The 113119-nt window shown below is 70.4% G+C and carries 103 protein-coding genes and 3 pseudogenes; 53 read left to right on the top strand and 53 right to left on the bottom strand.

Annotated elements, in window-relative coordinates; translation table 11 throughout:
• Window positions 1–331 precede the first annotated feature (331 nt).
• From ACFWDI_RS00760 to ACFWDI_RS00750, 3 genes and pseudogenes are all read right to left on the bottom strand, one after another.
• The gene (locus tag ACFWDI_RS00760; RefSeq protein WP_385300506.1) at window positions 332–1252 is read right to left on the bottom strand and encodes an acyl-CoA dehydrogenase family protein; all 921 of its coding nucleotides are present in this window, start codon (window positions 1250–1252) and stop codon (window positions 332–334) included.
• A complete protein-coding gene (locus ACFWDI_RS00755) occupies window positions 1237–2406 on the bottom strand; it encodes an acyl-CoA dehydrogenase (protein ID WP_385300505.1) in 1170 nt (389 codons plus the stop codon). Before ACFWDI_RS00755 ends, ACFWDI_RS00760 begins: the two co-directional genes overlap by 16 nt.
• Window positions 2406–2552: pseudogene (locus tag ACFWDI_RS00750) on the bottom strand (amidohydrolase); the annotation flags it as partial. The gene ACFWDI_RS00755 and the pseudogene ACFWDI_RS00750, both read right to left, overlap by 1 nt.
• Before the next feature lie 162 nt (window positions 2553–2714).
• On the opposite strand from ACFWDI_RS00750, the gene ACFWDI_RS00745 reads away from it, so the two are divergent.
• On the top strand, window positions 2715–4226 hold the full coding sequence (locus ACFWDI_RS00745; protein ID WP_385300504.1) for a class I adenylate-forming enzyme family protein: 1512 nt from the start codon (window positions 2715–2717) through the stop codon (window positions 4224–4226).
• Window positions 4227–4415: 189 nt separating this feature from the next.
• Here the strand turns inward: ACFWDI_RS00745 and ACFWDI_RS00740 are convergent, their stop codons facing one another.
• Together ACFWDI_RS00740 and ACFWDI_RS00735 are read right to left on the bottom strand one after the other, a co-directional pair.
• On the bottom strand, window positions 4416–4928 hold the full coding sequence (locus ACFWDI_RS00740; protein WP_385300503.1) for an EF-hand domain-containing protein: 513 nt from the start codon (window positions 4926–4928) through the stop codon (window positions 4416–4418).
• Window positions 4929–5040: 112 nt separating this feature from the next.
• Entirely contained in the window at window positions 5041–5415 is a 375-nt protein-coding gene (locus tag ACFWDI_RS00735) for an STAS domain-containing protein (RefSeq protein WP_385300502.1), read from the bottom strand.
• 283 nt (window positions 5416–5698) lie between these two features.
• Here ACFWDI_RS00735 and ACFWDI_RS00730 point away from each other — a divergent pair, with 283 nt between their 5' ends.
• Both ACFWDI_RS00730 and ACFWDI_RS00725 read left to right on the top strand, forming a co-directional pair.
• Complete coding sequence (locus ACFWDI_RS00730) at window positions 5699–6280, top strand: sigma-70 family RNA polymerase sigma factor (RefSeq protein WP_385300501.1); 582 nt, start codon at window positions 5699–5701, stop codon at window positions 6278–6280.
• The gene (locus ACFWDI_RS00725; RefSeq protein ID WP_385300500.1) at window positions 6277–7596 is read left to right on the top strand and encodes a maleylpyruvate isomerase N-terminal domain-containing protein; all 1320 of its coding nucleotides are present in this window, start codon (window positions 6277–6279) and stop codon (window positions 7594–7596) included. Before ACFWDI_RS00730 ends, ACFWDI_RS00725 begins: the two co-directional genes overlap by 4 nt.
• Here ACFWDI_RS00725 and ACFWDI_RS00720 read toward each other — a convergent pair.
• Complete coding sequence (locus ACFWDI_RS00720; RefSeq protein ID WP_385300828.1) at window positions 7593–9014, bottom strand: amino acid permease; 1422 nt, start codon at window positions 9012–9014, stop codon at window positions 7593–7595. The two genes, ACFWDI_RS00725 and ACFWDI_RS00720, sit on opposite strands and share 4 nt — an antisense overlap.
• Before the next feature lie 554 nt (window positions 9015–9568).
• A complete protein-coding gene (locus ACFWDI_RS00715; RefSeq protein ID WP_385300498.1) occupies window positions 9569–10960 on the bottom strand; it encodes an NAD-binding protein in 1392 nt (463 codons plus the stop codon).
• Window positions 10961–11369: 409 nt separating this feature from the next.
• Between ACFWDI_RS00715 and ACFWDI_RS00710 the strand changes: the two genes are divergently transcribed.
• On the top strand, window positions 11370–11522 hold the full coding sequence (locus tag ACFWDI_RS00710) for a hypothetical protein (RefSeq protein WP_385300496.1): 153 nt from the start codon (window positions 11370–11372) through the stop codon (window positions 11520–11522).
• Window positions 11523–11575: 53 nt separating this feature from the next.
• Here the strand turns inward: ACFWDI_RS00710 and ACFWDI_RS00705 are convergent, their stop codons facing one another.
• On the bottom strand, window positions 11576–12865 hold the full coding sequence (locus ACFWDI_RS00705) for an alpha/beta hydrolase family protein (protein ID WP_385300495.1): 1290 nt from the start codon (window positions 12863–12865) through the stop codon (window positions 11576–11578).
• A 157-nt stretch (window positions 12866–13022) separates the two neighbouring features.
• Between ACFWDI_RS00705 and ACFWDI_RS00700 the strand changes: the two genes are divergently transcribed.
• Window positions 13023–14006 (top strand): ArsR/SmtB family transcription factor, encoded by a 984-nt coding sequence (locus ACFWDI_RS00700; protein WP_385300494.1) that lies wholly within the window; start codon window positions 13023–13025, stop codon window positions 14004–14006.
• 268 nt (window positions 14007–14274) lie between these two features.
• Here the strand turns inward: ACFWDI_RS00700 and ACFWDI_RS00695 are convergent, their stop codons facing one another.
• The gene (locus tag ACFWDI_RS00695; protein WP_327324337.1) at window positions 14275–14580 is read right to left on the bottom strand and encodes a trypco2 family protein; all 306 of its coding nucleotides are present in this window, start codon (window positions 14578–14580) and stop codon (window positions 14275–14277) included.
• A gap of 36 nt (window positions 14581–14616) precedes the next feature.
• Between ACFWDI_RS00695 and ACFWDI_RS00690 the strand changes: the two genes are divergently transcribed.
• From ACFWDI_RS00690 to ACFWDI_RS00680, 3 genes are read left to right on the top strand one after another with little or no spacing between them, the layout of a single operon-like run.
• Window positions 14617–18516, top strand: a complete 3900-nt coding sequence (locus ACFWDI_RS00690) for a tetratricopeptide repeat protein (RefSeq protein WP_385300493.1) — start codon at window positions 14617–14619, stop codon at window positions 18514–18516.
• Window positions 18513–19661 carry a hypothetical protein gene (locus tag ACFWDI_RS00685; protein WP_385300491.1) on the top strand — a complete coding sequence of 383 codons (1149 nt, stop codon included), beginning with the start codon at window positions 18513–18515 and terminating at the stop codon, window positions 19659–19661. Before ACFWDI_RS00690 ends, ACFWDI_RS00685 begins: the two co-directional genes overlap by 4 nt.
• Complete coding sequence (locus ACFWDI_RS00680) at window positions 19658–20980, top strand: extracellular solute-binding protein (protein ID WP_385300490.1); 1323 nt, start codon at window positions 19658–19660, stop codon at window positions 20978–20980. The genes ACFWDI_RS00685 and ACFWDI_RS00680 overlap by 4 nt, the downstream gene beginning before the upstream one ends.
• 24 nt (window positions 20981–21004) lie before the next feature.
• Here ACFWDI_RS00680 and purU read toward each other — a convergent pair whose 3' ends face one another.
• Together purU and ACFWDI_RS00670 are read right to left on the bottom strand one after the other, a co-directional pair.
• Window positions 21005–21856, bottom strand: a complete 852-nt coding sequence (gene purU / locus ACFWDI_RS00675) for a formyltetrahydrofolate deformylase (RefSeq protein WP_385300489.1) — start codon at window positions 21854–21856, stop codon at window positions 21005–21007.
• Between the two features lie 110 nt (window positions 21857–21966).
• Window positions 21967–22413, bottom strand: coding sequence for a hypothetical protein (locus ACFWDI_RS00670; RefSeq protein ID WP_327328368.1), 447 nt, complete (start codon window positions 22411–22413; stop codon window positions 21967–21969).
• Window positions 22414–22586: 173 nt separating this feature from the next.
• Between ACFWDI_RS00670 and ACFWDI_RS00665 the strand changes: the two genes are divergently transcribed.
• Window positions 22587–23927, top strand: coding sequence for an ABC transporter substrate-binding protein (locus ACFWDI_RS00665; RefSeq protein ID WP_385300488.1), 1341 nt, complete (start codon window positions 22587–22589; stop codon window positions 23925–23927).
• Window positions 23928–23973: 46 nt separating this feature from the next.
• Here ACFWDI_RS00665 and ACFWDI_RS00660 read toward each other — a convergent pair whose 3' ends face one another.
• Together ACFWDI_RS00660 and ACFWDI_RS00655 are read right to left on the bottom strand one after the other, a co-directional pair.
• Window positions 23974–25611: a hypothetical protein gene (locus ACFWDI_RS00660; protein ID WP_385300487.1), complete on the bottom strand. Its 1638-nt coding sequence runs from the start codon at window positions 25609–25611 to the stop codon at window positions 23974–23976.
• A gap of 128 nt (window positions 25612–25739) precedes the next feature.
• Window positions 25740–27122, bottom strand: a complete 1383-nt coding sequence (locus ACFWDI_RS00655) for a transcriptional regulator (protein ID WP_385300486.1) — start codon at window positions 27120–27122, stop codon at window positions 25740–25742.
• Window positions 27123–27517: 395 nt separating this feature from the next.
• On the opposite strand from ACFWDI_RS00655, the gene ACFWDI_RS00650 reads away from it, so the two are divergent.
• The 3 genes from ACFWDI_RS00650 to ACFWDI_RS00640 all read left to right on the top strand — a co-directional run bounded on the left by ACFWDI_RS00650 (window position 27518) and on the right by ACFWDI_RS00640 (window position 30668).
• Entirely contained in the window at window positions 27518–28174 is a 657-nt protein-coding gene (locus ACFWDI_RS00650) for a bifunctional DNA primase/polymerase (RefSeq protein ID WP_327328369.1), read from the top strand.
• Between the two features lie 65 nt (window positions 28175–28239).
• The gene (locus tag ACFWDI_RS00645) at window positions 28240–29058 is read left to right on the top strand and encodes an ABC transporter ATP-binding protein (RefSeq protein ID WP_385300485.1); all 819 of its coding nucleotides are present in this window, start codon (window positions 28240–28242) and stop codon (window positions 29056–29058) included.
• Window positions 29059–29072: 14 nt separating this feature from the next.
• On the top strand, window positions 29073–30668 hold the full coding sequence (locus ACFWDI_RS00640) for a transporter (protein WP_385300484.1): 1596 nt from the start codon (window positions 29073–29075) through the stop codon (window positions 30666–30668).
• A 217-nt stretch (window positions 30669–30885) separates the two neighbouring features.
• Here the strand turns inward: ACFWDI_RS00640 and ACFWDI_RS00635 are convergent, their stop codons facing one another.
• On the bottom strand, window positions 30886–32745 hold the full coding sequence (locus tag ACFWDI_RS00635) for a hypothetical protein (protein ID WP_385300483.1): 1860 nt from the start codon (window positions 32743–32745) through the stop codon (window positions 30886–30888).
• Window positions 32746–33526: 781 nt separating this feature from the next.
• Between ACFWDI_RS00635 and ACFWDI_RS00630 the strand changes: the two genes are divergently transcribed.
• Window positions 33527–33991: a subtilase-type protease inhibitor gene (locus ACFWDI_RS00630; RefSeq protein ID WP_385300482.1), complete on the top strand. Its 465-nt coding sequence runs from the start codon at window positions 33527–33529 to the stop codon at window positions 33989–33991.
• Between the two features lie 186 nt (window positions 33992–34177).
• Here the strand turns inward: ACFWDI_RS00630 and ACFWDI_RS00625 are convergent, their stop codons facing one another.
• Window positions 34178–35041 (bottom strand): alpha/beta fold hydrolase, encoded by an 864-nt coding sequence (locus ACFWDI_RS00625; protein WP_385300481.1) that lies wholly within the window; start codon window positions 35039–35041, stop codon window positions 34178–34180.
• A 613-nt stretch (window positions 35042–35654) separates the two neighbouring features.
• Window positions 35655–36347, bottom strand: coding sequence for a metal-dependent transcriptional regulator (locus ACFWDI_RS00620; protein WP_362681638.1), 693 nt, complete (start codon window positions 36345–36347; stop codon window positions 35655–35657).
• 272 nt (window positions 36348–36619) lie between these two features.
• Here ACFWDI_RS00620 and ACFWDI_RS00615 point away from each other — a divergent pair, with 272 nt between their 5' ends.
• Complete coding sequence (locus tag ACFWDI_RS00615; RefSeq protein ID WP_385300480.1) at window positions 36620–37375, top strand: SIS domain-containing protein; 756 nt, start codon at window positions 36620–36622, stop codon at window positions 37373–37375.
• A gap of 82 nt (window positions 37376–37457) precedes the next feature.
• On the opposite strand, the gene ACFWDI_RS00610 is transcribed toward ACFWDI_RS00615, so the two are convergent.
• Together ACFWDI_RS00610 and pdxH are read right to left on the bottom strand one after the other, a co-directional pair.
• On the bottom strand, window positions 37458–38858 hold the full coding sequence (locus ACFWDI_RS00610; RefSeq protein ID WP_385300479.1) for a PAS domain-containing protein: 1401 nt from the start codon (window positions 38856–38858) through the stop codon (window positions 37458–37460).
• 400 nt (window positions 38859–39258) lie between these two features.
• Entirely contained in the window at window positions 39259–39882 is a 624-nt protein-coding gene (pdxH, locus tag ACFWDI_RS00605; protein WP_385300827.1) for a pyridoxamine 5'-phosphate oxidase, read from the bottom strand.
• 377 nt (window positions 39883–40259) lie between these two features.
• Here pdxH and ACFWDI_RS00600 point away from each other — a divergent pair, with 377 nt between their 5' ends.
• Window positions 40260–41360: a citrate synthase 2 gene (locus tag ACFWDI_RS00600; protein ID WP_385300478.1), complete on the top strand. Its 1101-nt coding sequence runs from the start codon at window positions 40260–40262 to the stop codon at window positions 41358–41360.
• A 123-nt stretch (window positions 41361–41483) separates the two neighbouring features.
• Here ACFWDI_RS00600 and ACFWDI_RS00595 read toward each other — a convergent pair whose 3' ends face one another.
• From ACFWDI_RS00595 to ACFWDI_RS00550, 10 genes are all read right to left on the bottom strand, one after another.
• Window positions 41484–42491, bottom strand: coding sequence for an isopenicillin N synthase family dioxygenase (locus ACFWDI_RS00595; RefSeq protein WP_385300477.1), 1008 nt, complete (start codon window positions 42489–42491; stop codon window positions 41484–41486).
• A gap of 286 nt (window positions 42492–42777) precedes the next feature.
• Window positions 42778–43356 carry a TetR/AcrR family transcriptional regulator gene (locus ACFWDI_RS00590; protein ID WP_385300476.1) on the bottom strand — a complete coding sequence of 193 codons (579 nt, stop codon included), beginning with the start codon at window positions 43354–43356 and terminating at the stop codon, window positions 42778–42780.
• A complete protein-coding gene (locus ACFWDI_RS00585) occupies window positions 43344–44078 on the bottom strand; it encodes an enoyl-CoA hydratase family protein (protein WP_327324357.1) in 735 nt (244 codons plus the stop codon). Before ACFWDI_RS00585 ends, ACFWDI_RS00590 begins: the two co-directional genes overlap by 13 nt.
• Window positions 44075–45658, bottom strand: coding sequence for an AMP-binding protein (locus ACFWDI_RS00580; RefSeq protein ID WP_385300475.1), 1584 nt, complete (start codon window positions 45656–45658; stop codon window positions 44075–44077). The genes ACFWDI_RS00585 and ACFWDI_RS00580 overlap by 4 nt, the downstream gene beginning before the upstream one ends.
• Window positions 45659–45699: 41 nt before the next feature.
• Window positions 45700–46827 carry an acyl-CoA dehydrogenase family protein gene (locus ACFWDI_RS00575; protein WP_385300474.1) on the bottom strand — a complete coding sequence of 376 codons (1128 nt, stop codon included), beginning with the start codon at window positions 46825–46827 and terminating at the stop codon, window positions 45700–45702.
• Window positions 46824–48749, bottom strand: coding sequence for a biotin carboxylase N-terminal domain-containing protein (locus ACFWDI_RS00570; RefSeq protein WP_385300473.1), 1926 nt, complete (start codon window positions 48747–48749; stop codon window positions 46824–46826). Before ACFWDI_RS00570 ends, ACFWDI_RS00575 begins: the two co-directional genes overlap by 4 nt.
• Before the next feature lie 31 nt (window positions 48750–48780).
• Window positions 48781–50379, bottom strand: coding sequence for an acyl-CoA carboxylase subunit beta (locus tag ACFWDI_RS00565; RefSeq protein WP_385300472.1), 1599 nt, complete (start codon window positions 50377–50379; stop codon window positions 48781–48783).
• Entirely contained in the window at window positions 50376–52052 is a 1677-nt protein-coding gene (locus ACFWDI_RS00560) for an acyclic terpene utilization AtuA family protein (protein ID WP_385300471.1), read from the bottom strand. Before ACFWDI_RS00560 ends, ACFWDI_RS00565 begins: the two co-directional genes overlap by 4 nt.
• Window positions 52052–52840: a TIGR03084 family metal-binding protein gene (locus ACFWDI_RS00555; protein ID WP_385300470.1), complete on the bottom strand. Its 789-nt coding sequence runs from the start codon at window positions 52838–52840 to the stop codon at window positions 52052–52054. Before ACFWDI_RS00555 ends, ACFWDI_RS00560 begins: the two co-directional genes overlap by 1 nt.
• Before the next feature lie 80 nt (window positions 52841–52920).
• Window positions 52921–53889, bottom strand: coding sequence for a DMT family transporter (locus ACFWDI_RS00550; protein WP_385300469.1), 969 nt, complete (start codon window positions 53887–53889; stop codon window positions 52921–52923).
• A 105-nt stretch (window positions 53890–53994) separates the two neighbouring features.
• Between ACFWDI_RS00550 and ACFWDI_RS00545 the strand changes: the two genes are divergently transcribed.
• The 8 genes and pseudogenes from ACFWDI_RS00545 (at window position 53995) to ACFWDI_RS00510 (ending at window position 58437) form a co-directional block, all read left to right on the top strand.
• Entirely contained in the window at window positions 53995–54882 is an 888-nt protein-coding gene (locus ACFWDI_RS00545) for a LysR family transcriptional regulator (protein ID WP_385300468.1), read from the top strand.
• A gap of 87 nt (window positions 54883–54969) precedes the next feature.
• A complete protein-coding gene (locus tag ACFWDI_RS00540; protein ID WP_385300467.1) occupies window positions 54970–55182 on the top strand; it encodes a hypothetical protein in 213 nt (70 codons plus the stop codon).
• Complete coding sequence (locus tag ACFWDI_RS00535) at window positions 55166–55687, top strand: DUF6879 family protein (protein ID WP_385300466.1); 522 nt, start codon at window positions 55166–55168, stop codon at window positions 55685–55687. The genes ACFWDI_RS00540 and ACFWDI_RS00535 overlap by 17 nt, the downstream gene beginning before the upstream one ends.
• Window positions 55684–56518 (top strand): annotated as a pseudogene (locus tag ACFWDI_RS00530) (helix-turn-helix domain-containing protein). The gene ACFWDI_RS00535 and the pseudogene ACFWDI_RS00530 overlap by 4 nt, the downstream one beginning before the upstream one ends.
• Before the next feature lie 61 nt (window positions 56519–56579).
• Window positions 56580–56807 (top strand): hypothetical protein, encoded by a 228-nt coding sequence (locus ACFWDI_RS00525; protein WP_385300465.1) that lies wholly within the window; start codon window positions 56580–56582, stop codon window positions 56805–56807.
• Window positions 56808–56982: 175 nt separating this feature from the next.
• Entirely contained in the window at window positions 56983–57216 is a 234-nt protein-coding gene (locus ACFWDI_RS00520) for a DUF397 domain-containing protein (RefSeq protein ID WP_385300464.1), read from the top strand.
• A gap of 71 nt (window positions 57217–57287) precedes the next feature.
• A complete protein-coding gene (locus tag ACFWDI_RS00515) occupies window positions 57288–57782 on the top strand; it encodes a hypothetical protein (RefSeq protein ID WP_385300463.1) in 495 nt (164 codons plus the stop codon).
• A gap of 235 nt (window positions 57783–58017) precedes the next feature.
• Entirely contained in the window at window positions 58018–58437 is a 420-nt protein-coding gene (locus ACFWDI_RS00510; RefSeq protein WP_385300462.1) for a pyridoxamine 5'-phosphate oxidase family protein, read from the top strand.
• Between the two features lie 11 nt (window positions 58438–58448).
• Here the strand turns inward: ACFWDI_RS00510 and ACFWDI_RS00505 are convergent, their stop codons facing one another.
• The 4 genes from ACFWDI_RS00505 to ACFWDI_RS00490 form a co-directional block, all read right to left on the bottom strand.
• Window positions 58449–59123, bottom strand: coding sequence for a hypothetical protein (locus tag ACFWDI_RS00505; RefSeq protein ID WP_385300461.1), 675 nt, complete (start codon window positions 59121–59123; stop codon window positions 58449–58451).
• Window positions 59124–59157: 34 nt separating this feature from the next.
• The gene (locus tag ACFWDI_RS00500) at window positions 59158–61161 is read right to left on the bottom strand and encodes a hypothetical protein (protein ID WP_385300460.1); all 2004 of its coding nucleotides are present in this window, start codon (window positions 61159–61161) and stop codon (window positions 59158–59160) included.
• A 99-nt stretch (window positions 61162–61260) separates the two neighbouring features.
• Window positions 61261–61428, bottom strand: a complete 168-nt coding sequence (locus ACFWDI_RS00495; protein WP_385300459.1) for a hypothetical protein — start codon at window positions 61426–61428, stop codon at window positions 61261–61263.
• A 170-nt stretch (window positions 61429–61598) separates the two neighbouring features.
• Window positions 61599–64451, bottom strand: coding sequence for an FAD-binding and (Fe-S)-binding domain-containing protein (locus ACFWDI_RS00490; RefSeq protein WP_385300458.1), 2853 nt, complete (start codon window positions 64449–64451; stop codon window positions 61599–61601).
• A 220-nt stretch (window positions 64452–64671) separates the two neighbouring features.
• Between ACFWDI_RS00490 and ACFWDI_RS00485 the strand changes: the two genes are divergently transcribed.
• The 3 genes from ACFWDI_RS00485 (at window position 64672) to ACFWDI_RS00475 (ending at window position 67383) form a co-directional block, all read left to right on the top strand.
• Complete coding sequence (locus tag ACFWDI_RS00485) at window positions 64672–65283, top strand: ATP/GTP-binding protein (protein ID WP_385300457.1); 612 nt, start codon at window positions 64672–64674, stop codon at window positions 65281–65283.
• A gap of 96 nt (window positions 65284–65379) precedes the next feature.
• Window positions 65380–66498, top strand: a complete 1119-nt coding sequence (gene serC, locus ACFWDI_RS00480; protein ID WP_385300456.1) for a phosphoserine transaminase — start codon at window positions 65380–65382, stop codon at window positions 66496–66498.
• Between the two features lie 273 nt (window positions 66499–66771).
• Entirely contained in the window at window positions 66772–67383 is a 612-nt protein-coding gene (locus ACFWDI_RS00475; protein ID WP_385300455.1) for a Uma2 family endonuclease, read from the top strand.
• 111 nt (window positions 67384–67494) lie between these two features.
• Here ACFWDI_RS00475 and ACFWDI_RS00470 read toward each other — a convergent pair whose 3' ends face one another.
• Window positions 67495–68493 (bottom strand): WD40 repeat domain-containing protein, encoded by a 999-nt coding sequence (locus ACFWDI_RS00470; RefSeq protein ID WP_385300454.1) that lies wholly within the window; start codon window positions 68491–68493, stop codon window positions 67495–67497.
• Window positions 68494–68651: 158 nt separating this feature from the next.
• Between ACFWDI_RS00470 and ACFWDI_RS00465 the strand changes: the two genes are divergently transcribed.
• Window positions 68652–69362, top strand: coding sequence for a GDSL-type esterase/lipase family protein (locus tag ACFWDI_RS00465; protein ID WP_385300453.1), 711 nt, complete (start codon window positions 68652–68654; stop codon window positions 69360–69362).
• Here the strand turns inward: ACFWDI_RS00465 and ACFWDI_RS00460 are convergent.
• The 3 genes from ACFWDI_RS00460 to ACFWDI_RS00450 all read right to left on the bottom strand — a co-directional run bounded on the left by ACFWDI_RS00460 (window position 69343) and on the right by ACFWDI_RS00450 (window position 71105).
• Window positions 69343–69645: a hypothetical protein gene (locus tag ACFWDI_RS00460; protein ID WP_385300452.1), complete on the bottom strand. Its 303-nt coding sequence runs from the start codon at window positions 69643–69645 to the stop codon at window positions 69343–69345. The two genes, ACFWDI_RS00465 and ACFWDI_RS00460, sit on opposite strands and share 20 nt — an antisense overlap.
• A gap of 55 nt (window positions 69646–69700) precedes the next feature.
• Window positions 69701–70609: a hypothetical protein gene (locus tag ACFWDI_RS00455; protein ID WP_385300451.1), complete on the bottom strand. Its 909-nt coding sequence runs from the start codon at window positions 70607–70609 to the stop codon at window positions 69701–69703.
• A gap of 97 nt (window positions 70610–70706) precedes the next feature.
• A complete protein-coding gene (locus ACFWDI_RS00450; RefSeq protein WP_385300450.1) occupies window positions 70707–71105 on the bottom strand; it encodes a hypothetical protein in 399 nt (132 codons plus the stop codon).
• 83 nt (window positions 71106–71188) lie between these two features.
• Here ACFWDI_RS00450 and ACFWDI_RS00445 point away from each other — a divergent pair, with 83 nt between their 5' ends.
• Window positions 71189–71998, top strand: a complete 810-nt coding sequence (locus tag ACFWDI_RS00445; protein WP_385300449.1) for a Scr1 family TA system antitoxin-like transcriptional regulator — start codon at window positions 71189–71191, stop codon at window positions 71996–71998.
• Entirely contained in the window at window positions 71995–72186 is a 192-nt protein-coding gene (locus tag ACFWDI_RS00440; protein ID WP_385300448.1) for a DUF397 domain-containing protein, read from the top strand. The genes ACFWDI_RS00445 and ACFWDI_RS00440 overlap by 4 nt, the downstream gene beginning before the upstream one ends.
• Here the strand turns inward: ACFWDI_RS00440 and ACFWDI_RS00435 are convergent.
• The gene (locus ACFWDI_RS00435; protein ID WP_385300825.1) at window positions 72161–73045 is read right to left on the bottom strand and encodes an MBL fold metallo-hydrolase; all 885 of its coding nucleotides are present in this window, start codon (window positions 73043–73045) and stop codon (window positions 72161–72163) included. The two genes, ACFWDI_RS00440 and ACFWDI_RS00435, sit on opposite strands and share 26 nt — an antisense overlap.
• Before the next feature lie 143 nt (window positions 73046–73188).
• On the opposite strand from ACFWDI_RS00435, the gene ACFWDI_RS00430 reads away from it, so the two are divergent.
• Window positions 73189–74142, top strand: coding sequence for an AraC family transcriptional regulator (locus ACFWDI_RS00430; protein WP_385300447.1), 954 nt, complete (start codon window positions 73189–73191; stop codon window positions 74140–74142).
• A gap of 27 nt (window positions 74143–74169) precedes the next feature.
• Here the strand turns inward: ACFWDI_RS00430 and ACFWDI_RS00425 are convergent, their stop codons facing one another.
• Window positions 74170–74637: a hypothetical protein gene (locus ACFWDI_RS00425; protein WP_385300446.1), complete on the bottom strand. Its 468-nt coding sequence runs from the start codon at window positions 74635–74637 to the stop codon at window positions 74170–74172.
• A 364-nt stretch (window positions 74638–75001) separates the two neighbouring features.
• On the opposite strand from ACFWDI_RS00425, the gene ACFWDI_RS00420 reads away from it, so the two are divergent.
• Window positions 75002–76777, top strand: a complete 1776-nt coding sequence (locus ACFWDI_RS00420) for an ice-binding family protein (RefSeq protein WP_385300445.1) — start codon at window positions 75002–75004, stop codon at window positions 76775–76777.
• A 124-nt stretch (window positions 76778–76901) separates the two neighbouring features.
• Here the strand turns inward: ACFWDI_RS00420 and ACFWDI_RS00415 are convergent, their stop codons facing one another.
• Window positions 76902–77405, bottom strand: coding sequence for a carboxymuconolactone decarboxylase family protein (locus ACFWDI_RS00415; protein WP_385300444.1), 504 nt, complete (start codon window positions 77403–77405; stop codon window positions 76902–76904).
• A 24-nt stretch (window positions 77406–77429) separates the two neighbouring features.
• On the opposite strand from ACFWDI_RS00415, the gene ACFWDI_RS00410 reads away from it, so the two are divergent.
• From ACFWDI_RS00410 to ACFWDI_RS00395, 4 genes are all read left to right on the top strand, one after another.
• Entirely contained in the window at window positions 77430–77945 is a 516-nt protein-coding gene (locus ACFWDI_RS00410) for a MarR family winged helix-turn-helix transcriptional regulator (RefSeq protein ID WP_385300443.1), read from the top strand.
• Window positions 77946–78038: 93 nt separating this feature from the next.
• Window positions 78039–78629: a Uma2 family endonuclease gene (locus ACFWDI_RS00405; RefSeq protein ID WP_385300442.1), complete on the top strand. Its 591-nt coding sequence runs from the start codon at window positions 78039–78041 to the stop codon at window positions 78627–78629.
• 140 nt (window positions 78630–78769) lie between these two features.
• Window positions 78770–79360, top strand: a complete 591-nt coding sequence (locus ACFWDI_RS00400) for a Uma2 family endonuclease (RefSeq protein ID WP_385300441.1) — start codon at window positions 78770–78772, stop codon at window positions 79358–79360.
• A 51-nt stretch (window positions 79361–79411) separates the two neighbouring features.
• Window positions 79412–80407 carry an aldo/keto reductase gene (locus ACFWDI_RS00395; RefSeq protein ID WP_385300440.1) on the top strand — a complete coding sequence of 332 codons (996 nt, stop codon included), beginning with the start codon at window positions 79412–79414 and terminating at the stop codon, window positions 80405–80407.
• Window positions 80408–80580: 173 nt separating this feature from the next.
• Here the strand turns inward: ACFWDI_RS00395 and thpR are convergent, their stop codons facing one another.
• From thpR to ACFWDI_RS00380, 3 genes are all read right to left on the bottom strand, one after another.
• A complete protein-coding gene (thpR, locus tag ACFWDI_RS00390) occupies window positions 80581–81177 on the bottom strand; it encodes an RNA 2',3'-cyclic phosphodiesterase (protein WP_385300439.1) in 597 nt (198 codons plus the stop codon).
• A 122-nt stretch (window positions 81178–81299) separates the two neighbouring features.
• On the bottom strand, window positions 81300–82616 hold the full coding sequence (locus tag ACFWDI_RS00385; protein ID WP_385300438.1) for an MFS transporter: 1317 nt from the start codon (window positions 82614–82616) through the stop codon (window positions 81300–81302).
• 39 nt (window positions 82617–82655) lie between these two features.
• A complete protein-coding gene (locus tag ACFWDI_RS00380; protein WP_385300437.1) occupies window positions 82656–83099 on the bottom strand; it encodes a MarR family winged helix-turn-helix transcriptional regulator in 444 nt (147 codons plus the stop codon).
• Window positions 83100–83265: 166 nt separating this feature from the next.
• On the opposite strand from ACFWDI_RS00380, the gene ACFWDI_RS00375 reads away from it, so the two are divergent.
• Window positions 83266–83448, top strand: a complete 183-nt coding sequence (locus tag ACFWDI_RS00375) for a ribbon-helix-helix protein, CopG family (protein ID WP_327324388.1) — start codon at window positions 83266–83268, stop codon at window positions 83446–83448.
• Here ACFWDI_RS00375 and ACFWDI_RS00370 read toward each other — a convergent pair.
• A complete protein-coding gene (locus ACFWDI_RS00370; protein ID WP_385300436.1) occupies window positions 83441–84895 on the bottom strand; it encodes an NCS2 family permease in 1455 nt (484 codons plus the stop codon). The two genes, ACFWDI_RS00375 and ACFWDI_RS00370, sit on opposite strands and share 8 nt — an antisense overlap.
• A gap of 244 nt (window positions 84896–85139) precedes the next feature.
• On the opposite strand from ACFWDI_RS00370, the gene ACFWDI_RS00365 reads away from it, so the two are divergent.
• Both ACFWDI_RS00365 and ACFWDI_RS00360 read left to right on the top strand, forming a co-directional pair.
• Window positions 85140–85427: a DUF2530 domain-containing protein gene (locus tag ACFWDI_RS00365; RefSeq protein ID WP_385300435.1), complete on the top strand. Its 288-nt coding sequence runs from the start codon at window positions 85140–85142 to the stop codon at window positions 85425–85427.
• 154 nt (window positions 85428–85581) lie between these two features.
• Window positions 85582–88041 (top strand): HAD-IC family P-type ATPase, encoded by a 2460-nt coding sequence (locus ACFWDI_RS00360; RefSeq protein ID WP_385300434.1) that lies wholly within the window; start codon window positions 85582–85584, stop codon window positions 88039–88041.
• A gap of 49 nt (window positions 88042–88090) precedes the next feature.
• On the opposite strand, the gene ACFWDI_RS00355 is transcribed toward ACFWDI_RS00360, so the two are convergent.
• Complete coding sequence (locus tag ACFWDI_RS00355; RefSeq protein WP_385300433.1) at window positions 88091–88654, bottom strand: ATP-binding protein; 564 nt, start codon at window positions 88652–88654, stop codon at window positions 88091–88093.
• 167 nt (window positions 88655–88821) lie between these two features.
• Between ACFWDI_RS00355 and ACFWDI_RS00350 the strand changes: the two genes are divergently transcribed.
• From ACFWDI_RS00350 to ACFWDI_RS00325, 6 genes and pseudogenes are all read left to right on the top strand, one after another.
• A complete protein-coding gene (locus ACFWDI_RS00350; RefSeq protein WP_385300824.1) occupies window positions 88822–89736 on the top strand; it encodes a Scr1 family TA system antitoxin-like transcriptional regulator in 915 nt (304 codons plus the stop codon).
• On the top strand, window positions 89693–89827 hold the full coding sequence (locus tag ACFWDI_RS00345; RefSeq protein ID WP_385300823.1) for a DUF397 domain-containing protein: 135 nt from the start codon (window positions 89693–89695) through the stop codon (window positions 89825–89827). The genes ACFWDI_RS00350 and ACFWDI_RS00345 overlap by 44 nt, the downstream gene beginning before the upstream one ends.
• A 273-nt stretch (window positions 89828–90100) precedes the next feature.
• Window positions 90101–91081: a hypothetical protein gene (locus ACFWDI_RS00340; protein ID WP_385300432.1), complete on the top strand. Its 981-nt coding sequence runs from the start codon at window positions 90101–90103 to the stop codon at window positions 91079–91081.
• Between the two features lie 21 nt (window positions 91082–91102).
• A complete protein-coding gene (locus tag ACFWDI_RS00335) occupies window positions 91103–91759 on the top strand; it encodes a DUF433 domain-containing protein (RefSeq protein ID WP_385300431.1) in 657 nt (218 codons plus the stop codon).
• Window positions 91749–91871: pseudogene (locus ACFWDI_RS00330) on the top strand (toxin-antitoxin system, toxin component, PIN family protein); the annotation flags it as partial. The gene ACFWDI_RS00335 and the pseudogene ACFWDI_RS00330, both read left to right, overlap by 11 nt.
• Window positions 91872–91969: 98 nt before the next feature.
• The gene (locus ACFWDI_RS00325) at window positions 91970–92137 is read left to right on the top strand and encodes a hypothetical protein (RefSeq protein ID WP_385300842.1); all 168 of its coding nucleotides are present in this window, start codon (window positions 91970–91972) and stop codon (window positions 92135–92137) included.
• Window positions 92138–92284: 147 nt separating this feature from the next.
• Here ACFWDI_RS00325 and ACFWDI_RS00320 read toward each other — a convergent pair whose 3' ends face one another.
• Both ACFWDI_RS00320 and ACFWDI_RS00315 read right to left on the bottom strand, forming a co-directional pair.
• A complete protein-coding gene (locus tag ACFWDI_RS00320; protein ID WP_385300430.1) occupies window positions 92285–95449 on the bottom strand; it encodes a sacsin N-terminal ATP-binding-like domain-containing protein in 3165 nt (1054 codons plus the stop codon).
• Between the two features lie 175 nt (window positions 95450–95624).
• Window positions 95625–96569 (bottom strand): DUF3027 domain-containing protein, encoded by a 945-nt coding sequence (locus ACFWDI_RS00315; protein ID WP_385300429.1) that lies wholly within the window; start codon window positions 96567–96569, stop codon window positions 95625–95627.
• A 302-nt stretch (window positions 96570–96871) separates the two neighbouring features.
• Between ACFWDI_RS00315 and ACFWDI_RS00310 the strand changes: the two genes are divergently transcribed.
• The 5 genes from ACFWDI_RS00310 (at window position 96872) to ACFWDI_RS00290 (ending at window position 100674) form a co-directional block, all read left to right on the top strand.
• The gene (locus ACFWDI_RS00310) at window positions 96872–98221 is read left to right on the top strand and encodes an MFS transporter (RefSeq protein ID WP_385300428.1); all 1350 of its coding nucleotides are present in this window, start codon (window positions 96872–96874) and stop codon (window positions 98219–98221) included.
• A gap of 8 nt (window positions 98222–98229) precedes the next feature.
• A complete protein-coding gene (locus ACFWDI_RS00305; RefSeq protein ID WP_385300427.1) occupies window positions 98230–98577 on the top strand; it encodes a hypothetical protein in 348 nt (115 codons plus the stop codon).
• A gap of 81 nt (window positions 98578–98658) precedes the next feature.
• On the top strand, window positions 98659–99138 hold the full coding sequence (locus ACFWDI_RS00300; RefSeq protein ID WP_327324407.1) for a DUF2771 domain-containing protein: 480 nt from the start codon (window positions 98659–98661) through the stop codon (window positions 99136–99138).
• A gap of 16 nt (window positions 99139–99154) precedes the next feature.
• Complete coding sequence (locus ACFWDI_RS00295) at window positions 99155–99838, top strand: futalosine hydrolase (protein WP_385300426.1); 684 nt, start codon at window positions 99155–99157, stop codon at window positions 99836–99838.
• Entirely contained in the window at window positions 99835–100674 is an 840-nt protein-coding gene (locus ACFWDI_RS00290; RefSeq protein WP_385300425.1) for a 1,4-dihydroxy-6-naphthoate synthase, read from the top strand. The genes ACFWDI_RS00295 and ACFWDI_RS00290 overlap by 4 nt, the downstream gene beginning before the upstream one ends.
• A 28-nt stretch (window positions 100675–100702) precedes the next feature.
• Here ACFWDI_RS00290 and ACFWDI_RS00285 read toward each other — a convergent pair whose 3' ends face one another.
• Entirely contained in the window at window positions 100703–101086 is a 384-nt protein-coding gene (locus ACFWDI_RS00285) for a cold-shock protein (RefSeq protein ID WP_327324410.1), read from the bottom strand.
• Between the two features lie 180 nt (window positions 101087–101266).
• Here ACFWDI_RS00285 and ACFWDI_RS00280 point away from each other — a divergent pair, with 180 nt between their 5' ends.
• Window positions 101267–101503, top strand: coding sequence for a hypothetical protein (locus ACFWDI_RS00280; protein WP_362681788.1), 237 nt, complete (start codon window positions 101267–101269; stop codon window positions 101501–101503).
• Here ACFWDI_RS00280 and ACFWDI_RS00275 read toward each other — a convergent pair.
• On the bottom strand, window positions 101500–102186 hold the full coding sequence (locus ACFWDI_RS00275) for an HAD family hydrolase (RefSeq protein ID WP_385300424.1): 687 nt from the start codon (window positions 102184–102186) through the stop codon (window positions 101500–101502). The two genes, ACFWDI_RS00280 and ACFWDI_RS00275, sit on opposite strands and share 4 nt — an antisense overlap.
• A gap of 153 nt (window positions 102187–102339) precedes the next feature.
• Window positions 102340–103422, bottom strand: a complete 1083-nt coding sequence (locus ACFWDI_RS00270) for a hypothetical protein (RefSeq protein ID WP_385300423.1) — start codon at window positions 103420–103422, stop codon at window positions 102340–102342.
• A 92-nt stretch (window positions 103423–103514) separates the two neighbouring features.
• On the opposite strand from ACFWDI_RS00270, the gene ACFWDI_RS00265 reads away from it, so the two are divergent.
• Window positions 103515–106226: a helicase-associated domain-containing protein gene (locus tag ACFWDI_RS00265; protein ID WP_385300422.1), complete on the top strand. Its 2712-nt coding sequence runs from the start codon at window positions 103515–103517 to the stop codon at window positions 106224–106226.
• Here ACFWDI_RS00265 and ACFWDI_RS00260 read toward each other — a convergent pair.
• Window positions 106189–106782: a VanZ family protein gene (locus ACFWDI_RS00260; RefSeq protein ID WP_385300421.1), complete on the bottom strand. Its 594-nt coding sequence runs from the start codon at window positions 106780–106782 to the stop codon at window positions 106189–106191. The genes ACFWDI_RS00265 and ACFWDI_RS00260 overlap by 38 nt on opposite strands.
• Window positions 106783–106958: 176 nt before the next feature.
• Between ACFWDI_RS00260 and ACFWDI_RS00255 the strand changes: the two genes are divergently transcribed.
• On the top strand, window positions 106959–108602 hold the full coding sequence (locus ACFWDI_RS00255) for a DNA repair helicase XPB (protein ID WP_385300420.1): 1644 nt from the start codon (window positions 106959–106961) through the stop codon (window positions 108600–108602).
• A 20-nt stretch (window positions 108603–108622) separates the two neighbouring features.
• Here the strand turns inward: ACFWDI_RS00255 and ACFWDI_RS00250 are convergent, their stop codons facing one another.
• The 3 genes from ACFWDI_RS00250 to ACFWDI_RS00240 form a co-directional block, all read right to left on the bottom strand.
• The gene (locus ACFWDI_RS00250; RefSeq protein ID WP_385300419.1) at window positions 108623–109012 is read right to left on the bottom strand and encodes a hypothetical protein; all 390 of its coding nucleotides are present in this window, start codon (window positions 109010–109012) and stop codon (window positions 108623–108625) included.
• Window positions 109009–110232, bottom strand: a complete 1224-nt coding sequence (locus tag ACFWDI_RS00245; RefSeq protein ID WP_385300418.1) for a glycosyltransferase 87 family protein — start codon at window positions 110230–110232, stop codon at window positions 109009–109011. The genes ACFWDI_RS00250 and ACFWDI_RS00245 overlap by 4 nt, the downstream gene beginning before the upstream one ends.
• Window positions 110233–110323: 91 nt before the next feature.
• The gene (locus ACFWDI_RS00240; RefSeq protein ID WP_385300417.1) at window positions 110324–110518 is read right to left on the bottom strand and encodes a hypothetical protein; all 195 of its coding nucleotides are present in this window, start codon (window positions 110516–110518) and stop codon (window positions 110324–110326) included.
• Window positions 110519–110824: 306 nt separating this feature from the next.
• Between ACFWDI_RS00240 and ACFWDI_RS00235 the strand changes: the two genes are divergently transcribed.
• Window positions 110825–112978: a HelD family protein gene (locus ACFWDI_RS00235; protein WP_385300416.1), complete on the top strand. Its 2154-nt coding sequence runs from the start codon at window positions 110825–110827 to the stop codon at window positions 112976–112978.
• The last annotated feature ends 141 nt before the right edge of the window (window positions 112979–113119 follow it).

Genomic DNA, 113119 nt, shown 5'->3' with positions numbered 1-113119 from the left:
AAGTGACTCCCTTGCAAGACAGCATGGTTGACGTACAGTCACCGCAACAAGCGCTTCGGGCATATTCCAGCGCGAAAGAGTACCCGTGGTGCATACTGTGCGACGCACGTTGCGGAGAGTCGAACAGAGGCTCACAGCCCGTACTCGCACAGGGCGAACGGAGCACATTCCCGGTCCCGGAGCCGCCGCAGGGGCAACACCGGCAGAGCCCGGCCTCGGAACCACTCGCATCCCACGGAGAGTACCGGAGCCCGGCCCCGACTCCGGGCCGTGACGAGTCACGTGAAGGACACAACCCGGTATCGACGTTCATTCAACTCTCGGTGACGCTTCAGAGTGCTGAGGCCAAGGCCTCGGCCTGGATCTCCTCCGACTCCGCCGCGGTGAGCCACATCTGCTCGCGCAGCCAGGCCCGCTTGAGATGCAGATGTACGTCCGCCTCCCAGGTGAAGCCCATCCCCCCGAACACCTGGAGGCAGTCGCGGGCGCCCTGGACGGCTGCCTCGTCGGCCAGCAGCTTGGCGCCGGCGATCTCGGTGAAGTCCTCGGTGACGGCCGCCGCGTAGACGGCGGCGCGGGCCACTTCCGTGCGTACGAGCATCTGGGCACACAGATGCTTGACTGCCTGGAAGCCTCCGATGGGCTGCCCGAACTGTTCGCGTTCCTTGGCGTATTGAACGGCCATCTCGGTAGTGCGGGCGGCGCTGCCGAGCTGTTCGGCGGCGGTGAGAAGGATCGCGTCCGGGCGTGGCGGGGCCTTGGGGCCGTCCGGGATCCGGTGCAGCGGGGTGAGCGGGTCCATGGACCGTAGCTGCCGCGCGTGGGGCAGATCCTTCGGATTCCGGATCCGCATCCCCGCCCCATGGATGACGACCGCCGCGTCGGCGTCGGTGAAGTGCGGAATCAGCCCGCGCAGTTGGGTGCCGCACGTGACGACCTGCGTGCCGTCCGCGGCGCCCGGCACCCGGCCCGCCGCCAGATGGGTCGCGACCAGCGGTCCGTTCAGCAGCACCCGGCCCGCCTCCTCGAAGAGCAGCACCGCCTCGGGCAGTCCGAGCCCGGCCCCGCCCTCCTCCTCCGGCAGCCGCAGCGCGAAGAACCCGGCCGCGCCGAGCTCCCGCCACAGCTCCCGGTCGACGGTGCCCTCGCGGTCCACGGCCGCCCTGAGCGCGTCGCGGCCGAAACGGCCGGCGAGCAGCTCCCGTACGCCGCTGCGCAGAGCACGCTGGTCGTCCGTCAACCGGAAGTCCATCGGCGCCCCTTCGGAAGGCCGAGTATCCGCTCGGCGACGATGTTCTGCTGGATCTGCGAGGTACCCGCGGCGATCGTGTACGACAGCGAGGAGAGCCGGTCGCCCGTCCACTCCTCGTCCAGGTCCATCGCGTCGGGACCGAGCACCTCGGCGGCCGTGTCGTACAGCTCCTGGCGCGCGTGCGAGTAGCGGAGTTTGAAGACGGAGCCGCCGGTGCCGGGCACGCCGCCGGCGTTCTGCGCCTCGCTGACGTTCCACTGGGTGAGCCGCCACAGTGCGCGGAACTCCGCGTTGAGCCGGCCGAGTCTGCGGCGCAGCACCGGATCGTCCCAATGGCCGTTCCGCCGGGCCGTACGGGCCAGTTCGCCGAGTGTGCGGCGGCAGGCGACGACCTCGCCGACGAAGGCCGTGCCGCGTTCGAAGGAGAGGGTGACCATGGTGACGCGCCAGCCGTCGTTCTCCTCGCCGACCCGGTTCGCCACCGGAACGCGGACCTCGTCGAGGAACATCTCCGCGAACTCCGCGGACCCGGCGAGCGTGCGCAGCGGGCGGACCGTGACCCCCGGCGCGTCCATGGGCATCGCCAGCCAGGAGATCCCGCGGTGTCTCGGCGCCTGCGGGTCCGTCCGTACCAGCAGCTCGCACCAGTCGGCCACCTCTGCGTGCGAGGTCCAGATCTTGGAGCCGGTGACCACGTACGAGTCCCCGTCCCTGACGGCCTCCGTACGCAGCGACGCCAGGTCCGAGCCCGCGTCCGGTTCGCTGAAGCCCTGGCACCAGACCTCGTCGCCGCGCAGCACGGGCGGCAGCCAGCGGGCGCGCTGCTCGGCCGTGCCCTCGGCGGCGACGGTGGGGCCCGCGTGCAGCAGTCCCACGAAGTTCGCGCCCACGTACGGCGCCCCGGCCCGCTCCGTCTCCTCCAGATAGATCAGATGCTGGGTCGGCGTCGCACCCTGGCCGCCCGCGTCCACGGGCCAGTGCAGGCCCGCGTATCCGGCGTCGTACAGCATCCGCTGCCAGGCCGTGTCGTACGACCGCCGGCCCGGCCAGTCCAGCGGATCGGGCTTCGGAGGCAGCTTCGGCAGCGACAGCGCCAGCCAGGAGCGCAGCCGCGCCCGGAAGTCCTCCTCTTCCTCGGTGTATGTGAGGTCCACTACCGGTCCAGGTCCAGGTCCAGGTCCAGGTCGAGCATCCGGATCGCATGGCCGCGCATCAGCTTGTGGACCGTCTCGTCGTCAAGGCCCGAGAGATGGGCCGACTCGATCACATGGTCGTCGACGCTGATGATCCGAGGCAGTTCCATGCTGGTGTCCCCTCCGGCGTACGGAATCCGACGGCGAATCCGGCGGCATATCTGATGGCCCATCAGAAAGCAGGCTAGCCCCGCACCCCTGGACCGACAAGGCGGTGAGCCCTACGCTCTCCGCACGATCTGACTATCCGTCAGCAACGGAGGCCGGGCATGAACGAGACCGCACACGCCCTGGGTGAATCGCGCACGCTCTGGGAACTCGTCGAACGCCGCGCCGGGCTCACCCCGGACCGCCCGGTGCTGATCCAGGACGACCGCAGCCTCACCTTCGGCGCGCTGCGGGACCGCTCCGAACGGGTCGCCGCAGGACTGTACGAACTGGGGGTGCGGCCCGGCAGTGTGGTCGCCTGGCAGCTGCCGACCCGGATCGAGACGGCGCTGCTCTCCTTCGCGCTCGCCCGGATCGGGGCCGTACAGTCGCCGGTCATCCCCTTCTACCGGGACCGCGAGGTGGGCTTCGCGCTACGGGAGTCCAAGGCGGAGTTCTTCGCCGTGCCGGGCACCTGGCGCGGCTTCGACCACGCGGGCATGGCGCACCGCCTCGCGCTGGAGCTCCCCGAGCCGCCGCTGGTCTTCGAGGCGTACGACACGCTGCCCGACGCCGATCCCTCCGTACTGCCGCCGCCGCCCGCCGACGGGACATCCGTCCGCTGGATCTACTGGACCTCCGGCACCACCTCGGACCCCAAGGGCGTGCTGCACACCGACCGCTCGCTGATCGCCGGCGGCTCCTGCCTGGCCCACGCGCTGCAGCTGTCGTCCGACGACGTCGGCTCGATGGCGTTCCCCTTCGCGCACATCGCCGGGCCCGACTACACGGTGATGCTGCTGCTGTACGGCTTCCCGGCGGTGATGTTCGAGCAGTTCGCGCTGCCCGCCGCACTCGAGGCCTACCGCGGCCACGGTGTGACGGTTGCGGGCGGCTCCACCGCCTTCTACTCGATGTTCCTCGCCGAGCAGCGCAAACGGCCGGAGCGCAAGCTCATCCCCAGCCTGCGGCTGCTGGCCGGCGGCGGAGCGCCGAAGCCGCCGGAGATCTACCACGCCGTCGTACGCGAGATGGGCTGCCAGCTCACGCACGGCTACGGCATGACCGAGGTCCCCATGATCACCATGGGCGCGCCCGACGACACCGCGGAGATGCTCGCCACGACCGAGGGGCGGCCGCCGGCGGGCATGGAGATACGGATCGTGGACGGCGAGGTGCGGCTGCGCGGCGAGGCCGTCTGCCAGGGATATCTGGATCCGGCCCAGAGCGCCGCCGCCTTCGACGGCGAGGGCTTCTTCATCACCGGCGACCTGGGGTACGTCACCGGGTCCGGGCATCTCGTCCTCACCGGCCGGATCAAGGACGTCATCATCCGCAAGGGCGAGAACATCTCGGCGAAGGAGATCGAGGACTTGCTGCACGAGCACCCGGCCGTCGGGGACGTGGCGGTGATCGGACTGCCGGACGCCGAGCGGGGTGAGCGGGTCTGCGCGGTGGTGGAGCAGCCGGAGGGCGCCGAGGAGTTGAGCCTCGGCGCCCTCACGGCGTATCTGCGCGAACAGGGGCTGTCGGTGCACAAGCTGCCGGAGCAGCTGGAGGTGGTGGAGGGGCTGCCGCGGAACGAGACCTTGCGGAAGGTGCTGAAGTACAGGCTCAGGGAGCGGTATTCGTGACGGGTGCGGGCGGTCCGGCAGGTCCGGGCTCGGGTCCCGGCCCGGGTCCGGACCAGGACCCGGACCCGGACCCGAGGGAATGTCCCCTGCCCGCCCGCGCCCGAACCGGGGCAAGTCCCGGACCGCGTACGCGGCCTTCGGACTCATGTCCTCAATCGCCGGACGGGCTCCACTGCCACGGCTCCGCGGCTACGGCTCCGGCGTCACGAAGTACGAGGCGAAGCCCGTCAGGATCTCGTCCTCGGTGATCCTGCCGTCGCCGTCCCCGTCCAGCGCCGCCGCAACCTGCGTCGCGACACCCGGGACCACCCCGAGCACACGTAGCACCCGCTCGGCGGCGGAAGGGGTCACACCGCCGCCGTCCTCGTCGGCGATGGCGATCACGGCGTGGAGGAAGGGGCGGGCGATCTCGGCGAATCGCTGGGGATTGTCACGCAGTCTCTTCACCGCACCCGTGATGAACTCCTGGCGGGTGACCCGCTGGTCCCCGTCCACGTCGGCGATTCCGGCCATGCCCTGCCAGAACGCCTCCGCACCGCTGTAGAGGGCCTGGCCCTTGTCGCAGCGGGCGGTCGTGGAGAACTCGGCGAGCAGCGCGGCTGCCGCCCCGCTGAAGTCCTCACGGTCGATATAGCCATTGCCGTCCTGGTCGAAGGCGGCGAAGCGGGAAGCGATCTTGCGCTCGTACTCTGCGCTGTCCATGCGGGGAGCGTACGACCCCGAGCACTGACGCGTGCAAGTACTCCGCCAATTACGTCAGGACGACATCCAGGAGGACGCCCGGTGACGGCGGAGCGTCACGCCATGACTGCGGTCAGGCGGAGAGCGGCTGGGCCTCCTCGTCGACGGCCGAGCCCGCGTCCGCGTACACCTCGAAGAGCCGGCGCACGCCGAGGGCGGCCAGGACCCGGTTGACGTGCGAACCGTCCTCCGCGCCGCGGGCGGGGAGGATCAGCCGCATCCGGCCCTGGCAGGAGCGCAGCAGCCGGCGGGCGGCGATCAGCACGCCGACGCCGCTGGAGTCGCAGAAGAGCACCTCGGAGAGGTCGAGCACGAGGTCGCGGCGGCCGACGGCGACCGCGTCATGGACATGCTGACGCACCACGGGCGAGGACACGAGGTCCAGCTCGCCGCAGACGTGCAGCACGGTCCACGCGCCGTGCCGGGTCTCGTCCACCTTGAGCATCATGACCGGACCTCTCCTCCTGCCGATCCGGAGCCGTGCGACCGCCGGCCGGCAGACGCCGACCGGCGGACACGGAAATCCGGAAGCTGTCCTTCCCCTCGCGGCTGCCCCACCGCTCACCCATGAAACACGATGCCCACAGCCGAAACACGATGCTCACGGCCATCGGTCTCCCGGCATCCCGGCCCTCCTCCGGCGCACACTTGCCGCAAAGATGCGTGCGTCTCCCGCCCCGCGCACTACATTCGAAGGGGCGACAGGCACAAAGCGCAGGCTTGGGGGCCGTATGGCAAAGGACACACCACCGCGCTGGGACCGCAGGATGCAGCAGCGGCTCGCGCGGGGAGAGGCCGCTGCCCTCGGCGAGTTCTACGACAGGTTCGCCTCGCTGGTGCACATGCTCGCCCACCGGGTGCTCGACGACGACACGGCGGCCGACCAGGTCACCCGCGAAGTCTTCGGCTACATCTGGGAGAACCCCGACGCCTACGACCCCAAGAAGGGCTCGATGCGGTCCTGGGTCGCCAGACTCACCAACAGCCAGGCCGTCCACCGGCTGCGCCAGACCGAGGCGGCCGCGCTCGCGGAAGGCGGCGAGGGCACCACGGAGGAGCTGGAGCAGAAGGTCCGCAGGGCGGCAGTGGCGGCCCGCGCCGACTACATCGTCACCTCCATGCCGGCGCCACTGCGGGCCGCACTGGAGCTCGCCTATTTCCAGCGCAGGGACTATCGCCAGACCGCGGCCGACCTCGGGGTCACCGAGGACGAGGCCAGGCGCCGGCTGCGGCTGGGCCTGCAACTGCTCTCCACCGCCCAGACCCGCCCCCTGGAGGGCTCGTCCCCGCCCCGGTACGGACGCTCCTTGTGAACGGGCCTCTGGACGGCGGCCGCGGCGCCGACGACGGCCGCGACGAGAGGCGCGGCGTGCCGCGTATACCGGGACCGCGGTGGGCGCCGGACGATCTGGATCCGCCGGCGCGCATCGTCCCGCTGCCGCCCGTACCGACCGCGCCGCGTGTGCCGCCCGCACCACCGGGTGGCCGGCCCGAGACGGGTCGTGGCGGACCCGGTGGCGGCGACGGGGAGGGGCCTTCGCACAGCGTGCTGAAGTCACTGCTCGGCGCCTGGGCGCTGTCCGCCTGCTCCGCCGAGGAGACCGCGGCCGTCGAGGCGCACCTCGGCGACTGCGCGCCCTGCGCGGACGAGGCCCTGCGGCTGCGTGACGCCGTCGCTCTGCTGCACACCGACCGGGACCTGGACCTCGACCCGCTGCTGCGCTTCCGGGTGCTCGAGAACTGCCTGGTCCGCAGGCCCGCCCGTATCCCGGTGCCGGCCTGGGCGACTCCGTACGACGCGGAGACGGCGCGGCTCGACGCGCTGCTGCGGGACATCGGCGAGGCGGAATGGCATGCGCCGGTACGCCTCAAATGGTTCGAGGGCGAACGGCAGGTGAGCCGCAGAACGACCGTCGCCGGAGTCATCGGCCATCTCATGACCGTCGACGGACTGGTCGCGGGCGCGCTGGGGCTGGACGATCCCCTCGGGCCCGACGCGCCGAGAGTGCCCACCGCGCGCACCGAGGCTTTCTGGCGCACCGCGGAGCTGCCGCCCACCCGTACCGTCCGCGAGCCCTGGCGCGACCAGAGCCACACACTGATCCGCACGGTCTCCTTCGCCGGCCGCGGCGCCGCCGAACTGTCCGTCTCGTACGGGAACTTCGCCCTTCCACTGCGGGACTCCCTGCTGGACCGCGCCTTCGAGTGCTGGATGCACGCGGGCGACATCGCGGACGCGGTGGACTACCCGTACGAGCCACCGAGCGGTTCCTATCTGCACGGGATGATCGATCTGGCGGCCCGGCTGCTGCCTGCCGCGCTCGCCGACCGCAGACGGGCGGGCCTCGCCGGACCGGCCAGACATCTGGTCGCGGCCGGCGCACCGGGCCGGTCGCTGCATCTGGAGGTCGAGGGCTCGGGCGGTGGTAGCTGGTACATCGCCCTGGACTCCCCGGCCGCGATCGGTTCCGCGGACCAGGCGGTGGCTCAAGTGGCCCTGGATGGCGTGGAGTTCTGCCGACTGGTGGCGGGCCATGTCTCGCCGGAGGAGGCCGCGGCGGGCCAGGACGGCGACCGGGAGGCGATCCGGGACGTGCTGTTCGCGGCGGCGTCGCTGAGCAGGCTCTAGAGGACTGATGAAGATCCTGTCGAGGAGGTGGCGCGCAGTCGGTCCCGGACCAGCGAGATCGCCACGACCAGTGCCGCGACCAGTGCGGAGAGGATCACCTGCTCGCGCCCGGCGTCGTCGGTGAGCATATAGACCAGGACGAAGGAGATCATTGCGATGGTCGCCCAGGTCAGGTACGGGAAGAGCCACATCCGCACGACGAGCTTGTCCGGTGATTCGCGCAGCAGGATGGGACGCATCCTCAGCTGGGTGAAGCAGATGACCAGCCAGACGAACAGGGCGATGGCACCGGAGGAGTTCAGCAGGAACAGGAACACCGTGTCGGGCCACTGGTAGTTGAAGAAGACGGCGGCGAAGCCGAAGACGACCGATCCCAGGATGGCGGCCTGCGGCACGCCGCGGCTGTTGGTGCGGGCGAATGCGGTGGGTGCGTCACCGCGCCGGCCGAGCGAGAAGGCCATGCGGGAGGCGGTGTACAGGCCGGAGTTGAGGCAGGACAGCACGGCGGTAAGGACGATGACGTTCATGATCTCGCCGGCGTGCGGGATGCCGATCGCGTCGAGCGCCGCTACGTACGAGCCCTTCTCCTTGATCGCCGGGTCGTCCCACCTGAGCAGAGAGACCACGACCAGGATCGAGCCGAGGTAGAAGACGCCGATCCGCCAGATCACGCTGTTGGTGGCCTTGGTGACGGCGCGTCGCGGGTTCTCGGACTCACCGGCGGCGAGGGTGACGATCTCGCTTCCCATGAAGGAGAAGACGACCATGAGGATGCCGGTGAGGATCGCCCCGGGGCCGTTGGGCAGGAACCCGCCGTGGCCGGTCAGATGGGCCAGGCCCACAGATTCGTGGCCGGAGCCGGGCAGTACGCCGAACACCGCCAGAGCGCCGATCACGATGAAGCCGGCGATGGCAACGACCTTGATACCGGCGAACCAGAACTCGAACTCGCCGTAGGAGCCGACCGAGGCCAAGTTGGTCGCCGTGAGGACCACCATGACGATGAGGGCCCAGCCCCACTGCGGGACGGCCGGGACCCAGCCCTCGAGGATCTTCGCGCCGGCGGTGGCCTCGACGGCCAGGACCACGACCCAGAAGAACCAGTACAGCCAGCCGATGGAGAAGCCGGCCCAGCGGCCGAGCGCCCGGTCGGCGTAGGCGGAGAACGAGCCGGAGGTGGGGTGGGCCGCGGCCATCTCGCCGAGCATCCGCATGACGAAGACGACCATCGCGCCCACCAGGGCGTACGACAGCAGGATGCCGGGGCCGGCGGCCGCGATCCCGGAAGCGGAACCGACGAACAGGCCGGCGCCGATCACACCGCCGATCGCGATCATCGACAGATGACGGTTCTTGAGCCCGGCACTGAGGCCGTCCGCGGACGGCGTCTGCCCGCTCTCACGGGGTGGCGAAGCCATGTCGGTGTTCGTGGGGTGCGCGCTCATGCTCAGTCCTTACAGAGGAATGGAATCGGGACAGAGGGAAGAGGTCGGGGCAAAACCGGCCTGCGGGGTCGTGCACATGCCGAGCACGGGTGGGACGACGGTGTGTACGACCACTCGGGAGGCCGGAAGGCAGGCCGATCGGGTCTGCCTGTTCGCGGCCTGTCGCCGTTGCCGATGCCCACGTGTCGGGTGAGGACGGCCGTCCGGCTCATCGGGCTCGGCTACATGGAGCCGCCGGGGGCGCGAGGACACGTGAGGGTGGGGAGCGCCAGGGGGTGACCCGGCGCGCGGATTCGGGGTACGCAGACGATAGGAGCGGGCGCGGCCGGGCCACCATGGACAGATGTCACGCGCGTTGGAGCGCTGTTCAGACACATGCTCAAACGCAGTCGCGGATGTGCAGCCCGATTCGCCCTACCAGCACGGCGACGGCCCGGCGCTACGGCAGAGCTCCGGCACGGCGACAGCCCGGCGACGGCGGCGGTGATACGGCCGAGGTTCCCGCATCCGGTGGCTGTCTGGACCTGTCACGGCCAGGTGGCCGGATGGCAGCCAGGGAGGTAGGCGTCGACGATCTCCGCCGGGGCGTCGCCTTCCGGCGGGTGATCGCAGCGCTCTGCCGACGGCCACGGCACGAAAGCCCCGTCCCCGCACTGCACCAGCAGCCGCTTGTCGTGTGTCACCACGCCCCGCGGCCGCAGCCCGCTCAGGCTCGCGGTCGTATACGCGGCGGTCAGACTGTTGAGGTCGTGGACGTCGCCGATCCGGAACAGGGACCGGGTCTCTGCGATGGCCTCGTGCTCTCCCGCGCGCATGACCACCCGCAACTCCGGTGCGACGGCCAGGGCTGCCACCGATACGGCGATGTTGTCCAGGTCGTCGGAGGCCACGGCGGCCAGCGCCTGCGCCTGCGGCAGATTGAGCGTGCTCAGCACGAACCGGTCGGTCGCGTCGGCGACGACCACGGGCACGCCCAGTGCCCGGGCCAGACGCAGCATCGGCGCTGCCGGATTCCGCTCGAGGGCGATCACGCCGATGCCCAGAGCCTGCAGCTGGGTGCAGAGGCGCAGGCCGACCTGCCCGAGCCCGACAACGACCACATGCCCCGCCCGCGGCAGAGCACGGGAGCCCACGATGCCGACCGCGCGCGGTCCCAGCAGACGATCGACCATCCCCGCGGTGAACACAGCGGTGAACACAATGGTGACAAGCATCGCGACGGCAGAGAACACCAGATAGGCGTCCGAACCATGGGCGGCCGCCGGGCCGACGGCAGATACCGTTCGCGCCGCTTCGAACAAGGCCTCCACGGGCGGGCGGTGGTTCAGGGCCACGGCCCAGGACCAGTCGGCCAGCAGCACCGTGAGCAGCCCGGCCAGGCCCGTCAGCATGATCCGCGAGCTGCCGTCGTGCGGCCGCAGCTGCCCTCGGATCCTGCCCAGCCGGGCCCGCCACCGCAGCGAGGGCGGCGGCCGCCACGACTCCAGGCGCACGGCCCCCTCCTGCCAACGAGCGCCTATGTGGCCCGCAGGTGTCCCGGTCAGGCTCAGCAGATCGGGCTGGAGGCAGGCGGCAAGGAGAACGGGCGCGGCGACATCGGCCGGCGAGGTGACCTGACAGTTCGGCAGTACGCGCAGGAGCTGCTCACTGACCGTCCGGTCGAAGACCGTCACCACCAGCTTGACGTTGGGGCGGATGTGCTCAACGGCGAGCGCGTAGCGCAAGGACTCCACATCGTCGTCGAGGAGCACCGCGACGCCGGCCACCTCCCGCCGCAGCGCCCGGCGCAGATCCTCGTCCCCGGGACGGTCGAGGTGACACACAAGGTGTCCGGCCGACTGCAGCACACCGCAAACCCTGCGCGCCATGTCACTGCCGATCACCACGAAGTACTGCCGTGGCGCTGCGCTCTCGGGCATCACTGCGCACTCCCTCACCTCTCGGGTGGTGAGAACGCTAGGGGCCTGCACCGCCGGTGTGCTCGTCCCTGTGTCTGACATCGGAGGGCCATGGGTTGTACGCCTGCACAAGACCGACGGGGTAGGGGGGCGGCGGGGTCAGCCTGCGGCAACCCAGGGACCAGGACCAACGGGCCGAGGCCAGGACCCGGCGGCAGGAACCGGTTTGGGCCGCCGAGCCGGGATGCACGGGCAAAGGGCGGCGGCGGCTTCGCCGGAACCCACGATGCCGCCCGCGGCCAGCCGCGACAGGGGCCGGGCATCTGCGGAACCGCATGGTGCAACTGCCGCACATCCGGGGAGAGTTGGTTGCAAGGTACGCCACTTCAACCCCCCGGTCCGGACAGAAAGTGAACGACAGCAAGATCACATGGTGGGCAAGGGCAGCCCGCAGACCCCGCGTCAGCCGACCGTGGCGCGACAGTTGGGCCAGGGCCTGTCCGGTCTGCGCGAAGGCGGCCACCCACTCGTCGTGCCCGGCGGGACGGCCTTCTGGCGCCTACGCGCCATCGCCCTTTTCTGATCAACATGAGGTGCCGGTGAGAACCGTGTCGCCAGTCACAGATGGCGGTGACCTCAGGGTGAAGGTACGTGCTGGGAGAAGAACGAGAGCACGTGGTTGCGCACCATGGCCACCGATTTTGCCGCGTCGATCGAGCCGACCAGCTTGATCCGGTCGTTGGCGGTCATCAGTCCGGTGGCCTGCAACTGGGGTGCTATGGCGGCGTAGTCGGTGAACACCCAGTGCGTGGCGTTGTCGAGCTGCCGCCAGCTGATGCGTTCTCCCGGGTGGGCGAGCATGGCCGACCAGGAACGCTCGAACCGCGCGTCGCGGAAGCCGTCGGTCCCGAACAGCAGCAATGGCCGGTCCACCCCGTGCTGAGCGCACGGGAGCAGTTCACCTTCCTGACCGGGCCTGTCCGGCGGGTAGTCCAGGTAGCCCTCCAGGTTGACCGCCGCGTCGATACGCCGGTCCTCGTACATCGCCTCGGTCGCGGTCGTCCCGCCCGCCGAGTGGCCGTATATACCCACCCGCCGCAGGTCCAGGGCGCGGCCAAGGTTCTCGGGCAGCGTGCGTGCTTCCGCGTCGGGATTCCGGCCGGCTGCCAAGGTCGTCAGCTCGTCCAGTACGAACCGTGTGTCCGCGAGCCGGGAGTCGATCATCGTGCGGAAGACCTGCGGGTCTTGGGGGGTTCCCGGCAATCCGTACTCTCGTACTCTGCCGTCGGGAAACTCGACCGCACTGGATTCGCCGGGATGATCGATGGTCACCACCACGTAGCCGCGGCTGGCCAGTTCCTCGGCGACCCCGGTGCCGACGGTGCGCGGGTCACCGCCTCCTGGGGTGTACAGCAGCACCGGCCGCCGGACCGGCTGTGCGGGCGCGCCCGCGCATGAGTGGGTCATGGTGGCCGCCCAGTCCACACCGCTCTTCGGCAACTCCGGATGCAGGTAGATGGGGTCGACGGCCTTGAACTTCTCCGCTGCGGCGGGGGTCATCTGCGGTGCGATCGCATAGCCGCGGACGGTGCGAGCGGGGTAGAACACCGTGACCATCACTTCCCGGACGGGGATGGTGCTGTCCCACGGGTCGCGCCTGCGCTGATCGACCAGATGCAGCGTGGTGACCCCGATCCGGTGCGGGCCGGTCGGAGGCGGCAACCGCACGGTGATGTCGCCCGCGGCCCGTGCCTGCGCGACGCCGCCGCCCGTGAGCAGCATCGCGGCGGCCAGCACGGCCGAGGTGGTGACGGTCCGTCGGTCCACCACGGCGATCCCCTCACCCCCGGGGCCGGCATCAATGCCTCGTTCAAGCGCACCGGCGCGGCCCACGCGCTCACCGTTGCCGGTCTTCCTGCGAAACATGGCTATCTCCCCTCTGTGACATTGGTCCTTGTGTCTTCCGACGGCCCCTTGAGTGAATGAACAAAGGGGCAATACCTGAATGCTGACGCTCGAAGGAAGTGCGGGCGAGGGTTCAGGCCCTGCCCGAAACGATGGCGCGGCGCGGCCTGGGAGACTAGTGATCCGGATCCGTTTCACGGCCGCCGACTTCGCGCGGGTCCGGTTCGCGCCCCGGCCGGCCCCGCTGCAGGAGCTGAACGCGGCCCTGATGATGATGTGCCGCCCCGACGAGGAGTTGCTCTTCGGCCGATGGAGACAGCGGGTGCTCCGCTCCCTGCCCGTCAGCGTCCAGGCGCTGAGGGACCTGGTCCCTGCACAGGAGGCCCCCCACTTCATCGACGTGTTCAGCGACACGCTGCAGGAGGGACTGGACACCGTCCGAGCTTCGCGTCCGGACCTGGTCCGCTCCGAAATCGAGCGGGTATACGCCACGCACACGTCCCCGGCGCCACTGTGGATCCGCGAGCTGCACCAAGGTGGTGCCAACGCCTGGCAAGTCCTCCGCCGGGCCCAGCACGCAGCCTTCGAAACGGTCGTGCACCCTGTGTGGACCTTGGTGCAGGACCTGCACCAGACGGAGTTCACCCGCCATGCCCTGGCCGTGGCCGAACACGGCATTGGTGCCGCACTCGCCGCACTCGTCCCCGGCACCCGGTTACATGAGGGCGTCTGGGAGTTCGAGGGGCCGGAGCGGGACATCACTCTGCACGGGCGCGGCGTGCTGCTCCTGCCCACTTTCCACTGGACCGGCCATCCCCTCATCTCCAGCTTGCCCGACCACCCCCTGGTCGTGACCTGTCCAGCCGGTCCGGGCCTGCCGCTCGCGCCGACCGGTCCGGGGGGCACGGACGACGCGCTGGCCGTGGTGCTCGGGCGGACCCGCCTCGACATCCTGCTCCGGCTCGGGGAGAAGCACACCACCAGTGAGCTTGCCCGGCGGCTGGGCGTCAGCAATGCCACCGCTTCGGCCCATACCGCCGCGCTGCGCGGCGCCGGCCTGATCACCACGGTCCGCGCCGGACGGGCGGTCCTGCATCAGCGCACTGCTCTGGGGAGCCTGCTGGTTCAGCGACGTACTGGAACGCGGCGCGCGAACGGCTGACAGTAGGTACGCGACGGCGGCTCGGCCGCAGACGGACCCCGCTGCTACACCTCTACGCCGGCGCGTGACCGGCCCGCTCGCGCAGCGCCAGCCACTCCTGAAGCTCGATCAGATTCCCCTCTTGTCCGACCGCTCGGCGCGATGATCTGTTCGAGCTTACAGACGCGGTGTTGGGCGCGCACGGGACGGTGAAGACGCCGGTGGATCTGACTTGCGGCCCGAACACCGGCGTGGGCACGACGCGTTGTAAGCCGCTTGAGCAGTACCGTCACTCGCCGCCCACGCTGATGTTCGGGTTGCCGTCGCGCCCCTGCGGCTTCAGCTCGATCTGGATCGTGTGGGTACGGTCGCGCGCCGCCGAACCGCCGCCGCCCGCCGTGACCACCCCGATCCGCAGCTCGGCCCGGCCGCTGCCCTCCCGCCGCACCTGCACGGCGAACTCCAGATTCACCTTCTCCACACTGAACTTGAGGTCGCGGCCCTCGCCGTCCCGCTGCGCCCGTTCCAGCTCGTCCCGGACCTGTCCGATCACTTCGGCCAGCCCGGCCACCGCGGTGTCGTCACGCTCAGCCATCGCGCACCTCGTCTCCTGTAGTTATCGTTGAGCAGTATGAGGGAGCCGTTGCGCACGTCCAACTCAGCGCCGCACGAGGAGAGTTGGCGAGTCTGTCTGCTCCGTACGCAGGACCGGGCCACCCGCCCGCTCGGGGCCGGAGTGCTGCTCCCGGGGGGTCTGGTGCTCACCTGCGCCCATACGGTGCTGTCCCGCCCCGACCGGTCCGGCATCCGCACCCCGTTCGACACCGTCTACGTCGACGTCCCGCACATCACCCTCTCCGGCGGCGTCTCCGAACCTCTGCCCGCCCGGCTGCTGCGGCAGTATCTGGTGCCGCCCACCCCGCACTTCAGTGGCGACCTCGCCCTGCTCAAGCTGGACGAGGAGCCGCCCGTGGCGCATGCCGTACTGCACCGCCAGATCCCCGCGCGCAAGGAACCGGTGCACTTCACCGGCTACCCGGAGGACCTGCCGGGCGGCGAGCACCTCGACGCCCGGCTGATGGGGCGGGGCGGGCCCTCGCCCACGCCCGAGTGGGTGCAGCTGGACACGGAGGGATCGGCGTACGTGGTCCGGCGCGGCTACAGCGGCGCCGGGGTCGTCCAGAGCCGCTCGCGCCGCCTCATCGGCATCGTGGCCCACCAGTTCGGCACCCCGGAGGCGCCCGTCCGGCGCGAGCACGCGTACATGATCCCGACCGAGACGGTGCTGAAGCATCTGCCTCTGGAGCGGCTGGGGCTGACGGTGACGGGGCACCGGGCCGTCTCCCGCGATGTCGCCGTCGCCCCGGACAGGACCGCCTCGGGCCGGGTCCCGGGGCTGCACCGCCGGCTCACCCGCTGGCTGGACGGCGCACAAGACACGGACCCCGTGGAACTCGCCTTCGCCGGTGAAGGCGAGCACGAACTGCTGCACACGATCCGCTCGGCCCTCACGCTGGCGGACCGGGAGCAGAGCCCGCCGTCCGCGTCCGGGAGTTCGGCGGGCGAGCCGCAGGTGGGCAGCATCGACATCGCCGTCGACGCCACCAACCGCACCGTCGAGAACCTCGCCGTCCACGCCGCCGGCCGCATAGGCCTGGACCCGCCGTCCGGCACGCCCGAACCCGAGTCGCCGTCCCGTACCACCGAGCCGGAGTCGCCGTCCCGTACGCCCGAACCGGACGCCCCGTCCCGTACACCCGAACCGGACGCCCCGTCCCGTACACCCCACCAGGCACTGCTCGCCCGGATCGCCGACGAGAGCCCGCCGCTCTTCGCCGCCTTCCTCGCCGTCGACCGGTCCGCCTCCACGGACGCCGAGATCGTGGCACTGCTGCGGGCCCTGCGCGCCCGGGACGACAGCCGGCTGCTCCTCGTCTTCAGCGACCGGCGCTCCCCGCTGCTCGCGCAGGTCCGCGCCGAACTCCTCGAGCCCGAGTGGCCCGACCGGCGCGCGGACCGGCTCGGGACGCGCGTGGCCCGGCTGGCCGAGACCGAGCAGCGGTTACGGCAGTTGCCCGCGAACCCGGTCACGGGCGGCCGCCCCGCCCCGCGGCGGCCCGAGCCGCGGACGCCGAGGCTCCGCCGGGAGCTCCAACAGCTTCGGCGCGGCAGTCCGTTGTTCGACTCGCCCGCTCTGCCGCACGCGCTGTTCCGGCTCGCCGTCGACATCGAGACGGCCCTGCTGGAGGCCGAGAGCGCCGAGCAGGCGCTGACCGGCCCGCTGGGCCCGCACGAGTTCGTGGTGGAGCCGCCCGGCGAAGGTCTCACGGATCTGCCGGTCGTCGCCGTACGCGATCCCGACGCGCTGGTCACCGCCCCGGCCGGGCACCAGCTCGCGGGCGGCGACCGGCTGCACCAGCAGTACGAGGTGGTGGGCCCGTTCGGCCGGGGCAGCCACGGGCAGGTGTATCTCGCCCGCGATCTCCTGCTGGAGAACCGGCCCGTGGCGCTCAAGGGGATCCTCGACCCGGGCAATCCCGCAGCCGTCCTCCAGGCCCACCAGGAGCGGCTGCGGCTGGTCAGCCTCAACCATCCGTCCGTCATCCGGGTGGTCAACTACGCACGGCATCCGTCGTCCTCGGCGGAGTTCATTGTGATGGAGTTCGCCAACGGCGCGCCGCTGGAGTGGGTCGCGGCCCGGATCGCCCGGCACGATCCGCCGTTCTCCGGACCCCGGGTCCGCGAGTTCATCGTCGCGTACGGGCTGCGCATCCTGGACGCGTTCAGCTATCTGCACGACCAGGAAGGTCTCGTCTACGGCGATCTCTCCCTCACCAACGTCCTGCACTGCGGCAACGGCATCAAGCTCATCGACGTCGCGGGCGTACGCGAGCCCGGCGCACCGGGACCGGTCAGCCACCGGCCGCCGGAGACCGGAGCCGCGGGCGAGATGACCACCGCGGGCGATCTCTACACCGTGGGCGCCGTCCTCAGCGAGCTCCTCGCCAAGGCCCCGGCGCCGCCCGCGGACCTGGGCACCGAGTCGCTGCAGCGGGCCCTGCACCGCGCCATGGCACCCGATCCCAAGCAGCGGTACGCCTCCGCCCAGGAGATGGCTCTCCAGCTCCGCGGAGTCCTGCGCGAACTGCGCTCCCTGCGGCTCGGCGTGGAGACCTTCGAGCCGTCGCCGCTCTTCGACCGGGCGGCCACGGCGCTGGACGGGCAGCTGGGCAAGGCCCCGCCGCTGGACCGCTGGCGACAGGACAGCAGCCGCAGCTACCGCCTCGGCGCACAGGTGCCGGGACCTGCCGAGGCCGCCGTCGCCCTGCCCGTACCCAAGGCGGATCAGCAGGACCCCAACTGGAAGGAGCTGCAGCGCACTTCGTACGACGACCCGGTCGGACTGCTCCAGCTCAGCGGCGAATGGCTGGAGTCGCCCGAGCTCCATCTGCTGCGCTGCCGGCTCCATCTCGAGCTCGCCCGCGACCAGTTGCGGCAACGGGTCGAACAGCTGGAAGCCGCGACCAGAGAGCTCAAGGGAGCCCATCGCATACTCGGCGACCGGGCCCGCTACGACTGGCGGCTGAACTGGCACCAGGGTCTGACCGATCTCGCCCACGGCCGGCTGCGTCCCGCCCTGACCTCCTTCGACGAGGTCTACCGGGCCATTCCGGGCGAGTTCGCGCCCAAGCTCGCGCTCGGCTACTGCCACGAGAAGCTGGCCGACGACTGGCGCGCCGCAGGGGACGACAGCGCGCCGCAGGCCGCCGAGGCGCGGGAGGCGCACGAACAGCAGGCCATGCAGTTCTACGAAACGGTCTGGTGGCGCAACCATGCGCTCGGCAGTGCCGCCTTCGGGCTCGCCCGGATCCATCTCGCCCGCCGCAGCCCGGAACGGGCCCTCGCGTCCCTCGACGGCGTCCCGCCGGACTCCCGGCACCGCACCGCCGCCCGTACGGCGATGGTGCGCATCCACGCGAGCCTGCCCGCCGACGGCACGCCGCCGACCGTGGCATCGGCGGTGCGCGCGTACGCCGCACTGCACCGGCTGGTCAGTCACGAGGGCCTCACCGACCGGCAGTCCCAGGAACGGCTCACCGCGGAACTGCGCGAGCTCCTCCTCGAACTGGTCCACGCCGCACGGGAGAAGGGCGAGGATGCCGATCCGCCGGCCGAGCTGCGCGCCTCGCTGCCCTCCGCGATAGACGTCCCGGCCACGGAACGCGAACTGCGCGAGCAGCTCTCCGCCAGTTACCGGCAGTTGGCGAAGCAGGTGCCGCGCACCGACCGGGCCGAGGACGCGGCCCTCGCCGAGGCACTCCTCGACAACGCCTACCGGACCCGTCCTCTCGGTCTGAAGCACCACCGGGACCGGAAGCGGGACCGCGACCGGGACCGGGACCGCGACCGCGACCGGGACCGGGACCGCGACCGGGAGAGGCACGACGGCCGCCGTACGGGAACGCCGCCGCGGCCACTGACCGCCTGGCTGCCACGCTCGCTGCGGCCCGGCTCGGGGGAGGGCCGATGAACCCGCCGAACCGCCTCGCCGCACCCCTGTCCCGGGCACTGCGGGCCCTGCCCCGGGCACTTCCCGTACCGCGCCGCCTCTTCCCCGCACTGTGGCGTCGCGCCACCGGCCGTACCGCCGAGGGCAGCCGGCCCACCGCCGCGTTCCTGCGCCGTCGCATGCTCGTGCTGCCGGCACTCGGCGTGATCGCCCTCGCCCTCTCCGCCGCCGCCTACGGCGACATCCACGGCCGTACGGAACGGCTGCGGGACCGTTGCGCACCCGCGCTGGTGGATCTGGCCGAGGCCCGGACCTCCCTCCAACTGGCCCAGGAGGAAGCCGTGTCGCGGCTCCTCCGCACCCCCGGGAAGCCCGGCCTGGTCGAGCTCGGCGAGACCTACCGCTCGCTGCTCACCGAGGCTTCACAGAGCCTCAACCAGGTGGCGCAGTCCAGGGCCCTGCACAAGGCCCAGGAACAGGAACTGCGGGTGGTGTCGGGTCTGGTCGTCGCCTACGGGGACAAGATCGCCTGGGCGGACCGGCACCGTACGACCGACGTGCTGCGCACGGCCGGGGTCGGCTACGCCGCCGACATGCTGGGCAGCCCCAAGGGCACGACAGCCCGTACTCCACCGCAGGAGCCGACCACCATCCTGGACCGCATCAGAGAGCTGGAACGCCAACTACGGGATGAGAGCCGGGACTTGGTGGCCTGGAGCCCCTTGACAGTGACGGCCGCCGGCGCCGCCGCGCTGGCGGCCGCGCTCTTCGCCTTCGTCCTCGTCGGCACCTCGGTCTTCCTGCGGGACCGGCTGCGGCTGATCAGCCTGCAGTTGGCGGTGGCCGCGGTGCCGGTGCTCCTCACCCCCGCACTGCTGGCCGTCGGCGGCGCACAGGAGCACGGCGCCCAGGAGCGGGTCCGTACGGCCGTCGGGGCCCTGGAGAACGTGCGCGCGGATCGCGTCACGGCCCCTCGCCGGATCGAGTCCACCGCGCTCGACGCGGCCGCCGTGATGCGTGGCACACATCCCGACGGCTGGTCGACGACCGCGGGCATCGCCGTGCCGGCCGGCGGCGTGGGTGCGCTCGCCTGCGGCGTCACGCTCTTCCTCTACGGCCGCCCGTATCCGGCCGGCCGCACCCTACGGAAGTACGGGGACGTATGAGGTGCTTGAGGGTTGTGCTGGCCGGCTGTCTGCTCGCCGCTTCCGCCGTGACGGCCGGCGGCTGCTCGGCCACGGATGAGGAGCGGACGCTGGTCGTCCTCGGCCCGTGGACCGACGGCGAGGAGAAACCGTTCCTGGCGGCCCTGAAGGGCATCGAGAAGCGGACCGGACGCAGTTACGTCTACAAGGGCACCCGTTCCCTGCGCGAGACCCTGGTCGCCCAGTTGCAGGCCGGTGCGCCGCCGGATGTGGCGATAGTGAGCAGCCCGGGCGACCTGGCGGCGTACGCCCGCGCCGGGGACGCCTATCCGCTGCCCGAAAGCGTGGTGGGTGCCGCGGTTCCGCCGTGGGCGCCCGCCGTCACCGTCGACACCAAGGACGGCGAGGCCCGTACGCACGCGTACTGGGCGCCGGTGCGGCTGGACCTGAAGTCGATCGTGTGGAGCCACGCAGCAGATACGGGGAAGACCCCGGACTGGTGTCTTGGCGTGGGTTCGGGCGCGACCTCGGGCTGGCCGGGCACGGACTGGGTGGAGGATCTGCTCCTGCAGCGCCAGGGACCCGCCGCGTACGAGAGCTGGGCGACCGGCAAGACCCCCTGGCCGGAGACCAGGCCGGCATGGGAGCAGTGGGCCGGCATACTCGCCGCGAACAAGGGGGAGCTCGGAAAAGAGGGGCTCGAGAACGGCTTCGAGCTGCTCAGGAACGGCCGGTACGGGCTGCTGAACAGCGGCAGGTGCACCCATGAGCACCAGGGCTCCTTCATCCGCCGCCACTACACGGACGATGTGCTGCCCACGCCCACCACGCGTTTCCTCGGCTCCGACAAGTCCGGAAAGTCTGGAAATTCCGGAAAGCCTGGAAGGACCGGGAAGGCTGGAGGATCCGGCGCGAATGCCTTCGAGGTCTCCGGCGACATGGCCGCGGTGTTCAAGCCCAGCGCCGCCGCCTGGGACCTGCTCGGCCGGCTCACCTCCCGCGCGGCCCGCGACGACTGGGCGAATGCGGCGAAGCCCGGGGAGCGGCCGTACTTCCCGGGCGGCTCCTTCGGCACCCTGCCGCAGTCGCAGGGCACCCGCGACGTCCAGAAGCTGCTCGAAGGAGCCGGCCAGATCTGCCTGGACGCCTCGGACGCGATGCCGCCGACCCTGCGCGACGCGTTCTACCGCGCCGTACTGGAATTCCTGGGCCACCCGCAGGACCACGACCTGCTGACCCGGCTGCTCGAACAGCTGGAGGCGGAGCGGATCCTGCAGCAGCGGGAAGGGGCGTTCGTACTGGACGATCTGTGCGACAACCCGGTCGGCGCCTCGCCGTAGACGGCCCGGCTGCCAGGGCGTGCCCTAGGCGAAAACGACCGTACGGCGGCCGTTCAGCAGAATCCGGTGCTCTGCGTGCCACTTCACCGCGCGCGCCAGCGCCTGGCACTCCACGTCGCGGCCGATCGCCACCAGCTGCTCCGGCGTGACCTGGTGGCCGACGCGTTCGACCTCCTGCTCGATGATCGGGCCCTCATCGAGGTCTGCCGTCACATAGTGCGCCGTCGCGCCGATCAGCTTCACGCCCCGGGCGTGCGCCTGGTGGTACGGCTTCGCGCCCTTGAAGCTCGGCAGGAAGGAGTGGTGGATATTGATGATCCGGCCGCTCAGCTGCTTGCACAGATCGTCCGAGAGCACCTGCATATAGCGGGCGAGGACCACCAGCTCGACCTTCTCGGCGCGGACCAGTTCGAGCACCTGCGCCTCGGCGGCGGCCTTGTTCTCCTTGGTGACCGCAATGTAATGGAACGGGATCCCGTACGACGCGACGAGCTCGGCGAAATCCTTGTGGTTGGAGACGACCGCCGCGATCTCGACCGGCAGCGCGCCGGTCCTGGAGCGGAAGAGCAGGTCGTTCAGGCAGTGGCCGAACTTGCTGACCATCAGGACGATCCGCATCCGCTCCTCGGCGAGATGGATCTGCCAGTCCATCTGGAAGGAGTCCCCGACGGCGACGAAACTGGCCCGCAGTTTCTCCACGGTCACCGGCGACTCCGCCGAGAAGTGGACCCGCATGAAGAACAGACCCGTGTCCCGGTCCCCGAACTGCTGGCTGTCCTCGATGTTGCAGCCGGTCATGAAGAGATAGCTCGACACGGCGTGCACAATGCCCTGTTTGTCAGGGCAGGAGAGCGTCAGGACGTACTGGTCAGTCATCTTCGTAGGATGCCACACCCGCCGGTCCCGGCCGGAGTGCTCGTCCGTCAGCCGGACACCGGGCGAAACCCCGAGCGACCTCCCGGCCTTCGGCGGAACTCAGAGGGATCTCAGGCGGACCGGGTCATGATCCGCAACACGTCCAGCGAGCGCGGCGGAGTGTCCGGGTCCTCGCCGTCGGCGACAGACAGCCGTACATGCGCCTCGCGGGCGGCTCGTACGGCCTCGGGCCAGCCGTGGTGTTCGAGATAGGCGGACACGGGAGCGTCCGCACCCACCTGGTGCATGATCCGCAGCACGCGCAGGACGGCGACATCGACCAGGGCGGCCTCGCCCGAGTCGCGGAAGATCGTCCCGACGTACTTCTCCGCGGACCAGTTGTCCAGCCAGGTGTCCTCGACCAGGCGGTACACGGCGTCGGTGACGTCGCCGTACCCCTCACGGCCGGCCAGCCAGCACTCTTCATGGAAGACAGGGTCGGAAAGCATGTGCAGCGCCGAGCGCACATTGCTGCGCCAGCGCCACCAAGGCATGTCATTGAGCGGCATGCCGCCCATGGTGGAGGAGCGACGGCCGCGGCGGGAAGAGGTGTCCGAACCTTGCTGCACGCCGTCGATCGTACGTTCCCTGGTCGCGGGGCCCCACAGCCCCCTGTAATTCACTTTGACGTCACTCGTCGTTGATCAATGCTCACTCTTCCGTTACCCGGGAGGAGGAAATGTGCATCACCATGACCGGTTGGCGACGTTCATCCTCCCCCCGCCCCTCAAGGACCCGCCCCTCACGGACCGTGCGGATTCGCGCCGTCTGTATGACAACGGCCGTCGCGGCGGTCGGAGCGTCGCTGGTCAGCGGCTGTGGTGTGCTCCCTGGGGCCACGGGGGGGTCCAGGGAGCCCGTCACGGTGATGACGTTCGCCCCGGAGGAGACCTCGGTGACGAACATGCCCGGAATGCCCGCCATGGCGAAGGCCTACGCCCGCTGGGCCGAGGCACAGGGCGGTATCGACGGGCACGAGCTGCGCGTCATCACCTGCAACGAACAGAACACCTCCACCGGAGCCGCCAACTGCGCACGGCGTGCGGTCAAGGAGGGCGTGGTCGCGGTCGTCGGCTCGTACAGCCAGCACGGCGATGCCTTCATGGCTCCTCTGGAGGCCGCGGGCATCCCCTTCATCGGGGGATACGGCATCTCCGAGGAGGAGTTCACCAGCTATCTGTCCTACCCGGTCAACGGCGGCCAGGCGGCGCTCCTCGCCGGCAACGGCAAGCAGCTCGCGAACGTCTGCCAACGGGTCTCGCTGGTAAGGCCCAACTCCCTTGCCGGCGACGAAATGCCCGTGCTCCTCAACTCCGGCCTCGCGGAGGACAGTCAGCGCAAGTCCACGGACATCCTTGCCGCGGAGGACGCGACCGACTACACCGCGCAGGCTGAGCAGGCACGCAGGAAGGCAGGTGCGCGGAGCGGCTTCGGAACGGGGAGCGACGACCGGCCCGGCTGTGTCACGGCCGCGCTCGGTGACCGCACGGAGACTTTCGTCGACTCCTTCCGGCGGCTGCCCGAGGACAGCCGGAAGGTACGGATCTCCTCCGTCATGGGCAGCGTCGGCCAGCCGCTCATCGACCGCACCGGCGGCCGCAAGGGCCCCCTGGAGGGTGCGTACATCACCGGCTGGTACCCGACCGCGGGCGATGCGCGCTGGGAGGAGATGCAGAAGATGATCCGTACGTACGCCTTCGGCGACAACGACATCGACCCGGCCGACGCCGGTGTGCAGACCACATGGATCGCGTACACCGTGCTGAAGACGGTCATCCGGTCGATCCACGACGACAGGATCAACCCCAGGAAGGTCTCGCGGGCCCTCGACAACGGGGTGCGGGTCTCGACCGGCGGCCTCACTCCGGTGCTGCGCTGGAAGTTCGAGGACATGCTCGGCACGCCCGACTTCCCGCGAGTGGTCAACCGGGCCGTGACCTTCCAAGTGGTGCGCGACGGACGCCTGGTGGCCCAGAAGCCGGGCTTCGTGGACGTCAGCAAGACGCTGTCGTCGTCCAGCATCGCCGGCTGACCGGGGGTCGGTCGGTCGGCTGCCCGGCCGACCGGCCGACCGGAAGCTACAGCTGCTCGCTGCGCCGCTCCGTCAGCTCGTACTTACGGGCTATGGCGTTCCACAGCCCGGACGCTTCCCTCTTGGCCTTGGTGGCGTCACCGCTGGCGCGGTTGGCCTGAGCGGTCTGGCCGGTGTTGCGGGCCTTGCCGTCCTTGCAGCCCTTCTTGCTCTTGACCTGCAGGGCCCAGGCCGCGTAGTGGTCGTCGGCCGACGCGGACGCCTGCCATGCCTTGGTGAGCGAGGCAGTCAGTGCGGCATTGTCGGGCAGTTTGTCGACGGTCAGGCCCTCGAGCCGGGTCACCAGACCGCGCCGCTGCACCGCGGCGCCGTGCAGGTCGGTGGACGCCTGGTCCAGGTTCTGGCACTGCTTGATGTTCTCCACCGAACTGATCACCGTGGCACGGCTGTTGTTGCTGTCCGCGAGGAGCTTGTCGAGCGCCTCGGCCTGCTGCTTGGCGGGGTCGGCGGCGGCCTCGGGAGAGTTCTTGGGGGCGTCGGAGGTCGCTGCGACGTTCTTGCTGGCGTCCGGTTCCTTCTTGGCGTCGTCCTCGCCGCCGAACATCACTGCGCTGACGCCGAGTCCGAGGACGGCACAGCCGACCACGACGGCGGCGATCAGCGGTACGTGCGAGGACTTGCGCCGATCGGGCTCGGGCTCATGGTCCTGCGGCTCGTACTGCGGCTGCTGGTACTGCGGTTGCTGATACTGCTGCTGATGCGCCGGTTGCTGCTGATGCGACTGCTGCCGGCGCGTCCGCCGGCCGCCGAGCGGACCCTCGAAGCGGGGCATCTGTGCCGTGGCGTCCGCGGGCTGGGCCGCGGGCCCGTCCGTACGGAAGAGGCTGTCGAACTCGGCAGGCGGCTGCCGGTCGCCGGGCGCCCCCGGCCGGATCCCGAACGGCGCGGCGTTGGGCGCGGGCGGGGCGGAGCCGGGCGGTACGGCTGCGATGTACTGCGTGGCCTCGGCGTCCGGTCCCGATACGGGTCCGGGGCCGGGCATGGCACCCGGTATGGCACCGGGCGCGGTCCCGAGGAACTGGGTGGACTCGGCGGGAGTCTCCGGCGGCAGGGCTCCGGGGCCCACGGGCGCCACCGGCGGGATGTACTGCGTCGCGTCGGAGGCACCCATGACGGGCGCCTGCGGAGGCAGCGCTTGTGGAGGCAGGGCCTGAGGGGGCAGCGCCTGCGGAGGCAGGGCCTGAGGAGCCGGTCCCTGTGGAGGCACCGCCTGAGGCATCGGCTGCGCGCCGTACCCGGCCTGCGCGCCGTACTGAGCCTGCGCGCCGTACCCGGCCTGCGGGCCGTACTGAGCCTGCGCGCCGTACCCGGCCTGCGGGCCGTACTGAGCCTGCGCGCCGTATCCGCCCTGCGACACCTCGCCGTACCCGCCCTGCGGTCCGTACCCGCCCGGCGGCGCCTCCCCATAGCCGCCCTGGGCAGGCTGCCCGCCCTGGTCGGACTGCCCCGGCTGCTGCTGCGGCCCCCAGGGCTCGCCCCACGGCTGCCCGCCCGCCGGAGCCACCTGTGGGTCGGAGACACCTGGAATCAAGGGCTCACTTCCGTCGGCGGGCAGCACGACGCCTTCGTGCGCGGGCCGCACAGCAGGAAGCTGCCGCTCGTCACCCTGTCCGCTTTGCGTCACCGGGACTCCTACGTATGGGCCTACTGAACCGTCGGTTCACGCTACCCGGTGCCTCAGCCGCTCCGCACACACGCGCGGAAGCAGTAACAAGATGCGGACTCAAGTCGCTGTTAAAGGGGCACCCGGCCTCATGCGGCCTGAATCTCCAGCCGCGCCCCGAACTCGCGCACCGAAGGCTCCGTGGCGTACGGCTCCAGGCGCTGCTGGAGGTCGTCCAGGTACTCCGCGCCCCGGCTCGAGCGCAGCCTCCCCAGCAGCTCCACCGCACGCGTGCCCGTGTGACAGGCCTGCTCCACCTCACGCTGCTGCACCTGCGCAGTGGCCAACAACACAAGACCGATCGCGCGCCGCCTGGCCCGCGACTCCGGGTGCCCGTCCAGCGCGTTTGCGGCATGGTACGCCGCCACCTCCGCCTGCCCCAGGTCGCGGTAGCAGTGCGCCAGCTCGTCCGCGAGATACGCGTGGTCGAAATGGGCGATCCAGTCCGGATCATCCCCTGCCGACGGCTCGGCCCGCTCCAGCGCGGCGAGCGCCTTGCCGGCCACCTCGTGGCAGGTGCGGGCGTCCCCGAGCAGGGCGTGCCCGCGCGCCTCCGCGGCGTAGAACATGGCCTCGGCCCGCGGTGTGACCCGGCCCCGGGCGCCTTCCTGCGCGGCCCGTGCCAGCTGGGAGATCTCCCGAGGGTTACCGAGCTGAGCGGCCAGATGACTCATGGACGCCGCCAGCACATAGCCGCCGTACCCCCGGTCCCCGGCCGCCTGGGCCAGTCGCAGCGCCTGGATGTAGTAGCGCTGGGCGAGCCCCGGCTGGCCGGTGTCGACGGCCATGTATCCGGCGAGCTCCGTCAGCCGCGCGACCGCCGCGAACAGCTCACGGCCGACCGATTCGCGGTACGAGCCCGAGAGGAGACCGGAGACCACGCTGTTCAGATAGTGCACGACGACCGGCCGGACATGCCCGCTGCCGAAGCGGTGGTCCAAGTCGGTCAGCGCGCTCGTCATCGCCCGTACCGCTTCGACGTCCGAGACGCCGACCCGCGCTCCGGCCGTACGCGCGACCTGCGTGTCCGCGCCGGTGATCAGCCAGTCGCGGCTCGGCTCGACGAGTGCGGAGGCCGCGACCGCCGACCCGGACAGGAAGTCGCGGCGGCCGACGTCACTGCGCCACAGCTCGCAGACCTGCTCGATCGCGCCGAGCACGGTCGGCGAGAACTGCAGGCCGACGCCGGACGCGAGGTTCTTGCCGTTCGCCATGCCGATCTCGTCGATCGTGACCGTACGGCCGAGCTTGCGGCCCAGCGCCTCGGCGATGATGCCCGGTGCACGGCCGCGCGGCTGCTGCCCGCGCAGCCAGCGTGCCACCGAGGTCTTGTCGTAGCGCAGGTCCAACCCGCGCTCCGTGCCAACCATGTTGACGCGACGGGCGAGCCCCGCATTGGAACACCCGGCTTCCTGAATGAGCGCCTGCAATCGTTCGTTCGGTTGTCGGACGACGAGAGGCCTGGCTGCCATGACTACCCCCTGAGGCCGCGGTGATCCATCGAAGTGATCACTGCCCGGCTGATATACGGAGAATGCAGACTTGGGCTGAGTTGGTCGTTTTTCCGGGAAGATTCGGAAGATTCCCTGGAAGGCCTTTCCGGAAGGCGGCCGCCTTGACGCACACAGAAGCCACACGGAAGCCACGACGTCTGCCGCCGTCGCCCTCCCGGATCGCCGCCTCCCCCTCGCGATGACGCCACTGCCTGTGGCTACCCGCCCACCACGGCCCAGCCGCATGCGCGCCCCCACCCGTGCACCCATGCGCCCCGTGTGCAGGATCGATGCGCCACGCACCGCCCATGGGACGCCCGTAACCCAAGGTGGTGGCGGGAGTTGAGTGTGTCGTGGAAGAGACCATCGGAGTCATGGAAGCCGTACAGATCCCCCAGCAGCGAGGTGAGCAGCTGCTGGACAATGCCGTGCGGTACGCGGAAGAGCGGCACTGGGACGTGTTCCCCGGCACCTGGCTGGAGGCGGTGGAGGGCAGGGAACGCTGCTCGTGCGGCGACACCGCATGCGCCCTGCCCGGCGCCCACCCCGCCAGACCGGACTGGGCGAACCAGGCGACCGGCAGCGCGGTCGCCGCACGCCGACTGTGGTCCAGGCAGCCGAAGGCGTCGATCCTGCTGCCGACGGGACGTACCTTCGACGCTCTCGACGTACCGGAGTCGGCCGGCTTCCTGGCGCTGGCCCGCCTGGAGCGGATGAACCTCCCGCTCGGCCCGGTGACCTGCACCCCCGACCGCCGGATGCTGTTCTTCGTGCTGCCCGGCGCGGCACTCAAAACCCCCGACCTGGTCCGCACCCTGGGCTGGGTGCCGAGCGCCATCGACCTCGTCGCGCGCGGCGAGGGCCACTACGTCGCTGCGCCGCCGACCCGGATCGGCGGCCATGGCGCGGTGCAGTGGGCCCGCCGCCCCACCACCGCCAACCGGTGGCTGCCGGACGCGGACGAGCTGATCAGCCCGCTGGCATACGCATGCGGGCGGGAGGCTGCCGCGAAGCGGATCCGCCGCGCATAAGGCGGCCCGCAAGGTGACCCATAAGGTGGCCTCGTACATACGGGGACACTGAAAGGCGGGGCGCCATGCCGGACCAGGCGATGGGAGCCACAGAGGCGGGCGGGGCGCGAACGGCGCCGCCCGCCGTTCGTGTTGAGGGCTTGTGGAAGCGGTTCGGCGAGCAGACCGCGGTGGCCGGCATCGATCTCACGCTCCCCGCGGGCAAGTTCATCGGCCTCGTCGGGCCGAACGGCGCGGGCAAGACGACGACCCTGTCGATGGTGACCGGCCTGCTGCGCCCGGACCAGGGCCGGGTGGAAGTGGCGGGCCACGACGTGTGGCGCGACCCCGTCGAGGTGAAGTCCCGTATCGGCGTGCTCCCTGAGGGCCTGCGCCTCTTCGAGCGGCTCTCGGGCCGTGAACTCCTCGCTTACAGCGGGCGGTTGAGGGGCCTGGCGGGCGATGAGGTCGACAAGCGCGCCACTCAGCTCCTGGACGTACTGGACCTGGCGGGCGCGCAGCACAAGCTGGTCGTCGACTACTCCACGGGCATGCGCAAGAAGATCGGGCTCGCGGCGGCCCTGCTCCACAACCCCGAAGTGCTGTTCCTGGACGAGCCGTTCGAGGGCGTCGACCCGGTCTCGGCGCAGACGATCCGCGGCGTCCTGGAGCGGTACACCGACTCGGGCGCGACCGTCGTCTTCTCCAGCCATGTGATGGAGCTGGTGGAGTCGCTGTGCGACTGGGTGGCGGTGATGGCGGCCGGCCGGATCCGCGCGCAGGGCCCTCTGGCGGAGGTACGGGGCGATGCGCCGTCCCTGCAGAGCGCGTTCCTGGAACTGGTGGGCGCGAACGGCCGGGACACCGGGCACTCGCTGGACTGGCTCGGCGGCGGTACCCGTTGAGCAACGTCAGCGCCTTGAACAGCGCATACCTCGCCCCGGTCTTCATCCGTCTCAAGCTGTCGCTGCTGCGCAACGGGCTGCGCCAGTCGTCCGGCCGCAGAGCCGCGTACATCGCCTCGATCGTCGTCACGCTGCTCTTCGCCGCGCTCCAGCTCATCGGCCTGATCGCACTGCGCGGAAACGATCACGCGGAATCGGTCGTGGTGCTGCTGACCGCCGTACTGGCCCTGGGCTGGGCGTTCATGCCGCTCTTCTTCCCCAGCGGTGACGAAACGCTGGACCCGACCCGTCTGGTGATGCTGCCGCTGCGACCGGGCCCGCTGGTCTCGGCGCTGCTGGCGGCGTCGCTGGTGGGCATCGGCCCGCTGTTCACGCTCTGCCTGGCGGTGGGGTCGGCGATCGCGCTGTCCCACGGCGTCTTCGCGCTGCTCGTCTCTGTCGTGGCCGTCCCCCTCACCCTGCTGGTGTGCGTGGCGCTGGCACGGACGGTCGCGGCGGCCAACATCCGGCTGCTGACCTCCCGCAAGGGCCGCGACCTGGCGCTGCTCAGCGGTCTGGTGATCGCGGTCGGCATCCAGTTCGTCAACTTCGGTGCCCAGCGCCTCGGCCGGGCCGGCGGACTGTCGGCGCTCGATCCGGTGGCGGAGATCGTACGGTGGCTGCCGCCGGCATCGGCGATCGGCGCGGTGGACTCGGCGAGCGAGGGCTCGTACGCGGTGGTCATCGGGCAGTTGGGGTTGTCGGCGGCCGCTCTGCTGCTTCTGCTGTGGTCCTGGCAGCGCAGCCTGACCAAGCTGATGACGACGCCGGACGGCTCGACGCTGGCCGCTGCCTCGGAGCCGACCCGCAAGGAGTCCACGACCGGCTTCCACCGTCTGCTGCCCGAGGGCCGTACGAGCACGGTGATGCAGCGCAGCCTGCGCTATGTGTGGCGGGACCCGAAGACGAAGGCGGCGTGGGTGACGGCGCTGGCGATCGGCCTGATCGTGCCGCTGTTCAACGCACTGCAGGGCACGGGCTCGGTCTACTTCGCCTGCTTTGCGGCGGGGATGCTCGGCATCCAGATGTACAACCAGTTCGGCCAGGACACCTCGGCATTCTGGATGGTGGCGCTGACGATCTCGTCCACCCGGGACGCGTACGTCGAACTGCGCGCCCGCGCACTGGCGTTGCTGGTGATCACACTCCCGTACACCGCCCTCGTCACTGTCCTCACCGCGGCCTTGCTCGGCGACTGGCAGGCTCTGCCGGAAGTGGTGGGCCTGTCCTTCGCGCTGCTGGGCGCGATGCTGGCGACGGGAGCTGTGGCGTCGGCCCGCTTCCCGTACTCGATCCCGCAGGACAGCGCGTACAAGAACGTCGCTCCCGGTCAGGGCGGCCTCGCCTGGATCTCGATCTTCGGCGGCATGATCTCGGCGGCGGTGCTGTGCGCGCCGGTGATCGCGCTGACGATCTGGCTGCATGCTGCGAACATCCAGTCGGCGCTGTGGCTGCTGCTGCCGGTGGGCGCGGCGTACGGGCTGCTCGTCGGGTGGGCGGGGGTGCGGCTTGCGGCGCCGCAGACGGCGAGAAGGCTCCCGGAGATCCTGGCGGCGGTCAGCAAGGGGTGAGTGGCAGCAGGGGTACGGGGGGCAGCCTCCGTACGCGTACCCGAAGCAGCAGCCGTACCCGGGGGCGGGCGGGCCGGGCAGCCGGGGTGCGTCTCCTGCGCCGCCGAAGGAGGACCGCACGGTCGTGATCGTGAGCATCGTGATGGGGTCCGTCGCGGGGAGACCCGTCAGCCGAATCGCCTGACGGGTCCCGTACCCACGGGCGCTCTCTGAGCGCTCAGTTCGCCAGCAAGGACTCCAGTATCGACTCGTTCGGCGCGGTCAGTCCGGGTCCTTGCGCACTCGGGCACCGCGGGTCGAGCCGGAGTCTGGCCAGATCGCGGCCGGCGACGGCCCAGGCGTACCGGGACGACCGTTCCCAGGCCAGCTGCGGCGGGTTGTACCAGCCGTCACCAAGGCCGCCGAGCATGGGCTGAGCCTCCGCGAGCCCTGGTCCGAGCCGGTACACCGAACCGCCGAAGACCGACGCGAACACCTGCCCACGATGGACGCTGAGCTCGCCGTAGCTCGGCAGCTTCCCGGTCTGCAGGACCGTGCGGGTCTCGAGATCCATGGCGAACCAGGTACCTGCGAGCCGCTTGTAGACCCCGTACAGCACACCGTCGTGCACCGCGATGTGCTGCAGGCTCGCGTATCCCTCCACCGGCGCGACCTCCCACAGCACCTTGCGGTACCGCAGGTCGAAGGCGGCGATCGTGGCGCTCGGCCTGGCCGGCGTTATGCTGCCGCCGCCCCAGGTGTCGCCGGCGAGGTACGCGATCCGGCTGCCGGGCCTGTCGTCCAGCGCGAGCGACATCACGCTCTGGTCCACGATGACATCCGGGTAGACCCTGAGCTTGCGTCTCGACCGGTCCACGACTGTCAGCGCGCCCTTGAGCAGGCCGACGCCCGGGGCGGTCGACACCAGCAGCAGATCCTGGCCCTGTTCGTATGCCATGTCCGTCGGCCGTTGCTGCTCGTTCTCGACGAAGCCCATCGACCGGACCTTGCCGCGGTCCGGGTCGTACTCCAGCAACTCGGTACTCGGATACATCGCCGCGTACACGTGGTCGCCGACGAGTTGCAGTTGCTTCGGCTCGCCCGGGATCCTGATCCGCTGGGACGTGCCGTTCGCCGGCCGGTGCGTCGTGATCGAGAAGTGCCCGCCGACGTGCACGGTTTCGCGCCTGCCGTACGTCATGGACTGCACGGGATCCGGTCCGGACAGGCCGATGTCGATCAGCTCGAGAATGTCCGACGTGCCACTTGCCAGGTCCAGCCACCACAGCCGGCCGCTGCCCGCACCGCCGAGCAGTGTCCCGTCGGACAGCGGCAGCAACGCGCGATGCTCGTCCCCGCCCGCGGGCGCGGCGACCGGCACGAGAGTGCCGCCGTCCCGCCGATAGACCGTTCCGGTCGGGCGTCCGACGCAGTACAGCGTGCCGTCGGACGTCATCGTCATCGCGTCGATCAGCCGCTCCGGGCCGGGCGTCGGAATCACCCGTACGTCGCTGCCGTCGGGCGCCATATCCACTACGGACTTGGTGAGCGCCGCGATCACCCGGCCGCCGCGGGCGAGCAGCGCGGCCGCGCCGCCGTAGGGCGTCGGGGTGAGGTTCGTCCTCGCGCCGGTGACACGGTCGTAGGCGACGACGTAGCCGTGCGGCAGCGTCCCCGCGTAGACGAAGCGCTCGTCCGCGGCGATCGCGCGCACATACAGATCGCCCGGCACCGCGACGCCGAGATTGCGCAGGACGCCGGTCTGCGGTTTGTACTCCCAGACTTCGCCGCGCGGGGACGTTCCCGCGTAGACCGTGCCGTCGGGCGCCGTGGTGAGGCACCAGACGAAGCCGCCCGCCGGGCCCACCGTGCCGATCAGCTTCACCTCGCCGGTGGCCGGATCGAAGCGGTAGATGTCCGCGTACGGATAGGTCCCCGCGTAGACGTGCCCGCCCGAGACGGTCGCAGCCCAGCCGCCCTCTCCACGGGAGAGCCGGACGGCTCTGGTGAGTTTCTTCGACGTCAGGTCGATCTCGCCGAGTATGGGCGGACTTTGACCACGGGCGACGACGTAGGCGCGATCGTCGAGCTTCGTCATGCCGACGATGGCGGCGGTGAACGACGCGATGCCGTAGGTGGAGACGGGAGGACCCGAGCAGTGGTCCCCCGCACTGGCTGTATCCGCTCTGTCTGCTGTGTCTGGTCTATCGGCCGTGCCTGCGGTGTCGGTTGCGTCGGCGTTCGCAGCGCTCGGGGCAACCAATTGGCCCGCTACGGACGCCAGGGCGAACCCGGCTCCGGCATGCAATAACCGCCTGCGTTCCATGCATCCCTCCCTTGAGAGATTCGGAATCTCTCAAGGTAGATGCGGATCAACGGCCCGTCATCGCCCCGGCCAGGTTCCACCATGAGACTGTTCCGGTTTGTCCGGTTTAGGATTTTTTATCACGCAGAATCCGCGTACGCGGGAGCGACGCACCCCCGCGGCAATGCGCACCGCAGCGGGTCTCTCCGCGCCCTCATCACCGCCGCGGGGCGAAGCCTTCCGATTAGCGCCTGTATACATTCCGCCCTCTGCAGCGCACGGCGCCGTCGCCGCCAAACCTCTCAGCGAGGGGTGTTTTCCAGTCGAAGCAGCTCTCGCACGGGGTGGGGTAGTCCGGGTATTGACGCAGGTCAGGCGGTAGTTTTCTGTTGCACCACTGAAGATCGTCCATATGATGGACACACCCTCGCACCCGCCCCGAGCTGCCCGAACGACCATTCGGTCACCCCCGAACGAACGTACACGGCCGGAAACGAGCGAACGACGTGCACTCACTGTCCGCATGCGCAAGACTCCCGACCGCAATCGCCCCCCGATCGAAGGAGTTTCACACATGCGTTACATCCGCAACACAGTCGCCGCAGTCGCCACGGCATCTGCTCTTCTCCTGACCGGCACCACGGCCATGGGAGTCGCGCAGGCCCGGCCCGCACAGCCCGCACAGCCCGCCAACGCGAAGAGCCTGTACGCGCCGTCCGCGCTCGTACTCAGCTTCAGCAGGGGCGAGGACGCCGCGACCGCCACGGTCGAGCGCGCCGTCACCCTGAGCTGCGCCCCGCGACCCGCGGGAACCCACCCCGCTCCCGCGGCCGCGTGCGCGGAACTCAGCGCCGTCAACGGCGAGTTCGCCGTGCTGACGGAAAAGCCGTCGCACAAGACGTGCACGCGCCAGTGGAGCCCTGTCGTGATCAGCGCCCAGGGCGTGTGGCAGGGCAAGCACGTCAGCTGGTCGGCCACGTACGGCAACGAGTGCGAAATGCAAGGAAGCATGGCCGACGGCAAGGTCTTTGCCTTCTGAACGGCCCCTCACCACGGGTCCCCTGACGCACGTTCACGCCGTGCCACGAGGCCGGCAGCTCACCCCCGCAGCAGAGCACACCACGTAGCCGGTCGACCGGTTGCCGACCTCGCTGATCGCCCAGCCGCTGCCGCCGCGGCCGAGGGCGATCCCCCGGGCCCCGCACACGCCGGGCCTCGATTCCCGTCAGGGCGTCAGCACACCATCCAGGAACGGCTCGATCGCCGTCCGCCATCCCTCCGGCTGGTCGTAGTGCACCAGATGGCCCGCGTCGGCCACTTCCCCGTACTCACCCCGCGGCAGGACCCGCACCATCTCCTGCGCCTCCGCGCGGCCCAGTTCGCCGTCCAGACCACGGACCACCAGCGTCGGGCACTGAACCTGGGCCAACTCCTCCCAGTGGGCGTCGTGGACCCATGTTTCACGGGAGGTGAGCATCTGGCGGCGGGAGAAGACCGGGCGCCAGCCGTCCGCCCGTTCGGACATCACCTCTGCGAAGAACTCGCCTCGGGCAGGGTTGTGACGCTCCACCCAGGGGTCGTCCTCGCCGAACCACTTGCGGACATCCGCCAGTGTCGCGAACGGGACCGGCCAGGAGCGGAACCAGTCCTCCCACTCGCGCTGCGAGGCCGCACCCAGTGCGGAGGCGCGCATATCGCAGATGATCAGAGCCTGGACCAGATCCGGGCGCTTGGCGGCGAGCTGCCAGGCGGTGAGCGCGCCCATGGAGTGGCCGATCAGGGTCACCGGGGCGAGGCCGAGTTGTTCGACGGCGGTCTCGGCGTCCGCGACGTACGCCTCGCGGGTGAACGGGCCTTCCGCCGGCTTGTCGCTGCGGCCATGACCTCGCTGGTCGAGCGCGATCGCCCGGTGCCGCTCAGCCAGCCAGCGGGCCGTCGAGGCCCACTGCGAGGCACGGCCCATCAAGCCGTGGAGCAGTAAAACTCCAGGCGCGTGCTCCGTCTCGCCCCTCCCTTTGGGAGGGTCGGCGAACTCCCAGGCAGCCAGGCGTACGCCGTCGGCTCCGGTTACGTCAATGCGCCGCACCATGTGGCCTGGCACCCCCTTCTCTCCCCCGGTGGTCCTGCTCGGTCCAGTTCCGCCAGACTATCGAACCTCTATTCGAAAACACGGTCCTGGCGCGCAACACCCCTCGTTCGAGTGACCGCGCTCAAGGGTTGACCCCCGCAGCCGAGGGAAGATCTTCTGCGGGAGGCGGGCCGCTCGGGGATGACGGTCCGACGGGATTGACCCTGGGAGCTCGGGGCTCCGGGTCAGCACAGGGGAGGACAGGCCCCGGCTCCCATGGGAGCCGGGGCCCTCCTGTAGGTACAGGACGTGCGGGACATACAGGTCGTGCGGGACGTGCGCGTCGAGCGGGACATACGGGTGCAGGGCATGCGGGGCTCGCTGAGCGTGCTGGGCGCAGCGTTGAGCGCGCTGGACGTACGGCGGGCGCATCACCCGGATCCCTCCCCGGCCATGGGGTCATATGCCTCAGCCACAGCGTGGCACGCGATTCGCCCGGGCGCTGCCATTCCGGACGGAATGCGGTATCCGGCGGCGGAAACCCGCCACGCGAGGTTCCCGAGGAGTTCCTGAGAGACGCCGGGCGTCGGCTCAGGAGCGCTTCGGGACCCCTCAGACCTCGGTCAATGCTCGGCTACTGCTTGGCCACGAATACATGCGAGGCCACATCGGCCGCCAACTCCGCCGCCTCGCCGCTGCTGCCCACGAGCACTCCGCCTGCGGACTCCGTCACGCTGACCACCGAGCCGGGCTGCACGCCCGCCCGCCGCAGCGTGTACATCAGCTGGGCGTCCGTCTGGATCGGCTCGCCGATCCGCCGTACGACCACGGTCTTGCCGTCCGCGCCCGGGTCCAGGTCCGCCAGCGAGACCATGCCGTCGTCCAGGAACGGGTCGGCCTCCGCCTTCTCGCCCAGCTCCTCGAGGCCCGGGATCGGGTTCCCGTACGGCGACTCGGTCGGGTGGCGCAGCAGCTCCAGAACGCGCCGCTCCACCGCCTCGCTCATCACATGCTCCCAGCGACACGCCTCCGCGTGGACCTGCTCCCACTCCAGGCCGATCACGTCGACGAGCAGACACTCGGCCAGCCGGTGTTTGCGCATCACGCGCGTCGCCAGCCGCCTGCCCTCGCCGGTCAGCTCCAGGTGGCGGTCGCCGGCGACCGTCACCAGGCCGTCGCGCTCCATACGCGCCACGGTCTGGCTGACCGTCGGACCGCTCTGGTCGAGCCGCTCGGCGATCCGGGCGCGCATGGGCACCACACCTTCCTCTTCGAGCTCGAGGATGGTGCGGAGATACATCTCCGTCGTGTCGATCAGTCCGGACATACGTGCCCCTCGATGCTGTGACTTGAAAACAGTCGTGCGCTGGCCCTGACTCAATTCTGACGCATCCCACTGACAACCGTGCCGTGCCGGGGCAAGCCATCGGGAAGCCGTCGGGACACCTCTCCCCGAGTCCGTTCCCAGAGCCCGTACGACCGCTCGTACGCGAAGCCGTATTGACAGGGCAATGGTCCAGACCGCAACGTGATCCGCGGCACGGGTATTCCCGCCGCGGTGCGCTGCTGCGGTTCCCCCTCCCCGGAAAGGGCTCGGCGATGAGCGAGAGCAAGTTGGCCGGTCAGTTCTTCGACGCCGCGATCGGTCTGCTGCAGCGTGCGCGGGACGAGGAGGCGGCGAACATCGCCGACGCCGGGGTCGCGATCGCGGACACCGTCGCCGCGGGCGGCCGCCTCTTCGCTTTCGGCGCCGGGCACTCCTCGCTCGCCGCGCAGGACGTCGTCTACCGGGCCGGCGGTCTCGCCCTGATGAACCTGCTCGCCGTGCCCGGCGTCGTCGGTGTCGACGTCATGCCGGCCACGCTCGGTTCGGCCCTCGAGCGTGTGGAGGGGCTCGCGGGCGCCGTCCTCGACTCCAGCCCCGCCAAGGCCGGCGACGTCCTCGTGATCATCTCGCTCTCGGGGCGCAACGCGCTGCCCGTCGAGATGGCCATCAACGCCCGCGCGCTCGGACTCAAGGTCATCGGTGTGACGTCGGCGGCGTACGCGGAGGGCACCAGATCCCGGCACGTCTCCGGCACCTTCCTCAAGGACCACTGCGACATCGTCCTCGACTCCAAGATCGCGGTCGGCGACGCGGAGCTCACCCACGAAGGCATCGAGGCGCCCTTCGCACCCGCGTCGACTGTCGTCACCAGCGCGCTGATGCAGGCGACGATGGCGGCTGCGGCGGAGCAGCTGGTCGAGCGAGGCATCGAGCCGCCGCTGCTGCGCTCGGGCAACGTGGACGGCGGGCACGAGTGGAACGGTCGCGTGATGACGGAGTACGGGGACCGGATCTTCTTCCGACACTAGGGTCGCCCCCAGCGTCAAACCCCGCCGCCCTTGCGGGCGCCCGTCGACCCCGCCGCCCTTGCGGGCCTCCGTCGCCCCCGCGTCAGGCGTCCGCCTGCCCGCCCGCCAACCGCGCCAGGTCCAGCGCAGACGCCGCCAGAACCGCCACGCTCTCCGCGTACACCGCATCCGGGCGTTCGAACGCCGGGCGGCTCGCCCCGCGCAAAAACGTCACCACGCCCAGCGTCCGGCCCCGGCTCCGCAGCACCGTGCACAGCGCGTGCACCGCGTCCCGCGGCCACTGGCGCTCCGCCGCCCAGTCGCCCGCCACCGCACCCGCACCCGCGGCCGCGCTCGCCCGGACCGAGCCGATGCGGTCCGCCGCCTGGAGCGCCGGGTGGCCCTGCGGGTAGCGCACCGGAATGCCCGCACCCGCCACCGGCACACACGGGCCCGGCGCACCCGAAGGCGTTGCCGCGACGCGCACCAGCCGCTCACCGTCCGCCTCCAGCAGATCGATCAAGGCATGGTCGGCGAAGCCCGCGAGCGCGAAGTCCAGATACGCGGTCGCCGCCTCCATCGCGTCCTCACACTCCGCGGCGGCACGCCCGGCCCGGTGCAGCTGGCTCGACCGGAACCGCTGCCGGTCCGCCTCCTGCTCGGCCAGCTTTGCCTCGGTCACATCGTGGAACAGCCACCCCACCCCGAGCGGAACAGGCTCTTCCGCGAGCGGCGAGGCCAGCCGCAGGAACCCACTGCGCAAGCACCGCCGCCGCTCACCCTCGGCCGTGCCCAGCGTCACCCACAACTCCGCCAGCCCCCGCGGCGCCCCCTCCGCCAGCACATGGTGGAGGTCACCCTCCAGCGTCTCCACCCCCTGGACGACCAGCTCCCCGAGCGGCCGCCCGAGCGGTGAGGTACGTCCGGCGCCCAGCACCCGCGCCGCGTAGTCGTTGACGACGGTCGGACGCAGATCCACATCGACCAGTACGACGCCCCAGGACGCGTCCTCGAACAGCGCCTCGCTCAACGCGATCGACCGCTCCAGATCGATCTGCGCATGCACCTCGCTGAACGCGCAGTACACCCCGGCCGGCTTGCCGTCCGCGCCGAGCACCCGCGCCGACTGGGTCCGTACGAGAACACGTCCGCCGTCCTTGCGCAGCAGCGCGAACTCATGCACGGTCCGCCCCGGCGCGTCCATCGCGGCCATCAGCCGCCCCTGCACCTCTACGGCATCGGCGCTCCGCACCGCCCATCCGGCGAACCCGCGCCGCCCCACCGCCTCCTCGGGCGCCCAGCCGAGAATCCGCTCGGCCTCACGGTTCCAGTGGGTGATCGTGCAGTCCGCGTCGAAGGCACAGAGCGCGGCGTCCATCCCGTCGAGCAGGGCGGCAAGCAGCTCCGCCCCCGGCACCGGCCCGGTCTCCGGCGAACCCACTCCGCCCCGCTCCGGCTCGTCGGGCCCGAGCGCATTGGTGGTCTCACTCCTGGAAGCACTCATCCTGGACCCCCTGCAGGACGCATCCACACATGCTTTTTTGCACCTCAGATCATTCAACTGGAACGTGACGCAGCGCACACTCTGTTCCCGAAAATCGTTGCCTCCGGGAAATTGGGTTGTGGCCTCATGGACCGCTTCCTAAGGTGTTGGTCACACGGTGAAAGGAGGTGATCCGGAAGTGATTTCGTTTCGGATGCGTGAGGTGACTGCGGGCTGACGGCCCGTCGTCGCACTCTGTGTGCAGCCGACAGAACCGTCGGCCGAAATACCTAGCAGTCACCGACCCGCGGGCTCGCCGGCACATCCGGCCGGCCCCTCCGCAAGGAGGGACCAGAGCCCGCGGGTTTCTGCGTTCCCCGGACAGCCCCCGGCATGTCGGAGCCGCCGCCTCGCGAACGGCTCAGGGTGCCAGTCGCTCCACCTGCCACGCGGACCCGGCACGGACATACCGCAGCCGGTCGTGCAGCCGGTTCTCGTGGCCCTGCCAGAACTCCACCGCCTCCGGCTCGACCCGGTAGCCGCCCCACTCCGGCGGCGCCGGGACCTGCTCGCCCTCCGGGTAGCGGGCCGCCAGCTCCTCGTACTTGCGCAGCAGTTCCTCCCGCGAAGCGATCACCGAGGACTGGGCGCTGGCCCAGGCACCGAGCTGAGAGCCGTGCGGGCGGGTGCGGAAGTAGGCGACCGTCTCGTCGCGGCCGATGCGGGACGCCGTGCCGGTGACGATGACCTGGCGGGCCAGACCGTGCCAGGGGAAGAGCAGCGAGATGTACGGATTGGCGGCGAGCTCGCGGCCTTTGCGGGAGGCGTAATTGGTGTAGAAGACGAAGCCGCGCCCGTCGAAGTGCTTCAGCAGTACGGTGCGCGACGACGGGCGGCCGTCGGGTGCGGCCGTGGAGACGATCATGGCGTTCGGCTCGCGCAGACCGCCGGACGCGGCGTCCCGGAACCAGCGGGCGAACTGGTCCATGGGCGTGGGCGCCAGATCTGACTCCAGGAGCGCGGTGGAGCGGTACTGCTCCCGCATGACGGCGGGGTCGTGCGAAGCGGAATCCGGGGCCGGGGCGGCGGGATCCGGGTCCGGGGCAGCGGGATCCGAGTTCGGAGCGGCGGGATCCGAGTTCGGTGCGGCGTAGTCGGTCACGGGGGCCATCCTGCCGCAGTGGGCCAGTTTGCCCGGCACGGAGTGCCCCTAACCCTCCCCGGCCGAAATGGGGCAGTGTGCCGGATGTCACGCTTCCCCGCATCAGCCGGACCCGCCAAAATCTTGGGTCTGGCCACTGTGGCCTCCATACAGCAGGGGATATCGTCCTGCCTTCCCGACGGTTCGGGTGACCACCAGCCGCGCGGGGCATCACCGGGGTGACCGACCCACACCGTCGTACGCATCTGAGGAGCCGCCTGATGTCCGACTTCGTACCTGGACTCGAGGGAGTCGTCGCGTTCGAAACGGAGATCGCCGAACCCGACAAGGAGGGCGGCTCCCTCCGCTACCGGGGCGTCGATATCGAGGATCTGGTGGGCCACGTCTCCTTCGGAAACGTGTGGGGCCTGCTCGTCGACGGCGCCTTCAACCCCGGCCTGCCGCCGGCCGAGCCCTTCCCCATCCCGGTGCACTCCGGCGACATCCGGGTCGATGTGCAGTCGGCGCTGGCGATGCTCGCCCCGGTGTGGGGTCTGAAGCCGCTGCTGGACATCGACGAGGCGACGGCCCGCGACGACCTGGCGCGGGCCGCGGTGATGGCGCTGTCGTACGTCGCCCAGTCGGCGCGCGGCCAGGGCCTGCCGATGGTCCCGCAGAAGGAGATCGACAAGGCGCAGTCCGTCGTCGAGCGCTTCATGATCCGCTGGCGCGGGGAGCCGGACCCGCGGCACGTCAAGGCCGTCGACGCGTACTGGACGTCGGCCGCCGAGCACGGCATGAATGCCTCCACGTTCACCGCCCGGGTCATCGCGTCCACCGGCGCGGATGTGGCGGCCGCGCTGTCGGGTGCGGTCGGCGCCATGTCGGGGCCGCTGCACGGTGGCGCGCCGTCCCGTGTGCTCGGCATGATCGAGGAGATCGAGCGCACGGGTGACGCGACCGCGTATGTGAAGCGGGCCCTGGACAAGGGCGAGCGGCTGATGGGATTCGGGCACCGGGTCTACCGGGCCGAGGACCCTCGGGCGCGCGTGCTGCGCCGTACGGCCAAGGAGCTTGACGCGCCGCGCTTCGAGGTGGCGGAGGCGCTGGAGCGGGCCGCGCTGGAGGAGCTGCACAACCGCCGCCCGGACCGCGTCCTGGCGACGAACGTGGAGTTCTGGGCCGCGATCATGCTGGACTTCGCGGAGGTCCCGGCGCATATGTTCACGTCGATGTTCACCTGTGCCCGTACGGCGGGCTGGTCGGCGCACATCCTGGAGCAGAAGCGCACGGGCCGGCTGGTGCGTCCGTCCGCGCGGTACATCGGGCCCGGGCCGCGGAACCCGCGCGAGATCGTCGGCTACGGCGACATCGCGGACTGACCTCGCGGACCGACCTCGCGGACCGACCTCGCGGACCGACCTTCCGGACCTACGTCCCGAGGAAGCTGCGGTACGGCGCCGAGTCCCTGGTCGCAGGGGTACGGCGCCGTTCGCGTGCCGTCGTCACGCCGGGACGAGCAGGTCCTGGTGGTGGCGGGCGGCCACCTGCGGGTGGGCCCGCAGCCAGCCCTTGAGCTCGTTGCGGCCGTACTCGGCGAAGAGCGGGTTGGCCGGGTCGGCGGTGACACCGGGCGCGTCCGCCGCGTGCGGGAAGGGCACCGGGGCGATCCGGGCGTCCAGCCGCGGGTTGTAGAAGAACGGCACGGAGTAGCGCTCGGTGGCCCCGGCCGGGCTGACCACACGGTGGTTGGTGGCCAGCAGATAGCCGTTGGTGGCGACTTCGAGGAGCTCGCCGAGGTTGACGACGAAGGCACCGGGGATCGGCGGCACCTCGTGGAAGAGCCCGTCGCCGCGCTGCACCTGGAGGCCGCCTATCTCGTCCTGGTGGAGCAGCGTGAGGAAGCCGTAGTCCTTGTGGGCGCCGACGCCCTGGTCGCTGCCGTCGCCCGCGCTGCCCGGGTAGCGGACCAGCTTGAGGTGCAGATGGGGCCGGTCGGCGAAGATCTCGTCGTAGAAGTCCGGGGGCGCGCCGATGGCGGCGAGCAGCTCGTGCAGCAGCTTGTGCGCGACGCCGCTGAGCCGGTCGATCCAGCCGAGTGAGGCGGTGCGCAGGGCCGGGAGGGCGGCGGGCCACTGGTTGGGGCCTTCCAGCCACCAGTAGCCGGGCTCGCCGGGTGCGGGGATGTGCGCGGGGCGTTCGGCGCCGATGTCGAGCTGGTCGCGCCAGTCGCGGCTGCCGCCGGTGCGTTCGTCGCCGGTGCGGGTGTAGCCGCGGAAGTGGGGCGAGTTGAGGTTGGAGACGGCGAGCCGGTCCGCCTCCGGGAGGGCGAAGAAGGCCCGCATCGCGCCGGTGAGGGCGGTGGTCTCGGCCTCGCTGACGCCGTGGCCGATGAGCTGGAAGAAGCCGACGTCGTGGGCGGCGCTGTGGAGCTGCGCGTGGAGCAGCGCGCGGGACTGGGGGCCTCGGTCGGCTGCGGAGAGGTCGATGACGGGAAGCTGCAAGTACGACATGGGTACGTCCGCTGAGGTGTGTCCCGGCCGCCGCTCCCGGCGATGGCCGGGGCACGTACCGCCGGCGGGCCGCCTGGGTGGGGCGGAGCCGGGGTGACCGGGTGGGGTGGAGAGGGGGGCCGGGTCAGACGGAGCGTCGACAGCCCATGCTCGTCACGCGGACGTAGTCCACGTGGCGGCGGCGTACAAGCAGAAGCATTGGCCCAGGATACTGCGGAGGGGCCGGGACGCCAGTGGCCCGTGTCACAGCCCCGGGCCATGGTCGGTGGGCCGCCTCTGTGAGGGATCAGCCCAGCGCCTCGTCCAACAGTGCCGCCCACTGGGCCACGACTCTCCGACGGCGCGCGGTGTCATCCGTGAGGAGGTTGGCGAGGCCCAGGCCGCGAGCCATGTCGAGCAGGCCCTGGACCGTTTCGCGTACGCCGGGCCGTGACTCGTCCGCGTCCAGCAGCTGGACCGCGATCCGATGGGTCTCGCGGCCGACGCGCGCCTCCAGCTCCGTGACGCGCGAACGCAGTTGCTCCTCGTTGGACGCGGCGACCCACAGCTGCAGGGCGGCCCGGAACAGCGGCCCCGTATAGAGGTCGACGAGGGCCGCGACGAGGGCCGTCCGGTCCTGTGTCGGCAGCTCCCGCAATGCCTGCGACCGCTCCTCCGCGACGTACTCCACCGCCGCCGTGAACAGATCCTCCCTGGTCGGGAAGTGGTGCTGGGCCGCACCCCGCGAGACCCCGGCCCGCTCGGCGACCACCGAGACGGTCGAGCCCGCCCAGCCGCGCTCGGCGAGACAGGACACCGCGGCCTCGAGCAGCCGCTGCCGGGTGGCCCGGCTGCGGTCCTGCTTGGGAGGTGTCACAACACCCATGCGGGGTCCCGTCGTTCGAGGAAGGCGGTCATGCCCTCACGTGCTTCCGCCGACGCGAAGAGCGAGGCCGAGCGCTGGACCAGGTCTTCGGCGTCCCGGTCGAAGGTCTCCAGCACCCTAGCCGCGAGCAGCTGCTTCGATGCGGCCAGGCCCTGCGGGGAGGCTCGGCGCAGCCCGTCCAGCACGGGGCCGAGCGCGACGTCCACATCGTCGGCGGTGAGCGTGATCAGTCCGATGCGGGCCGCTTCCGCCGCGTCGAAGCGTTCGCCGGTGAGGTAGTAGCGCTCGGCCGCGCGCGGGTCCAGGCGCGGCAGCAGCGGCAGCGAGATCACGGCGGGCGCGACCCCGATGCGTACCTCCGTGAAGGCGAAGTCCGCGGCGCTCGTGGCGGCGGCGATGTCGCAGGCGCCGAGCAGACCGAGGCCACCGGCCCGTACATGGCCGGTGACACGGGCCACCACGGGCTTCGGCAGCGTGACGATCTGCCGCAGCAGACCGACGAAGGTGTACGGATTGGGCGGGGCCTTCAGATCGGCGCCCGCGCTGAACGTGGAACCGGTGTGGGTGAGGACGACGGCCCGTACGGTCTCGTCCTTGCCGCAGTCGGTCAGTGCCTGCGCCAGCTCGCCGACGAGCCGCGCCGACAGGGCGTTGCGGTTCTCCGGCGAATCCAGCGTCAGGGTGGTGATGCCGCGCTCGTGGGCGGTGGCGACCAGCGTCACGTGTTCTCCCTCTCCCGGTCCCTCAGTTCACGCCTGAGGATCTTTCCCGAGGCGGCGCGCGGCACGCCGCCGATGAACTCGACGCGGCGGACCTTCTTGTACGGCGCCACGCGCTCGGCGACGTAGGCGAGGACGTCGTCCTCGGTGAGGTCCTCCGCGGCCCGCTGCCGTACGACGTACGCCTTCGGGATCTCGTTCCCGTCCGCGTCGTACACCCCTATCACCGCCGCGTCGGCGACGCCTTCGTGGGTGAGCAGCAGCGCCTCCAGCTCGGCGGGTGCGACCTGGAAGCCCTTGTACTTGATGAGTTCCTTGACCCGGTCGACGACGAAGAGCCAGCCGTCGGCGTCGACGCGCCCGATGTCGCCGGTGTGTACCCAGCCGTCGGCATCGATCATGTCGGCGGTGGCGTCGGGGCGGCCGAGGTAGCCCTTCATCACCTGCGGTCCGCGGATCGCGACCTCGCCCTCCTCGCCGACGCCGACGTCCTTGCCGGGGTCGGCGAGGGAGAGAATCCGCATCTCGGTGTTGGGCAGGAGCTGTCCCACGGCCCCGGGCGGCGGGGCGGCCGCGGCCAGCGGCACCACGTGTGTGCCGGGTGAGAGCTCGGTCATGCCGTACGCCTGCAGGACCGGCGGCAGTCCCAGCCGGGTCGAGCAGGCCTGTGCCAGCTGGGCGTCGAGCGGGGCCGCGGCGCTGACGATGTACTCGAGCGACGACAGGTCGTACTGCGCGACGGCCGGGTGCTTGGCGAGGGCGAGGACGATCGGCGGGGCGACGTACAGACCGTTGATGCGGTGGTTCTCGATCGCCGCGAGGAAGGTGTCGAGCTCGAAGCGGGGCAGTACGACGACGGTGGCGCCGTGGCTGAGCGGGGCGTTCATCAGGGCGGTGAGGCCGTAGATGTGGAAGAAGGGCAGCACGGCGAGGATGCGGTCGCCGGGGCCCATCGGGATCATCGGGTGGAGCTGCGCGAGGTTGGTCGCGATGGAGCGGTGGGTGAGCATGACGCCCTTGGGGACGCCGGTGGTGCCGGAGGAGTACGGCAGAGCCGCGACGTCCTCGGACGGGTCGATGGTGATGTCCGGCTCGGGTGCGGTCGAGCCGAGCATGTCGAGGATGCTCACATGCCCGTCGGCTCGGTCGCAGACGAAGATCTCCTCGATGCCGGCGACGAGTTCGGCGGCCCGGCGGGCGATCTCGAGGAGCGGTGACACGGTGACGATCCAGCGGGCGGAGGAGTCGCGGAGCTGTTTGGCGAACTCCTCCGCCGTGGCGAGCGGATGGACGGTGGTGACGGAGGCACCGGCGCGCGTGGCCCCGTAGAAGACGGCGGGGTACGCGACGGTGTTGGGGCTGTGCAGGGCGAGTACATCGCCCTTGCGCAGCCCCGCGTCGGCGAGCGAGGCGGCGATCCGGCGGTGGAACGTGTCGAGCTGGGCGTACGTGAGGGTGGTGCCGTTCACGCCGTCGACCAGGGCGATCGTGTCGCCGTACTCGGCGGTGGCCCGGCCGAGCACCACGTCGTGGATCGGCTCGGCGACGGCGGGAACGTCTGCGTACTCGCTGTGGAACACCATTGCGGCCCCCTCGGCTCTGTGGACGGCCAGAATCCCCCGTCTCAGTACGACTTGGGGAGACCCAGGGACTGGTGGGATACGTAGTTGAGAATCATCTCGCGGCTGACCGGGGCGATCCGGGCGACGCGGGCGGCGGTGATCAGGGATGCGAGGCCGTACTCGCGGGTGAGGCCGTTGCCGCCGAGGGTGTGCACGGCCTGGTCGACGGCCTTGATGCAGGCTTCGCCGGCGGCGTACTTGGCCATGTTGGCTGCCTCGCCGGCGCCGATGTCGTCGCCGGCGTCGTAGAGGGCGGCGGCCTTCTGCATCATCAGGCGGGCGAGTTCGAGCTCGATGTGGGCCTGGGCGAGGGGGTGGGCGATGGCCTGGTGGCCGCCGATGGGCTGCTTCCAGACCTGGCGGGTCTTCGCGTAGTCGATGGCTTTGGCGAGTGCGTACCGGCCCATGCCGATGCCGAAGGCGGCGGTCATGATGCGCTCGGGGTTGAGCCCGGCGAAGAGCTGGAGGAGCCCGGCGTCCTCGTCGCCGACGAGGGCGTTGTCTGGGAGGTGGACCTCGTCCAGTACGAGCTCGAACTGCTTCTCCTGGGCCTGGAGTTCCATGTCGATCTGCGAGCGCTGGAAGCCGTGGGCATCCCGGGGCACGATGAAGAGACAGGGCTTGAGTGTGCCCGTGCGCGAGTCCTCGGTACGGCCCACGATGAGGGTCGCGTCGGCGATGTCGACGCCCGAGATGAAGACCTTGCGGCCGTTGAGGATCCAGCCGTCGTCGGTCTTGCGGGCGGTGGTGGTGATCCGGTGCGAGTTCGACCCGGCGTCGGGCTCGGTGATGCCGAAGGCCATGGTGAGGCTGCCGTCGGAGAGACCGGGGAGCCAGGTGCGCTTCTGTTCGTCGGTGCCGAAGCGGGCGATGACGGTGCCGCAGATGGCGGGTGAGACGACCATCATGAGCAGCGGACAGCCGGCGGCTCCCAACTCCTCGAGAACAATGGACAGTTCCTGCATCCCACCGCCTCCGCCGCCGTACTCCTCGGGGAGGTTCACGCCGAGGTAGCCGAGCTTGGCGGCCTCGGCCCACAGCTCTTCGCGTACGTATCCCCGGCCGTGCCGCTGCCCGAGTGCGGCAACGGCGGCACGCAGGGCGGTGTGCTCCTGGCTCTCGATGTTCATGACGCTGTCTCCTCCTGTGTGGCTGGCGCCACTACTTCGTTGACGACGGCGAGCAGAGCACCGACCTCGACCTGACGGCCGGGTACGGCGTGGAGCGCGGTGAGGATGCCGGAGGCGGGCGACACGATGCGGTGCTCCATCTTCATGGCCTCCAGCCAGACAAGCGGCTGCCCCTCTCTCACCCGGCTCCCTTCGGCGAGCCCGTCGCCGACCCGGACGACGGTCCCGGGCATGGGCGCGAGCAGCGAACCGGGCCGGGTCCGGTCCTGGGGGTCGGCGAACCGGGGTTGTACGGCGAGGGAGTGGGCGCCGGTGGGGCTGTCGACGTGGACGTGCCCGTCGCCGTGATCGGTGACGTCGAAGTGCCGTACGACTCCGTCGATCTCCAGCCGTACGCGGCGGGCGTCGGCGGTGACGACGCGGACGCCGGGATCATCGACGAGTTCGAACCCGCCGCGGGTGGGGCGGTAGCGGACCTCGTGGTCGCCGTAGACCTTGAGCTGCGCCTGGGACGGCAGGTTCCGCCAGGCGCCGAGCCGTGCGGTGACGGTTGTGCCGGGGCGGCTCACGGCATCCGCGAGGGCGGCGGCGACGGCCGCGTAGCGCTCTCCTTCGGCGGGCGCGGTGAGCGCGTCGAGGTTGCGCTCGTAGAACCCGGTGTCGAGCTGTGCGCCGGTGAACTCGGGGTGCTCCAGGGAGCGTACGAGCAGCTCCCGGTTGGTGACGGGCCCGTGCAGGCGCGCCCGCCGCAGGGCGTGGGCGAGCCGCCGCACGGCTTCGTCACGGGTGGGCGCCCAGGCGATGACCTTGGCGATCATGGGGTCGTAGTGCACGCCGATGGAGTCACCGGCGGTGTATCCGGTGTCGACGCGCAGGCCGGGGGCGGCTCCGGGGACCGCCAGCTCGTGCAGCACCCCCGTCTGCGGTGTCCACCCCTTCGACGGGTCCTCCGCGTACAGCCGCGCCTCCACCGCGTGGCCGTTCGCCGGTGGCGGGGTCTTGGGCAGCGCCGAGCCTTCCGCCACGCGCAGCTGCAGCGCCACCAGGTCGAGGCCGAACACCGCCTCGGTGACCGGGTGTTCCACCTGGAGGCGGGTGTTCATTTCCAGGAAGTGCGACCGGCCCTGTGGCGAGAGAAGGAACTCCACCGTTCCCGCGCCCCGGTAACCCACCGCCCGCGCCGCCGCGACCGCCGACTCGTGCAGCGTCGCGACCAGGGCAGCCGGCAGGCCCGGCGCCGGGGACTCCTCGATGACCTTCTGGTGCCGGCGCTGGAGCGAGCAGTCGCGCGTGCCCAGCGCCCACACCGTGCCGTACGCGTCCGCCAGGACCTGCACTTCCACATGGCGGCCGCGTTCGATGTACGGCTCCAGGAACACCTCGCCGTCACCGAACGCCGACGCCGCCTCCGACGCGGCTGCCTCCAACTCGCCATCCAGAGCCGCGAGTTCGCGGACGACGCGCATGCCCCGGCCGCCACCACCCGCCGCTGCCTTCACCAGCAGCGGCAGGTCCGCCTCCGTGACCGTCGCCGGGTCGAGCGGCGCGCCGCCCATCAGCTCCTTCGCCCGCGTCTTGGACGCCATCGCCTCGATGGCGGAAGGCGGCGGGCCGATCCACACCAGCCCCGCGTCCGCCACCGCCCGTGCGAACTCCGCGTTCTCGGACAGGAAGCCGTACCCCGGGTGCACCGCGTCCGCGCCCGCCGCCAGCGCCGCCTTCACGATCAGGTCGCCGCGCAGATACGTGTCCGCGGGCGCGGCGCCCGGCAGCCGTACCGCCGCGTCCGCCTCCCGGACATGCAACGCCGACGCGTCCGCGTCCGAGTACACCGCGACCGTCGCGATCCCCAGATCCCGGCACGTACGGAACACCCGGCACGCGATCTCGCCCCGGTTGGCGACAAGAACAGAAGAGATCATCACTGCCTCACTCACTGCCTCACTCACTGCCTCACATCCGGAAGACGCCGAAGCCGCCGCGCGCGCCCTCGACCGGTGCCGTGTGGATCGCGGACAGACAGAGCCCCAGCACCGTCCGCGTATCGCGCGGGTCGATGACCCCGTCGTCGTACAGCCGCCCCGAGAGGAACATCGGCAGCGACTCCGCCTCGATCTGCTGCTCCACCATCGCCCGCAGACCGGCGTCCGCCTCGTCGTCGTACGGCAGGCCCTTCGCCGCCGCCGACGCGCGCGCGACGATCGACAGCACACCCGCCAACTGCTGCGGCCCCATCACCGCGGACTTGGCGCTCGGCCAGGCGAAGAGGAACCGCGGGTCGTACGCCCGCCCGCACATGCCGTAGTGCCCGGCCCCGTACGACGCGCCCATCAGAACCGACAGATGCGGGACGCGCGAGTTGGACACCGCGTTGATCATCATCGCGCCGTGCTTGATGATGCCGCCCTGCTCGTACTCCTTGCCGACCATGTAGCCGGTGGTGTTGTGCAGGAAGACCAGGGGCACATCGCGCTGGTTGGCGAGCTGGATGAACTGCGCCGCCTTCTGCGACTCCGCGCTGAACAGCACGCCCTGCGCGTTGGCCAGCACACCCACCGGATAGCCGTGCAGCGAAGCCCACCCGGTGACCAGGCTCGGCCCGTACAGCGGCTTGAACTCGTCGAAGTCCGAGCCGTCGACGATCCGTGCGATCACCTCGCGCGGCTCGAAGGGTGTGCGCAGATCGCCGGGCACGATGCCGAGGAGCTCCTCCTCGTCGTACTTGGGCGCCGCGGCCGGAGCCGGATCGGCGTGCGCCTTGCGCCAGTTGAGGCGGGCGACGACCCGCCGGGCCTGCCGCAACGCGTCCGCCTCGTCGAGGGCGAAATAGTCGGCGAGACCTGACGTACGGGCGTGCATCTCCGCGCCGCCGAGCGATTCGTCGTCGCTCTCCTCACCCGTCGCCATCTTCACCAGCGGCGGCCCGCCGAGGAAAACCTTCGACCGCTCCTTGATCATGATGGTGTGGTCGGACATACCGGGGACGTACGCCCCGCCCGCCGTCGAGTTCCCGAAGACGACCGCGATCGTCGGAATGCCGGCCGCCGACAGCCGGGTGATGTCCCTGAAGAGCGCCCCGCCCGGGATGAAGATCTCCTTCTGGGAGGGCAGATCCGCGCCGCCGGACTCGACGAGAGAGATACAGGGCAGGCGGTTGGCGTACGCGATCTCGTTGGCGCGCAGGGCCTTCTTCAGCGTCCAGGGGTTGGACGCCCCGCCGCGCACCGTCGGATCGTTCGCGGTGATCAGGCACTCGACGCCCTCCACCACACCAATGCCGGTGACCATCGACGCGCCCACCGGATAGTCGCTGCCCCAGGCGGCGAGCGGGGACAGCTCGAGGAAGGGCGTGTCGGGGTCGATGAGCAGCTCGATGCGCTCGCGCGCCAGCAGCTTGCCGCGCCCCCGGTGCCGGGCGATGTACTTCTCGCCGCCGCCCGCGAGCGCCTTGGCGTGCTCGGCGTCCAGCTCGGCGAGCTTGCCGAGCATGGTGTCGCGGTGGGCGGCGAATTCGGGGCCCGCGGGGTCGAGGGCCGAGGCGAGCACGGTCACAACAGTTCCTCCGGGATATCGACGTACCGCGAGCGGAGCCACTCGCCGAGCGCCTTCGCCTGCGGGTCGAAGCGGGCCTGCGCCGCGACGCCTTCGCCGAGGATCCCCTCGACCGTGAAGTTCAGGGCGCGCAGATTCGGCAGGACATGGCGTACGACCTTCAGTCCCGCGGTCTCCGGGAGCAGCGCGCGGAAGCGGTCCACGGTCAGTTCGTGGGCGAGCCAGCGCCAGGCGTCGTCGGTCCTGGCCCACACCCCGACATTGGCGTCGCCGCCCTTGTCGCCGCTGCGGGCCCCGGCGATCAGGCCGAGCGGGGCGGCGCGGTGGGGCCCGGCGGTGTCCAGTGCCGGCGGCAGCGCACCGGCCTCTTCCAGGTGACCGACTTCCCTCGTACATAGGGGAGTCGGCACGGCCACCCGTCGCCCGTCCGGCAGTACGGCCGTGTGCGCCACCTCGGCCACGTCCACATACTCGGCCTCGAAGACCCCGTACGGCGCGCCCTTCCCGGGCGGCGCCGTCACATGGAAGCCCGGGTAGCTGCCGAGCGCCAGCTCGATCGCCGCGCCGCTCACCGCGCGCCCGACCTTGTCCGGGTCGCTGTCACGGACCACGAGTCGCAGATACGCGCTGGCCCGCTCCTCGGTGTCGCCGTCCGGCCGCTCGGTGCGGGCCAGCTCCCAACGCACCTCCGCCGGACGGGATTTGCCGAAGGCCTCCGCCAGCTGCTCCTGCACCAGACGTGCCTTGGCCTCGATGTCGAGTCCGGTGAGTACGAACACGACCTCGTTGCGCCAGCCGCCGAGCCGGTTGAGTCCGACCTTCAGCCGGGGCGGCGGGGCCTCGCCGCGTACGCCGGAGATCCGCACCCGGTCCGGTCCGTCCTGCGCCAGCCGTACGGTGTCGAGGCGGGCGGTGACGTCCGGCCCGGCGTACCTCGCGCCTCCGGTCTCGTACAGCAGCTGCGCGGTGACCGTGCCGACGTCCACGAAGCCGCCCGTGCCGTCGTGCTTGGTGATGACGCAGGTGCCGTCGGCGTGGATCTCGGTGAGCGGGAAACCGGGGCGGCGTACGTCATGGCCGCTGAAGAACGCGTAATTGCCGCCGGTGGCCTGGGTGCCGCATTCGAGGACGTGCCCGGCGACGACCGCGCCCGCGAGCGCGTCGTAGTCCTCGGGCCCCCAGCCGAAGTGCGCGGCCGCCGGTCCGGTGACCAGGGCGGCGTCGGTGACCCGGCCGGTGACGACGACATCGGCCCCGGCGCGCAGGCACTCGGCGATACCGGCGCCGCCGAGGTAGGCGTTGGCGCTGAGGGCGTCCGGGAAGCGGGCGGCGAGGTCGTCGCCCTCGACGTGCGCGACCCGGACCGGGACGCCGACCCGGTCGGCGAGCTCGCGTACCGCGGTCGCCAGGCCCGCCGGGTTGAGCCCGCCCGCATTGGCGACGATCTTCACACCGCGCTCGTGGGCGAGCCCGAGGCTCTCCTCCAGTTGCTTGAGGAAGGTCTTGGCGTAGCCGAGGCGGGGGTCCTTCAGCCGGTCGCGGCCGAGGATGAGCATGGTGAGCTCGGCGAGATAGTCGCCGGTCAGTACGTCCAGCGGCCCGCCGGTGAGCATCTCCTTCATCGCGTCGAAGCGGTCGCCGTAGAAGCCGGACGCGTTCCCGATCCGCAGCATCACGCCGCCTTGGGGTCGCGGCCGGGTCCCGCAGGTCCCGCGAAGGCCTGCGCGATGTCCAGCCAGCGGTCCGCGTCGGCGCCCTGGGCCCGTACGGCGAGATCGTCGCGGTGGGCCCGCTGCGTGACCAGCAGACAGAAGTCGAGCGCGGGCCCGGTGACGCGCTGCGCGGCGTCCTCGGGGCCGTACGCCCAGAGCTCGCCGCCGGGCGCGGTCAGCTCCACCCGGAAAGCATCGGCCGGCGGCGTCAGCCCCCGTACTCCGAAGGCGAAGTCGCGCGCCCGGATCCCGATGTGGGCCACATGCCGCAGCCGTGCGGACGGTTCGCGCACGACGCCGAGCGCGTCGGCGATGTCCTGCCCGTGCGCCCAGGTTTCCATCAGCCGCCCGGTCGCCATCGACGCGGCGCTCATGGGCGGCCCGTACCAGGGGAAGCGGGCGCCGGCCGGGGCCTGGCGCAGAGCTTGTTGCAGCCGCTCGCGGCCGTCGCGCCAGCGGGCCAGCAGCTCACCGGGCGGCAGCGCGGCGCCCGCCTCGGCGCCCTCGTCCACGAAGGAGTCCGGCGCGCCGAGAGCCTTCTCGACCTGGGCGGCGAAGGCCTCGGGGTCGGTGACGGCCAGCAGCGCGGCGGCGTCGGTCCAGGCGAGGTGGGCGATCTGATGGGCGACGCTCCAGCGCGGCGCTGGCGTCGGACCCGCCCACTGTGCGGGGTTCAACTCCCCTACCAGCAGGTCGAGTTCATCGCTTTCGCTACGCAAGTCGTCGAGTACGACGGCCGGGTCGGACACGGTGCGCTCCCTCGGGACACGACGTTGTGTGTCCCGGAGCATGGCAGCGCACGGAGAAACAAGCAAGCATGCTTGCTTGATTACTGTGCCTTTCTGGCCACCTGCGTCCGTACCGCGCCCATGCTCGCCGCGATGACCAGCGCGATCGCCAAGGCGTCGACCATGGAAAGGTCCTGATGCAGTACGAGGAACCCGGCCGTGGCGGCGATCGCCGGCTCCAGGCTCATCAGCACCGCGAAGGTCGGGGCGGGCAGCCGGCGCAGCGCGAGCAGCTCCAGGGTGTACGGGAGTACGGACGACATCAGCGCGACGGCGAGCCCGAGACCGAGCGTGGACGGCACGAGCAGCGTGGATCCGGACTCCGCGATCCCGAGCGGCAGACTCAGTACGGCACCGACCGCCATGGCCAGCGCGAGCCCGTCGGCCTGCGGAAAGCGCCGCCCGGTGCGGGCGCTGAAGACGATGTACGTGGCCCACATCGCGCCCGCGGAGAGCGCGAACAGCGCGCCCACGGGGTCGAGCCGGTCGAAGCCGCCGCCGCTGAGCAGGACCACGCCGCCGAGCGCGAGGCCCGCCCAGACGAGATTGACCAGCCGCCGCGACACGATCACCGACAGCGCCAGCGGGCCGAGGACCTCGAAGGTGACAGCGGCACCGAGCGGGATGCGGTCGACGGCCTGGTAGAAGAGGACGTTCATGGCGGCCATCGCGGCGCCGAAGGCGACAACGGTGCCCCAGTCGGCGCGCGAGTGCCCACGGAGTTTGGGCCGGCAGACGACGAGCAGGACGAGCGCGGCGAGCACGAGCCGGAGGGTGACGACACCGAGAGCTCCGGCTCGCGGCATGAGCAGTACGGCGATGGAAGCGCCGAACTGGACGGACAGCGCACCGGCGACGACAAGGGCGACGGGGCCGAGGGTGCGGTGGGATCGTGTGCCGCGACCGGTGCCGTCGCCGCTGCCGGGGCCGGGGCCGGGGCTTTCTGCGGCATCCAGGGCTGCGGCGGCCTCGAGCTCGCCCGTGACGACACTGGTACGGGTTTCGTCCACCGCACACCTCCCTGATTGCTGATTCCGGCCGCCGACCCCCTCCACGCTACGGGCGCGGGCTCGCTGCGTGAAATACCAATTGGGCTGGGGTTATGCTCCAGACGCATGAGCATCGAGCTGCGCCATCTCCGCTGCTTCCTGGCCATCGCGGAGGAGTCCAGCGTGACCGGGGCGGCGGTCCGGCTGCACCTGGCCCAGCCCACCGTCTCGCGCGCTCTCGCGGCGCTGGAAAAACATCTCGGCATCCGGCTCGTCGACCGCTCCACCCACCATCTCGCCCTCACCGCCGAGGGCCGGGCCTTCCGCGACAAGGCGGCGGCCGCGGTGGCCGCGTTCGACGAGGCGCTGGACCCCGGCCGGCTGCGCAGATGGCCACTGCGGCTCGGGCACGCCTGGTCCGCCCTCGGCCCGTACACGACCCCCTTGCTGCGCCGCTGGCAGCAGGACCACGCCGACACGCCGCTGGAACTCCTCCGCATCGACGACCGCACGGCGGGCCTGTCCCGCGGCGAGGTCGACGCGGCGGTGCTGCGGGGCCCGGTGGACACGCCCGGCCTGGTCACCGAGTTGCTCTTCACCGAGCCCCGCGTGGCAGCGGTGACGTCGGACGGCCCGCTGGCCGCACGCACCTCCCTGACCCTCGCGGAACTGGCGGGCGGGCCGGTCATCCTGAACACGGTCTCGGGCCTGACGACCCTCGACCTCTGGCCGCCGGAGAACCGTCCGACGTCCACGCTCACCGTCGCCAACACCGACGACTGGCTCACGGCGATCGCGGCGGGCCGGGGCACGGGGGTCTCGGTGGCCTCCACCTCCTCGATGCACCCGCACCCGGGCGTGACGTACCGCCCCCTGTCGGACGCGCCACCGGCACCGGTCCTGCTGGCGTGGCGCGAGAGGGCGCCGCATCCGGCGATCCCTCAACTGGCGGCGCTGGCGCGGGAGGTGGCTGCGGCGGGCTCCCCAAGATCGTCTATGCCGGAACGGGAATAACCCCAAGTCGGCGTGGACGTGGGAAAACGGACTCCGTAGCGTCGACTTCGGCCGGTCCCGTCCCGGGGGCCGAAGACAGGGGGCACCATGCCACGAGAGCAACTGACCAGGCTCACCGGCAAGCTAAACGGACCGAACTGTGACGACGACGACTGCCCGAACCTGTACAGGCACCAAGGACGGGGATCCATCGTTGTCCAGGGTGATCTCTATGACGGCTTCGCGGTCCCGGACGGGGAAGGGCTCGTGGAGATCCCGGAGCACATCTTGAGGGAGGCTATCCATGCACTTGGATGGTGACGAGTGGAACAGGGCTTTCGATTCCTTCACGCAGGACGCGTGGCGTTTCGAGGCCCAGCCCACGTACACCATGCCGCAGGAAGCGAAGAGTCTTGCCCGCTTCTTGCGAGGGGAAGCCAAACCCGGTGACCACAATTCGCGTTGGCACGAGCGCGTCCGCGCGTATGTGACTTCGGGCCGGAGGATCGGCCGCGTACGCATCGTGCGGCAGCCTCTCACCGACTATCAGCGCTACCAGTTCGCGTGGGGCATTCCGGGCAACATTAAAGCGGGTGAGGATATCCGCGTTCTCGATGTCACCGACCAGGACTACGGGCTGCCGCTCAGCGGGACCGACTGGTGGATGTTCGACGGTGCTCGCGTGGTCCACCTGAACTTTCGCCCGGACGGGACACAGATCAACCGCGAAACGTTCGAGGGCGAAATAGAGCCCTACCAGGAGTGGAAGCGCATTGCGCTGGCCGGGTCGGTATCGTTTGCGGAGTACGTGAAAGAACACGGGTGACGTTCGAGCCTGACGAGCTGGGTCAGTCCAGAACCGACCTGGCTGAGCAACTGAGAGAGCTACGCAAGGCGGCCGGTCTCACCGGAGACCGGCTCGCCAAGCGATGCAACATGTCTCAGTCGCAGATCAGTAAGTTTCGAAACGGGGAAGCGGACCCCGAGCCTTGTTGATGTCGAGCGCATCCTGCGGGCAATTGGCGCTCCGCCGGAGCTGATGACCGAAGTGACGGCTCTGGCCCGGATCGCCAATACCCAGTGGCAGGACAAGCGTTCCTCACGACGCAGGGGTCTGGAGAAGCGGCAGACGGAGCTGGCAGCGCTGGAAGCCGAGGCGAAAACCCTCCGGTACTTTCTGCCCGCCATGGTGACGGGGCTGCTGGCCACTCCGGAGTACGTGCGGGCAAGCCTGAGCGGATTCCCGGGTGACACCTCGAAAACGGTGGCACGCAAACTGGAGAGGCAGTCGGTCCTCTACGACACGTCGAAGTCCTTCACCTTCCTGCTCACCGAGCAGGCAGTGAGGTGGGCGATCGTGCCGCCTTCAGCCATGGCCGTGCAGATCGACCGACTGGTTTCCCTGTCGCGCCTCCCCAACATCCGCATTGGCATCATCACGCTCGGGACCCGCATACCCCGTGGCCCGATGAACACGTTCACGGTCTATGACGACCGGCTGGCGACGGTTGAGAATTTCACCGGCCGTATGGTCTTTCGAGACTCCCGCGACATAGCGGAGCATCTGGAAGTCTTCAGTGTGTTCGAGGCGCACGCCCTGTTCCAGGACGCGGCTCGCCAACAGCTTTCCGAATGGGCCGAGTTGCACCGAGCTTGATTTTTATGCCGCAACGGGAATGGGTCTGGATACGTCCCCGATGCACCGGGACCATGGACGCATGCCGACCAAACTGAGGAATCCGCGTGAGGAGCCCACCACCAAGGGCTGGCGAGTGGACCCCATTCCGAGTCGCCCCGCCTACAAGGATGACGACGGGAACGTTCGCATTCCCATCTGGCTGACAAAGAACGGTCGGCACACGGTGGACACGGAAATGGTTCTGCTTCCCTCCGAAGCCGAATTGCTGAGCGAACGGCTGACCGCCGCCATCGGCGCCTCTCGGTAGACCCTGCAGGCGCTGCTCCACGCCCAGGTCATAGCCCAAGGCCCCGGCGTCACCGTCGTGTCCAAGCTCCCCCACTCCACCTGAGACGGGCCCCACACCCCACAGCTTCCGCCCGCGGCACGGGCCGGGGGGCGGCCACGTCCTGTGGTCGCCAGACGATCAGGAAGGCACACCCATGCAGAACGGAACCGACCTCTACGCATTCGCCATCGACGGCGCCGCATTCGCCAAGGCGTGCGGCGGCAACACCCACCCCGACGGCGAGTCCTGCGTGACCCTCGCCCGCATCGGCGCGGACGCCTGGGCGCTGGGTGACAGCAAGCGGCCGGGCATGGAGCCGTTGCGCTTCACCACGGCCGAGCTGGACGCCGCGGGGATCGCTCCGGAGCGCTTCGGCCTCTCGGCCTAGAGGGCACCCAGCCGGCCTCGGCCCCTCCCCCCAGGGGCCGAGGCCTCCAATCACACTGAACGGGACGCAAGTTGCACCATCACGGCTATCTGTGGGCGGGTCCGAAGCAGCGGTTCGACCAGGAAGCCCTCCGCCGTCCCCCACACCCCGAGCCGCCCCCGGCCGGCAGCAAGCCGGAGCTGATCCAGCGGTACCGCGACGTCCTCGCCGACTTCCCCGTATCCGATCTGCCGCCGCTCGAGACGGCCCACTGGCTCATGAAGCCCCAGGATCTGATCCGTGGGACGTGGGACGAGCCGAAGAGGGCTGCGGAATGGCTCGGTGAGCGACTGACCGAGTATGTGCGCCGTTTCGCTTCCCCTTCGGACCGAGACACCACGCGCATGACCGTGCTGATCAACTCCGCTGCTGAGCGTCTTGGTTGGGGTGGCGACATGTCCCTGGGCTTCTACCTCGAACGACCCGCGTTCCTGTCGTTGGCCTTGGTGACCTGCTCCCCCAACAGCACCGCACCCGATCTCGACTGCCCGGCTCCCCGCCCCCGAGTCGCGCGTACGTCAGGGTGAGGCCTGGAAACGTGAGAGCGACGCGCTCGATCCGGCCGAGGCCGCGGCACTGCGGCATACCCTGGGACAGCTCGCCGCCGTCGGCCTCACCGCGCGGTGAGGCCGGTCGATGGGGCAAGACACCCTCCAGCGGCGTCACCTTTCTGCACGAGCCTGGTGACACCTGAGGCCCGGCCCGGCTCGCGTAGGAGTGAGCCGACGGGCCACCCCGCCAACCCCCTGATAGACAGGACCCATGAAGCGCGACGAGCTGCTGTGGTTCCTTCGCCGGTACAAGCTCGCCGTCCAGGCGACAGTGACCCCGGACGGAGCACCCCAGGCCGCGGTCGTCGGGTTCGCGGTCACTGACGAGCTCGAGATCGTCTTCGACACCGTCGAGACGACCCGCAAGTGCTTCAACCTGCGTACCGACCCCCGCATCGCCCTCGTGATCGGCTGGGACGACGCGGTCACCGCGCAGATCGAGGGCGTCGCGGACTTCCCCACCGGCTCCGAGCTCGAACGCCTTCAGCAGTGCTACTTCGCCGCGTATCCCGACGGCCGGGACCGGCTCGCCTGGCCCGGCATCACCCATGTGCGGGTACGGCCGACCTGGGTGCGGTACAGCGACTTCACCCAGGACCCTCCGCACATCGTCGAGCTGCCCCTCCCATAAACGGTCAGCCGTCAGGACGCCGGTGTCAGGGCGGGCTTGGCCACGAGCTGCCCATTCTTCTCGCAACCCAGATTCTTCGCGAGTGCGAGGGAAGCTGAATTCAGGATCGTCAAACTGTTCTCACGAACCTTCTGGGAATTTCCCTCAGGCTCAGTTCGATACTTGAGCTCACCCCGAATTATCGCCGGAGAGCCCTCACTGCCAGACAGTTTCTTACTTACGCACTCGTTGTACAGAACGGCTTCATCGGTTTTGGCCAATGCCTTTCGGCCAATTTTGTACTTCGTGAATTTCGGATCCTCGCCACCGACTGCCACATTCTTCTCGTCGGTCAGAGAATAGGCGATCTCCAGGTCGAACGCCACACCGGACTGGACTGTGTACACCTTGCACAGAATATGATCCTTCGCCCAGGTGTCGGCCGAGGCCGAATAATCCCCGACGATGCTCTTGGCAACATCTTGCAGGTCACCCTCCGAGGAGAGTTGTGAGAACTCCTTCACGCCGGAGACGGTTTCGATCGCTTGACCTGCGTCAGCCGAAAAGGCGCCATCGCAGAGCTGCTTGGAGCTCACTGAATCCTTGCCGTGATCGGGCTCATCCTTGTCGTCGTCGCACGCCGCGAGGACAAGAGGAGCAAGCAAGGCAAGCAATATCGCGCCAACTTTCCTCACCGGGAATTTCATGTGAACCACTTTCAGCCCGTAACGAGTCTACTGTTCAGGATTGGGCCATGTGGGCCGCACGATTACTCCCCTTGTCGTAACCGCTGTTCAGCGCTTCCTCCAAGTCGCCGCCAAATTCGCTGTCACGCTCGATCCCATGGAGCTTCATAAACTCTCTCATCGGAGCTTCCGACGTGGCTTCACCGGCGTCATAAATGGCGAGCCGCTGCTTCAGGACGTCGTCACCACTGTCTTGTTGTTTGGATTCGCTCCAGTCGCCGATCACATTTCCGAGATGCTGTTCAAGAGCTCCCGTTCCCGCATCCGTGATGACCGGGATCAAGGTAGCGGCAACGCCCGCGGCTGCGACAGGGGGAAGGAAGGCGGCACCTGCGGCGATCCCCACTCCCGTGCCGAACTCGATCCAGCCCGCCCGCTTTTCCAGGGCCTTGTTGTAAGCCTCGTCCTTCGCCAGACCGTCGGCCTTGACCTGGTCGGCACGTGACTCGTCGAGCATGCCCTGCACCTCACCGCCGGTGCGTACGGCCTCTCGGGCATGGGCCTGGTTGATCGTTCCGTTGTCGCCGACCTGGGCGTCGAGCACGCTGGTCGTGTAGATCTTCTCGGCGTTCGAGAGCTCCGCATAGGCATCCGGATGCCTGCCCAGCGCGTTGAGAAAGTTTCGCGCACCGTCCCGGCCGAATTCGGCGTGATCTGCTGGGTCGCGCTGAGGAGCGAACATGCTCGTCGAGTCGTTGTCGTTCAACGCCCAGTTGATGTCGTCGACATAGCCCGCTCCCATCCGGCCAAGACTGTCGGAGAGCACCTCCTGGCGGTCGAGCAAGTCGGCGTCACCGTACTTCTCGACAACGGACTTCATGATGGCCGCGGAGTCTTCGTCTCTGACCAGCTTGGGCGTCGGGTCGTCGTAGGCATGTCCGAGGGTGGCCGCCTCCAGGGCGTGCCCAAGCGCGTCGGGCACGTAGTTCGTGGCCTTTTGTATTGCGTCCGGGTTGAAGTGACCGTTGATGTCGCCCGGGAATCCCTTGTAGTCCTCGTTGGTGAAGTAGTCCAGGTAGTTGGTGATGGCCTCATTCTTGACCTTGCCGAGGTCGGCAGCTCCGCCCTTGACGGTCCCGTCCTCGTTGTAGGCCGTGGGCTCCGCCGTGAAGAACTGCTTCGCTGCTTCCGGACTGTGCCCAAGAGCCTCCAGCACCCCGGGAACCGGGTCGAAGCCGGCACCCTCCTTGCCCGACGGGTTGTACAGATTCGTGCCGAACTCGCTCTTCGAGTGGGCGAAGAGGATCGGGTCCTTCTGCTGAAGTTGAATCACGTGTTCAGCAATGGGGTTCAGGAACTTCGGGTCGTAGTTTCCATAACGCATGATCCCGCCGAGCAGCTGGTAGCCGAAGGGAGGTGAGTCCCTGCCGTACTTCTCGAGCGGAATCTGCTGGGTTCCGAGCTTACGGAACTGCGCACCCCAGTCCTTGAGGTACCCGGGGTTGTGATCCGGGTCGGTGGCTGTTGCCAGGGTGAGGCCCATGTTGCGCTGGAGTTCCTTGGTCAACTCCAGACGCGCCTTGTTGTCCCCGTGGGCGCTGTCGATGGACATCTGACCGAAGAATTCCAGAGCTTGCTTGGGCCCGCCCAGGCCCGTATAGAACGCGTCCGCGAACTCGGGGTCCTTCGTGTTGTACTTCATGATGCTGTTGAACTCGGCGAACTGCTTGTCGTTCATCTTCCGGCCGAGCCTGGCCAGTTCGAGCGCTCGGTCCTTCTCGGCGTCGTCCAGCGATGCGTAGTTGTTGCTGCTGAAGTCGTTGGGGTCATTCTTGTTGGTTCTGCCGAGCGCCCTGGCCATGTTGGCGTCGATCTCCGCGGCATGAGCTGTCAACCCCGTGATCCGGTCAGCCAGTTCCTGTGCTGCATCGAGTTGTTTTTGTGTGCGTTCGTCACTGTCCCCCCGTATGTGGGGGAAGTACCACCGGACTGCCCCGCCGCCGATGTCCTCGATCCTGACACCCAGGTTGGGCGCATCCACATCGACTGCGGTCTTCATGCTCTTCTGGATCGCGACGAGTTCCGTATGGGCGTCGTCAAGGAGTGTCCAGATACTCTTGGCCTCCGCGTGCGCGTCGTCGAACTGCTTTGCCGTCTTCTACAGAATGAAGGCTTCATGACCGACGGCGCCCAAGTCGTCCTGGTAGGCGACGAAATCACCCTGCCCGCCACCCCCGGCATCCGCAGGCAATTGATTGAGCCGCATTCCCGTGGAGCCCTTCTCGGCCGCCTGTGCTTTCAGCTGCTCCCATTCGTCCCACGCCATGAGAGGATCCCTTCCCCGTTATCCGCCTCGTCCCCGTACGCCCGTCTGGTGGACGGCAACTTCCACGTCAACCTAGCAACTGGGCTTTTTGTCCATCGGTGTTCTTCCGCATCTCACATGATTCCTTCACCCTTGACCGGCCCCGGCAAGTCGTGGCCCCAAATAATCGGTCAGCCGTCCAGCCCCTCCGCCAGCACCTCCGCCAGATGCCGCGCCCGCCGCCCCTCCACCTGCTCCAGTTGCGTACGGCAGGAGAAGCCGTCCGCCAGGACCTCCGCGGACTCGCCCGCCGCGCGGACCGCCGGGAGCAGTTGGTCCTCCGCGCACGCCACCGACACCTCGTAGTGGCCCCGCTCGAAGCCGAAGTTGCCCGCGAGTCCGCAGCAGCCGCCGCTCAACTCGCCCTCCAGACCCGCACGTTCGCGAAGTCGGCGGTCCGCCGCGTCGCCCAGGACCGCGTGCTGGTGGCAGTGCGTCTGGCCCGCCACCGGGCGGTTGATCCGGGGCGGGGTCCAGTCCGGGGCGCACTCCTCCAGGGCCTGGGCGAAGGTGCGTACGGACGAGGCCAGGCGGGCCGCCCGTGGGTCGTCGGACAGGAGCTCCGGCAGATCCGTCTTCAGGGCCGCCGCGCAGCTCGGTTCCAGTACGACGACCGGGACGCCCAGCTCCAGCAGCGGTTCCACCGTGTCCAGCGTGTGGCGCATGACCGTACGGGCCCGGTCGAGCTGGCCCGTGGAGACGTACGTCAGTCCGCAGCAGACCCGGCCCGGCGGAAGGGCGATGCCGATGCCCGCCGACTCCATGACCTGCACCGCCGCCCGGCCCACGGACGGCGACAGATGGTCGGTGAAGGTGTCCGGCCACAGCACGGCCGTACGGCCGGCCGCGAAGACCGCCGTCCGGTCGCCCATGTGCTCCCGCAGCCAGCGCCGGAACGTCACCGGCGCGAGCCTCGGCAGCTCGCGCTCCGGCGCGATCCCGCCCAGCCGTTTCGCGAGCGCGGCCAGCGGCCGGACCCCGGCCGCCGCGTTGGCCACCCGCGCGAACGGCGCCGCCGCCCGCAGCCACACCGGCAGCCACCCCATCGCGTAGTGCGAGGCCGGCCGCCGTCGGCCCGCGTAGTGGTGATGCAGGAACTCCGCCTTGTACGTGGCCATGTCGACGCCCACCGGGCAGTCGCTCCGGCAGCCCTTGCAGGAGAGGCACAGATCCAGCGCGTCCCGTACCTCCTCCGAGCGCCAGCCGTCACGGACGACCTCGCCCGCGAGCATCTCGTGCAGCAGCCGGGCGCGGCCGCGCGTCGAGTGGGCCTCCTCGCCCGTGGCGCGGAACGACGGGCACATCACGTCCGTACCTGAACCCGGCCCGGCGACACGGCACTTGGCGACGCCCACGCACCGCCGTACCGCCACCGAGAAGTCCCCGCCGTCGTGCGGATAGCCGAAGGCGACCTCCACCGGCTTCTTCGGCAGCACCTCGAAGCGGAGGTTGGCGTCGAGGCGGTCCGGGCGGGCCAGCATCCCCGGGTTCATACCGCCCGCCGGGTCCCACAGGTCCTTGAACCGGCCGAAGAGGCCGACCAGTTCGTCGCCGTACATCTTCGGCAGCAGCTCCGCGCGCGCCTGACCGTCGCCGTGCTCCCCCGACAGCGAGCCGCCGTGCGCGACCACGAGCTCCGCGACCTCCTCGGAGAACCGCCGGAAGGCCCGTACTCCCTCCGCACTCATCAGGTCGAAGTCGATACGGACATGAATACAGCCGTCCCCGAAGTGCCCGTACGGCGTACCGCGCAGACCGTGCTCGGCGAGCAGCGCGCGGAAGTCCCGCAGATACGCGCCCAGCCGGGCCGGCGGCACCGCGCAGTCCTCCCACCCCGGCCACGCCTCACCGCCGTCGGCGGTCCTGGTCGCCGTCCCCGCCGCGTCCTCCCGCACCCGCCACAGCGCCCGCATACCGGCCGGGTCGTCCACCACCGTGCCGTCCAGCGCCTCCGCCGCCCGCACGATGCCGTCCGCCCGCGCCCGCGCCTCGGCCGCGGTGTCGCCGCCCGTCTCCACGAAGAGCCAGGCCCCGCCGCGCGGCAGCCCCCGCACGTCCCGCACCAGGTCCTCGGCCATGCCCTCGACGGTCAGCGGGCGGTACGCCAGCAGGCCCGGGGCCGCATCCGCCGCCGCGCTCTCGTCGGCGTAGCCGAGCACGGCGAGCGCCCGTGCGCGCGGCGCCTCGACCAGCCGTACCGTCGCCTCGGTCAGCACGCCCAGCGTGCCCTCGCTGCCGCAGAAGGCCCGCGCCAGATCGACGCCCTTCTCGGGCAGCAGAGCGTCCAGCGCGTAGCCGGAGATACGCCTCGGCAGCCCGTCCGGGAACCCGGTCCGCAGCAGCGCCAGATTCCGGTCGACCAGGTCCCGCAGCCCCGTCGGCGCGCCGCCCTCCCAGCCCTGCCCGAGCCGCAGTTCCGCGCCGCCGTAGGTGTGCACGGACAGATTCCGGACGTTGTCGGCGGTCGTACCCCACGCCACCGAGTGCGAGCCGCACGAATTGTTGCCGATCATCCCGCCGAGCGTGCAGCGGCTGTGCGTGGACGGGTCGGGTCCGAACGTCAGCCCATGTGGCCGTACGGCGTCCCGCACGGTGTCCAGGACGACGCCCGGCTGCACCACCGCCGTACGCGCCGCCGCGTCCACCGCCACCACCGCCGTCATATGGCGGGTGAAGTCCAGGACGACGCCGATGCCGGTGGCCTGACCTGCGATGGAGGTTCCGGCGCCGCGCGGCACCACCGGCACCCCGTGCCGTCGGCACACCTCCAGGGCGGCGGCCACGTCCTCGGCGTCGCGCGGCGCGACGACGCCGACCGGCACACGCCGGTAGTTGGACGCGTCCATGGTCATCAGCGCCCGCGCGGCCGCGCTGAAGTCCACCTCGCCGCGCACCGCCCGGGTGAGCGCGCGCGCCAGTTCGCCCGCCTCCCGGCGGTCCCGCCCGCCCCGGCCGCCCCACCGTCCCTGTCGCTGTTCAGCCATGTGTCTCAGGATGCCCCTGTCTCTCTCGTCACACCGGAAGGAAACGTGCCAGCTGCGCACGCTGCGCCGCACCGCCCGCGACGAAACCCCACAAGAACTTCCCAATGCGATCGGCAACTCTCCTATAGTGGCGACAACTTGATCAGGAACAAGCGGCTCCAGTTACTGCCACCGCCACCCCCGGAAGGCAACACTCGATGACCGGCACCGACGAAAACCGATGACCCGCGTCACGCGAGCGGTCCCCCCGGCGCAGCCCCACCCCACGCTCGCCGGGACGACCGTCAACACTCTGAAGATCGTCGTCGTAGGCGGCTTCGGAGTCGGCAAGACGACCATGGTCCGCTCCGTCAGCGAGATCCGTCCGCTGCACACGGAGGAGGTGATGAGCCGCGCCGGCCTCAGCCTCGACGACACGACCCGCGTACGGAAAAAATCCGACACCACCGTCGCCTTCGACTTCGGCCGGATCACGATCGACGAAAACAGCGTCCTGTACCTCTTCGGCGCCCCCGGCCAGGAACGCTTCTGGTTCCTCTGGGACCGCGTCTTCGCCGGCACGCTCGGCGCGGTCGTCCTCGTCGACACCCGCTGCCTCGACGACGCCGGGTACGCGATCGACCGTCTTGAACACAACGGCACGCCCTTCATCGTCGCCGTGAACGACTTCGGCGGCCCCTTCCACAGCGACGAGCAGATCCGCGAGGCGCTCGCTCTCGGGCCCGAAGTGCCGCTGATGGAGTTCGACGCCCGGGACCACTCCTCCAGCAAGTTCGTCCTGCTCGCGCTGATCGAGCACATGCACGCGCTGTCCTTGCCCCACAAGGACTGACGCGCAGCTCAGCGGGCCCCCCGGCGGCCGAGACCGCCGTCTCATCCGCCGGACCGCGTATCCGTCCTGCCCCCGGACCGGTATACGCTCCCGAACGTGGCTGAGATCCAGATTCCCGCTGACATCAAGCCCGCCGACGGCCGTTTCGGCGCGGGCCCCTCCAAGGTGCGTACGGAGGCGCTGGACGCCCTGGCCGCCACCGGCACCTCTCTCCTCGGTACGTCCCACCGCCAGGCCCCGGTGAAGAACCTGGTCGGCGCGGTGCGCGACGGCGTACGCGACCTCTTCCAGCTCCCCGAGGGCTATGAGGTGATCCTGGGCAACGGCGGCTCCACCGCCTTCTGGGACATCGCGACGTACGGCCTGATCGAGAGCAAGTCGCAGCACCTCGCCTTCGGCGAGTTCTCCTCCAAGTTCGCCAAGGCCGCGAAGCTCGCGCCGTGGCTGGCCGAGCCGACCGTCATCTCCTCCGACCCGGGCACGCACCCGGACCCGGAGGCCGAGGCCGGTGTCGACGTCTACGCCTTCACGCACAACGAGACCTCGACCGGCGTCGCGGCCCCGATCAAGCGCGTCGCGGGCGCGGACGAGGGTTCGCTGGTCCTGGTCGACGCCACCTCCGGCGCGGGCGGCCTGCCGGTCGACATCGCCGAGACGGATGTCTACTACTTCGCCCCGCAGAAGTCCTTCGCCTCCGACGGCGGCCTGTGGATCGGTGTCTTCTCCCCGGCCGCACTCGAGCGCGCCGCCCGTATCCATGACTCGGGCCGCCATGTCCCGGAGTTCTTCAGCCTCCCGACGGCGATCGACAACTCGCTGAAGAACCAGACGTACAACACTCCGGCGCTGGCCACGCTCTTCCTCCTGAACGAGCAGCTGACCTGGCTGAACAGCCAGGGCGGCCTGGACTGGTCGGTCCGGCGCACGGCGACGTCCTCGCGGACGCTGTACGGCTGGGCCGAGGCTTCCAAGTACGCGACGCCGTTCGTCATCGACCCGGCGAAGCGCTCGCAGGTCATCGGCACGATCGACTTCGCGGACGAGATCGACGCGGCGGCGGTCGCGAAGGTGCTGCGCGCCAACGGCATCGTCGACACCGAGCCGTACCGCAAGCTGGGCCGCAACCAGTTGCGCGTGGCGATGTTCCCGGCGATCGACCCGGCGGACGTCGAGGCGCTGACGGCGTGCATCGACTACGTGATCGAGAAGCTGTAACCGAAGGCTGTACGACGAGGGGCCCGGGCGCGCGTCGCGTCCGGGCCCCTCGTCCGTGCGCACTCGGCCCCGGATGGGCCGCCGCGGGCGTGCTGCCCTCCCCCCGCTGTCCAGGAGGACTCGTCTGCGGTCTGCTGCGGCCCCGGGCGCGACGGGCATCGTGTCACCTGTACGGCGTGCACTCACACGTGCGAGTGACGGGCCGCGCACCGGACACACGGTGGTCCACCGGCCCACGATGATGGCCTCGACACCAGCCACCGGGAGGCCCGCATGTCTGCCGCAGCAGCCGAGCACCCCTGTGACGGCGAGCCGGAGACACTGCTCGAGACGGCCAACCGTCTCGCGGAGCAGCACCCCGGCCACCGCTTCGAGATCATCGGTGGCGTCATCAAGGTGGCCCCGCTACCGGACGGTGCCCATGCAAGGGCTTTGACCGACCTCATGATCCCCTTCCTCGCCGCAGGTCTGCACGGCGAGGAGTCAAAGGTGCTCCAGGCGGTCGGCCTCTGGCTGCCGGGAGGTCCGGAGGACTACGCCATCCCGGACCTCGCCGTCGTCGATGCCGACTTCGAAGAGCGCCTCGTCGAGAACAACTGCTACGACCCGGCCGTCTTCCGGCTGGTGTTGGAAGTTACCTCCAGCAACTACCAGCAGGATCTGCGGAACAAGGTCATCGCCTACGCCGAGGCCAAGATCCCCGTCTACGTGATCGTCGATCGCAAGCACCATCGCGTCCATGTCCTGACAGACCCCATCGCCAACGACTACGACACACACCGCATCCACGCAGCGGGCGAGCAGATCGCCCTCCCCGGGGCGATCGGCGCCGAGGTCAAGCTCGACGTGGCAGCTCTCCTGCAGGCCGGCGAACGACACAGCTGACACCGCGCCCAGCGGCTCAGCCGCTGATGACGGCCGCCCGAGGTATGCCCGCTCGGCGAGTGACCATTCGTGGCACCGGTTGGGCGTCAGCGTCATCGGGAGGCACGACGTTCAGCCGCGCCGCAGCAGACGCTTCACGCCGAGGACAAGTGCGGCGGCGCCGACGATGCCGATCAGTCCGTACGTGAGGGTGGTCTTGTCGCCGCCATCGCTTCCGGCGGCCGAACTCCCGCCCTTGGACGGCGACTTGCTGTCCCCGTCCGAAGCGGAGTCCTTGCCGGTCGGGACCCGCTCCACCCCGCTCTGCTTCCCCTCCGAGCCGAACATCAGCGCTTTCCCGTCCAGCGTGTACGTGACCGACTCGGCCTGCCCCTGAAGCGGCGCGCTCACCCGGTGGTCCGCGCCGAGCTTGCCGTCCTTCCACACGTATCCCCGCGCGCTGAAGTACGAGCGCAGCACCAGCTCCTTGCCGTCGGGCGAGAAGGCCCCGTCCGTCACCCACGGCACCTCGCCGATCCGCCGGAAGACATTGGTCCCGGAGGCGGTGAGTGTGGCGGGGCCCTCGTACAGGCCGCCGCCGCCGTCGTTCTTCGATGCGATGTAGACCCGGCCGGTCTTGGGATGGACCATCAGCGCCTCGGCGTTGCGCGCGCCGTCCGCGTACTTGACGGTGTACTGCGTCGCCCGGACGGTCATGTCCTTGAGGGCCTTGGGCTCGGGGAACTTGTAGATCCAGACGTGGTCCCAGCTGCCGTTGAGGTTGTCGCCGATGTCGCCCACGTACACGTTCCCGTCGGGTCCCACCGAGATGGCCTCCATGTCGCGGGGCTTCCCGACCCCCTCCAGAGTGACCGTCGCGACAGTCTCGCCGGTCTTGGAGTCGACGGCGAAGACGCGCGGCTCGTCCTGGTCGTTGTGCGTCCAGTAGATCCCGGGGTGCGCGCGACTGGCCGCGAGCCCGCTGGACTCCGTGATCCTCGGGTCCTTGATCGTGAAGCCGGAGTCGTCGGAGGCGGGGTCGTCGGAGGCGGCGGGGCCCGCGGCGAGCAGCACGACGGCGGCGGCAACTCCGATGGCGGCGGAACCGGTGACGTACGGAAGCGAACGCATGCCCCCAGCCTGCCATCTCGCGCGGACATGATCAGCTTGCGCCGCCGACGGCGTCGCCCTTGCCGCCCTTGCCGCCGTGGCCGCCGTGGCCGCAGTGGCCGCCGCCGTGGCCAGCCTCACATCGCAGATGCGCGGCTTGATCCGACATGATGACCCCCATGCGTTTCATGTTCGTCGGCGACTCCATGACCATCGGACGCGCCGGCGACTACAGCTGGCGCTACCGCATGTGGCAGCACCTCAACACATCCTTCGACGGCCCGCACGAGATCGTCGGCCCGCGGACCGAGCTGTACGACACGGTGGCGAACGCGCCGGTGTCGTACGCGTACGCCGACCCCGCCTTCCCCGCCGAGGCCCGCCGCCACCTGTCCGGCTGGGGCGAAGGCTGGCTGCACATGGCCCCGCTGATCCGGGAGACGGTCACGGCGGAGAAGGCCGACATCCTGCTGGTCTCGCTCGGCCTGATAGACCTCGGCTTCTACACGGACAGCACCCAAACCGCCCTGAACGCCCGCCAGTTCATCGCCGAGGCCCGCGCGGCCAACCCGCATGTGCGGATGGTCCTGCTGCCGGTCATCCCGAACATACGGGCCCGGTCGGACGCCCCGTTCGCGGCGGAGTGCGCCCGCTTCAACGAACTCCTGGCGAAGGCGGTCGCGGACCTGGACACCGCGGCCTCACCGATACTGCTGGCGTCGCCCCCGGAGTCGTACGCCCTCGACACGGACACGTACGACGGGACACACCCGGGCCCGACGGGCGAACACAAACTGGCGGGGGCGTTCGCGGGGGCGATGCACGAGGCGTGGGGGCTGGGCGGGCGGTACGGGGCCGTGGCGACCGGCGTCAGCGCGTCAGGGGTTTGACCGCGCCCCTGACACGCAAGGAGATCGCGAGATCCGCGAAGTCGAGCGCCCGCTCCTTGCCCTCCGTGCCGGACGCGCTGTCGACGAGAGCCTGCGACCACCAGGCGTCGAGGAACGCCACGAAGTCCGGCCCTTCGGACAGCGTGGCCGGCTCACGGTCCAGGTCAGGGAGTCGTTCCGGCTTCAGGGCCGCTCGGATCCCCTGGAGGTTGCGCGGAACCATGTCCCCCGTGAAGCCGAGGTCCTGCCGGGCCTCCACCAGGATGTCGCTCCATGTCGCCATGCCCCTACCCCTCTTCTGGACTGTCTGGCGGGCTACGGCAGCAGCGTAGGGCGCGCTACGCACCGGGGACGCCTTCCTGCAGGAGTGTCCGCCAGGACACCGCTCTGGCCGGTGGCCGGTGACGGGAGGCCGGGCCGAGGCGGCACGGGCCGCAATGGGTCTCGTCCCCCACCGGGCGGAAGACATGGTCCTCCCCCGGCCCCTCGCAGATCACCAGCCCGTGCGGTGCGGGAGCAGCGGCCTCAGGGGCGGCCGGGAGCTTGTGGAGCAGCCGGTGGCGGAGGAAGCCCACCGCCGAGCGGATGCCGTCTGCCGGGAGGCCCGTCGTCAGGGCGTGCCGCAGCTCGGCCGCCGGGATGCCGCGTCGCAGCCACTCCGCCGCCGCGTCCGCCAGCCCTCGCGCCTCCCGTACACCGATGAGGAGTTGCCGGTTGGAGTGGCGCAGCGACAGCAACACCCTCTCGGCAGCCGCAAGTTCGGCCTCCGGCTCGCCTTCGGGAGCGGGAGCTTCCGGGTCTTCGGAGGGTGGGTGGGGAAGGTTCTTCTCCCGTTCTTCTTTGGGAGGAGCGCCGACGATCCGTTGGTCCGGTTCACCGACCGTCGGGGGCCGCTCGTTCGGCGGCTCCTCGGGCGGGGCCCCGTTCCGGAGCCGGGACGCCTCCTCACGCGTGAGGGTGACGTTCGAGAGGAGTTGGTCCGTGGACCAGCGCCCGCCTTCGCCCTGCCACCGCCAGACGTGCAAATACCCGCAGGCTTCGAGGAGTTCCTTCGCCCGCTGGTAGGCGCGGGTCTTCATACCCAGCTTCGCCGCGTGTTCGCCGAGAGGCCGCGCCGACTCGTACTCGGGGAGGCCCTGTACGTACAGAAGGAGGATCTTCGCGTCGCTGCTCAGCCCTGGATGGCGTACGACGTCGTGCGAAGCCTTCGTGAAGCGCCGAAGGGGCGCGATAGCATGCCGAAGCATCCCGGTGGACCTCTAGCTTCCACTCGTGGTGAAGGTCCTCGGATGGTGTTGGCGCACCGCCGGGGACCGCCCCGTTTTACGGAGCGTGATGACGCGATCACCGTACAGCACACATGACCGTCTCGTGCAACAACTCCGGTTCTACGAACGGAGCTTCGATTGACGGGCGGGACCGCCAGTCCAGCGGCCACGTCAGCCCGTCGAACGCCGGCACCCCGACGAAGGCGGCACTGCGCCCGTACCGACTGAGCGCCCGGGCGCCCGCCGGCCACGTGTACGCGGAGGCGGACTGCGGGGGCAGCAGGAAGTACATGTTCCGCTCACCCGTGGCCTCGCGGACGATTGGCCCGGCGCGGAAATCCGTGAACTGCATGAGCTCGTAAGCCACTTGCTCGGCCAGCATGCCCGCGATGCGTACGGCGTCGAAGTGGATGCCCGCGTGACGCAGGGCGTGTCCGGATGCAGGCACCCAGGTGGGGGCACTTTCTCGGTTCATGAAGGAGACGATTCCGCGCCGGGGTTCAATGTGACCAGCACCACACGACGGTCGTGCAGGTCTGTGCACTCGGGGAGGACGTTGTGCACTCCAGTGAACGAGGTTCGAGGTCGTTCGGCGCGTTACTGCGCTTCCACCGCGAGCGGGCCGACTTCTCGCAGGAGGCGTTGGCCGGGCGCATCGGGTTCTCCAAGTCCCAGGTGGCGATGGTGGAACGGGGAGAGCGCCAGCCGAGGGGGAAGTTCGTGTCGCACGCGGACGAGGTCCTGGGTGCACAAGGTGCACTGGTCGTCGTGGCGGAGAAGGAGTTCGAGGTCAGCGGGCTACGGCCATGGACCGAGGACTACCTGATTGAGGAGCAGAAGGCGGCTGCCCTCCACGCGTACCAGAACCATGTGATTCCTGGCGCCCTCCAGACCGAGCCGTACGCACGCGCGGTCTTCAACTGCAACTACTGCCCGCCGCTGGACGACGAGGAGATCGAGAAACGAGTGGCGGCCCGACTCGAACGGCAGAAGCTCTTCCGCCGCAAGCCCACGCCCATCGTCAGTTACGTTCTGGAGCAGAGCACGCTCACCCGGCCCCTCGGCGGCCCTACCGTCCTCAAGGAGCAGTTGCATCACATCCTCGACGTCGGCCGCCTTCGCCATGTTGAGGTCCAGGTCGTGCCTCATGACCGGCAGACCCACGCCGGACTCGCCGGGCCCATGATCCTGCTGGAGACAGCTGAGCGACGCCAGCTCGCTTACGTCGAAGGGCAGAACGGCGGCTACTTCGTGAGCGAACAGCCGGACCTAGGTGACATGTTCGGTCGATATGGCATTCTGCGGGCTCAGGCACTCACTCCCGAAGAGTCCGCGACACTGATCGAACGGGTGGCACAGGGACTATGAGCACGGACCTCGACTGGTTCAAGAGCAGCTACAGCAGCGAGCAGGGCGAGTGCGTCGAGGTGGCCACCTGCCCCGCCACCATCCACGTCCGTGACTCCAAGGACACCACCCGCCCCGCCCTCGCCCTCTCTCCCACCGCCTGGACCGCCCTCATCGAGACCGTCAGGCGTACGCCGCCCACCTGGTGATCGCAAACTTGGACCCGTCGCGACGGACCTCCACCGCGCCCGCCCCCCCGAAGTGCGCCGGGACCACCAACTCCCCCTCGTCCGCCGCGCGTTCGAGGACGCTCCTCCTGCTCGCCGCCGCGCGCTCCGCGTCTTCGTCGAAGCAGCTGTTGCAGGACGGTTCGAGGATCTGCACCGGGCTGTGCAGCAGATCGCCGACGAACACCGCCCGGTCGCTCCCGGACGCCAGCCTCAGCACTGCCGAGCCCGGCGTATGGCCGTGCGCGGACTCGAGCGTGAGGTTGGCGTCGATGCGGTGGGTACCCTCCCACAGCACCGCTTGGCCGGAGCGGTGCACCGGCTCGATGCTGTCGGCGAACACCAGCCGCTCGATCTCCCGGCGCTCGGGACGACTTCCGGGGCCGTCCGGGCCGAAGTGAGCGTTGTCGGCCGCCGGAAGCAGGTAGCCGGCGTTCGGGAAGGCAGGCACCCACTCGCCGTCCTGCTCGACGGTGTTCCAGCCGACGTGATCCGCGTGAATGTGAGTGTTGACCACGACGTCGACCTCCTCCGGCCGCACTCCGGCCCGGTCCAACCGACTCAGGAAGTCCGTCTTCAGGTTGTCGAACGGCGGGGCACCGGGCCGCTGCCGGCCGTTGCCGACCCCCGTGTCGACCAGCACCGTCTTCCCCTCGCTGCGCAGCACCCATGTCTGCACCGTGGCGACGAAGCTGTCACTGTCCGGCTCCCAGAACTCCGGCGCCATCCACTCCTTGTTGTCGCTCCAGACCTCCCCCAGGCAGTCCGGGACAATTTCCCGGGTGGGGCCGAACGGCCCCTGCAACTCCCTGACCCTGATGACCTCGACGTCACCCATCATGATGCGGTCCACGGTCGACACCTCTCATCGGCTGCTCTGTCCCGGTCGAGCCTAGGAAGGGCATGGTGAGCGGCTCAATGCCTGTGCTGCTCAATCGGATACGCGCACGACTCAGCGGTGGTGCGTATCGCTACGCTGGCGCGATGGATGTCGTCAGTGACGCGATCTCGGCCGTCCGCATCGGGCGCCCCTCGTCCAACCGGGTCCGGATAGCCGGAACTTGGTGCTCCCGCTTCGACGCATACGACGGAGCAGGCTTCCATGTCGTACTGGAAGGCAGCTGCTGGCTGCAGCCCGACCGCGGCTCAGCGGTCTCCCTCGGCGCGGGCGATGTGGTGCTTCTGCCGCACGGCGCGGGCCATGTGCTCGCCGACAGCCCCGCCGACCGGCGCGCACTCGAGGCGGCGGTCCCCTTCGAGCGCTGGGTCGACGGACACGGACTGCGGATGGCCGCGCCTCCACCACCGCCCGCGGACGCACCTGGCGCGGCGGAGCTGCTGTGCGGCAAGTACCGGCTCGACCGCAGCCATACGCACCCCCTGATGGCGGAGCTGCCGGATGTCGTCCATCTGCCGAACCGCGTCGGCAGCCACCCGGAACTGCGCGCGGCGATCGACCTGCTCGGCCGGGAGATCGGCGCCCACCGCCCCGGCACGGGCGTGGTCGTCCCCGGGCTGCTCGACCTGCTGCTCGTCTACATGGTGCGGGCCTGGATGACGGACGGCGGAGCCGACGGCGCCGCCGGCTGGCCCGCCGCGCTGAAGGACCCGGTGGTGGCCGCCGCCCTGCGGGTCCTGCACGAGGACCCCGCCGGGGCGTGGAGCAACGAACGGCTCGCCGCCCAGGTCGGCGTCTCCCGGGCCACGCTCGCGCGCAGATTCACCACCCTGGTCGGCCGCCCGCCGATGGCCTACCTGGGATGGTGGCGGCTGACCCGCGCGGCCGCCCTGCTACGCGACACCCAGGAGCCGCTGGACACTATCGCCCGCCGGGTCGGCTACGGCTCGCCGTACGCGCTCTCCCACGCCTTCAGCCGACAGTTCGGCACGACGCCGGGGCGATTTCGTGCGCAAGCGGCGTCACCGGTGAGTGGGTGACGCCGCCTCGCGGTCCGTACCCGGCGGTCAGAACACGAACGGACCGGGAGCCTGCGCCGAAGTGGCATTGCAGGTCGCGGTGATGCCGAAGACGACGACCTGCAGCGACGTGGCCTCCAGGCTGTCTCCCGAGGCGACCGTTCCGGTGAGCGGCCCGGTGGACACATCGCCCCCGGCGGGGATCGCCGGGTTGGAATTACCGGTGAACGTCGATGTTCCGGAGCCGTTCTTGGTCAGCGTGAGCGTCGACTTGACCGAGTTCGCTCCGATGTTGATGGGTGATTTGATCGCCGAAGTGGACAGGCTGATGGTCGCGGCCGTCCCGTCCTGAGTGGCGGTGAGCGTCGCCGTGCCCGAGCCGAACGATCCGCAGTCGAACGAGATCGTGGCGGTGTCCGGCGTCACCGCGTTCGCGGCGGGTGCCATCACGAGCGCGCCTGCGGCCAGTACGCCGGTGCTCACTAATACGCCGAATCCGAGTCTGCCGTGCTTCATGGGGTCCCGCTTTCATGTGGGGGTTACGGGCTGGCGTCGCCGACTGCCACTGCGCGGGCTCGCGAGATCCGCGGGGGGGGGTGTGTTGTGGGGGGTTACCCAGGGGCTCGATCCTGCGCCGGCCGCTGTGGGTCTGATGGGCAGTCAGTGACCATTGCATTGGGGCACGGGCTCCCTGAGATAGCAAGGACGATCGCGATGAATATTGACATGCACCGGCCAGATCCGGCCGCATTCTGAAGACCCACGCGAGCGGGTCCCGCCAACGCTCACCGGCGAAACCACCCGTTCGCCTCCCAAGAAGCACTGCTACCGGGTGATCTCATGGTGCGAGCTGACCCGGACCGGGTCGCGAGCCCGGTCCATGTCCTTGCACCAAGGACGGCCGCATCCTCACCTGCTTTCGTTGGACTTCCGCGGCCGTTCGTCCCCCCATGTCGCCCTCGAACCGACAGCGGACACCCGCGAAGCGCAACGCCGCGTTCGCACGCCCGGGTTCACGACGACACCGAGTAAGCGGAAGGCGATGTGCATGGCAATCAATGGTGCCCGTACCACCGATTTCCGAAGACCGCACCTTCAACGAGTGACGGCGACGATCGCGTTTCTTCTCGGGCTGGCCCTGCTCTGTTCGGCGGCAGTCCTGACCATGGCGACCAGCGCACGCGCGGCTACCGCACCGGGCCTGGGAGCCGCCGCAAGCTTCGGGGTGCTGGCCGGCTCGGAGGTCACCAACGACGGCCCCACCTACATCCACGGGGATGTGGGCGTCAGCCCGGGAACCATGGTCGGTGGCTTCCCACCCGGAATCGTGAACGGCTCGATCTACACGGCCGCAGGCGCAGCCCAGGCGCAGCTCGACCTGACCGACGCCTACGACAACGCCGCGGGGCAAGGCCCGAGCACCCCCGTGGCAGGAGACATCGGTGGCCAGACCCTGGGCCCGGGCACCTACAAATCCACGAGCACGCTCGGCGTCACCGAGACGCTTACGCTCGACGCCCATGGTGATCCCAACGCGGTCTTCCTCTTCCAGGTCGGATCGTCGCTGAACATCAGCACCAACAGCACCATCGCGCTCATCAATGGCGCTCAGCCGTGCAACGTCTTCTGGCAGGTCGGCATCACGGCGAGCCTGATGACCAATGCGTCCTTCCAGGGCACGATCATGGCGCTGACCTCGATCACGGTGGGCGCCAACGCCAGGGTCGAGGGCCGGCTACTCGCACGGAACGCCGAGGTGACGCTCCTGAGCGACGTGGTCCTGCGGCCGAGCTGCATCATCGGGCCGTCAGGGTCGCCCGGACCCAGCGGCCCCAGCGGCCCCGCCGGACCGAGCGGCGCGCCGGGCTCCACCGGCCCCAGCGGGCCAAGCGGCGCACCCGGATCCGTCGGTCCCACCGGACCCAGCGGTGCACCCGGATCCGTCGGTCCCACCGGACCCAGCGGTGCACCCGGATCTGTCGGCCCCACCGGACCCAGCGGCCCCGCCGGACCGAGCGGACCAAGCGGCACGCCCGGAATTCCCGGCCCCGCCGGACCGAGCGGACCCAGCGGAGCTCCCGGATCCGTCGGCCCATCTGGTCCCGCCGGTCCCACCGGACCAAGCGGAGTACCCGGATCTGTCGGCCCCACCGGACCAAGCGGAGTACCCGGATCTCCTGGCCCATCTGGTCCCGCCGGTCCCATCGGACCCAGCGGAGTACCCGGATCTCCCGGCCCCACCGGACCCAGCGGAGTACCCGGATCCCCCGGCCCCACCGGCCCCAGCGGCCCCGCCGGACCTACGGGCCCGACCGGTCCGAGCGGCGCGCCGGCACAACCACCCGGAGGACCCGGTCCGACTGGTCCCCCAACCAGTCCCCCCGGAACTACGAAGCCGCCCAAACCGACCGGCAAGCCTGGAACGGGCCATCCGCACGACGGCCACTCCAAGCCGGGTAAACCACACGAAACCGGACCACACAAGCCGACACATCCCCACGACTCAAAGGGCCCCCATCTGGCGGCCACCGGCTCAGGCAACCTTCACGCTTCCATGGCGGGCATGGGGGCAGCGCTGCTCATCGCAGGCGGCCTGGGCATGCTCCGTATCAAGAAGCGCACTCCCGACACCCGATCAGGCCGTCACGTCGGGTAGCAAGGCAGTTCAAGCAACCGACCAGTAGTGCACATCGCTACTGTCCGCCCCCGTCCACGGCCAAGTTGGCCCGTGGACGGGGGCGCTGTCGTCAGGGGTCGAGACGGGAGAGGCCGTCACCCCACTACGCCCGCGTCAGCCGGTTCGCGAACGTCGACATCGTGTACGTGCCGATGCCCATGACCACCTCCAGCGCGTTCTGCTCCGTATAGCCGTGCGCGAGGAACGCCCGCAGCTCCTCGTCGCCCACGCCCCCTGCCGTACGCAGCACCTCCAGCGCGAACTGCCGCACCGCTTCCAGCCGTTCGTCGTCGAGCGGCTTCTGCTCGCACAGTGCGGCGATCAACTCCTCCTCCGCGCCCAGCGACCGCAGCTTGCCGGTGTGCATGGCGACGCACACATGACACTCGTTGCGCGCCGCGACCGTCATGACGACCACCTCGCGCGCGACCGGATCCAAGGTCGTCTGCTCGAACATGGCGCTGAGCTTCAGGAAGCCGTCCAGCAGATGCGGTGACGCGGCGAGCTTGGCGACCGCGGACGGCAGATGGCCAAGGCGCTTGATGGTCGACTCCATGGAACGACGCGACGCGGCCGGAGCCGATTCCAGGGTGTGTTCGGTGAACATGTGGTGGCTCCTATAATCGACAACATGGTTGACGATAAAAAGGTAAACCAGGTTGTCGAAATGCGCAACGGCCATGCCGCCACGCCGGGTTACGAGCTGCCCCTGCTCCTCTTCGCCGGGTTCAGGTCCCTGATCGACCGGCTCCACGCCGAGCTGGCCGAGCAGGGCCACCCGGACGTCCGGCCCGCGCACGGCTTCGCCATGCAGGCGATCGGCGCGGGCGGCGCGACCGCGAGCGAGATCGGACGGCGGCTCGGTGTCTCCAAGCAGGCGGCCGGCAAGACGGTCGACCGGCTCGTGGCACTCGGCTATGCCGTACGCGCCGACGACCCCGCCGACGCCCGCCGCAAGCTCGTCCGCCTCACCCCGCACGGCATCGACGCGCTGACCCGTTCGGCCGCGATCTTCGACGAACTGCGCGCGGAGTGGGCCCGCACGCTGGGCGCGCGTCGCGTGGTCGAGATGGAGGAGGCGCTGCGTACGGTCGTCCCGGCGGAGGCCTTCCGCCTCGACGCCGCGGGCTGGTTCGGCGGCGCGTGACGCCTTCTCGACACCGGCGTGTCCCGGTCACCGTGCGTATCGTTGTACTACGCGGCTGCATGCGACCCCGCTGCAGCGGGGAGGAGCGCCACGATGACCGTCGTAGAGAGCGGCAGGATCGACATGGCCGACGACAACGCCGAGCGCTTGGACGAGTGGTTCGAGAGGCTTGAGCAGATGCCCGTCCCCGAAGGATTCACGGTTGAGATCGTCGGGGGAAGCGTCTTCATGTCGCCGCAGCGGAACGTCCATTGGCAGATCATCCGCAGGATCGTCAGAGCACTGGAAGACAAGTTCGGCATGGATGTCGAGGTGCTGTCGGACGTGCGCATCGATTTCCCCGGCCCGGAGAACGGCTTCTGTCCTGACGTGGCAAAGCTCCGCGAGGGAGCGGTGCCGGACAGCCGGGACCGCTGGCGCTTCGAGGACGTGGAGTTCATCGCCGAGGTGATTTCCAAGGGCACCGCCCTCAACGACTACGGCCCCAAGAAAATCGCCTACGCCGTCGCCGAAGTCCCCGTCTTCTTGATCGTTGACCCGTACACCGGTAAGTGTCTCCTCCACACTCAGCCCAAGGACGGGGACTACACGACGGAGACGAAGGTCGCTTTCGGGCAGCCGGTCGACCTCACCAGCACCCCCCTCGGCCTCACCCTCCCCACCGAGAAATTCCCCCGCGACTGACCCCGCCGTACCGCCTCGTGCCGTTGGGCCGGGTTCGGCGGCGCGTGACGAGTTCTCGTCACCGGCGTGTCCCGGTCACCGTGCGTATCGTTGTACTGGCGGCTGCATGCGATCGAGCGGCAGCGGGGAGGAGCGCCACGATGACCGTCGTAGAGACCGACAGGATCGAGATGGCCGACAGCAGCGACGAGCTCAGCTTGGACCGGATGTTCGAGTGGCTCGAGAAGATGCCCGTCCCCGAGGGATTCAAGGTAGAGATCGTCGGGGGGAACATCTTCATGTCGCCGCAACGGCAGACCCACTGGGAAATCATCTTCGACATCGCCCAGCAACTGAATGCCGCATACCCCCGGAATCGGCTGGCAGCCGACGTACGCATCGACTTCCCCGGGCATCTCAACGGCTTCGCCTGTGATGTGGCAGCGATGGCAGAACGATCGGTGAAGGATCAGAACGGGCGTTGGCGCTACCAGGACATCGAGTTCGTAGCCGAGGTCATCTCCAAGAACACCGCCACCAATGACTACGGCCCCAAAAAGGCTGCCTACGCCGACGCAGGCGTCCCCGTCTACCTCATCGTCGACCCGTACACAGGCAGGTCCCATCTCCACACCCAGCCCAAGGAGGGGGACTACCTCAGCGAGCTGACCGTCGGCTTCGGCGCACCGCTCGACCTGACCGGCACTCCCGTAGGACTCACCCTCACGACCGACGAATTCCCCCGCGACTGACCACCGGCCATCCTTGCCTGGAGCGTGCTCCAAGGCGTTGGCTTGGTACCCATGAAGTACACACAGCTCGGACGTACCGGACTCAAGGTCAGCCGACTCGTCCTCGGGACGATGAACTTCGGGCCTCAGACCGACGAGGCCGACAGCCACACGATCATGGACGCCGCGCTCGGCGCAGGCATCAATCTCTTCGACACCGCCAATGTCTACGGCTGGGGCGAGAACAAGGGTCGCACCGAGGAGATCATCGGCAGCTGGTTCGCCAAGGGCGGCGACCGTCGCGACAAGGTCGTCCTCGCCACCAAGGCCTACGCGAACATGGGCCCCGAGGGCGACGCCTGGCCCAACTACGACCGGCTCTCCGCACTCAACATCCGCCGCGCCGTCGAGGCGAGCCTCAAGCGGTTGCGGACCGACCACATCGACATCTTCCAGTTCCATCACATCGACCGCCGCACGCCGGTCGAGGAGACCTGGCAGGCGATCGACACCCTGATCCAGCAGGGCAAGATCATTTACGCGGGCTCGTCCAACTTCCCCGGCTGGCGGATCGCCCAGACCAACGAGACGGCCCGCCGCCTCGGCTCGTACGGGCTGGTCAGCGAGCAGTGCCTGTACAACCTCGCCGAGCGGCGCGCCGAGATGGAGGTCATCCCGGCCGCGCAGGAGTACGGGCTCGGGGTCATCCCCTGGTCGCCGCTGCACGGCGGGCTGCTCGGCGGCGTGATCCGGAAGGAGCGCGAGGGCGGGGCGGGGCGCAGCGCGTCCGGACGCTCGGCGGACGCGCTCGCCAGCACCGAGGTGCGTGCGCAGATCCAGGCGTACGAGGACCTGCTCGGCAAGCACGGCCTTGAGCCCGGAGAGGTGGCGCTGGCCTGGCTGCTCAGCCGGCCGGGAGTCACCGGGCCCATTGTCGGCCCGCGTACGGCGGACCAGCTGGCCTCCGCGCTGCGCGCCGTCGAGCTGGAGCTGAGCGAGGAGCTGCTGTCCGCGCTGGACGAGATCTTCCCGGGGCCGGGGCCCTCGCCGGAGGCCTTCGCCTGGTGACGGGCGCAGCCGTGGTCGGTCAGGGCTTGGGGCGTGTTTCCGGAAGTCCCGCCGCCCGCAGCACGCCCCAGGGGCTACTGACCGACCACGGCCGCCACGGCGACGATCGCGAACATCAGCACAAGCACACCGGCCATGATCTGGTTTCTGGTCTTGGGATTCACGGAACGAGGTTAACTCGCCCGTTCGGGTGGACTTGACCCCGTCCCGCCACCCAGCGGCCAGCTGCCCACCGTCTCGTACCGCGGCTGCTCGCCCCGTACGCCGCTGACCGGCAGATTGCTGCGTACAAGCGCGAGCTCGGCCACCTCCCAGGGCGTGCCCTCGAAGGTGTCCAGCCCCTCGACGTACGGGCGCAGATCGGCCTCGTCGCGGCTGCGGGCGATGGTGAGGTGGGCCTGATAGCGGCGGTGCTCCTCCATGGCGATCCCGGCCCGCCGCGCCGCAGCGTCTGCGCGTTCCGCGAGCAGGCGCATCTCCTCCAGGCCGCCGGCGGCCCCGACCCACAGGGCCCGCTGCCCGAACCGCCCTCCGCCGTGGAGGCGCAGGGCGAACGGGTGGGTCCTGCGGGCGGCCCGCCCGAGCCGCTCGTGCAGCTCGGGCAGCAGCGCGTCCTCCACCTCGCCCATGAAGGCGAGCGTGAAGTGCCAGCCTTCCCGGCCGGTCCAGCGCAGCCGGTCCGCGGCGGGGAGGGACCTCAACCGGTCGACGGCGAGAGCGAGTTCGCCGACTGCCGGGGCGGGCGGCAGTACGGCGGCGAAGAGTCTCATGCCCCGAGTCTGTCAGCCCCGACGGTCCGGGTCGGGCAGCCCGACGGGTTCCGGTCAGGCCGCCCGACAGGTCCCGGTCAGGCAGCCCGACGGCCCCGGTCAGGCCGCCCGACAGGTCCCGGTCAGGCAGCTGTCGCCAGCTGCTCCCTCGGTACGAATTCCAGATGCCGGCGCCCCGGCCGCAGATCTATTTTGAGGCGCAGCCCGCCCACACGGGCGAGCATCACGCCGACTCCGATCGCGGCGACCAGCGCCACCGTGCCGCCCGCCGCGAAGCCGATCCGCGGTCCGTATGTGTCGGTGACCCAGCCGACCAAGGGCGCGCCCAGTGGCGTACCGCCCACGAAGACCATCATGAACAGGCTCATCACGCGGCCTCGCATGGCCGGTTCCGTCGCCATCTGGATGCTGGAGTTGGCCGTGACGTTGACCGTGAGGCCGAACATCCCGATCGGCACCATCAGCACCGCGAAGATCCAGAACCGCGGCGCGAACGCGGTCACGATCTCCAGGACTCCGAAGAGCACGGCCGCGCCGACCAGCACCCGCAGCCGCGAGGTGCGGCGCCGGGCCGCGAGCAGCGCGCCCGCCAGGGAGCCGGCCGCCATCAGGGTGTTGAGCAGTCCGTACGTACTCGCGCCGGAGTGGTAGACGTTGTTGACGAAGGCCGAGAGCCAGATCGGAAAGTTGAAGCCGAAGGTGCCGATGAAGCCGACGAGGACGATCGGCCAGATGAGCTCGGGCCGGCCCGCGACGTACTTCAGTCCTTCCCGCAACTGGCCCTTGCCGCGCGGCGCGCGCTCGACCTTGTGCAGCTCGCTGTTGCGCATCAGCAGCAGGCCCGCGATGGGCGCGATGAAGGACAGGCCGTTGAGCAGGAAGGCGTAGCCGCTGCCGACAGCCGTGATCAGCACACCGGCGACGGCGGGGCCGACGAGGCGGGCGGACTGGAAGTTCGCGGAGTTCAGGCTGACCGCGTTGCCCAGCTGGCCCGGGCCGACCATCTCGGCGACGAAGGACTGGCGCGCCGGGTTGTCGACGACGGTGACCAGGCCGATGACGAAGGCCGTGAGATACACGTGCCACACCTGGACATGGCCGCTGAGCGTGAGCACGGCGAGCGCCAGGCCGGTGAGGCCCATCGCGAACTGGGTGGCCAGCAACAGCCGGCGTTTGGGCAGCCGGTCGGCGAGCACTCCGCCGTAGAGGCCGAAGAGCAGCATGGGCAGGAACTGCAGCGCGATGGTGATACCGACGGCGGACGCGGATCCGGTCAGGGTCAGCACCAGCCAGTCCTGGGCGATGCGCTGCATCCAGGTGCCGGTGTTGGAGACGACTTGCCCGGTGGCGAAGAGCCGGTAGTTACGGATCTTCAGCGAGCTGAACATGGTTGTAGGAGCTGGTGCGGGTGCGGAGTCTGCTCCGGGTCCCGGACTCAAAAGGGTTCGCCTCTTCCATGGTGCGGTGAATGCGGTGAATTAGAGGTGTGCGAGCTTCTCCAGTACGGGGGCGGCTGCGCGCAGCTTGGCCCACTCGTCATCGTCCAGCCCTTCGGCGAGCGAGGCCAGCCAGGCATTCCGCTTGCGGCGGCTCTCCTCGAGCATGGCTTCCGCCTGCTCGGTCGGGCTGACCACCTTCTGCCGGCGGTCGTCGGGGTGCGGCTCGAGCCGGACCAATCCCTTGGCTTCGAGCAACGCCACGATCCGGGTCATGGACGGCGGCTGGACATGCTCCTTGCGGGCCAGCTCACCGGGGGTGGCATGGCCGCACAGGGCAAGGGTGCCGAGCACCGACATCTCGGTGGGGCTCAGCGATTCGTCGACGCGCTGATGCTTCAGGCGTCGGCCCAGCCGCATCACGGCTGAGCGCAGGGAGTTCACGGCGGCGACGTCGGCGTCATTGCCATGGGACAGGTCAGGCATGTTTGTTAGCATAACTCATTACCCAACCTAAAGACCAGTCGATTCTCCACGCGCCGATTGGACGTCGGCCAGGAGGTCGGCCAGGAGATCATTTCGTCACTCATATGAGTGAGTCGCATCCGGAAAGTGACACAGCGGCCGCGGGCATCCGGCAACCCTGGCTGATATGGGATCGACAGTCCTCAGCCTGCGGATAGACGGTGAGCTACTCGACCGGCTCAGGCACCATGCCGCCAGACGCGGAATGAGCGTCCAGGACTATGTGGTCCGGACGCTCATCCGCGATGACTTCGACGAACGCTTCCAGGCGGCCGTCGAGGAGACAGAGAAGTTCTACGGCCTTACGTGAGACCCAGCGCGGGCATCGCGTAGTAGAAGACGAACACCGCGGACACCACGTACATGGCCACGGGCACCTCACGGCCCCGTCCGGCCGCCAGCCGCAGCAGGCTGAAGGTGATGAAGCCGATGCCGATGCCGTTGGTGATCGAGTACGTGAACGGCATCATCACCATCGCCAGGAAGGCAGGCACGGCGACGGTGAAGTCGTCCCAGTCGATGTCCCGGACCGAACCGGCCAGGATCAGGAAACCGACCGCCAGCAGCGCCGGCGTCGCCGCCTGGGACGGGACCATCGTGGCGAGCGGCGTGAGGAACAGCGCCATCGTGAACAGCGCACCGGTGACGACGGACGCCAGGCCGGTACGGGCCCCCTCGCCGACGCCGGCGGTGGACTCCACGAAGCAGGTGGAGGCAGAGGACGAGGTGGCGCCGCCCGCGGCGACGGCGATGCCGTCGACGAAGAGCACCTTGTTGATGCCGGGCAGCCTGCCGTCCTTGTCCAGCAGCTTGGCCTCGTCGCCGACGCCGAGGATCGTGCCCATCGCGTCGAAGAAGCAGGACAGCAGCACGGTGAAGACGAAGAGAATGCCGGTGAGGTAGCCGACCTTCCCGAAGCCGCCGAACAGGCTGACCTTGCCGACCAGACCGAAGTCGGGCGACGCCACCGGGTTGCCGGGCCACTCGGGCGCGGTCAGGCCCCAGGACGGGACCGTCGCCACGGCATCGATGACCATCGCGACGATCGTCATCGCGACGATGGAGATGAGGATCGCGCCCGGCACCTTGCGGATGATCAGCGCGAGCGTGAGCAGCGCGCCGAGGATGAAGACGAGGACCGGCCAGCCGACGAGGTGGCCGCCGACGCCGAGCTGCAGCGGCACGGGGGTGTTGGCGGCGTCCGGGATACGGGAGACGAAGCCGGAGTCGACCAGGCCGATCAGCATGATGAAGAGCCCGATGCCGATCGCGATGCCCTTGCGCAGGCTGCGCGGCACGGCGTTCATGACGCGCTCGCGCAGTCCGGTGGCGACCAGCAGCATCACGACGAAGCCGGCGAGGACGACCATGCCCATCGCGTCCGGCCAGGACATCCGGGGCGCGAGCTGGAGGGCGACGACGGTGTTCACACCGAGGCCGGCCGCGAGCGCGATCGGGACATTGCCGATCACGCCCATGAGCAGGGTGGAGAAGGCCGCGGTCAGCACGGTGGCGGTGACCAGCTGGCCACTGTCGAGCTGATGGCCGTACATGTCCTTCGCGCTGCCGAGGATGATCGGGTTCAGCACGATGATGTACGCCATCGCGAAGAAGGTGGCGAATCCGCCGCGCACCTCGCGGGCGACCGAGGAGCCGCGCTCCGAGATCTTGAAGAAACGGTCCAGGCTGCCGGACGGCCGGCGGGGAGCCGGGGGCCGGTCTGCGGAGTCGACCTTGGCGGTGGCCGAGGGGGGCATGCGGAACCTCAGTCATACGGGGAGGGGGCAGGGACGAAAAAGACAACGACAGTAAAAAACTGGCCAGACTTGTATCTTCCAACAAGCAAAACCAGTCATCTGTAAGCAGTTTCAGTATGAATACATAAGGCGAAGATTTCTATCTCCGCGCGTAGACCCTTGGGCCGCCCGGCCGCTGCCCGGCCCTTGCCCGGCTGCCGACCGGCCCCGTGGCCTCGGCATACGCGCCGCCTACACTGTGCGCATGGCGAAGTGGACCCCCAAGCACGAGGCACCCGAGCCCCTGGAGGGGCCCGTCGTCGCCACCATCACCGGCGGCACGATCCTCTGGTTCGTCCTCTTCCTCGTCCAGATCCCCTTCTACGGCTGGTTCGACGACCGCGACCTGATGTGGTGGGTGTGGACCTGTCTGGCCGGTGGCGGACTCGGCCTGATCGGCATCTGGTACGTACGCAGGCGGGACGTGGCGATCAAGCGCGCGAAGGCCGCCGAGGCGGCGGAGCCGGGTTCCTCTCCCGCTGCGAGCGACTGAAGCAAGCGGCTGAAGCAAGCGGCTGAAGCAAGCGGCTGAAGCAAGTGCCCCGTACCGCGCCCGTACTGCCACAGGACCATTCGCGTCCTACCGAGGTCTGATCTCCGGCGCACTCGGCGGGTGAACCGGCCCCTCCGGCCGTACCGTCGAAACCATGACGCAGCGGGCGAGAATCGACGCGGACGGCCCCGAACCCGGCGGACCGACCATCGACGCGGGCTCCGAACTCGACCCCGTACACCCGATGAAGCTGCCGCGGTCCGCGATCGCAGTCCCGGCCACCGGGCTGACGACGGCCGAGGTCGCCGAGCGGGTCGCCCGCGGTGAGGTCAACGACGTTCCCGTACGCAGCTCCCGCTCCACCACCGAAATCGTCCGCGCGAACGTCTTCACCCGCTTCAACGCGATCATCGGCGTGCTGTGGGCGATCATGCTCCTCGTCGCACCGATCCAGGACAGCCTGTTCGGCTTCGTGATCATCGCCAACACCGGTATCGGCATCATCCAGGAGCTGCGCGCCAAGAAGACCCTCGACGGGCTCGCGGTCATCGGCGAGGCAAGGCCGACGGTACGGCGCGACGGAGAGGCGGCCGAGATCTCCACGTCCGAGATCGTGCTCGGCGATCTCGTCGAACTCGGGCCCGGCGACAAGGTCGTCGTGGACGGCGAGGTGGCCGAGGCCGACAGCATGGAGATCGACGAGTCGCTGCTGACGGGCGAGGCCGATCCGGTCATCAAGCACCCCGGGGATCCGGTGATGTCGGGCAGCTTCGTGGTCGCGGGCGGCGGGGCGTTCACGGCGACGAAGGTGGGGCGCGAGGCGTACGCGGCGCAGCTCGCCGAGGAGGCCTCCCGCTTCACGCTCGTCCACTCCGAGCTGCGCAGCGGCATCAGCACGATCCTCAAGTACGTGACCTGGATGATGGTCCCGACCTCGATCGGGCTCATCATCAGCCAGCTCGTCGTCAAGGACAACAACTTCAAGGACTCGGTGGCCAGGACCGTCGGCGGCATCGTCCCGATGATCCCCGAGGGCCTTGTGCTGCTGACGTCGGTCGCCTTCGCGATCGGCGTCATCCGGCTCGGCCGCAAGCAGTGCCTGGTGCAGGAACTGCCCGCCATCGAGGGCCTCGCGCGGGTGGACGTGGTCTGCCTCGACAAGACGGGCACGCTGACCGAGGGCGGTATGGACGTATCGGAGCTGCGGCCGCTGGACGGCGCGGACGAGACGTACATTCGGAAGGTGCTGGGCGCGCTCGGCGAGTCCGACCCACGGCCGAACGCCTCGTTGCAGGCGATCATCGATGCGTATCCGGACAGCGACGAGTGGCGCTGCACGGAGTCGCTGCCCTTCTCGTCGGCGCGCAAGTACAGCGGCGCCGCCTTCAGCGAGGGCGACGGCGACAACTCCACCTGGCTGCTGGGCGCGCCGGATGTGCTGCTCCCGGCGGCCGACCCGACGCTGGGCGAGATCGGGCAGCTCAACGAGCAGGGGATGCGGGTGCTGCTGCTCGCGCGGGCGGCGGGCGACCTCGACGCGGCGGACGTAACAGCGGAGGCGAGGCCCACAGCGCTGGTGGTGCTGGAGCAGCGGCTGCGTCCCGAGGCGTCCGACACGCTCGCGTACTTCGCCGACCAGAACGTCAGCGCGAAGGTCATCTCCGGCGACAACGCGGTGTCGGTGAGCGCGGTGGCAGGCAAGCTCGGCCTGCCGGGCGCGGCGAACACGGTGGACGCGCGCCGGCTCCCCACGGAGCAGGCCGGGATGGCCGACGCCCTGGACGCCAACGCGGTCTTCGGCCGGGTCACGCCGCAGCAGAAGCGCGACATGGTCGGCGCGCTGCAGTCCCGCGGTCACACGGTCGCGATGACGGGTGACGGCGTGAACGATGTCCTCGCACTGAAGGACGCGGACATCGGCGTCTCGATGGGGTCGGGCTCGGAGGCGACGAAGGCGGTCGCGCAGATCGTGCTGCTCGACAACAGCTTCGCGACGCTGCCGTCGGTGGTGGCGGAGGGCCGGCGGGTCATCGGCAACATCACGCGGGTGGCGACGCTGTTCCTGACGAAGACGGTGTACTCGGTGCTGCTGGCGGTGCTGGTGGTGTGCAGCCAGGTCGAATACCCCTTCCTGCCCCGTCATCTGACGCTGCTCTCGACGCTGACGATCGGTATCCCGGCGTTCTTCCTGGCGCTGGCCCCCAACAAGGAGCGGGCGCAGCCGAACTTCGTACGCAGGGTGATGCGGTACGCGATCCCGGCCGGCGCGATCGCGGCCGCGGCGACGTTCGCCACGTACCTGCTGGCCCGCCACTACTACACCGGCGCGGGCGCCCTGGACGCGGAAACGAGCGCGGCGACGCTGACGCTGTTCCTGGTCTCGATGTGGGTCCTGGCGATCATCGCCCGCCCGTACACCCTGTGGCGGGTGTGCCTGGTGGCGGCGATGGGGGTCGCCTTCCTGATCGTGCTGGTGGTGCCGTGGCTGCAGAACTTCTTCGCCCTGAAGCTGGTGGGCACGACGATGCCGTGGGGGGCGGTGGCGATCGCGGCGGCGGGGGCGGGGCTGCTGGAGGTGGCGTGGCGGTGGGTGGACCGGAGGTTCGCGGCGTAGGCAGGTCCTTGCCCATTGCGTAGCGCCCTCTCGGCGAACATGGGCTGCCCTATCGATGCGGGAACGGAGCCCGGTGTCCTTCTCTGCACCGTCCCGGCGCCTCCACCGCCACTTCCGCCCAGATGGTCTTGCCAACGGGAACGCGCGGCGTCACACCCCAGCGGGCGGCCAGGACGTCCACGAGGAGCAGTCCGCGCCCTGACTCGTCGTCGGAAACCGGTGTTGGCGGACTGGTCGGGGGCTGCTCCGAAGAAGCGTCCGAAACCTCGATGCGGATCAGACACCGCCGCACATCCGAGCTGAGACGAAGTCGGAAGTCCCGCCCTGGCACCCGCCCGTGGCGTACGGCATTGGTGGCGAGTTCCCCCACCAGCAGGGCGACGGTGCATGAGACGTCCGACGCGGCCGGGTGCCCCCATTCATCCATGCTGCGCACCGCGAGCCGCCGGGCGAGCCGCGCGCCTCGGGGTGTCGAGCTGAACTGTGCAGCGAACTCACGGAGTTCATCCTCGGAGTCATGCGCCTTCCCGTCGAGCGGCCGCACGGCTGCTTCCCTCTCGCGGTCCGGGCCGTCGCCCGACGTGGTCATGGTCTTCAGCACGGTGTCGCCCATTCCAGTCCTTCGATCCCTGGCACGACCCACAACGTGTGCGGGTCGTGACGTTCCGTGTTCAAGAATCGGCCGACGGCCCTACGCTCGGAAGGTGATGAGGCCTTACGTCGCAAGCGGTAAGGAACGGAAGTGAGCCCATGGCCAAAGGAATTCAGCCCGACGCGTCAATGGCAGCCCTCTTCGGCTCACGCGTCCGCAGACTCCGTACGGCCGCCGGGCTGACCCAGGCCGAACTGGGCGCGAAGACGCATGTGGTGAGCACCCGGATCACGCAGATCGAGCGGTCGTCCGGGGCGAAGCCGACGCTGGAGCTGGCGCGGGCGCTGGATGCGGCCCTCGGGGCGGACAACCTGCTGGTCGACCTGTGGCCCTACGTCTACCGGGAGGCGTTCCCCGACTGGTCGCGGGCGTTCATGGCGCATTCGGCGCGAGCCGTGTCCATCGGGCAGTACGCGGCGCATGTCGTGCCCGGTCTTCTGCAGACCGAGGACTACGCGCGGGCCGTTCTCCGGCTCGACGCGCTGCTCCGCAGCGAGGAGCAGTTGGAAGAGCGCGTCGCCGCCCGACTGGGACGGCAGGAACGGCTCGGTTCGCCCGACCGCCCCGACCTGTGGGTCGTCCTGGACGAGGCCGTACTGCGGCGTCCGGTCGGCGGGCGGGAGGCCATGCAGGGCCAGTTGGCTCGGCTACTCGAGGCGGCTGCCGAGCCCCGCATCACCGTGCAGGTGCTCCCGTTCGACCAGGGCGAGCACGAGGCGATGGGCGGCTCCCTGTCGGTGCTAACTCTTCCGGACAGCACCGAAGTGGCCTACACGGAGGGCGCTGAGTACGGCCAGCTCATCGAGGATCCGGCAGACGTCCGTCGGTACTCGGTGATTTACGATCGGCTGCGGGCAGTGGCCCTGCCCCCGCTCATGTCACTCGACATGATCCGATCCGTGATGGAGGGCAACTACCGTGCAGCGTCCGTCCCGTCCCGATCTGAACGACGCCGTCTGGCGCAAGAGCAGCTACAGCAATCAGGCAGGGGGCGACTGCCTGGAGGTCGCGGACGGATTCCCCGGCGTCGTGCCCGTCCGTGACAGCAAGGCCCCGAACCGTTCCGCCCTGGTATTCCCGGAAGCCTGCTGGGCCTCGTTCATAGGCGAGTTGAAGGCCGCCGACCGGGCCTGAGTCGACCAGGATTCGGTGCGGGCGTCGGCCTCCCGGAGCCTCCGGAACCTCGTGCGCGGGGGTCCGGCCGACCACGAACTCCCCAAAGAACCTGGGGTGAAGAACCACCTGCCCTCCCTCCCCTCCCCCGCGTCACCCGGACGGGTGACTGGCTTGCGGGGGCGGGAAGTTGGCGGTTACGTTCGCCGCAACAACCCCAGGCATATGACGGCCCCCGGCCAGGACGGCAATCCTGATCGAGGGCCTCACCGATCAGGAAGAAAGAGCTTCCCGATGGCTGAACCGCAGTCTAACGCGCCCCTGCGCGCCGACGCCGGAGCACCGACCTCCGGCGTGATCCATGTCCGCACCCGCCTCACCGCCGACTTCACCGTGATCGCCAACGCCCTTGCGCAGCGGCGCGGAAGCGCGGTCACGGTCGGCGTCGCGGCCTACATCGCCTCCCTGCCGGACGGTGTGTCCGTGAGCATCGCCGCACTGTGCGAGCACTTCACCGAGGGCGAGATCCTGATCTCGCGGGCGCTCCGGGAGTTGGAGGCCGCCGGCTATCTGGAGCGACGGCGCGAACGCGGGCACGGCGGCCTGATCCGTACGAAGACGTACTTCTACGACGTGCCGGGACGGGGCGACCCCACACCGGCGCCGCCTGTGCCACCCCGGCCGCGAAGGTCCGCGGAGCCGGACACACACAGGAAGACACCCCGGCCGGTGGCCGCCCCGGACACCGGCCCCGCCACCGCCGCTCAAGCCGGGCCTGTGCCTCCGCCCGAGCCTGCGCAAGGGCTGACACCTCCCAGGGCACTGGAGACAGGGGACACCCCGGACACCGCGCCCCCTCCCCAACTCGCCGAGGCCGACCCGCAAGCCGTCGTCATTCTCGCCTCGCTGCGTATCCGCGACCGAAGGCTGATCCTGTCCCGGCGGGAGGTCGCCGAACTCGCCCCGGCCGTCAGCCAGTGGCTCGCGCAGGGCACCGGACCCGAGGAGATCGCCGAGCTCCTCACCACGGGCCTCCCGGACCGCTTCCGTTGTCGACCGGCTCGCATCCTGGGCTTCCGGCTCCGCGACCTGCCCGTCGCCGCACCCACCCAGGTCGCCGCGCCTCCCGTCCTGCCTTGGCAGACCTGCGACGGCGGCTGCGAGCGCGCCTTCCGCGCCGCGGAACCCGGCCGCTGCCGCGACTGCCCGCCCGACGACGTGACCACGGCAGGCTCGGAGACCACCCGCGACGATCACCTGCGAGCGGCATGCTGAACCGTGCGCGGGAGGTGGATCATGGTCGACAGGTTTACGGACGGGCTCCTCACGCCTACGGAAACGTCGTCCTACCTTGAGATTCCGTCGTCGACTCTCACCTCCTGGCTGAGGGGCAGAGCCGCCGGGGCCCCGCTCGTGCACCAGGTGGAGCCCGTGCGCAAAGGCCAGCCCTCGGTGCCGTTCATCGCCGTGGCCGAGGCCCACGTCCTGCGCTCCCTGCGCTCCCTCGGCCTGCGGATGAGCGAGATCAGGGAGGCTGCGGCCGCGGTGCGGGACGCCTTCGACACCCCCTACGGCCTCGTCTCGAAGCGGATCGCCACCGACGGCGTGGACATCTTCGTCGAGCACGGCTTCGGAGATCTGCGCAGAGCCCGGGACGGGCAGGCCCCCATCCACGAGGTGGTGTCCGAGTACCTCCGTTACCTGACCTGGGACGCGGACGACGATTTCCCTTCGAGCCTGCGTCTGAGGCAGTACCCGGATTCCGTTCCGGTCGTGATCGACCCGAGGTTCGGCCGTGGTCTCCCCGTCATCGCGGCCAACCGCGTCCCGGTCAAGGCCGTCACCGACCTCTGGGAAGCCGGCGAGACCGTCGAGGACATCGCCTACGAGTTCGACATGACCCCTGAGCAGCTCGACTCGCTGTGCCACGCAGTGGTGCGCCTTGCCGCCTGAGTTCTTTCTCGACCGCAACCTCGGGCGGCGTGTCGCGGAGGAGTTGAGGGCACGCGGCTGGGCGGTTCACTGCATCGTCGACGTCTTCCCGGCCGACGCACAGGACATCCCCGACGAGGAATGGATCGCCCACGGCCTCGACCAGTCCTGGGTCCCTCTGTCGAAGGACACGGACGGATCAAGACACGGGACCTGGAGATCCAGCCCGTTTTGGACCGCGAGGCAGTGCTCTTCTACCTCGACAACCAGCAGCTTCGCAGTATCGAGATGGTCGAACGGCTCGACGCACACCGCAACGCGATGTACCGGGCCATCGAGAAGGGCGGCCCCGCCGCTTATGCCCTGCGGCATGACCGTATTGAGCGCACTTGGCCGTGACGGTGGGCTGCCGCGATGACGGCACCGCCGTTCGACTCGCAGGTGCGGGACTGCTCGTCGAGCGCGGCAGACGGGCTGCCTGGCAGCCCTCGCCCCGGCCCCGGGGGCTGAAGCCCCGGCCGGGGGGCGGGGTCCCACCCCCTTGCGCTACGCGTCGAACCAGCGGTCCCGCGCCAGTTCCTCCGTGCGGGACGGATCCTCCAGCAGTGCCGCCACCTCGAAGCGGCGCGGCCACTGGCCCGCCGCCCAGGCCAGGCCCGCCGCCACGCCCTCCAGGGTCGATGCGTGGATCACACCGTCCTGGGTGCGCCGCCAGTCCAGTTCGACGCCGCCCGCCACCAGCTCCTCGTGCTCGACGTACGTCGCAGGGGTGCCGCTCCCGAGCAGGACGTGGACCGACTCCGGGACCTCGTGTTCCTCGCCCTCCGTGGTCACCTCCGCCGAGACCGCCTCGCCCAGGCGGCGGACCTGGAACAGCTCCGCCAGCTCCGCCGCCCGTGACGGCGCCACCGGCAGCAGCGGCAGGCCCGCCGTCAGCGGGAGCAGATCCGGCGCGTCCGCCACCACCGCGTCCGACGCGTCGACGACCCGTACCTCGCCGTCGACGACCGCCCGCAGCTCGTCAGGGAGCGTGACCTGATCCGGGTCGAGGTCCGCCAACGCCGTGTACAGGGCGTGGAGTTGCGCACCGGACACCTCGCGAGAAGGATCGGCGAGCCGGCCGAGCAGCTCCGCCGCCCCGCCCGGCTCTTCCAGCAGCGCGGCCAACGATGTGCGCACGCCCAGCGCCCGCAGCACCTGAACGTCCTCGAAGCCCGTCGCGTCCACCGTGTCGTACAGACCGGCCAGCAGCGGATCGCCGCCCGCAGACCGCAGACCCGCCGGGCGGCGCCCGTCCAGCACCGGATGGTCCCGCAGCCACCACGCCGTGTACGGGCGCACCGTCTCCGTCGTCCCGTCCGGGAGCAGGATCCGTACGGACTGGGTCAGCGCGTCCCGCAGCGGCGGCTGCGCCAGCAGCGCCAGCGCGCGGGGCCAGCAGTCGTCGTCCACCAGATCCAGATCCCGTACGGCGACGATCTCCGTGGCGACCGGCGGCACCGGCGTCTGAGGCAGCCGGTCGAGCACGTCCTCGCACCACACGTCGACCGCGTCCAGCAGACCCGCGTCGTCGGGCTCGGCGAAATCCCCGTCGCGGGGCTCAAGTTCATCGGGGTCGAGGACCACATCCGTGGCCCGTACGAGAGCGAAGTTCGCCAGCACACCGCACGCGGCCAGCGGCTGCTCGCCCCACCGCTCGGCCAGCTCGCCGTCGCAGAGCGCCAGTTCGTCCTCGCGCATCACCGAGGCGAACGGGCTGCCCGGCAGCACCAGTTCACCCGCAGGAGCGAACTCGCCGTCCTCGTCCGGCAGCGCCAGCGCGCCCAGCCACGGCTCGTCCCCGGGCTCGATGCCCGCGTCCCGCACCAGCGCCAGCACCGTCTCGGCGAGCTCCTCCGCGTCCGGCGCGGCACCGTCCCCGACTCCGTCGTACCAAACCTCGCCGGCCTCCAGCGAACCGGCCACCGCCGCCCGCACCTGCGGCGTCGTCAGCACGGCGCGCGGTGTCGCGGGCAGGGCGCCCAGCTTCTCCAGGAGCGGGTGCGCGGCCTCCGAGTGGACCACCTTCAGCCCGAGCCGCGCGAGATGCGGCGGGGTCTCGGCCAGCGGCAGCAGCGTCTGGCGGGGCCCGATCGTCGTACGCCCGTCGGCGAGCGGCACCGGCAGCCCGGTCAGCCGGTCCGGGTCGACCCCGGCGAGGCTGTCGTACAGCCGCTGCCACCAGCCGGGCTCGCGCTCAAGACCCGCGAGCCGGTCGATCGCCTCGGTCAGCGGCACCCGCGCCACGCCGAGCGTGCGCAGCTCCACGCGGCGCTCGAGACCCGCGGGCAGCAGGCTCGGCAGCACCTCGGCCAGCACGCGGACGGTGTCCGCGCCCGCGCCCTCCAGGACCTCCGCCTCGATCGGCCGCAGCCCGGCGGAGACATCCTCACGGTCCGGCAGCCCGGTGTCCCCGGACCACTCGCCGGACACATCGCGCGGCAGCGCCGCCTCCAGGAACGCTGTACGCGGCAGCAGCTGAAGGATCGCCTCCCGCAGCGCGCCGTCCAGCGCGCCCTTGCCGAGCGGACCGGGCACCAGGTCGATGGTGCCGACGGTCACCGGCTGCCAGCTGCCGAGGAGTTCGGCGTACGCCCCGGCCGCCTTCCGCACCAGGAAGTCGGTGAGCGGCCCGGGCGCCGGGTGGCGGCGGGTGGTGTCCAGCGGCAGCGAGGCGATCAGCAGCGCGGGCACGCCGAGAGGTTCGTCGGTGGGCGTGGGCGCGTGCACCACAGGGGCCGTACGCGGCCGGGCCGGCGCGCCCTCCTCGTCCACGGGCACGGCCCAGGTGACGGTCCAGTACGGCCGCAGCCGTTCCTCGACGGGCCGGTCCGCGAGCAGCGCCGGCTCGATGGCGCCCCCGTGGCTCACCACCCGCCACCGCCGGTCGCCCTGCACGCTGTCCTCGATATGGACGTACGCGCCGTGCTCGGAGCGCCTCAACACCCGTACGCCGCCCGGGGTTTCGACGACGATCTCGGTCAGGCCGGTCAGCGTGAGCAGCAGCGCGTCGTCGATCCCGGCGAGCAGCCGCTCCACCAGATCGACCGCGGCCCCGTCCCGCAGCGGCAGCACGACGACCGTGTCGTACCCCTCGGGAGCCGTACCCTCGGCAGGCAGCGGCAGGCGCAGCAGCGGTACGTGTCCGTCGCGGCGGCGCAGCTCGTCGCCGAGCCCGGGGCTCGCCTTGGCCGCCTGCTGGGCCAGTTCCCTGGCCTCGGCCAGGGACCAGCGCACGCCTCCGTGCCGGCCGATGACGGCGGGCTCGTCGCTCACCGCGAGGACGGCCGCGAAGCCGACGCCGAAGCGGCCGACGGCGGCCTCGTGGCCCTCGCGCTTGGCCGAGGCCCGCAGCGTGCTCAGCGATTCGACGCCGGTCGCGTCGAGCGGCGCGCCGGTGTTCGCGGCGGCGAGGACAGCGGGCTCGTCGCCCGTGCCGGGCCGCAGGGTCAGCCGGAGCCGGCCCGGCACACGGGCGCGGGCCGCGGCGTCCGCGGCGTTCTGTGCGAGTTCGACGACAAGGCGGTCGCGGTAGCCGCCGAGGGCCAGATCCTCCTCGGCGTTGGCGTCCTCACGGAAGCGGGCGGGACTGGCCCCCCACGCGTCGAGCACCCCGCGCCGCAGCCGCGCCGTCCCGAACGGGTCCGCCCACTCGGTCGTCCTGACGCTCACGCTGTGACTCCGCTCTCTCCGGTTGACCCGCAGTCTGCGTGCGGACCATGGGCGGTCCGACCGCGACCCACGTGCCGTGCACCCGCGGTCGACCCGCCCACTGCTTATGCGGCCGAAGGTACCGCGAACTGCGCGCTCAGCACTCCGCAGGAACCCGCGAGCTGTCGGAAGCGGACTACGAGTGGCCGAGATCCTCCGACTCGCCGTCCGGCTCCGAGGAGACCGAACCGCCTTCGCGGGCCGGACGCAGCGGGAACTCGTCCGTGCCCATCGAGTCGAAGACATGCGGCGCCGGCTGCGGCGGCTTCGGCATCACAGCCGCCTCGGAGTGCGCGCCGCAGCCGTACGACAGGGACACGACGCGCCCGTCCGCCGGTGAGAACTCGTTCGCGCAGATACCGAAGGCCTGCCGCAGGGAGCCCGCCAGCGGAACGAGGAAACCGCAGCTCGCACAGGACGCGGGGGCCGCCTGCGCCATGGGGGTCTGCGCGCCGAAGGACTCGTCCCAACGGTCCGCGGCGACGTGCAGCCCGTACCGGGACAGCACGCGGGCCCGGCGCATGCCGAGCTCCTCCGCGACCGACGCGATCGCACCGCGGCCATTGGCGACGCTCTCGTCGATGGGCCTGCGCTCGGTGAGTTCCGCGTCCTCCGCCTCGACCCGCTCGACCAGGTCGTGGGACGGCGGCACGGTCTCGGCGACCACGGAATTCGGCGGGGGCACGTCCTCGCCCGTGAAGCCGGGCTCCAGCCGCAGATCCTCCGCCTCGGTGGGCAGCAGATCGCCGGGGCCCAGGTCGCCGGGCCGCAGCCGCTCGCTCCACGGCACCCACTCGGGCGCGAGCAGCGAATCGGGGCCGGGGAGCAGGACGGTTTCGTCCAGCGTGACGATCTTGGCGCGGGAGGCCCGCGTGACGGTCACCGCCCATCGCCAGCCGCGGTATCCGGGTTCCTTGGCCTCGAAGAAGTGCGTGACTACACGGTCACCCTCCGAGACCAGGGATACATGCTCGCCGACCACCCCAGGGGCTGCGGCCTCTTCGGCCGCCGACCGGGCAAGGTCTACCGCCTCGGCGCACAGGCGGTCAGGGGTCCGGCTTCGCGTCGTCGCTGCACTCACAGGTCTCGCTTCTCTCCTACGCCGTCTCACGGGTGCGCCGGCCGATTCGCGAGGTACGGGCCGCAGGCGGAGCGGACCAGGGGGCCGCATCGACGTCCGCGCCCAGACCAACCCGTCTCGGGCACACCTATCGTCATCCATTCTGCGGGATGCCGAAGAGGCGCGCGGCCGAGAACTACCGCCGGTGGCGCGCTACGCACGCTACCCCCTCTGTCGCTCCCCGCCCACATGCCCGCCCCAACAAGGGGCGAACAACGGCGCATCGCGGTTCGCCTCGGCAGGGCTTGGGGCACTATGACGGGGTGGCAGCCGTGAGGTCGTCCGAAGGACCCGGTGCGCTCAGCAGAGCAGGCCGGGCGGTCGGCCGCGCCCTGCATCTGCCCTTCACCGGAACGGCGCGCGGCATCCGCAAGGCGACGCATGCGCACGGCGCGGGCGAGTCGGGGCTCGGGAAGCTGATCGAGCTGCACGCCGTGAACGGCGCGGGCGATGTCATGATCACCGTCGCGCTGGCGTCCACGGTCTTCTTCTCCGTACCGACGGACGAGGCACGCGGCCGTGTCGCGCTCTACCTCGCCATCACGATGGCGCCCTTCATCCTGCTGGCCCCCGTCATCGGGCCGCTTCTGGACCGCATCCCGCACGGGCGCCGAGCGGCGATGGCGGGCGCGATGCTCACCCGTGCGGTGCTGGCCGTGACCATGTCGGGCGCGGTGGCGACGGGCGGCCTCGAGCTGTATCCGGCGGCGCTGGGGGTGCTCGTCGCGTCGAAGGCGTACGGAGTGGTGCGCAGCGCGGTCGTGCCCCGGTTGCTGCCGCCGGGCTTCTCCCTGGTGAAGGCCAACTCCCGGGTGACGCTGGCGGGGCTGCTGGCGACGGGTGTCGCGGCACCGATCGGGGTGGGGCTGCAGAAGGTCGGGCCGCAGTGGCCGCTGTACGGGGCGTGCGCGCTCTTCCTGCTCGGGACGTACTGGGCGTTCACGATGCCGGCCAAGGTCGACTCGGCGAAGGGCGAGGGCAAGGCGCACATGCTCACCCACGGCGAGAAGAAGCCCAGTCTGCGTACGGTCGGACCCTCGGTACTGCACGGGCTGCAGGCGAACGCCGCCTTCCGCGGGCTCTCCGGCTTCCTGATCTTCTTCCTCGCGTTCCTGCTGCGCGAGCATCCGCTGCCCGGGCAGAGCGCGGCGGTGTCCCTCGGGATAGTGGGTGTGGCGGCCGGCGTCGGCAACGCGCTCGGCACGACGGTCGGAGCCTGGCTGAAGGCCCGCGGCCCGGAGATGATCATCGCCACGGTGCAGGCGGTGGTGCTGGCCGCGGCGATCGCCGCCGCGGTGTTCTTCGGCGCGGGCATGGTGGCGGTACTGGGCGCGACGGCGGGTCTGTGCCAGGCGCTGGCGAAGCTGTCCCTGGACGCGCTGATCCAGCGGGACGTCCCGGAACAGGTGCGCACGTCCGCGTTCGCCCGCTCGGAGACGCTGCTGCAGATGGCCTGGGTCGCGGGCGGCGCGATCGGCATCGCGCTGCCGCTGAACGGAACGCTGGGTATGTCGGTCGCGGCGGGAATCGTCGCGCTCGGCGCGCTGACGACGGTGAGGGGCCTCCTGGCCGCGGCCCGCCACGGCGGCATGCGACGTGCTCGGGTGGCCTGAGGCGCGGTGTGCGGGCACAGCGGTACGCGGGCACAGCGGTACGCGGGCACAGCGGTACGCGGGCACAGCGGTACGCGGGCACAGCGGTACGCGGGCACAGCGGTACGCGGGGCGACACGTACAGCACGGCACGCCGGGGCGACACGTACAGCGCCGCACGCCGCGGCGACACGTACAGCGCGGGACGCCAGGGCGACACGTACAGCGCGGCACGCCAGGGCGACACGTACAGCGCGGCACGCCAGGGCGACACGTACAGCGCGGCACGCCGGGGCGACGCGCCAGTGCCTTGGCCGCATGCGCTGCCGTTGGCGCGTCCTTCGGCCGCGCCGGCCTCAACCGCCGTACGGGCCTGATTCGAGGCCCGTACGGTCAACCCTCGCGGCACGCCGTACCCGGGCGTCGCGGGGCGCGGGGGGCCCGATAGCCTTCGGACCATGACCGTTGCGTTCTTCTCGGGCAAGCGCCGCCGGGCCGCTGCCGCTCTCGGTGCCGTCTCCGCCGGGCTCCTCGTACTCTCCGCCTGCGACAAGCCGACACCGCTCGCGACCGTGACGGTCGGGACGGACTCGGTGCACACCGAGGCGACCTGCTACAACGACGGCAAGGCCATCAAGGAGTCCTTGATCCAGAGCTGCCTGAACAAGAAGGCCGAGAAGGTCGTCAAGGTCGCGATGGACGACAAGGTCCGCTTCGGCGTCGACCCGGAGATCGCGGACCACGGCTGGACGCTGTTCATCGGCGGCCAGCAGGCCGAGCAGGAGCCGTACAAGAAGTCGTACCGGACCATTCCGGGCAACGCCTTCTTCGCCTCGCAGACCGGTGAGACCTCGAACAAGGCTCAGGTCAGCATCGTGGAGACGAACGGCAAGAAGCTCGTCGGCATCTGGCACTTCCAGCTCGAAAAGGACTCCTGACCCCAAGGACCGTGCCGTGCGCGTACTGGTGGTGACCGCGGTGGCGGCGGAGGCGGACTCCGTCGCCGCGGGGCTCACAGGTCCCGTACTCGACGCGCGGCAGCTGCCCGGCGGGTACACGCTGTCCCGCCACGGCACCGTGGACGTGCTCGCCGCCGGTGTCGGACCCGCCGCCGCCGCGGCCGCGACCGCCACCGCGCTCGCCCTCGACGCCTACGACCTGGTCGTCTCCGCGGGGATCGGCGGCGGATTCCAGCCCCACGCCCCCATCGGCGCGCTTGTCGTCGCCGACGCGATCGTCGCCGCCGATCTCGGCGCCGAGACCCCCGACGGCTATCTGCCCGTCGACGAACTCGGCTTCGGCCGCAGCATCCATCGTCCGCCGGCCGCACTGTCCCAGCAGACGGCGGACACGCTCGACGCCGTGTACGCGCCCGTCCTCACCGTCTCCACCGTGACCGGCACCGCCGCCCGCGCGGCCGAGCTGAGGAACCGTCACCCCCGTGCCGCCGCCGAGGCGATGGAGGGCTTCGGCGTCGCGGAGGCCGCCGCCGCCCACTCCGTGCCGGTCCTCGAAATCCGCGCGGTCTCCAACGTCGTCGGCCCGCGCGACCGGGCCACCTGGCGCATCGGCCAGGCACTGGACTCGCTGCGGTACGCCTTCCAGCTGCTCAACCCACTCCTCGAGGAGTCGCCGTGACCCTGCAGATCGCGTACTCGCCCTGCCCGAACGACACCTTCGTCTTCGACGCCCTGGCGCACCGCCGGGTGCCCGGCGCGCCCGCCCTCGATGTGACCTTCGCGGACATCGACATCACCAACGGCATGGCGGAGCGCGGTGAGTTCGACGTGCTGAAGGTCTCGTACGCCGTACTGCCGTGGGTCCTCGACGAGTACACGCTGCTGCCCTGCGGCGGCGCGCTCGGCCGCGGCTGCGGTCCGCTGGTGCTCACCAAGCAGCCCGGCACCGATCTCACCGGGAAGACCGTCGCCGTGCCGAGCGAGCGCTCGACCGCGTATCTGCTCTTCCGGCTGTGGGCCGCCGACATCGTCCCGGGCGGCGTCGGCGAGGTCGTCGTGATGCCGTTCCACGAGATCATGCCGGCCGTGCGCGACGGCAAGGTCGACGCCGGACTCGTGATCCACGAGGCGCGGTTCACCTACCAGAACTACGGACTGCACTGCCTCGCCGACATGGGCGAGCACTGGGAGTCGACGACCGGCCTGCCCATCCCGCTGGGCGCGATCATCGCCAAGCGGTCGCTGGGCGCCGAGACCCTGAAGCTGCTCGCCGACTCCATCCGCACCTCGGTACGGATGGCGTGGGACGACCCGGAGGCCTCGCGGCCGTACGTACTCGAGCACGCCCAGGAGATGGACCCGGCCGTGGCCGACCAGCACATCGGGCTCTACGTCAATGAGTTCACCGCCGACCTCGGCGCCGACGGGCACGCGGCGGTACGCGGACTGCTCACGCGCGCCGCGGCCGAGGGACTCGTACCGCCCCTCGGCCGCGATGCGCTCAGCTTCGTGTAGCCGCTGCGTACAGCCGACCGGGGCTGCCCTAGACGTCCAGCTGGTCGGCCACCGCCCGCAGCAGGCCCGCGATCTTGCCGCCGTGCACCTTGTCGGGGTACCGGCCGCGCTCCAGCATCGGCGTGATGTTCTCCAGCAGGGTCGTCAGGTCCTGCACGATGGACGCCAGCTCGTCGGGCTTGCGACGCTGGGCCGCTGCCACGGAGGGGGTCGGGTCGAGAACTGTCACCGAAAGTGCCTGGTCACCACGTTGTCCTGCCACGACGCCGAACTCGACGCGCTGGCCCGGCTTGAGCGCGTCGACCCCCGTGGGGAGCACCGACGAGTGAACGAAGACGTCGCCGCCGTCGTCGCGGGAGAGAAAGCCGAAGCCCTTCTCACTGTTGAACCATTTGACCTTGCCGGTAGGCACGTCTGTCCTCGTCCTCGTACTCGTTGGGTCGCTTGCGGCGCCTGAACCCGGGCACCGAAAACGGCTCTGGATAGCACTACAGCGGGTCGTCTGACCCGCCACCCCCAAGGCTAATGGTCCAGGGGCTGGTGACAAGACGTCGCCGAACGGTTCCTCCGCGCAAGGAACTACCCTGGCCGAATGACTGCTACTCCTCCCGCACCCGGTGACGGGCTGGTGCGTGTCGGCGCGATCGTTTTCATCGTCGGCGCTGTGGCCACTCTGGTCACCCTGGCCCCGCTGTTCCTGGGGACCGAGCCCTTTCCTTCGATCGCGTACGCGGTCTGCATGCTGATGGGCGTGGGGTTCCTGATCGCCGCGGCGGGTGTACTGCGCTCGATCGCCGCGCAGCGCCGACAGGCCAAATCCGCGCTCTAGTTCCGGCTGATTCCGGCCGGTCCGGGCTGGTTCCAGCTGGTTCCGGCTGGTTCCGGCTGGTTCCGGCTGTAGCCGCGCAGCCAGTCCGGGAACGCCGTCAGATCGTCCAGGATCACGTCCGCGCCGGCCTCACGCAGTTCCGCCGCGTCGCACGGGCCGGTCGGCACGGCGACCGCGAGTGCCTCGGCCGTGTGCGCGCCGCGTACGTCCCCGGTGTGGTCGCCGACGTACACGCTCGCGCCGTGCTCACGCAGCGCCTCCGCCTTGGCCTCCGCCCACAGCCAGCCGATGACCTCGTCCGGGGCGATGCCCAGGTGGGCGAGGTGGAGTTTGGCGTTCGGCTCATGCTTTGCGGTGACCACGATGGCGCGGCCGCCGAGCCCCTGGACGGCGGCGACGGCCTCGCGGGCGCCGGGCAGGGCGAGGGTCGGCTCGATCGCGTACGTGGGGTAGATCTCGCGGTAGCGGTCGCCCATCTCCTGTATCTGCTCGTCCGGGAACCAGTGCGCCAGCTCCAGTTCGAGGGGCGGCCCGAGCCGGGTGACGGCCAGGTCGGCGTCGATCCGCACCCCGGTCTCGGCCGAGAGCGCCAGGTACGCGGCGTGGATGCCGGGCCGGGAGTCGATCAGCGTCATATCGAGGTCGAAGCCGACCGTCAGCGGATGCGTAGCCATAGGGGCCATTGTGCCCATCCGGCCGCGGGGGCCCGATGCCGAGACCTGGTCAGGCCTTACCGGCCCCGGGCCGGCTCGCCCGGGAGCAGATACGCACACGGTGAAGGCGGCCGTGGGCGGTATCCGGGTCCCCGACGCGCCCAAGCGCTTCACCGTTCTGAGTCACCGCCTCCGCGCCCGCCACACCAGGAAGAGGGCGGAGGCGACGGCCGCCCCCTTCACCACCCACGGCCAGGTCCCGGTGAGCGCGTCGCGCATCCCGTTCTCCGGGATCGGTTCGCCCCAGCGGCCGTTCATCCGGCCCCACAGCCAGACCAGCCCGCCCACCGCGACCGCTCCCGGCAGGCCTGCCACCGCCCATTTCGCCTCGGCGCGGGACAGCCTGCGCGAGGCGTACGCGAGGAGCCAGCCGCCGCCGAGCGCAAGCCAGGAGCCGAGGACGGCGCCCGCGACGAGGAGCGCGGCGGCGAGCAGCAGGAAAGGGTTGGCGAGGCCCGTCCGTACGGACTGCGGCCCGGCACCCGCGGTACGGCGGCGGAGCCGCGGACGCCACCGGCGCGGTTCGGCCTCCGCCTCCACCGCGTCGTCGCCCTCGGCCTCCTCCTCGTACTCCTCCGGGTATCCCTTCTCGGCCTGCTCTGTGCCCCGCGCTGCCAACTCCTCCTCGGACGGCGGGGGTTTCAGTATTTCGGGGATCTCCACACCGCCGACGAACCCGGCGACGCTCTCGCCCGCGCCGAACGGCCCCGGATCGATCCGCCACCAGTCGGGCTCGCTGCCGGACGGGCCGAGCTCGTCCATCCCGGCGAGATGGGGCGGCGAAGCGCCGTACGTCATGGGCGGCCCGTCCGCGGCGCCGTGTCCCGGTACCGATCCGGATCCCTGTGCCCGTCCCGCCTCCGACGCCGACTTGCGCGGTCGCGGGATCCGGAGCCGTACCCGCCGCTGCGGTACATCGGTCTGCGGTACGTCGGTCTGCGGCCCGGCCGGCCGTGGCTTCGGCACCGAACCGCCGCCGTCCTCCGACGCGGCCGCGACCACCTCGTCCGGCGTACCGAGCCGGCCGAGGATACGGCGGACGGCGGACGGGCTGTCGCCGCCGAACCCGGCCCGCTGCCGGTCGATCTCGCTGCGCAGCGTCGACACCAGCCGCATCCGGGTGCCGGACGGCAGCTGGTACTGCTGCGCCAGGTCGCCGACCCGGCTCAGATAGTCGTAGACGAGCTGGTCGCTCTCGATCCCCACCGGCGTTCCCCTGACGTTCCCTGCCGGGCCGCCCTGTCTCCCGGGCCCGCCCTGTCCCCGACGGTAGCGCTCCAGGCACTACCGTGGGGCGGATGGGGACCATGCCCGAAGGAAGCAGTCCGAGCAGTCCAAGCAGCCCGCGCACGCTCGCCGAAGCCCTGCGCACCCGCGGCGACGAGGAGCTCGCCGTACTGCTGCGCGCCCGCCCCGATCTGCTGAACCCCGTGCCGAACGACCTGACGCAGCTCGCCACCCGGGCCGGCACCCGCGCCTCCGTCGTACGCGCCCTGGAACGTCTCGACCGGTTCACGCTGCAGACCGCCGAGGCGCTGGCCGTGGCCCCCGACCCCGCCCCGTACGACACCCTGCTGGCGCTGCTGACCGGCTACGAGGGCGACGCGACGATCGAGGCGGCCCTGCCGCACGCCGTCGGCGTGCTGCGCGCGCAGGCCCTGGTCTGGGGCGGCGACGACCGGCTGCGGCTGGTGCGCACCGCGCGCGAACTCCTCGCCCCGTCCCCCACCCGTCCCTCTCCGACCGGCCTGGGGCCGACCGTCGCCGAGGCCACCGCCGGTATGTCGCCGACCCGGCTGCAGGAGATCCTGGCGGCCGCCGGGCTGCCGTCGTCGCACGACCCGGTCTCCGCGGTCGCCGCGCTCACCTCGCTGTTCACGGACCGAACGCGGATGGAGTCGCTGCTGGACACCGCACCGCCCGATGCGCTGACGGTCCTCGACCGGCTGGTCTGGGGCCCTCCGTACGGAGAGGTGACGGCCAACCCCACGCCACCGGTGCGGTGGCTGCGCGACCGTGGGCTGCTGCTGCCCGCGTCACCGCGCACGGTCGTGCTGCCGCGCGAGGCAGCGCTGCATCTGCGGGCCGGCCGCGCGCATCGCGCGCCGGAGCCGGTGCCGCCGGCGGTCACGCCGGCCGCGACCGCGTCGATCACCGCGGGCCGTCCACAGGTTGTGGACAGTACGGCGGCGGGCCAGGCGTACACCGCGCTCTCGACGGTCGAGGACCTGCTGAAGGACTGGCACGAGGGCGGCCCTGCGGTGCTCAGATCCGGCGGTCTGTCGGTACGTGACCTCAAGCGCGCGGCCACCGCACTGGACACCACCGAGCAGATGGCCGCGTTCTGGCTCGAACTCGCTTACGCGGCAGGCCTGTTGGCGTCCGACGGCGAGGCGGACGAGCGGTACGCGCCGACGCCCGCGTACGACGAGTGGCTGACCCTCCCCTCGGCGGAACGGTGGGCGCCCCTCGCCGGCGCCTGGCTCAGGGCGACCCGCACACCGGGCCTGGTCGGCAGCCAGGACGCCAAGGGCCGTACGCTCTCCGCCCTCGGCCCGGACCTGGACCGCTCGGCGGCACTGGAGGTCCGCCGCCGGGTCCTCGAGCTCCTGGCCGCACTCCCGACGGGCACGGCACCCGACCCGGAGACGGTGCTGGCCCGGCTGCGCTGGGAACGCCCGCTGCGGGGCGGCGGCGCGGCGGGCCCGGACACGAACGCGGCCCGGAACGCGGCGGGCGGCCCGGCGGACCTGCGCTCACGGATCGCGGCGTGGACGCTGATGGAGGCGGAGGTGCTGGGCGTCACGGGCCGCGGGGCGCTGTCGACGCACGGACGGGCGCTGCTGGGCGGCACGGGCCCGACGGGGGCGCGTGACGGCGCTCGGACGCCGACGGACGCCGCAGCGGAGACCGGCTCAGGCGCGGGTTCCGGAGCGGAGACCGGCTCAGGCGCGGGTTCCGGAGCGGAGACCGGCTCAGGCGCGGGTTCCGCAGCGGAGACCGGCTCAGGCGCAGCCGCCGGACCCGCCCCGCACGGCGCGGTCACACCCGGCTTCACCGGCGAGCCCGACGCGCACGCCGCCGCCCGCGCCCTCGCGCCGCTCCTCCCCGCGCCGCTCGATCACGTCCTTCTGCAGGCCGACCTCACCGCCGTCGCCCCCGGGCCCCTCGATCGGCCGCTCGCCGAGACCCTCTCCGTGCTCGCCGACGTCGAGTCCAAGGGCGGCGCGACCGTCTACCGCTTCACGCCCGGCTCCGTACGCCGCGCACTCGACGCCGGGCGGTCCGCCTCCGAACTGCACACCTTCCTCGCCACGCACTCCCGCACCCCGGTGCCGCAGCCGCTCAGCTACCTCATCGACGACGTGGCCCGCCGCCACGGCCATCTACGGATCGGCGCCGCCTCCGCCTACGTACGCTGCGACGACGACGCGCTGCTCGGCGAGATCCTCGCCGACAAGCGGTCCCAGGGCCTGCGGCTGCGCCGGCTCGCCCCCACCGTGCTGGCGGCCCAGGCCGATCCCGCGACGCTCCTCGAAGGGCTGCGCACCATGGGTTACGCGCCGGCCGCCGAGTCCGCGGAGGGCGATGTGTTGATCACCCGCGCCCACGCCCGCCGCACCCCGCCCCGCACCCCGCCCGTCCCGGTCCCGGACGGACCGCCCCTGCCCGACGGCATACTGCTCGGCGCCGCGGTGAAGGCGATCAGGGCGGGCGACCTCGCGGCCACCGTCGTACGCAAGCCCGTCCCGGAACCTGCGAGGAACGGCGAGCTCCCCCGTACGACCTCCGCCGAGACTCTCGCCACCGTGCAGGCCGCGGCGCTGACCGGCTCCGCCCTCTGGATCGGCTACGTCAACGCGGACGGCGCGGCGAGCCAGCGCGTCATCGCACCCGTACGCGTCGAGGGCGGCTTCGTCACGGCGTACGACCACACCGCGGACGAGGTCCGTACGTACCCGCTGCACCGCATCACCGGCGTCGCCGAACTCGCGGACGACCCCACCTGAAGGGCTTCACGCGCTCGACAGGCTTCACGCGCTTGGCAGACTTCACGCGCCTGCGGGGCTTCACGCGCCTGACGGGCCTGGCAGGCCTCTTCGCTGTCGCATGCGCGAACCTGCGCCCCAGCAGCAGATAGCCCAGCAGCGCACCCGTCGTGTTGAGGATGACGTCGTCCACGTCGAAGGCCCGCCCCTCCACCAACGCGCCCTGTGCCAGCTCGACCAGCGCCATCACCAGCACGGTGAGCGCGATCACCCGCACCATGCGCATCGAGCGCGGTACGAAGACGGGCAGCAGCACACCGAAGGGCACACCCAGCAGCAGATTGCCGCCGACCTGCTTGCACGCGGCCAGGAAGGTGTAGTCCTCGGCGTACTGGCGCAGCGACGAGCCGGGGCGGAGATTGGCCGTGGCGATGTCCGCGGAGGCGTGCGAAGGGGCGAGGGTCAGCCTGGCCAGTACGGCCGAGAAGGCCACCAGCGCCAGAAAGGCCACCACCACGGCGCATACGCGCAATGCTGTTCTGCCCCACGATGTACGGGGCTGTGCTCCCGTTGTCATGGAACTGCGGGTACCCCCGCCGCCTCTGGTCAGGCCCGGACGTTGCCGATCTTCGAGTGGAGGGACGCGAGACGGACGCGAAGGGGCAGGCCGGCGGCATCCGGCTGCTCATCCACTCCGGTCCGGGTGCTCAGTACGGCACACTGGAGGTTTGGCCATACCGAAAGGGCGCAGGTGTGAACGGACCCCTCATCGTCCAGAGCGACAAAACTCTCCTCCTCGAGGTGGACCACGAGCAGGCGGACGCCTGCCGTCGCGCCATCGCGCCCTTCGCGGAACTGGAGCGTGCCCCCGAGCACATCCACACCTACCGGGTCACCCCGCTCGGCCTGTGGAACGCCCGCGCCGCCGGGCACGACGCCGAGCAGGTCGTCGACGCGCTCGTGGCGTACTCCCGCTACCCCGTCCCGCACGCCCTCCTCGTCGATGTCGCCGAGACGATGGCCCGCTACGGCCGGCTCACGCTCTCCAAGCACCCCGTCCACGGGCTTGTGCTGACCACCACCGACCGCCCGGTGCTCGAGGAGATCCTGCGGTCCAGGAAGGTCCAGCCGCTGGTCGGGGCCCGGATCGACCCGGACACGGTCGCCGTCCACCCCTCCGAGCGCGGCCAGATCAAGCAGACGCTGCTGAAGCTGGGCTGGCCGGCCGAGGACCTCGCCGGTTACGTCGACGGCGAGGCGCACCGTATCGATCTGGACGAGACGGGCTGGGGGCTGCGCCCGTACCAGAAGCAGGCCGTCGAGGGCTTCTGGCACGGCGGCTCGGGTGTCGTCGTACTGCCCTGCGGCGCCGGAAAGACGCTGGTCGGAGCCGGTGCGATGGCGCAGGCGAAGGCGACGACGCTGATCCTGGTGACGAACACCGTCTCCGCGCGGCAGTGGAAGCACGAACTGGTGAAGCGCACCTCGCTGACCGAGGACGAGATCGGCGAGTACAGCGGTACGCGGAAGGAGATCCGCCCCGTCACCATCGCCACGTACCAGGTGCTGACGACGAAGCGGAAGGGGATCTATCCCCATCTGGAGCTCTTCGACTCCCGCGACTGGGGCCTGGTCATCTACGACGAGGTGCATCTGCTGCCCGCGCCGGTCTTCAAGTTCACGGCGGATCTGCAGGCCAGGCGCCGACTCGGGCTGACCGCGACGCTCGTACGCGAGGACGGCCGCGAGTCGGACGTCTTCTCGCTCATCGGGCCGAAGCGTTTCGACGCGCCCTGGAAGGAGATCGAGGCGCAGGGCTATATCGCGCCCGCGGACTGTGTGGAGGTACGGGTCAATCTCACCGACTCCGAGCGGCTCGCGTACGCGACCGCCGAGACGGAGGAGAAGTACCGTTACTGCGCGACGACCGAGACCAAGCGCAAGGTGACGGAAGCGCTGGTGCGGAGGTTCGAGGGCCAGCAGATCCTCGTCATCGGCCAGTACATCGACCAGCTCGACGAGCTGGGCGAGCACCTGAACGCGCCGGTCATCAAGGGCGAGACGTCGAACGCGCAGCGCGAGAAGCTCTTTGACGCCTTCCGCCAGGGCGAGATCTCGGTGCTCGTCGTCTCGAAGGTCGCGAACTTCTCGATCGACCTGCCGGAGGCGACGGTCGCGATCCAGGTATCGGGCACCTTCGGCTCCCGCCAGGAGGAGGCGCAGCGGCTGGGACGTGTGCTGCGGCCGAAGGCGGACGGTCACCAGGCCCACTTCTACTCGGTGGTCGCGCGGGACACGATCGACCAGGACTTCGCGGCGCACCGCCAGCGGTTCCTGGCGGAACAGGGGTACGCGTACCGGATCGTGGATGCGGACGAGCTGCTGGCGAGCGACTGAAGGGTGTTTGACCTGGGGCCCTAGCCCGTCGGGAGGTTCGCGAGGATGGCGATCGTCATCAGCCCGCTGCCTCCGGAGGCCACTGCCAGCCAGCCGCGCGCCGCCCGGAAACGGGGGCGCGCGGGCAGGCCCCATGTCACCAGCAGCATGGCCACCGCGGCGAGCCAGAAGACGGGTGCGGCGACGAGCGACTGGTTGAGCGCGTCCGAGCAGTGGTCGGGGCCGCAACTGTCGGTGGCCATCGGCGAGAGCCCGACGAAGAACATGTCGATCATCAGCAGTGGGACGAGGAGGACGCCCGCGACGATCCGCACCACGACGGCCTTGCCGTCGTGTGTGCGCGGGTCGCGCGCCTGCGGCAGAGCGCCGGGGAGCCGGCGAGCGGGGGTCGTCCTGGTGCGGTTCGTCATGGACGACAGTCAACCTCCGGGCGTCCGGTCGGCACCTCCGGCGGCGTACTCAGATCGTCCGTGCGCAGGTACTCACCACGGGGCCCGGGGAGTGCGAGGGCGGACGCGGTCCGCCCTCCCGCGTACGCCAGCAGCGCGATCCCCAGCAGCGGGTAGGGCGATGCCAACGACTGCTGCCACCAGGGGAGTCGGAGGGCCGGCTCGCCGTGGTGCGGGACCAGCCAGAGCGTACGGGCCATGAAGACCGCGGCCACGGCGGCTGCCGTACGGGTCCGCCCCTCGGCGATCAGGACCGCCAGCAGCGGTACGCACCACACCCAGTGGTGCGACCAGCTGATCGGCGAGACGAGCAGCGCGGTGTACGCGACGGTCAGCACGCCCCAGCGCTCCGGCACCCGGCGGGCGATCCACAGGCCCGCCACACCGGTCACCACTGCCGCGAGCAGCCATACCGTGCCCGGGTCCGGCGTGTGCAGCACCCGCGCGAAGAGCCCTTGCAGCGACTGGTTTTCGGTGGCCCAGGCCTTGCCCGCCCGGCCGGTCCCGAAGATGCGCCGGGTCCAGAATTCGGCGCTGGCGTGCGGGAGTACGAGTGCGCCCAGCAGCACCGTGGCGGTGAAGGAGGCGAGCGCGGTGAGCCCGGCCCGTACCCGGCCGGTGATCAGGAGATGGACGATGAACACGGCGGGCGTGAGCTTCACTCCGGCCGCGACGCCGAGCGCGAAGCCCTTGCCGATGGCTTCCTCGTCCCGCGACAGGTCCCACAGCACCAGGCAGACGAGTGCGAGGTTGATCTGCCCGAAGAGGAGGGTCTGGAAGACCGGTTCGAGCCAGAGGCCGGCGGCGATCGCGGCGATGACCAGCGGGGGCCGCGCCGGGAGCCCGGCGAACCGGCAGGAGAGGCGCACGAGTAGAGCGAGCAGAGCGGCGTTCCCGACGACGAAGACCACCTTGAGCGCCGGAACGGGCAGCCAGGTGGTCGGTACGAAGAGGATCGCGGCGAAGGGCGGACAGGTGGCGGGAAGTCGCCAATCGGTGACCGTGAGTCCGTAGAGATCGATGCCGTTCGCGACGGCCGCCCCCTCGGCTCTGTACACGAGGGTGTCGGCCACGGGGATGCGCTGGGCGACGCAGAGCGCGGCGAGCGCGGTGAGGGAGAGTGCGAGGGCGACGACGGTTACTGCGGTGAGTAAACGAGGGGTCACGTTCCGGTACTTCACGGCCGCGACCCTACTAGTGGCTCGGCTGAAGACGGTCGAGCAGGTCGAGCAGGTCGCGTGGGGCGACCGGTTCGAGCAGGTGGTCGGCTCCTCAGCGGCGGCGGACTCCGGCCTCCTCGGCGTACTCACCGAGGACCGCGACGCTGAAGACGGCCTCGGCGAAGACCTTTACCGCGCGGAGTGCGTTGCCGACACGGTGCGGGGAGTGGGGGGCGGCACCGGTGGCGGTGGCGCCGCGATGGGGGTGGGGTACGTGGCCGCCTGGGGTGAAGGTTGCTGTGCTCATGTCTCCATGATGGTTCCAGGGCCCGCTCGGCGCATCGATCTGCGGACTGACCCGTGAGGACGCCCGCGTACGACTCCAGACATAGGTCATCCCCTACGGGGAGGACGGCCGCGGCTCTCCGCGTGAAAAACCGTTCGCCCGCGATCCGCGCTCTGACTACAATCGCCCGTCTTGCCCGCCTCCCCCTGGGGAGCGCCGCCGCCCGGACGGAAACCGGCCGGTCCGCCCTGCCGTGATCCCTGCCGTGATCCATGCCGGGGTCCCTGCCGTGATCCCGACCCACGCCGTATCCGCCGGAGGCAACCCGTGCCCGCGCACATCCCTGAACCCACCGAGCCCAGCTCCGCCGAGCCCGGCTCCCTCGACCCCGACTCCGTCGATCCGCTGGGACGCGAACGGGCCCATCTCGCCGACTCGCGTGCCGCGCTCCGCGCGATGCGCGAGGACGTCCAGGCACTCGACATCCGCGATGTCACCGCGAACTGGGTCAACGCCGCCGTGCTGGGGGCCCAGATCGAGGAGCGCATCAAGGCGCTCGCCGATCTCTCCCACACGCCGCTCTTCTTCGGCCGGCTGGACTATCTGCATGTGGTCGGCGCGGAACAGGCGGAGGGCGCGTCGGGAGAGCGCTTCTACATCGGCCGCCGCCATGTCCACGACGCGGACGGCGAACCGATGGTCATCGACTGGCGCGCGCCGGTCTCGCAGCCGTTCTACCGGGCGTCGAAGAAGGACCCGCTGGACGTCGGCCTGCGGCGGCGCTTCGGCTACACGGGCGGCGACCTGACGGCGTACGAGGACGAGCATCTGACCGACCCGGCCACCGATACGTTCTCCGGCTCCGCCGGGGGGTCGCGGACGAGCAAACTGCTCCAGGCCGAGATCGAGCGCCCGCGCGTCGGCCCGATGCGGGACATCGTCGCCACGATCCAGCCGGAGCAGGACGAGATCGTACGGTCCGGGCTCGGCGGCACCGTGTGTGTCCAGGGCGGTCCGGGCACCGGAAAGACCGCGGTGGGCCTGCACCGGGTCGCGTATCTGCTGTACGCGCACCGTGAGCGGCTTGCCCGGACCGGGACGCTGGTGATCGGGCCGAACCGTTCCTTCCTCCACTACATCGAGCAAGTGCTGCCCGCGCTCGGCGAGTTGGAGGTCAAGCAGGCGACGGTCGACGACCTGGTGGTGGCGCCGCTGCTGCAAAGAGACAGTGAGGTACGCGGCACGGATGCGGCGGACGCGGCGGTCATCAAGGGCGATGCCCGGATGGCGGAGGTGCTGCGCCGGGCGGTCCGCGCCCATGTGACGATGCCGACCGAGCCGCTGATGGTGGTGCGCGGCTCGCGGCGGTGGCGGGTACCCGCGTACGAAATCGAGGAGATCGTACGGGAGTTGCTCGACCGCGACATCCGCTACGGCGCGGCGCGCGAGGCTCTTCCGCAGCGGATCGCGCATGCGGTGCTGGTCCGTATGGAGCAGGCGGGCGAGGCGCCGGACGACCGGGTGCAGGACGCGGTGGCGCGCAATCCCGCGGTGAAGGCAGCGGTGAAGGCGGTATGGCCGCCGGTGGACCCGGCGAAGCTGGTGCTGCGGCTGCTGTCGGACGCGGAGTTTCTGGCGGAGCACGCGGAGGGGCTGCTGAGTGCGGACGAACAGAAGACGGTGCTGTGGGCGAAGCCGGCACGTAGCGTGCGGGCCGCCATGTGGTCTTCCGCGGACGCGGTGTTGATCGACGAGGCGAACGATCTGGTGCAGCGCACGCACTCGCTCGGCCATGTCGTGCTGGACGAGGCGCAGGACCTGTCCCCTATGCAGTACCGCGCGGTGGGCCGGCGCTGCACGACGGGCTCGGCGACGGTACTCGGCGATCTGGCGCAGGGCACCACGCCCTGGGCAACGGCGAGTTGGGCCGACGCCCTCGTGCATCTGGGCAAGGCGGACGCGGTGGTGGAGGAGCTGACGGCCGGTTTCCGCGTGCCGCGCGAGGTGATCGCGTACGCCTCGCGACTGCTGCCGCACATGTCGCCGGGCCTGGCGGAGGTCCGGTCGGTCCGCGAGTCGCCGGGCTCGCTGGAGGTACGGGAGGTGGCGGACGTCGCCGGTCTGGACACGGCGGTGGTGACCGCCTGTACCGAGTCGCTGCGCCACGAGGGGTCGATCGGCCTGATCGCCGCGGATGCCCGGATCCCGGCGCTGGCCGAGGCCCTGACGGCGGCCGGCCACGCATTTCTCTCGCCCGGCGAGGAGACGACCGCCGAGTCCCGCCTCACCTTGGTCCCGGCGTCGCTCGCCAAGGGCCTGGAGTACGACTACGTAGTACTGGACGAGCCCGCCGCGGTCGTCGACGGCGAGCCCGACGAACGGACCGGCCTGCGTCGGCTCTATGTGGCCCTGACCCGGGCCGTATCAGGACTGACCGTCCTGCACGCCGCCCCGCTGCCCGGTCAACTCGGCGGTCAGTAGCGCGACTCGCCATAGGTAGCCGCGAGTGTCGGGGGGGGGGGGGGGGGGGGGCCCCCCGGCCCCCCCCCCCCCCCCCCCCCCCCCCAAAACCAAACACGCCCCCCCCGCGGCCCCCCGCCCGCGCGCCGCCCCCGAGTAGGA

The organism is Streptomyces sp. NPDC060064, from assembly GCF_042736455.1.
Taxonomy (GTDB): Bacteria; Actinomycetota; Actinomycetes; order Streptomycetales; family Streptomycetaceae; genus Streptomyces.
The sequence above is the reverse complement of the archived record's forward strand: the minus strand, read 5'-3'. Positions and strand labels throughout refer to the sequence as shown.

Bases quoted from the DNA above. Each gene is read 5' to 3' on its own strand.
- ACFWDI_RS00405 (WP_385300442.1), top strand. From the start codon at position 78,039: ATGACCGTCGTAGAGAGCGGCAGGATCGACATGGCCGACGACAACGCC.
- ACFWDI_RS00735 (WP_385300502.1), bottom strand. From the start codon at position 5,415: ATGATGCTCAAGGTGGACGAGACCCGGCACGGCGCGTGGACCGTGCTG.
- ACFWDI_RS00740 (WP_385300503.1), bottom strand. From the start codon at position 4,928: ATGGACAGCGCAGAGTACGAGCGCAAGATCGCTTCCCGCTTCGCCGCC.
- ACFWDI_RS00720 (WP_385300828.1), bottom strand. From the start codon at position 9,014: ATGGCTTCGCCACCCCGTGAGAGCGGGCAGACGCCGTCCGCGGACGGC.
- ACFWDI_RS00560 (WP_385300471.1), bottom strand. From the start codon at position 52,052: ATGCTGCGGATCGGGAACGCGTCCGGCTTCTACGGCGACCGCTTCGAC.
- ACFWDI_RS00420 (WP_385300445.1), top strand. From the start codon at position 75,002: ATGTCCTTGCACCAAGGACGGCCGCATCCTCACCTGCTTTCGTTGGAC.
- ACFWDI_RS00505 (WP_385300461.1), bottom strand. From the start codon at position 59,123: ATGAAATTCCCGGTGAGGAAAGTTGGCGCGATATTGCTTGCCTTGCTT.
- ACFWDI_RS00610 (WP_385300479.1), bottom strand. From the start codon at position 38,858: ATGAGTGCTTCCAGGAGTGAGACCACCAATGCGCTCGGGCCCGACGAG.
- ACFWDI_RS00490 (WP_385300458.1), bottom strand. From the start codon at position 64,451: ATGGCTGAACAGCGACAGGGACGGTGGGGCGGCCGGGGCGGGCGGGAC.
- ACFWDI_RS00430 (WP_385300447.1), top strand. From the start codon at position 73,189: ATGGATGTCGTCAGTGACGCGATCTCGGCCGTCCGCATCGGGCGCCCC.
- ACFWDI_RS00450 (WP_385300450.1), bottom strand. From the start codon at position 71,105: ATGAACCGAGAAAGTGCCCCCACCTGGGTGCCTGCATCCGGACACGCC.
- ACFWDI_RS00460 (WP_385300452.1), bottom strand. From the start codon at position 69,645: ATGGCGACATGGAGCGACATCCTGGTGGAGGCCCGGCAGGACCTCGGC.
- ACFWDI_RS00730 (WP_385300501.1), top strand. From the start codon at position 5,699: ATGGCAAAGGACACACCACCGCGCTGGGACCGCAGGATGCAGCAGCGG.
- ACFWDI_RS00540 (WP_385300467.1), top strand. From the start codon at position 54,970: ATGCCACGAGAGCAACTGACCAGGCTCACCGGCAAGCTAAACGGACCG.
- ACFWDI_RS00510 (WP_385300462.1), top strand. From the start codon at position 58,018: ATGAAGCGCGACGAGCTGCTGTGGTTCCTTCGCCGGTACAAGCTCGCC.
- ACFWDI_RS00520 (WP_385300464.1), top strand. From the start codon at position 56,983: ATGCAGAACGGAACCGACCTCTACGCATTCGCCATCGACGGCGCCGCA.
- ACFWDI_RS00685 (WP_385300491.1), top strand. From the start codon at position 18,513: ATGAACCCGCCGAACCGCCTCGCCGCACCCCTGTCCCGGGCACTGCGG.
- ACFWDI_RS00275 (WP_385300424.1), bottom strand. From the start codon at position 102,186: ATGGCCCCTATGGCTACGCATCCGCTGACGGTCGGCTTCGACCTCGAT.
- ACFWDI_RS00400 (WP_385300441.1), top strand. From the start codon at position 78,770: ATGACCGTCGTAGAGACCGACAGGATCGAGATGGCCGACAGCAGCGAC.
- ACFWDI_RS00360 (WP_385300434.1), top strand. From the start codon at position 85,582: ATGACGCAGCGGGCGAGAATCGACGCGGACGGCCCCGAACCCGGCGGA.
- ACFWDI_RS00465 (WP_385300453.1), top strand. From the start codon at position 68,652: ATGCGTTTCATGTTCGTCGGCGACTCCATGACCATCGGACGCGCCGGC.
- ACFWDI_RS00240 (WP_385300417.1), bottom strand. From the start codon at position 110,518: ATGAGCACAGCAACCTTCACCCCAGGCGGCCACGTACCCCACCCCCAT.
- ACFWDI_RS00260 (WP_385300421.1), bottom strand. From the start codon at position 106,782: ATGACAACGGGAGCACAGCCCCGTACATCGTGGGGCAGAACAGCATTG.
- thpR (WP_385300439.1), bottom strand. From the start codon at position 81,177: ATGAGACTCTTCGCCGCCGTACTGCCGCCCGCCCCGGCAGTCGGCGAA.
- ACFWDI_RS00470 (WP_385300454.1), bottom strand. From the start codon at position 68,493: ATGCGTTCGCTTCCGTACGTCACCGGTTCCGCCGCCATCGGAGTTGCC.
- ACFWDI_RS00650 (WP_327328369.1), top strand. From the start codon at position 27,518: ATGGAAGCCGTACAGATCCCCCAGCAGCGAGGTGAGCAGCTGCTGGAC.
- ACFWDI_RS00485 (WP_385300457.1), top strand. From the start codon at position 64,672: ATGACCCGCGTCACGCGAGCGGTCCCCCCGGCGCAGCCCCACCCCACG.
- ACFWDI_RS00600 (WP_385300478.1), top strand. From the start codon at position 40,260: ATGTCCGACTTCGTACCTGGACTCGAGGGAGTCGTCGCGTTCGAAACG.
- ACFWDI_RS00455 (WP_385300451.1), bottom strand. From the start codon at position 70,609: ATGCTTCGGCATGCTATCGCGCCCCTTCGGCGCTTCACGAAGGCTTCG.
- ACFWDI_RS00590 (WP_385300476.1), bottom strand. From the start codon at position 43,356: ATGGGTGTTGTGACACCTCCCAAGCAGGACCGCAGCCGGGCCACCCGG.
- ACFWDI_RS00580 (WP_385300475.1), bottom strand. From the start codon at position 45,658: ATGGTGTTCCACAGCGAGTACGCAGACGTTCCCGCCGTCGCCGAGCCG.
- ACFWDI_RS00380 (WP_385300437.1), bottom strand. From the start codon at position 83,099: ATGCCTGACCTGTCCCATGGCAATGACGCCGACGTCGCCGCCGTGAAC.
- pdxH (WP_385300827.1), bottom strand. From the start codon at position 39,882: ATGCGGGAGCAGTACCGCTCCACCGCGCTCCTGGAGTCAGATCTGGCG.
- ACFWDI_RS00630 (WP_385300482.1), top strand. From the start codon at position 33,527: ATGCGTTACATCCGCAACACAGTCGCCGCAGTCGCCACGGCATCTGCT.
- ACFWDI_RS00570 (WP_385300473.1), bottom strand. From the start codon at position 48,749: ATGATCTCTTCTGTTCTTGTCGCCAACCGGGGCGAGATCGCGTGCCGG.
- ACFWDI_RS00595 (WP_385300477.1), bottom strand. From the start codon at position 42,491: ATGTCGTACTTGCAGCTTCCCGTCATCGACCTCTCCGCAGCCGACCGA.
- ACFWDI_RS00620 (WP_362681638.1), bottom strand. From the start codon at position 36,347: ATGTCCGGACTGATCGACACGACGGAGATGTATCTCCGCACCATCCTC.
- ACFWDI_RS00335 (WP_385300431.1), top strand. From the start codon at position 91,103: ATGGTCGACAGGTTTACGGACGGGCTCCTCACGCCTACGGAAACGTCG.
- ACFWDI_RS00710 (WP_385300496.1), top strand. From the start codon at position 11,370: ATGGTGGGCAAGGGCAGCCCGCAGACCCCGCGTCAGCCGACCGTGGCG.
- ACFWDI_RS00705 (WP_385300495.1), bottom strand. From the start codon at position 12,865: ATGTTTCGCAGGAAGACCGGCAACGGTGAGCGCGTGGGCCGCGCCGGT.
- ACFWDI_RS00370 (WP_385300436.1), bottom strand. From the start codon at position 84,895: ATGCCCCCCTCGGCCACCGCCAAGGTCGACTCCGCAGACCGGCCCCCG.
- ACFWDI_RS00690 (WP_385300493.1), top strand. From the start codon at position 14,617: ATGAGGGAGCCGTTGCGCACGTCCAACTCAGCGCCGCACGAGGAGAGT.
- ACFWDI_RS00670 (WP_327328368.1), bottom strand. From the start codon at position 22,413: ATGGGCGGCATGCCGCTCAATGACATGCCTTGGTGGCGCTGGCGCAGC.
- ACFWDI_RS00760 (WP_385300506.1), bottom strand. From the start codon at position 1,252: ATGGACTTCCGGTTGACGGACGACCAGCGTGCTCTGCGCAGCGGCGTA.
- ACFWDI_RS00300 (WP_327324407.1), top strand. From the start codon at position 98,659: ATGACCGTTGCGTTCTTCTCGGGCAAGCGCCGCCGGGCCGCTGCCGCT.
- ACFWDI_RS00435 (WP_385300825.1), bottom strand. From the start codon at position 73,045: ATGATGGGTGACGTCGAGGTCATCAGGGTCAGGGAGTTGCAGGGGCCG.
- ACFWDI_RS00635 (WP_385300483.1), bottom strand. From the start codon at position 32,745: ATGACGAAGCTCGACGATCGCGCCTACGTCGTCGCCCGTGGTCAAAGT.
- ACFWDI_RS00355 (WP_385300433.1), bottom strand. From the start codon at position 88,654: ATGGGCGACACCGTGCTGAAGACCATGACCACGTCGGGCGACGGCCCG.
- ACFWDI_RS00350 (WP_385300824.1), top strand. From the start codon at position 88,822: ATGGCAGCCCTCTTCGGCTCACGCGTCCGCAGACTCCGTACGGCCGCC.
- ACFWDI_RS00645 (WP_385300485.1), top strand. From the start codon at position 28,240: ATGCCGGACCAGGCGATGGGAGCCACAGAGGCGGGCGGGGCGCGAACG.
- ACFWDI_RS00340 (WP_385300432.1), top strand. From the start codon at position 90,101: ATGGCTGAACCGCAGTCTAACGCGCCCCTGCGCGCCGACGCCGGAGCA.
- ACFWDI_RS00665 (WP_385300488.1), top strand. From the start codon at position 22,587: ATGACCGGTTGGCGACGTTCATCCTCCCCCCGCCCCTCAAGGACCCGC.
- ACFWDI_RS00695 (WP_327324337.1), bottom strand. From the start codon at position 14,580: ATGGCTGAGCGTGACGACACCGCGGTGGCCGGGCTGGCCGAAGTGATC.
- ACFWDI_RS00440 (WP_385300448.1), top strand. From the start codon at position 71,995: ATGAGCACGGACCTCGACTGGTTCAAGAGCAGCTACAGCAGCGAGCAG.
- ACFWDI_RS00715 (WP_385300498.1), bottom strand. From the start codon at position 10,960: ATGCCCGAGAGCGCAGCGCCACGGCAGTACTTCGTGGTGATCGGCAGT.
- ACFWDI_RS00425 (WP_385300446.1), bottom strand. From the start codon at position 74,637: ATGAAGCACGGCAGACTCGGATTCGGCGTATTAGTGAGCACCGGCGTA.
- ACFWDI_RS00395 (WP_385300440.1), top strand. From the start codon at position 79,412: ATGAAGTACACACAGCTCGGACGTACCGGACTCAAGGTCAGCCGACTC.
- ACFWDI_RS00410 (WP_385300443.1), top strand. From the start codon at position 77,430: ATGGTTGACGATAAAAAGGTAAACCAGGTTGTCGAAATGCGCAACGGC.
- ACFWDI_RS00575 (WP_385300474.1), bottom strand. From the start codon at position 46,827: ATGAACATCGAGAGCCAGGAGCACACCGCCCTGCGTGCCGCCGTTGCC.
- ACFWDI_RS00265 (WP_385300422.1), top strand. From the start codon at position 103,515: ATGGGGACCATGCCCGAAGGAAGCAGTCCGAGCAGTCCAAGCAGCCCG.
- ACFWDI_RS00375 (WP_327324388.1), top strand. From the start codon at position 83,266: ATGGGATCGACAGTCCTCAGCCTGCGGATAGACGGTGAGCTACTCGAC.
- ACFWDI_RS00365 (WP_385300435.1), top strand. From the start codon at position 85,140: ATGGCGAAGTGGACCCCCAAGCACGAGGCACCCGAGCCCCTGGAGGGG.
- ACFWDI_RS00475 (WP_385300455.1), top strand. From the start codon at position 66,772: ATGTCTGCCGCAGCAGCCGAGCACCCCTGTGACGGCGAGCCGGAGACA.
- ACFWDI_RS00495 (WP_385300459.1), bottom strand. From the start codon at position 61,428: ATGGCGTGGGACGAATGGGAGCAGCTGAAAGCACAGGCGGCCGAGAAG.
- ACFWDI_RS00655 (WP_385300486.1), bottom strand. From the start codon at position 27,122: ATGGCAGCCAGGCCTCTCGTCGTCCGACAACCGAACGAACGATTGCAG.
- ACFWDI_RS00280 (WP_362681788.1), top strand. From the start codon at position 101,267: ATGACTGCTACTCCTCCCGCACCCGGTGACGGGCTGGTGCGTGTCGGC.
- ACFWDI_RS00415 (WP_385300444.1), bottom strand. From the start codon at position 77,405: ATGTTCACCGAACACACCCTGGAATCGGCTCCGGCCGCGTCGCGTCGT.
- ACFWDI_RS00545 (WP_385300468.1), top strand. From the start codon at position 53,995: ATGAGCATCGAGCTGCGCCATCTCCGCTGCTTCCTGGCCATCGCGGAG.
- ACFWDI_RS00680 (WP_385300490.1), top strand. From the start codon at position 19,658: ATGAGGTGCTTGAGGGTTGTGCTGGCCGGCTGTCTGCTCGCCGCTTCC.
- ACFWDI_RS00525 (WP_385300465.1), top strand. From the start codon at position 56,580: ATGCCGACCAAACTGAGGAATCCGCGTGAGGAGCCCACCACCAAGGGC.
- purU (WP_385300489.1), bottom strand. From the start codon at position 21,856: ATGACTGACCAGTACGTCCTGACGCTCTCCTGCCCTGACAAACAGGGC.
- ACFWDI_RS00745 (WP_385300504.1), top strand. From the start codon at position 2,715: ATGAACGAGACCGCACACGCCCTGGGTGAATCGCGCACGCTCTGGGAA.
- ACFWDI_RS00250 (WP_385300419.1), bottom strand. From the start codon at position 109,012: ATGACGAACCGCACCAGGACGACCCCCGCTCGCCGGCTCCCCGGCGCT.
- ACFWDI_RS00615 (WP_385300480.1), top strand. From the start codon at position 36,620: ATGAGCGAGAGCAAGTTGGCCGGTCAGTTCTTCGACGCCGCGATCGGT.
- ACFWDI_RS00500 (WP_385300460.1), bottom strand. From the start codon at position 61,161: ATGAAGACCGCAGTCGATGTGGATGCGCCCAACCTGGGTGTCAGGATC.
- ACFWDI_RS00625 (WP_385300481.1), bottom strand. From the start codon at position 35,041: ATGGTGCGGCGCATTGACGTAACCGGAGCCGACGGCGTACGCCTGGCT.
- ACFWDI_RS00535 (WP_385300466.1), top strand. From the start codon at position 55,166: ATGCACTTGGATGGTGACGAGTGGAACAGGGCTTTCGATTCCTTCACG.